The organism is Mesorhizobium robiniae, assembly GCF_040545535.1.
GTDB classification, from domain to species: Bacteria; Pseudomonadota; Alphaproteobacteria; order Rhizobiales; family Rhizobiaceae; genus Mesorhizobium; species Mesorhizobium robiniae.
Map to the genome: position 1 here is coordinate 226189 of NZ_JBEPMC010000007.1, position 107957 is coordinate 334145.

At 62.0% G+C, this 107957-nt stretch carries 122 protein-coding genes, 1 tRNA gene and 1 pseudogene (2 of these 124 only partly in view); 67 read left to right on the forward strand and 57 right to left on the reverse strand.

Annotated elements, in window-relative coordinates; genetic code table 11:
* Nucleotides 1-815, reverse strand: the 5' portion of a protein-coding gene (locus tag ABID19_RS20630; protein WP_354492812.1) for an NAD-dependent epimerase/dehydratase family protein. 145 nt of this gene lie to the left of the window's left edge; 815 of the gene's 960 nt are visible here — the first part of the coding sequence; its start codon is at nt 813-815; its stop codon lies off the left edge, out of view.
* Between the two features lie 93 nt (nt 816-908).
* Between ABID19_RS20630 and ABID19_RS20635 the strand changes: the two genes are divergently transcribed.
* Entirely contained in the window at nt 909-1820 is a 912-nt protein-coding gene (locus ABID19_RS20635; RefSeq protein ID WP_354492814.1) for a LysR family transcriptional regulator, read from the forward strand.
* On the opposite strand, the gene ABID19_RS20640 is transcribed toward ABID19_RS20635, so the two are convergent.
* The 3 genes from ABID19_RS20640 to ABID19_RS20650 all read right to left on the reverse strand — a co-directional run bounded on the left by ABID19_RS20640 (nt 1778) and on the right by ABID19_RS20650 (nt 4292).
* Nucleotides 1778-2974 carry an MFS transporter gene (locus tag ABID19_RS20640; protein ID WP_354492815.1) on the reverse strand — a complete coding sequence of 399 codons (1197 nt, stop codon included), beginning with the start codon at nt 2972-2974 and terminating at the stop codon, nt 1778-1780. The genes ABID19_RS20635 and ABID19_RS20640 overlap by 43 nt on opposite strands.
* 186 nt (nt 2975-3160) lie before the next feature.
* The gene (locus ABID19_RS20645) at nt 3161-3469 is read right to left on the reverse strand and encodes a DUF1244 domain-containing protein (RefSeq protein ID WP_354492817.1); all 309 of its coding nucleotides are present in this window, start codon (nt 3467-3469) and stop codon (nt 3161-3163) included.
* A 25-nt stretch (nt 3470-3494) separates the two neighbouring features.
* Nucleotides 3495-4292: an N-formylglutamate amidohydrolase gene (locus tag ABID19_RS20650; protein WP_354492819.1), complete on the reverse strand. Its 798-nt coding sequence runs from the start codon at nt 4290-4292 to the stop codon at nt 3495-3497.
* 288 nt (nt 4293-4580) lie between these two features.
* Here ABID19_RS20650 and ABID19_RS20655 point away from each other — a divergent pair, with 288 nt between their 5' ends.
* Entirely contained in the window at nt 4581-5027 is a 447-nt protein-coding gene (locus ABID19_RS20655; protein ID WP_354492820.1) for a DUF1036 domain-containing protein, read from the forward strand.
* On the forward strand, nt 5024-6460 hold the full coding sequence (gene pyk, locus ABID19_RS20660; RefSeq protein WP_352928033.1) for a pyruvate kinase: 1437 nt from the start codon (nt 5024-5026) through the stop codon (nt 6458-6460). Before ABID19_RS20655 ends, pyk begins: the two co-directional genes overlap by 4 nt.
* Before the next feature lie 217 nt (nt 6461-6677).
* On the opposite strand, the gene ABID19_RS20665 is transcribed toward pyk, so the two are convergent.
* The 11 genes from ABID19_RS20665 to ABID19_RS20715 form a co-directional block, all read right to left on the reverse strand.
* Nucleotides 6678-6881, reverse strand: a complete 204-nt coding sequence (locus tag ABID19_RS20665; RefSeq protein WP_354492822.1) for a hypothetical protein — start codon at nt 6879-6881, stop codon at nt 6678-6680.
* Nucleotides 6882-7033: 152 nt separating this feature from the next.
* Nucleotides 7034-7618 carry a tetratricopeptide repeat protein gene (locus ABID19_RS20670; RefSeq protein WP_354492823.1) on the reverse strand — a complete coding sequence of 195 codons (585 nt, stop codon included), beginning with the start codon at nt 7616-7618 and terminating at the stop codon, nt 7034-7036.
* A 114-nt stretch (nt 7619-7732) separates the two neighbouring features.
* Nucleotides 7733-7858: a type B 50S ribosomal protein L36 gene (gene ykgO, locus ABID19_RS20675; protein ID WP_006327841.1), complete on the reverse strand. Its 126-nt coding sequence runs from the start codon at nt 7856-7858 to the stop codon at nt 7733-7735.
* Between the two features lie 174 nt (nt 7859-8032).
* Nucleotides 8033-9109, reverse strand: a complete 1077-nt coding sequence (locus ABID19_RS20680) for a 5-(carboxyamino)imidazole ribonucleotide synthase (RefSeq protein WP_354492825.1) — start codon at nt 9107-9109, stop codon at nt 8033-8035.
* Nucleotides 9106-9603 (reverse strand): 5-(carboxyamino)imidazole ribonucleotide mutase, encoded by a 498-nt coding sequence (purE, locus tag ABID19_RS20685; RefSeq protein WP_354492827.1) that lies wholly within the window; start codon nt 9601-9603, stop codon nt 9106-9108. Before purE ends, ABID19_RS20680 begins: the two co-directional genes overlap by 4 nt.
* A 102-nt stretch (nt 9604-9705) precedes the next feature.
* Nucleotides 9706-10911, reverse strand: a complete 1206-nt coding sequence (locus tag ABID19_RS20690) for an aminotransferase class V-fold PLP-dependent enzyme (protein ID WP_354492829.1) — start codon at nt 10909-10911, stop codon at nt 9706-9708.
* A 24-nt stretch (nt 10912-10935) separates the two neighbouring features.
* Nucleotides 10936-11397, reverse strand: coding sequence for a RidA family protein (locus tag ABID19_RS20695; RefSeq protein WP_354492830.1), 462 nt, complete (start codon nt 11395-11397; stop codon nt 10936-10938).
* A gap of 35 nt (nt 11398-11432) precedes the next feature.
* On the reverse strand, nt 11433-12221 hold the full coding sequence (locus ABID19_RS20700; RefSeq protein ID WP_354492832.1) for an amino acid ABC transporter ATP-binding protein: 789 nt from the start codon (nt 12219-12221) through the stop codon (nt 11433-11435).
* A 4-nt stretch (nt 12222-12225) separates the two neighbouring features.
* On the reverse strand, nt 12226-12876 hold the full coding sequence (locus ABID19_RS20705; RefSeq protein WP_354492834.1) for an amino acid ABC transporter permease: 651 nt from the start codon (nt 12874-12876) through the stop codon (nt 12226-12228).
* 1 nt (nt 12877) lies between these two features.
* Nucleotides 12878-13543, reverse strand: a complete 666-nt coding sequence (locus ABID19_RS20710) for an amino acid ABC transporter permease (protein WP_354492836.1) — start codon at nt 13541-13543, stop codon at nt 12878-12880.
* 69 nt (nt 13544-13612) lie between these two features.
* Entirely contained in the window at nt 13613-14488 is an 876-nt protein-coding gene (locus ABID19_RS20715; protein ID WP_354492838.1) for a transporter substrate-binding domain-containing protein, read from the reverse strand.
* 126 nt (nt 14489-14614) lie between these two features.
* On the opposite strand from ABID19_RS20715, the gene ABID19_RS20720 reads away from it, so the two are divergent.
* Nucleotides 14615-15418, forward strand: coding sequence for an IclR family transcriptional regulator (locus ABID19_RS20720; protein WP_354492840.1), 804 nt, complete (start codon nt 14615-14617; stop codon nt 15416-15418).
* Nucleotides 15419-15447: 29 nt separating this feature from the next.
* Here ABID19_RS20720 and ABID19_RS20725 read toward each other — a convergent pair whose 3' ends face one another.
* A complete protein-coding gene (locus ABID19_RS20725) occupies nt 15448-15651 on the reverse strand; it encodes a YdcH family protein (protein WP_077380473.1) in 204 nt (67 codons plus the stop codon).
* 239 nt (nt 15652-15890) lie between these two features.
* Here ABID19_RS20725 and ABID19_RS20730 point away from each other — a divergent pair, with 239 nt between their 5' ends.
* The 6 genes from ABID19_RS20730 (at nt 15891) to ABID19_RS20755 (ending at nt 21000) form a co-directional block, all read left to right on the forward strand.
* Complete coding sequence (locus ABID19_RS20730; RefSeq protein WP_095487303.1) at nt 15891-16070, forward strand: YdcH family protein; 180 nt, start codon at nt 15891-15893, stop codon at nt 16068-16070.
* A 241-nt stretch (nt 16071-16311) separates the two neighbouring features.
* Entirely contained in the window at nt 16312-17565 is a 1254-nt protein-coding gene (gene ispG / locus ABID19_RS20735; protein WP_354492842.1) for a flavodoxin-dependent (E)-4-hydroxy-3-methylbut-2-enyl-diphosphate synthase, read from the forward strand.
* Between the two features lie 4 nt (nt 17566-17569).
* Nucleotides 17570-18439 (forward strand): lytic transglycosylase domain-containing protein, encoded by an 870-nt coding sequence (locus ABID19_RS20740; RefSeq protein WP_354492844.1) that lies wholly within the window; start codon nt 17570-17572, stop codon nt 18437-18439.
* 36 nt (nt 18440-18475) lie between these two features.
* Nucleotides 18476-19027, forward strand: coding sequence for a chloramphenicol phosphotransferase CPT family protein (locus ABID19_RS20745; protein WP_354492846.1), 552 nt, complete (start codon nt 18476-18478; stop codon nt 19025-19027).
* Between the two features lie 28 nt (nt 19028-19055).
* Nucleotides 19056-19793: a class I SAM-dependent methyltransferase gene (locus tag ABID19_RS20750; protein ID WP_354493013.1), complete on the forward strand. Its 738-nt coding sequence runs from the start codon at nt 19056-19058 to the stop codon at nt 19791-19793.
* A gap of 277 nt (nt 19794-20070) precedes the next feature.
* Nucleotides 20071-21000 carry a LysR family transcriptional regulator gene (locus tag ABID19_RS20755; RefSeq protein ID WP_354492848.1) on the forward strand — a complete coding sequence of 310 codons (930 nt, stop codon included), beginning with the start codon at nt 20071-20073 and terminating at the stop codon, nt 20998-21000.
* Nucleotides 21001-21007: 7 nt separating this feature from the next.
* Here ABID19_RS20755 and ABID19_RS20760 read toward each other — a convergent pair whose 3' ends face one another.
* Nucleotides 21008-21925 (reverse strand): polyprenyl synthetase family protein, encoded by a 918-nt coding sequence (locus ABID19_RS20760; protein ID WP_354492849.1) that lies wholly within the window; start codon nt 21923-21925, stop codon nt 21008-21010.
* 78 nt (nt 21926-22003) lie between these two features.
* Between ABID19_RS20760 and ABID19_RS20765 the strand changes: the two genes are divergently transcribed.
* The 8 genes from ABID19_RS20765 to ABID19_RS20800 all read left to right on the forward strand — a co-directional run bounded on the left by ABID19_RS20765 (nt 22004) and on the right by ABID19_RS20800 (nt 27678).
* Nucleotides 22004-22774: a biosynthetic peptidoglycan transglycosylase gene (locus ABID19_RS20765; RefSeq protein WP_354492851.1), complete on the forward strand. Its 771-nt coding sequence runs from the start codon at nt 22004-22006 to the stop codon at nt 22772-22774.
* 138 nt (nt 22775-22912) lie between these two features.
* Complete coding sequence (gene rpmF, locus ABID19_RS20770) at nt 22913-23095, forward strand: 50S ribosomal protein L32 (protein WP_008834724.1); 183 nt, start codon at nt 22913-22915, stop codon at nt 23093-23095.
* 257 nt (nt 23096-23352) lie between these two features.
* A complete protein-coding gene (locus ABID19_RS20775) occupies nt 23353-23847 on the forward strand; it encodes an Lrp/AsnC family transcriptional regulator (protein WP_352927991.1) in 495 nt (164 codons plus the stop codon).
* Nucleotides 23848-23849: 2 nt separating this feature from the next.
* Nucleotides 23850-24707 (forward strand): transporter substrate-binding domain-containing protein, encoded by an 858-nt coding sequence (locus ABID19_RS20780; protein ID WP_354492852.1) that lies wholly within the window; start codon nt 23850-23852, stop codon nt 24705-24707.
* A gap of 102 nt (nt 24708-24809) precedes the next feature.
* A complete protein-coding gene (locus ABID19_RS20785; protein WP_354492853.1) occupies nt 24810-25469 on the forward strand; it encodes an amino acid ABC transporter permease in 660 nt (219 codons plus the stop codon).
* Nucleotides 25466-26140 (forward strand): amino acid ABC transporter permease, encoded by a 675-nt coding sequence (locus tag ABID19_RS20790; RefSeq protein ID WP_354492854.1) that lies wholly within the window; start codon nt 25466-25468, stop codon nt 26138-26140. Before ABID19_RS20785 ends, ABID19_RS20790 begins: the two co-directional genes overlap by 4 nt.
* A 31-nt stretch (nt 26141-26171) precedes the next feature.
* Nucleotides 26172-27125, forward strand: coding sequence for an agmatinase (locus tag ABID19_RS20795; RefSeq protein ID WP_354492855.1), 954 nt, complete (start codon nt 26172-26174; stop codon nt 27123-27125).
* A 151-nt stretch (nt 27126-27276) separates the two neighbouring features.
* Nucleotides 27277-27678, forward strand: coding sequence for a hypothetical protein (locus ABID19_RS20800; protein ID WP_352927979.1), 402 nt, complete (start codon nt 27277-27279; stop codon nt 27676-27678).
* A 104-nt stretch (nt 27679-27782) separates the two neighbouring features.
* Here the strand turns inward: ABID19_RS20800 and ABID19_RS20805 are convergent, their stop codons facing one another.
* A complete protein-coding gene (locus ABID19_RS20805; RefSeq protein ID WP_354492856.1) occupies nt 27783-28016 on the reverse strand; it encodes a hypothetical protein in 234 nt (77 codons plus the stop codon).
* Between the two features lie 78 nt (nt 28017-28094).
* Nucleotides 28095-28622, reverse strand: coding sequence for a winged helix-turn-helix transcriptional regulator (locus tag ABID19_RS20810; RefSeq protein ID WP_354492857.1), 528 nt, complete (start codon nt 28620-28622; stop codon nt 28095-28097).
* A gap of 99 nt (nt 28623-28721) precedes the next feature.
* Between ABID19_RS20810 and ABID19_RS20815 the strand changes: the two genes are divergently transcribed.
* A complete protein-coding gene (locus ABID19_RS20815; RefSeq protein ID WP_354492858.1) occupies nt 28722-29573 on the forward strand; it encodes an alpha/beta fold hydrolase in 852 nt (283 codons plus the stop codon).
* A 198-nt stretch (nt 29574-29771) separates the two neighbouring features.
* On the opposite strand, the gene ABID19_RS20820 is transcribed toward ABID19_RS20815, so the two are convergent.
* From ABID19_RS20820 to ABID19_RS20830, 3 genes are all read right to left on the reverse strand, one after another.
* Nucleotides 29772-30047, reverse strand: coding sequence for an ArsR/SmtB family transcription factor (locus tag ABID19_RS20820; protein WP_095487281.1), 276 nt, complete (start codon nt 30045-30047; stop codon nt 29772-29774).
* A gap of 31 nt (nt 30048-30078) precedes the next feature.
* Nucleotides 30079-31326: an MFS transporter gene (locus ABID19_RS20825; protein ID WP_352927967.1), complete on the reverse strand. Its 1248-nt coding sequence runs from the start codon at nt 31324-31326 to the stop codon at nt 30079-30081.
* A gap of 82 nt (nt 31327-31408) precedes the next feature.
* A complete protein-coding gene (locus ABID19_RS20830) occupies nt 31409-31603 on the reverse strand; it encodes a DUF1192 domain-containing protein (protein WP_352927964.1) in 195 nt (64 codons plus the stop codon).
* Between the two features lie 226 nt (nt 31604-31829).
* Here ABID19_RS20830 and ABID19_RS20835 point away from each other — a divergent pair, with 226 nt between their 5' ends.
* The 3 genes from ABID19_RS20835 (at nt 31830) to ABID19_RS20845 (ending at nt 34126) form a co-directional block, all read left to right on the forward strand.
* On the forward strand, nt 31830-32810 hold the full coding sequence (locus ABID19_RS20835; protein WP_435528761.1) for an NAD(P)H-quinone oxidoreductase: 981 nt from the start codon (nt 31830-31832) through the stop codon (nt 32808-32810).
* Nucleotides 32811-32941: 131 nt separating this feature from the next.
* The gene (locus ABID19_RS20840) at nt 32942-33082 is read left to right on the forward strand and encodes a DUF1127 domain-containing protein (protein WP_023720976.1); all 141 of its coding nucleotides are present in this window, start codon (nt 32942-32944) and stop codon (nt 33080-33082) included.
* 228 nt (nt 33083-33310) lie between these two features.
* On the forward strand, nt 33311-34126 hold the full coding sequence (locus ABID19_RS20845; protein ID WP_354492859.1) for a helix-turn-helix transcriptional regulator: 816 nt from the start codon (nt 33311-33313) through the stop codon (nt 34124-34126).
* A 328-nt stretch (nt 34127-34454) separates the two neighbouring features.
* Here the strand turns inward: ABID19_RS20845 and ABID19_RS20850 are convergent, their stop codons facing one another.
* Nucleotides 34455-35072, reverse strand: a complete 618-nt coding sequence (locus ABID19_RS20850; protein WP_354493014.1) for a LysE family transporter — start codon at nt 35070-35072, stop codon at nt 34455-34457.
* Between the two features lie 464 nt (nt 35073-35536).
* On the opposite strand from ABID19_RS20850, the gene ABID19_RS20855 reads away from it, so the two are divergent.
* The 3 genes from ABID19_RS20855 to ABID19_RS20865 all read left to right on the forward strand — a co-directional run bounded on the left by ABID19_RS20855 (nt 35537) and on the right by ABID19_RS20865 (nt 38314).
* A complete protein-coding gene (locus tag ABID19_RS20855) occupies nt 35537-36751 on the forward strand; it encodes a YadA-like family protein (RefSeq protein WP_354492860.1) in 1215 nt (404 codons plus the stop codon).
* 10 nt (nt 36752-36761) lie between these two features.
* Nucleotides 36762-37415, forward strand: coding sequence for a hypothetical protein (locus ABID19_RS20860; RefSeq protein ID WP_354492861.1), 654 nt, complete (start codon nt 36762-36764; stop codon nt 37413-37415).
* A 203-nt stretch (nt 37416-37618) separates the two neighbouring features.
* Entirely contained in the window at nt 37619-38314 is a 696-nt protein-coding gene (locus ABID19_RS20865) for a DUF1013 domain-containing protein (RefSeq protein WP_354492862.1), read from the forward strand.
* A 71-nt stretch (nt 38315-38385) separates the two neighbouring features.
* On the opposite strand, the gene ABID19_RS20870 is transcribed toward ABID19_RS20865, so the two are convergent.
* The 5 genes from ABID19_RS20870 to ABID19_RS20890 all read right to left on the reverse strand — a co-directional run bounded on the left by ABID19_RS20870 (nt 38386) and on the right by ABID19_RS20890 (nt 40861).
* Nucleotides 38386-39105, reverse strand: coding sequence for a helix-turn-helix transcriptional regulator (locus tag ABID19_RS20870; protein ID WP_095487267.1), 720 nt, complete (start codon nt 39103-39105; stop codon nt 38386-38388).
* Nucleotides 39106-39178: 73 nt separating this feature from the next.
* A complete protein-coding gene (locus ABID19_RS20875) occupies nt 39179-39589 on the reverse strand; it encodes a hypothetical protein (RefSeq protein ID WP_354492863.1) in 411 nt (136 codons plus the stop codon).
* A 7-nt stretch (nt 39590-39596) separates the two neighbouring features.
* Nucleotides 39597-39962: a VOC family protein gene (locus ABID19_RS20880; RefSeq protein WP_354492864.1), complete on the reverse strand. Its 366-nt coding sequence runs from the start codon at nt 39960-39962 to the stop codon at nt 39597-39599.
* A 53-nt stretch (nt 39963-40015) separates the two neighbouring features.
* Nucleotides 40016-40618: a DJ-1/PfpI family protein gene (locus tag ABID19_RS20885; RefSeq protein ID WP_354492865.1), complete on the reverse strand. Its 603-nt coding sequence runs from the start codon at nt 40616-40618 to the stop codon at nt 40016-40018.
* A 78-nt stretch (nt 40619-40696) separates the two neighbouring features.
* Nucleotides 40697-40861: a hypothetical protein gene (locus tag ABID19_RS20890; protein WP_354492866.1), complete on the reverse strand. Its 165-nt coding sequence runs from the start codon at nt 40859-40861 to the stop codon at nt 40697-40699.
* Nucleotides 40862-41077: 216 nt separating this feature from the next.
* On the opposite strand from ABID19_RS20890, the gene ABID19_RS20895 reads away from it, so the two are divergent.
* Nucleotides 41078-41239 (forward strand): hypothetical protein, encoded by a 162-nt coding sequence (locus tag ABID19_RS20895; protein ID WP_352927925.1) that lies wholly within the window; start codon nt 41078-41080, stop codon nt 41237-41239.
* 13 nt (nt 41240-41252) lie between these two features.
* Here ABID19_RS20895 and ABID19_RS20900 read toward each other — a convergent pair whose 3' ends face one another.
* From ABID19_RS20900 to tkt, 7 genes are all read right to left on the reverse strand, one after another.
* Entirely contained in the window at nt 41253-41984 is a 732-nt protein-coding gene (locus ABID19_RS20900) for an SGNH/GDSL hydrolase family protein (RefSeq protein WP_354492867.1), read from the reverse strand.
* Between the two features lie 98 nt (nt 41985-42082).
* Entirely contained in the window at nt 42083-42823 is a 741-nt protein-coding gene (locus ABID19_RS20905) for a DUF899 domain-containing protein (RefSeq protein ID WP_354492868.1), read from the reverse strand.
* 124 nt (nt 42824-42947) lie between these two features.
* The gene (locus ABID19_RS20910) at nt 42948-43973 is read right to left on the reverse strand and encodes a class I fructose-bisphosphate aldolase (RefSeq protein ID WP_354492869.1); all 1026 of its coding nucleotides are present in this window, start codon (nt 43971-43973) and stop codon (nt 42948-42950) included.
* A gap of 144 nt (nt 43974-44117) precedes the next feature.
* Nucleotides 44118-45314 (reverse strand): phosphoglycerate kinase, encoded by a 1197-nt coding sequence (locus ABID19_RS20915; RefSeq protein WP_354492870.1) that lies wholly within the window; start codon nt 45312-45314, stop codon nt 44118-44120.
* A 109-nt stretch (nt 45315-45423) separates the two neighbouring features.
* Nucleotides 45424-47313 carry a potassium/proton antiporter gene (locus tag ABID19_RS20920; RefSeq protein WP_354492871.1) on the reverse strand — a complete coding sequence of 630 codons (1890 nt, stop codon included), beginning with the start codon at nt 47311-47313 and terminating at the stop codon, nt 45424-45426.
* Nucleotides 47314-47613: 300 nt separating this feature from the next.
* Nucleotides 47614-48624, reverse strand: a complete 1011-nt coding sequence (gene gap / locus ABID19_RS20925) for a type I glyceraldehyde-3-phosphate dehydrogenase (protein ID WP_354492872.1) — start codon at nt 48622-48624, stop codon at nt 47614-47616.
* 154 nt (nt 48625-48778) lie between these two features.
* Nucleotides 48779-50767 carry a transketolase gene (gene tkt, locus ABID19_RS20930; protein WP_354492873.1) on the reverse strand — a complete coding sequence of 663 codons (1989 nt, stop codon included), beginning with the start codon at nt 50765-50767 and terminating at the stop codon, nt 48779-48781.
* A 272-nt stretch (nt 50768-51039) separates the two neighbouring features.
* Between tkt and ABID19_RS20935 the strand changes: the two genes are divergently transcribed.
* The 4 genes from ABID19_RS20935 (at nt 51040) to ABID19_RS20950 (ending at nt 53549) form a co-directional block, all read left to right on the forward strand.
* A complete protein-coding gene (locus ABID19_RS20935) occupies nt 51040-51312 on the forward strand; it encodes a DUF4164 domain-containing protein (RefSeq protein ID WP_023797069.1) in 273 nt (90 codons plus the stop codon).
* Nucleotides 51313-51324: 12 nt separating this feature from the next.
* Complete coding sequence (locus tag ABID19_RS20940; RefSeq protein WP_354492874.1) at nt 51325-51690, forward strand: cell division protein ZapA; 366 nt, start codon at nt 51325-51327, stop codon at nt 51688-51690.
* A gap of 175 nt (nt 51691-51865) precedes the next feature.
* A complete protein-coding gene (locus ABID19_RS20945; protein WP_354492875.1) occupies nt 51866-52525 on the forward strand; it encodes a peroxiredoxin in 660 nt (219 codons plus the stop codon).
* Between the two features lie 151 nt (nt 52526-52676).
* Entirely contained in the window at nt 52677-53549 is an 873-nt protein-coding gene (locus ABID19_RS20950) for an MBL fold metallo-hydrolase (RefSeq protein ID WP_354492876.1), read from the forward strand.
* A gap of 123 nt (nt 53550-53672) precedes the next feature.
* Here the strand turns inward: ABID19_RS20950 and rpoH are convergent, their stop codons facing one another.
* Together rpoH and ABID19_RS20960 are read right to left on the reverse strand one after the other, a co-directional pair.
* Nucleotides 53673-54584, reverse strand: a complete 912-nt coding sequence (rpoH, locus tag ABID19_RS20955; protein ID WP_352927893.1) for an RNA polymerase sigma factor RpoH — start codon at nt 54582-54584, stop codon at nt 53673-53675.
* Between the two features lie 208 nt (nt 54585-54792).
* Nucleotides 54793-55863 (reverse strand): RluA family pseudouridine synthase, encoded by a 1071-nt coding sequence (locus tag ABID19_RS20960; protein WP_354492877.1) that lies wholly within the window; start codon nt 55861-55863, stop codon nt 54793-54795.
* 26 nt (nt 55864-55889) lie between these two features.
* Between ABID19_RS20960 and ABID19_RS20965 the strand changes: the two genes are divergently transcribed.
* The 7 genes from ABID19_RS20965 (at nt 55890) to ABID19_RS20995 (ending at nt 59476) form a co-directional block, all read left to right on the forward strand.
* Nucleotides 55890-56270, forward strand: a complete 381-nt coding sequence (locus ABID19_RS20965; RefSeq protein WP_354492878.1) for a fimbrial protein — start codon at nt 55890-55892, stop codon at nt 56268-56270.
* The gene (locus ABID19_RS20970) at nt 56267-56674 is read left to right on the forward strand and encodes a VOC family protein (protein WP_354492879.1); all 408 of its coding nucleotides are present in this window, start codon (nt 56267-56269) and stop codon (nt 56672-56674) included. Before ABID19_RS20965 ends, ABID19_RS20970 begins: the two co-directional genes overlap by 4 nt.
* Nucleotides 56675-56764: 90 nt before the next feature.
* Nucleotides 56765-56839: transfer RNA gene (locus tag ABID19_RS20975), tRNA-Glu, on the forward strand.
* A gap of 240 nt (nt 56840-57079) precedes the next feature.
* The gene (locus ABID19_RS20980; RefSeq protein ID WP_354492880.1) at nt 57080-57268 is read left to right on the forward strand and encodes a type II toxin-antitoxin system HicA family toxin; all 189 of its coding nucleotides are present in this window, start codon (nt 57080-57082) and stop codon (nt 57266-57268) included.
* Between the two features lie 5 nt (nt 57269-57273).
* Entirely contained in the window at nt 57274-57675 is a 402-nt protein-coding gene (locus ABID19_RS20985) for a type II toxin-antitoxin system HicB family antitoxin (RefSeq protein ID WP_354492881.1), read from the forward strand.
* Nucleotides 57676-57966: 291 nt separating this feature from the next.
* Nucleotides 57967-58548: a VOC family protein gene (locus ABID19_RS20990; protein WP_354492882.1), complete on the forward strand. Its 582-nt coding sequence runs from the start codon at nt 57967-57969 to the stop codon at nt 58546-58548.
* Between the two features lie 28 nt (nt 58549-58576).
* Nucleotides 58577-59476, forward strand: a complete 900-nt coding sequence (locus ABID19_RS20995) for a glutathione S-transferase family protein (protein ID WP_354492883.1) — start codon at nt 58577-58579, stop codon at nt 59474-59476.
* A gap of 169 nt (nt 59477-59645) precedes the next feature.
* Here the strand turns inward: ABID19_RS20995 and ABID19_RS21000 are convergent, their stop codons facing one another.
* Entirely contained in the window at nt 59646-61187 is a 1542-nt protein-coding gene (locus ABID19_RS21000; protein WP_354492884.1) for a bifunctional AfsR/SARP family transcriptional regulator/alpha/beta hydrolase, read from the reverse strand.
* A gap of 106 nt (nt 61188-61293) precedes the next feature.
* Between ABID19_RS21000 and ABID19_RS21005 the strand changes: the two genes are divergently transcribed.
* On the forward strand, nt 61294-62094 hold the full coding sequence (locus tag ABID19_RS21005; RefSeq protein WP_354492885.1) for an alpha/beta fold hydrolase: 801 nt from the start codon (nt 61294-61296) through the stop codon (nt 62092-62094).
* A gap of 3 nt (nt 62095-62097) precedes the next feature.
* Nucleotides 62098-62739 carry a class I SAM-dependent methyltransferase gene (locus ABID19_RS21010; protein WP_354492886.1) on the forward strand — a complete coding sequence of 214 codons (642 nt, stop codon included), beginning with the start codon at nt 62098-62100 and terminating at the stop codon, nt 62737-62739.
* A gap of 520 nt (nt 62740-63259) precedes the next feature.
* Here the strand turns inward: ABID19_RS21010 and ABID19_RS21015 are convergent.
* The gene (locus ABID19_RS21015) at nt 63260-64144 is read right to left on the reverse strand and encodes a hypothetical protein (RefSeq protein ID WP_354492887.1); all 885 of its coding nucleotides are present in this window, start codon (nt 64142-64144) and stop codon (nt 63260-63262) included.
* Nucleotides 64145-64585: 441 nt separating this feature from the next.
* Between ABID19_RS21015 and ABID19_RS21020 the strand changes: the two genes are divergently transcribed.
* Nucleotides 64586-64972 (forward strand): hypothetical protein, encoded by a 387-nt coding sequence (locus ABID19_RS21020; protein ID WP_354492888.1) that lies wholly within the window; start codon nt 64586-64588, stop codon nt 64970-64972.
* Between the two features lie 84 nt (nt 64973-65056).
* Here the strand turns inward: ABID19_RS21020 and ABID19_RS21025 are convergent, their stop codons facing one another.
* Both ABID19_RS21025 and ABID19_RS21030 read right to left on the reverse strand, forming a co-directional pair.
* A complete protein-coding gene (locus ABID19_RS21025; protein ID WP_354492889.1) occupies nt 65057-65272 on the reverse strand; it encodes a hypothetical protein in 216 nt (71 codons plus the stop codon).
* 264 nt (nt 65273-65536) lie between these two features.
* A complete protein-coding gene (locus tag ABID19_RS21030; RefSeq protein ID WP_354492890.1) occupies nt 65537-65959 on the reverse strand; it encodes a hypothetical protein in 423 nt (140 codons plus the stop codon).
* Between the two features lie 226 nt (nt 65960-66185).
* Here ABID19_RS21030 and ABID19_RS21035 point away from each other — a divergent pair, with 226 nt between their 5' ends.
* From ABID19_RS21035 to phoB, 7 genes are all read left to right on the forward strand, one after another.
* A complete protein-coding gene (locus tag ABID19_RS21035) occupies nt 66186-66704 on the forward strand; it encodes a DUF2865 domain-containing protein (RefSeq protein WP_354492891.1) in 519 nt (172 codons plus the stop codon).
* Between the two features lie 1090 nt (nt 66705-67794).
* The gene (locus ABID19_RS21040; RefSeq protein WP_354492892.1) at nt 67795-68799 is read left to right on the forward strand and encodes a PstS family phosphate ABC transporter substrate-binding protein; all 1005 of its coding nucleotides are present in this window, start codon (nt 67795-67797) and stop codon (nt 68797-68799) included.
* Between the two features lie 124 nt (nt 68800-68923).
* The gene (pstC, locus tag ABID19_RS21045; RefSeq protein ID WP_354492893.1) at nt 68924-70312 is read left to right on the forward strand and encodes a phosphate ABC transporter permease subunit PstC; all 1389 of its coding nucleotides are present in this window, start codon (nt 68924-68926) and stop codon (nt 70310-70312) included.
* Entirely contained in the window at nt 70305-71918 is a 1614-nt protein-coding gene (gene pstA / locus ABID19_RS21050; RefSeq protein ID WP_354492894.1) for a phosphate ABC transporter permease PstA, read from the forward strand. Before pstC ends, pstA begins: the two co-directional genes overlap by 8 nt.
* A 13-nt stretch (nt 71919-71931) precedes the next feature.
* Nucleotides 71932-72747: a phosphate ABC transporter ATP-binding protein PstB gene (gene pstB / locus ABID19_RS21055; RefSeq protein WP_095487180.1), complete on the forward strand. Its 816-nt coding sequence runs from the start codon at nt 71932-71934 to the stop codon at nt 72745-72747.
* Between the two features lie 37 nt (nt 72748-72784).
* Nucleotides 72785-73489 (forward strand): phosphate signaling complex protein PhoU, encoded by a 705-nt coding sequence (gene phoU, locus ABID19_RS21060; RefSeq protein WP_354492895.1) that lies wholly within the window; start codon nt 72785-72787, stop codon nt 73487-73489.
* 16 nt (nt 73490-73505) lie between these two features.
* Complete coding sequence (gene phoB, locus ABID19_RS21065) at nt 73506-74195, forward strand: phosphate regulon transcriptional regulator PhoB (protein ID WP_031254097.1); 690 nt, start codon at nt 73506-73508, stop codon at nt 74193-74195.
* A 198-nt stretch (nt 74196-74393) separates the two neighbouring features.
* Here phoB and ABID19_RS21070 read toward each other — a convergent pair whose 3' ends face one another.
* Nucleotides 74394-75641 (reverse strand): ROK family protein, encoded by a 1248-nt coding sequence (locus ABID19_RS21070; RefSeq protein WP_354492896.1) that lies wholly within the window; start codon nt 75639-75641, stop codon nt 74394-74396.
* 268 nt (nt 75642-75909) lie between these two features.
* Here ABID19_RS21070 and xylF point away from each other — a divergent pair, with 268 nt between their 5' ends.
* The 4 genes and pseudogenes from xylF (at nt 75910) to ABID19_RS21090 (ending at nt 81025) form a co-directional block, all read left to right on the forward strand.
* Nucleotides 75910-76950, forward strand: coding sequence for a D-xylose ABC transporter substrate-binding protein (gene xylF / locus ABID19_RS21075; RefSeq protein ID WP_354492897.1), 1041 nt, complete (start codon nt 75910-75912; stop codon nt 76948-76950).
* A 161-nt stretch (nt 76951-77111) separates the two neighbouring features.
* The gene (locus tag ABID19_RS21080; RefSeq protein WP_354492898.1) at nt 77112-78443 is read left to right on the forward strand and encodes a sugar ABC transporter permease; all 1332 of its coding nucleotides are present in this window, start codon (nt 77112-77114) and stop codon (nt 78441-78443) included.
* A 12-nt stretch (nt 78444-78455) separates the two neighbouring features.
* Nucleotides 78456-79251, forward strand: a pseudogene (locus tag ABID19_RS21085) (ATP-binding cassette domain-containing protein).
* A 130-nt stretch (nt 79252-79381) separates the two neighbouring features.
* The gene (locus ABID19_RS21090) at nt 79382-81025 is read left to right on the forward strand and encodes a CHASE domain-containing protein (protein ID WP_354492900.1); all 1644 of its coding nucleotides are present in this window, start codon (nt 79382-79384) and stop codon (nt 81023-81025) included.
* A 92-nt stretch (nt 81026-81117) separates the two neighbouring features.
* Here the strand turns inward: ABID19_RS21090 and ABID19_RS21095 are convergent, their stop codons facing one another.
* The 6 genes from ABID19_RS21095 to ABID19_RS21120 all read right to left on the reverse strand — a co-directional run bounded on the left by ABID19_RS21095 (nt 81118) and on the right by ABID19_RS21120 (nt 84604).
* Nucleotides 81118-81360, reverse strand: a complete 243-nt coding sequence (locus tag ABID19_RS21095; protein WP_352927831.1) for a YMGG-like glycine zipper-containing protein — start codon at nt 81358-81360, stop codon at nt 81118-81120.
* An 83-nt stretch (nt 81361-81443) separates the two neighbouring features.
* Nucleotides 81444-81767, reverse strand: a complete 324-nt coding sequence (locus tag ABID19_RS21100; protein ID WP_354492901.1) for a hypothetical protein — start codon at nt 81765-81767, stop codon at nt 81444-81446.
* A 133-nt stretch (nt 81768-81900) separates the two neighbouring features.
* On the reverse strand, nt 81901-82083 hold the full coding sequence (locus tag ABID19_RS21105; RefSeq protein WP_354492902.1) for a hypothetical protein: 183 nt from the start codon (nt 82081-82083) through the stop codon (nt 81901-81903).
* A gap of 142 nt (nt 82084-82225) precedes the next feature.
* Nucleotides 82226-83260, reverse strand: coding sequence for a sensor histidine kinase (locus ABID19_RS21110; protein WP_354492903.1), 1035 nt, complete (start codon nt 83258-83260; stop codon nt 82226-82228).
* A 156-nt stretch (nt 83261-83416) separates the two neighbouring features.
* Nucleotides 83417-83584 carry a DUF1328 domain-containing protein gene (locus tag ABID19_RS21115; protein WP_023797107.1) on the reverse strand — a complete coding sequence of 56 codons (168 nt, stop codon included), beginning with the start codon at nt 83582-83584 and terminating at the stop codon, nt 83417-83419.
* Between the two features lie 225 nt (nt 83585-83809).
* Entirely contained in the window at nt 83810-84604 is a 795-nt protein-coding gene (locus tag ABID19_RS21120) for a response regulator (protein WP_354492904.1), read from the reverse strand.
* Nucleotides 84605-84839: 235 nt separating this feature from the next.
* Between ABID19_RS21120 and ABID19_RS21125 the strand changes: the two genes are divergently transcribed.
* A complete protein-coding gene (locus tag ABID19_RS21125; RefSeq protein WP_352927815.1) occupies nt 84840-85034 on the forward strand; it encodes a NepR family anti-sigma factor in 195 nt (64 codons plus the stop codon).
* A 3-nt stretch (nt 85035-85037) separates the two neighbouring features.
* Nucleotides 85038-85589 (forward strand): sigma-70 family RNA polymerase sigma factor, encoded by a 552-nt coding sequence (locus ABID19_RS21130; RefSeq protein ID WP_352927812.1) that lies wholly within the window; start codon nt 85038-85040, stop codon nt 85587-85589.
* Between the two features lie 55 nt (nt 85590-85644).
* On the opposite strand, the gene ABID19_RS21135 is transcribed toward ABID19_RS21130, so the two are convergent.
* Nucleotides 85645-86025 (reverse strand): response regulator, encoded by a 381-nt coding sequence (locus ABID19_RS21135; RefSeq protein ID WP_354492905.1) that lies wholly within the window; start codon nt 86023-86025, stop codon nt 85645-85647.
* A 207-nt stretch (nt 86026-86232) separates the two neighbouring features.
* On the opposite strand from ABID19_RS21135, the gene ABID19_RS21140 reads away from it, so the two are divergent.
* From ABID19_RS21140 to ABID19_RS21150, 3 genes are all read left to right on the forward strand, one after another.
* Nucleotides 86233-86994 (forward strand): Crp/Fnr family transcriptional regulator, encoded by a 762-nt coding sequence (locus tag ABID19_RS21140; RefSeq protein WP_354492906.1) that lies wholly within the window; start codon nt 86233-86235, stop codon nt 86992-86994.
* Between the two features lie 127 nt (nt 86995-87121).
* Entirely contained in the window at nt 87122-87448 is a 327-nt protein-coding gene (locus tag ABID19_RS21145) for an ElaB/YgaM/YqjD family protein (protein ID WP_354492907.1), read from the forward strand.
* 10 nt (nt 87449-87458) lie between these two features.
* Nucleotides 87459-87923 (forward strand): hypothetical protein, encoded by a 465-nt coding sequence (locus ABID19_RS21150; protein ID WP_354492908.1) that lies wholly within the window; start codon nt 87459-87461, stop codon nt 87921-87923.
* Between the two features lie 24 nt (nt 87924-87947).
* Here the strand turns inward: ABID19_RS21150 and ABID19_RS21155 are convergent, their stop codons facing one another.
* Nucleotides 87948-89480 (reverse strand): sensor histidine kinase, encoded by a 1533-nt coding sequence (locus ABID19_RS21155; protein ID WP_354492909.1) that lies wholly within the window; start codon nt 89478-89480, stop codon nt 87948-87950.
* A gap of 181 nt (nt 89481-89661) precedes the next feature.
* Between ABID19_RS21155 and ABID19_RS21160 the strand changes: the two genes are divergently transcribed.
* Nucleotides 89662-89856 (forward strand): hypothetical protein, encoded by a 195-nt coding sequence (locus ABID19_RS21160; protein ID WP_354492910.1) that lies wholly within the window; start codon nt 89662-89664, stop codon nt 89854-89856.
* A 29-nt stretch (nt 89857-89885) separates the two neighbouring features.
* Here the strand turns inward: ABID19_RS21160 and ABID19_RS21165 are convergent, their stop codons facing one another.
* Nucleotides 89886-90806: a diacylglycerol/lipid kinase family protein gene (locus ABID19_RS21165; protein ID WP_354492911.1), complete on the reverse strand. Its 921-nt coding sequence runs from the start codon at nt 90804-90806 to the stop codon at nt 89886-89888.
* Between the two features lie 293 nt (nt 90807-91099).
* On the opposite strand from ABID19_RS21165, the gene ABID19_RS21170 reads away from it, so the two are divergent.
* Nucleotides 91100-92485 (forward strand): PRC-barrel domain-containing protein, encoded by a 1386-nt coding sequence (locus tag ABID19_RS21170; protein WP_354492912.1) that lies wholly within the window; start codon nt 91100-91102, stop codon nt 92483-92485.
* A gap of 50 nt (nt 92486-92535) precedes the next feature.
* Here the strand turns inward: ABID19_RS21170 and ABID19_RS21175 are convergent, their stop codons facing one another.
* Complete coding sequence (locus tag ABID19_RS21175; protein WP_354492913.1) at nt 92536-94113, reverse strand: alkaline phosphatase family protein; 1578 nt, start codon at nt 94111-94113, stop codon at nt 92536-92538.
* Nucleotides 94114-94330: 217 nt separating this feature from the next.
* Between ABID19_RS21175 and ABID19_RS21180 the strand changes: the two genes are divergently transcribed.
* The 4 genes from ABID19_RS21180 (at nt 94331) to ABID19_RS21195 (ending at nt 97442) form a co-directional block, all read left to right on the forward strand.
* Entirely contained in the window at nt 94331-95263 is a 933-nt protein-coding gene (locus ABID19_RS21180; RefSeq protein WP_354492914.1) for a VOC family protein, read from the forward strand.
* A 10-nt stretch (nt 95264-95273) separates the two neighbouring features.
* Nucleotides 95274-95897: an alpha/beta hydrolase gene (locus ABID19_RS21185; protein WP_354492915.1), complete on the forward strand. Its 624-nt coding sequence runs from the start codon at nt 95274-95276 to the stop codon at nt 95895-95897.
* 3 nt (nt 95898-95900) lie between these two features.
* Nucleotides 95901-96200: a GNAT family N-acetyltransferase gene (locus ABID19_RS21190; RefSeq protein ID WP_352927781.1), complete on the forward strand. Its 300-nt coding sequence runs from the start codon at nt 95901-95903 to the stop codon at nt 96198-96200.
* A 183-nt stretch (nt 96201-96383) separates the two neighbouring features.
* On the forward strand, nt 96384-97442 hold the full coding sequence (locus ABID19_RS21195; RefSeq protein WP_354492916.1) for a dipeptidase: 1059 nt from the start codon (nt 96384-96386) through the stop codon (nt 97440-97442).
* An 11-nt stretch (nt 97443-97453) separates the two neighbouring features.
* Here the strand turns inward: ABID19_RS21195 and ABID19_RS21200 are convergent, their stop codons facing one another.
* From ABID19_RS21200 to ABID19_RS21215, 4 genes are read right to left on the reverse strand one after another with little or no spacing between them, the layout of a single operon-like run.
* Nucleotides 97454-97708, reverse strand: coding sequence for a hypothetical protein (locus tag ABID19_RS21200; protein ID WP_354492917.1), 255 nt, complete (start codon nt 97706-97708; stop codon nt 97454-97456).
* 2 nt (nt 97709-97710) lie between these two features.
* Nucleotides 97711-98970 (reverse strand): aminomethyltransferase family protein, encoded by a 1260-nt coding sequence (locus ABID19_RS21205; RefSeq protein ID WP_354492918.1) that lies wholly within the window; start codon nt 98968-98970, stop codon nt 97711-97713.
* Nucleotides 98971-98973: 3 nt separating this feature from the next.
* Nucleotides 98974-100548 (reverse strand): phytoene desaturase family protein, encoded by a 1575-nt coding sequence (locus ABID19_RS21210; protein WP_354492919.1) that lies wholly within the window; start codon nt 100546-100548, stop codon nt 98974-98976.
* A complete protein-coding gene (locus ABID19_RS21215) occupies nt 100535-102154 on the reverse strand; it encodes a phytoene desaturase family protein (RefSeq protein ID WP_354492920.1) in 1620 nt (539 codons plus the stop codon). Before ABID19_RS21215 ends, ABID19_RS21210 begins: the two co-directional genes overlap by 14 nt.
* A 188-nt stretch (nt 102155-102342) precedes the next feature.
* On the opposite strand from ABID19_RS21215, the gene ABID19_RS21220 reads away from it, so the two are divergent.
* The 5 genes from ABID19_RS21220 to ABID19_RS21240 all read left to right on the forward strand — a co-directional run bounded on the left by ABID19_RS21220 (nt 102343) and on the right by ABID19_RS21240 (nt 107462).
* Nucleotides 102343-103137, forward strand: a complete 795-nt coding sequence (locus ABID19_RS21220) for a class I SAM-dependent methyltransferase (RefSeq protein WP_354492921.1) — start codon at nt 102343-102345, stop codon at nt 103135-103137.
* Between the two features lie 6 nt (nt 103138-103143).
* Complete coding sequence (gene betI / locus ABID19_RS21225) at nt 103144-103860, forward strand: transcriptional regulator BetI (RefSeq protein WP_354492922.1); 717 nt, start codon at nt 103144-103146, stop codon at nt 103858-103860.
* Nucleotides 103861-103887: 27 nt separating this feature from the next.
* A complete protein-coding gene (locus ABID19_RS21230) occupies nt 103888-104964 on the forward strand; it encodes an ABC transporter substrate-binding protein (protein ID WP_354492923.1) in 1077 nt (358 codons plus the stop codon).
* 114 nt (nt 104965-105078) lie between these two features.
* Entirely contained in the window at nt 105079-106155 is a 1077-nt protein-coding gene (locus tag ABID19_RS21235; protein WP_354492924.1) for an extracellular solute-binding protein, read from the forward strand.
* Complete coding sequence (locus tag ABID19_RS21240) at nt 106152-107462, forward strand: flavin monoamine oxidase family protein (protein ID WP_354492925.1); 1311 nt, start codon at nt 106152-106154, stop codon at nt 107460-107462. Before ABID19_RS21235 ends, ABID19_RS21240 begins: the two co-directional genes overlap by 4 nt.
* On the opposite strand, the gene ABID19_RS21245 is transcribed toward ABID19_RS21240, so the two are convergent.
* Nucleotides 107426-107957 carry the 3' portion of an ABC transporter ATP-binding protein gene (locus ABID19_RS21245; RefSeq protein ID WP_352927749.1) on the reverse strand. 542 nt of this gene lie beyond the right edge of the window, so 532 of the gene's 1074 nt are visible here — the last part of the coding sequence; the start codon falls outside the window, past its right edge; its stop codon occupies nt 107426-107428. The genes ABID19_RS21240 and ABID19_RS21245 overlap by 37 nt on opposite strands.

The window sequence follows — 107957 nt, forward strand, 5'->3', positions numbered from 1 at the left end:
AGGTAGGACATCGAGACGAGCTCGCGCCACATCGCCACGAATGGGCTGCCGGCGCGCAACACCCACCACGGCATCGACGTCAGTTTCAGCGTGCGCCCCAGTGCCTGTTCCGCGGCCGCCTTGATCTCCAGATCGGTGACGGCGTGGCCCGGAAAGTTCAGGGCCTCGTAACAGCCGAGCTTATCGAGGTTTTCGGTCAATCCGACGAAAGCCTTGGCCAGGTCTGGCAGATAGGCCCATTCATGCACGAGATTGGCCGGTCCAGGGGCCGTATACACACCCTTGCCCATCTTGGCGGCCACAATCAGGTCGAACCACGAGCCGGTGCCGGTGCCGCCAAAAAAGTCGCCGGCGCGCAGCAGAATGGTCCGCACGCGGCCCGCTTCAGCCTCGCGGCGAAAGAGCTCTTCCATGGCGACGCGGATGCGGCCCTTTTCGGTCGTCGGGTGGAATGGCGTGTCTTCGGTGATGACCGCCGGCATCGGCGAGCCGTAATTGTAGACGCTGCCTGGAGCGAGGTGCAATGCGTCGTTCGCCCGGCAGGAGGCCATGACGTTCTCGGCCATCGGCAGGCACTTGCTCCAGTCGGTGTAGATCGGGTTGAGGCCATTGAAGATGATGTCGACGCCTTGCGTGGCGCGGATAAGCGCTTCGCGATCGAGGCCATCGCCGGCGACGGCCGTGGCGCCGGTGAGTTCTGCCGGTATCTTGCCGCTGCGGGTGATGGCGAGGACATCGTAGCCGGCGTCGATGAAGGCCTTGGCCACTACGCGGCCGAGCCGGCCATTGGCACCCAGAATTGCGATCTTGTTCATTTTTCGTCTCCGTGTTTGCGTTGCCGCGCAATATGATCCGCCCGCAAACGAATGGAAATTGACCGCATTTGGCGATCTGATATTCATTTTTGAATGGATATCGACTGGAACCTGATCAAGAGTTTTGTCACCGTGGCGGAAACCGGCAGCCTGTCCGCGGCCGCGCGCAAGCTGGCCGCAAGCCAGCCGACGCTTGGCCGCCATATCGCCGAGCTGGAGCAGGCGCTCGGCGTCACCCTGTTCCGGCGCGGGCGGCGCGGCTATGCGCTGACCGAAGCCGGCAGCACGCTCTATGAACGCGGCCGGGCGGTAAGCGAGCAGGCGAGCGCCTTTTCGCTATTGGCGCTGGGATCGGTCGAGGCGATTGAAGGCACGGTGCGCATTGCCGCCAGCGAGGTGGTGGCGGCCTATGTCCTGCCCGACATCACGGCTCGGCTGGGTGCCGAGGAACCCGGCATCGAGGTCGAAATCGTGGCGTCGAACCAGGTCGAGAACCTTTTGCGCCGCGATGCCGACATCGCCATCCGCATGGTCGAGCCGGCACAGAACGAATTGGTGGCGCGCAAGGTGACCGACATTCCGCTCCGCGCCTGCGCGGCAAAATCCTATCTCGACCGGCGCGGCCGTCCGCTCAAGCCCGGCGATCTCGCTGGCCACGATCTGATCGGCTTCGACCGCAGCGACGAGATCATTCGCGTCTTTTCGCAGTTCGGTGTCCCGCTCACCCGCAATGCCTTCCGCTTCAGGACCGACAACCAGATCGTGCTGTGGGAGGCGGTGCGGGCCGGAAACGGTATCGGCTTTGGGCAGGAGCCGCTGGCCGATCGCGATCCGCTGGTGGAGACGGTGCTGCCGGGCCTCGCGCTGCCGATGCTGCCGGTATGGCTGGCCATGCATCGCGACGTACGTACAAGCGTGCGAATCCGTCGTGTCGCGGATTTCCTCTACGAGGAGCTGAAACGCTATTCGGCTGGCGCAGCGTCGGGAGCGAATTCGGCGCGGTGAGCGAGCCCGGCCATCAAGAATACGATGACCAGCAACCCCGACAAGGCGACGAAGATCGGACCGAAACTTGAGTGCTCGGCGACGAAGCCGATTGCCGACGGCGCCACCAGAATGCCGGAATAGCCCATTGTGGTGACGACGCTCATGCCGGTGCCGGACGACATGCCTTCCTGATTGCCGCCGGCCGAAAACAGGATCGGCACCATATTGGCGATGCCGAAGCCGCAAAAGGCAAAGGCTGCTATGGCGAGCCAGGGCGAGGGAGCCAGCCCGGCCACAAGCATGCCGGCCGCGGCGACGATGGCTGAAACGCGCAGCGTCGTCACAGCACCGAAACGGTTGCGGACCCCGTCGCCAACGAAGCGCATCACGGCCATGACGCCGGAAAAAGCGGCGTAGGCCAAGCCCGCTATGGCAAGATCGGTGCCGAGTTCCTGCTGCAGGTAGAGCGCCGCCCAGTCGAGCACTGCGCCCTCGGAGATCATCGTCAGCAGGGCCATCAGCCCGACCAGATAGACCATCGGGTTTCCGGGAAGCGCAAATTTGCGGTGCCCGGCGACCGCTGACGATCCATGGCGCGGCCTGTCCTCGGCGATCAGGTAGCGGACTGCCACCGCAATCATGGCAAAGGCGAGAGCCGTCACCACCGCCGCATGGGCGAGATGGCCGTAATTCTGGATGGCGATGCCGCCGAGAGCGCCGCCGGCGAAACCGCCAAGGCTCCAGAAGCCATGCGAGGACGACATGATGGCGCGAGACAATCGCCGTTCCACCGTGACCGCATTGGCGTTCATGGCGACATCCATGCCGCCGATCGAACCGCCGAAGATGAACATGGCGATAGCCGCCAGCGGCACGTTGGGGGCCAGCGCCACAACCAGCAGGCCGAGGCTGCCGACGAGACCGAACCAGCGCAGCACGGTGCGCGAACCATGCCTGGAAATCAGGTGGCCGCACCAGGACATCGCGGTGACCGCGCCGGCGCCGAATAAAAGGATCAGCAGGCCAAGCGTAAATTTGCTGATGTCGAGCCGGGTCAGAAACACCGGAATCTGCGGCGCCCAGGCGCCGGTCAGAAAGCCATTGGCAAGGAAGATTGCCGCCACGGCCCATCTTCCACGAATGGCGGTTTGCATGACGTTTTGCGCGTCCATCGCGTAGAATCCGGTCTGAAAATGGCCTCGAGCGGCAAATTAGATCGATTCAATCGTCAGTCAAGCGCCGCTCTCCAGGAAGTGCTTGGACCAAAAGGCGAATAGGACCAGCCCTGTTCGTGACGGATTTTCCCATGTTGGAGAGATTTGCGGAAACGCCTCTCCTGTTCGTCAGAGCGGGGAAACTCAGTGATCCCTGGGGCGCCTTGCCTCGAACTCCGCCTTCTTGGCGTCGGAGGCGTCGGTCTGGTTAAGCGCCTGCCATTCGGCATAGGGCATGCCGTAGATGATCTCGCGCGACTGGTCCTTGCTGAGGTCGACACCCTCGGCCTCGGCGGCGTCGCGATACCAGTTGGACAGGCAGTTGCGGCAGAAGCCGGCGAGGTTCATCAGGTCGATGTTCTGCACATCAGTGCGTTCGCGCAGATGCGCGACCAGCCGGCGGAACGCGGCGGCTTCGAAATCGCGTTTTTGCACTTCGCTGAGTTCGATCATGTGTTCTTGGCCTCCTCGGGCCTCCTTACAGCGGCCCGGTGCGCGAGCCGAATCGTTTGATCTGATGTATATCGGGACGGCGGTTGATCGCGTCAACGATCGGCACCAGCCGTTCGGCCCAGGCGGCCGCGTTCTTCCGATCGGCGATCAGATCCTGGCGGATCTCTATCAGCGCATGGGCAAAGCCGTTGACGATGGCATGCCTGAACATGGTGTCGCCGCGCAATGCGCCGTCGTAGGGCTCGTTGTCGCCAACGACGAGGCTTTTGTCGGCGGCGAGCATGTCGATCAGCGGTCGCGCCACCCGGTCGTCGCGATCCCACAAGATGCCGACATGCCATGGGCGCACGAATCCCTGCATGAACGGGGTGAAGGAATGTACTGACAAGATGAAGGGCGCATTTGCGGAAGCCTGCGCCACCGAGGCGACCATGGAGCCGACCGCGTCGTGATAGGGCCGGTAGAAGCGGTCGAGCCGCCTTTCGCGTTCTTCTGGGGTAAGCGGATAATTTCCCGAAATGACGGTTCCGTCATAGAGTTGGCGGATCAGCGTCGGATCGTCCTCGCCACGATTGGGATCGATCAGAAGCCGCGAAAAGTTGGCGAGCACCGCCGGCACGCCGAGCAAAGCCGCCAGTTCGCGCGTCACCGTCTCGACACCGATGTCGTAGGCGATATGGCGGTCGAATTCCGCCGCCGGCAGGCCGAGGCTGCCGTAGTCCTCCGGCAGATCGCGACGGGCGTGATCGGCCAGGAGCGCGATGCCTCGCTTGCGGTCGCCTTCGACGATGTCGAAAGGCGCGAAAACTGTGGATCGGGTCATGGGCGGGAAATGGTCTGTTCGCTGGCTTCCGGGGAGGGTGGTATCGTCATTCCCACGAAGAGGACGCGTGCGCAATGCCGTCGTTTGGCCACGGTTTCTGCAGAAATCTGGCAGAAGGCGGAAGACCGCGCGCGGGAGCCTTCCTAAATCGATTGGAATTGGGCAAAAGGGCGCGTTGACATGCGTCCGGACTTTTCCGAAAAGGGGCGTTGAGAGATGCAAATGTCGTTCTTCAGGGGTTTCAGGATGGGTTCCGCCGGCAGGCCGCGCGCGCGCTATGCCTTCGCCATGCCGCTCCTGACCACTGTTGTGGGGCTCGCCGCGATGGTTGCTGCCTCGCCCGCGCGCGCCGATTTCCGTGTCTGCAATGCCACGCAGAACCTGGTCGGCGTCGGCATCGGCTATCGCGCCAAGGCCGGCTGGATCACCGAAGGCTGGTGGCATATCGAGGGATCGAGCTGCAAGACGTTGATCGAGGGGCCGCTGTCATCAAGGTTTTACTATCTTTATGCAGAAGACGCCGAGCGTGGCGGACGCTGGGATGGCCCGATCAACATGTGCGTGGCCGAAAAAGAGTTCAAGATCGCCGGCGTTGCCGATTGCGTCGCCCGGGGCTTCCAGCGCGCCGGATTCCAGGAATATGACACGGGCGAGCAGGCGAGCTGGATGGTCCAGCTGACCGATGACCCCGCAACGGGGGGCGCTCCAGCCGCCCCGGGAACAAACAGTCAATGAGACGCAGCCGCAAGGTCAAGATACTCGCCACCATCGGTCCGGCCTCTTCCTCCGAGGACATGCTGAAGAAGCTCTTCGAAGCCGGCGCCGACGTGTTTCGCATCAATATGAGCCACACCGATCATGAATTGATGCGCACACTTGTCGGCCGCATCCGCACCGTCGAGAAAGCGGTCGGCCGGCCGATAGGCATCCTTGCCGACCTGCAGGGGCCCAAGCTTAGGGTCGGCAAATTCGCCAACGGCAAGGAGGCGCTGACACTCGGCCAGACGTTCACGCTTGACGACAATCCCGAGCCCGGCAATTCGACCAGGGTCTATCTCCCGCACCCCGAAATCCTGAGATCGGTCGAGGCTGGCCACCGCCTTTTGATTGATGACGGCAAGCTCGAACTGAAGGCGGTGAAGAGCGACGGCAAGGCGATTGTCTGCACCGTCGTCGCAGGCACCGGCATCTCCGACAAGAAGGGCGTCAGCCTGCCCGACACCGACCTGCCAGTCGGCGCGCTGACCGAAAAGGACCGCAGGGACCTCGATGCGGTGCTGGCCACTGGAGTCGACTGGGTGGCGCTGTCGTTTGTGCAGCGGCCGGAGGATTTGGCGGAAGCGCGCAAGATCGCGCGGGGCCGGGCGCTCATCATGGCCAAGATCGAAAAGCCGCAAGCTGTCGCCCGGCTGGCCGAGATTATCGAACTTTCGGATGCGCTGATGGTCGCTCGCGGCGATCTCGGCGTCGAAATGCCGCTCGAAGCCGTGCCCGGCATCCAGAAGCAGATCACCCGCGCCGCGCGCCGCGCCGGCAAGCCGGTGGTGATCGCCACGCAGATGCTGGAATCGATGATCGCCGCGCCGGTGCCGACCCGCGCCGAGGTGTCGGACGTCTCGATCGCCGTGTTCGAAGGCGCCGACGCCATCATGCTCTCCGCTGAATCCGCTGCCGGCGCTTACCCGGTCGAGGCGGTTGCGATGATGAACCGCATCGCCAGCAAGGTCGAAACCGACCCAACCTATGCCGGCATCATCAATGCGCAGCGCTCGGAGCCGGAGGCGACCGGCGCAGACGCCATCTCGCTTGCCGCCCGCGAAATCGCCGAGACGCTGAAATTATCGGCGATCATCAGCTATACGGCGTCGGGCACGACCGGGTTGCGCGCTGCGCGCGAGCGGCCGCAGGTGCCGATCGTCGCGCTGTCGCCGATCGTCAACACGGCGCGGCGGCTGTCGCTTTTGTGGGGCACGCATTGCGTCGTCTCGCCCGATGCCATCGATCTCGACGACATGGTCGACCGCGCCTGCCGCATCGCCTTGGACGAAGGGTTCGGCAAGCCGGGCGACCGTGTCATCATCACCGCCGGCGTGCCGCTGAGGACGCCCGGTTCCACCAACATGCTGCGCATCGCCTATGTCGGTTCGGACGCCCAGGCCAGACGCTAAATCGTCTAGAGCGGTTCAGCTTTTGATAGAATCGCTGACCCGCTCTAAGTATTGTTTTTACGCAATTCCGAACGGAAAACCGCTACGCACTTTCCTGGAATTGCTCTGAAGCTGCGCAGGTCTCTTGAACGCGACAGGCTTTAGGCCGCTCGCGGGCAACTAGCCAATCTGAAGCCTCGCCTCGATGAGCGCAGCGGCTTGCCGGCCCGCAACCGAATCAAGACGGTGAGGCGACGGCGAGCACGATCGCGATTATCAGCAGGAGCGGTCCCATCCATTTGAAATGGCTGGGAAGGCGTGTCAGCCAGGTCTGTTGTCCGGTTTGGGGTTGGTTTGGCATCTGGAGGAACCCGTAACCGACGCCCGTCATCCATAGACCGGCGCAAAACATTATGAATTCGTCGATGTAAGCTGCAATCATGATAGCCTGCCCTCTCCAATCTGGACAGGAAACCACAAGGCGCGCTCACCGACAAGCAGTGCCGACGCGGTGGTTATGGCCATGACTACGCAAGAACGACAGCGATGTCGAAATTGGGGCCGTCGCGATCCAAGGACACTGGCCCGCCGTTATCAAATCCCTTCGCCGGCAAGTTCTTCCGAAAGCGTGCCGACCTGATCCTGGGCGCTGCGCAGCATCGGATAGATGCCAAGCACGCGTTGCCAGGCTTCCAGCGCTGATTCCTTGTGGCCGGTTACGGCCATGATCTGTGCCAGGCCCGACAGCGCGCCGAAATGGCGCGGCTCGAGCTGCAGCGTGCGGTCGATGTCCGCCATCGATTTCCCAAAATTATTCATCATGAAATGTACGGTGGCGCGCCGGTTCCAGCCTTCCGCATAGTCCGGTTGCAAGGTCACCACCTGGTCTAGGAAGTCGAGCGCCACGTCGAACTTCTTGTCCTCGATCGCCTTTTGCGACCATTGCATCATCAGGTCGATCGAGGCGCTGCCGGATTGCACCCATTCGTTCGAGATGCGCGCGGCGATGCGCTCTGCGGCTTTTTCGTTGCGCTCGCGCTTCAGGTCGACAAACAGCTGGTCGAGCCTTGCCTCCCTGGTCGTGGCAATCGGAGGCGCGACCGTGTCCTCCGCTTGAGCCGGAGGTGCGGCGGAGCCGAAAAGAAAAAGTGCCGCGAAGAATGCAAAACGAATCCGCATGACCGGGAATCTAACCCCGGACAGCGGATCGTCAAACTGAATTTAGCGTGAGAGGGCCGGCAGGCCAGCAATTACATCATGCAAGCGTGGAGGCAGGCCTCCACGCGAAAAGACTCAGCCCTGACGCGCCTTATAGCGCGGAGCGGTCTTGTTGATGATGTACACGCGGCCCTTGCGGCGAACCAGCTGGTTGTCGCGGTGACGCGCCTTGAGCGCCTTGAGCGAATTCTTGATCTTCATGGTCTTGCCCGTCGGTCAGGGCCCGCTTGGGCCGAATTATTAAGGCGCGCTCGGAAAGCGCGCCTCTCAACTTGTGCGTGGCTCATAAACGAGGAGCCTTACCCGTGTCAACCGCAGCATGCTTCCAGGATGAAGCGAGTACGGCGGATTTTGAGTTTCCGCTGCCCAATAGCCTCAACGGTGACGGGTCATTCGCGTAAAATGACCCATTTTGCGGCCGGGCCGGGCCTCGGCCTTGCCGTAGAGATGCAGCATCAGATCGGGCTCGGCGAGCAGGGCCGGGACGTGCCGGATGTCGTCGCCGATCAGGTTTTCCATGACGCAGTCGAAATGGCGGCCGGGATTTCCCAAGGGCAGGCCGGCGACAGCGCGAATATGCTGCTCGAATTGCGAGACGATGCAGGCGGCTTCCGTCCAGTGGCCGGAATTGTGAACGCGCGGCGCGATCTCATTGGCCAGCAGCGCGCCATCGGGAAGGACAAAGAACTCGATGCCGATGACGCCGACATAGTCGAGCGCGGCAAGTATTTCTGCTGCAGCCGCCTGGGCTGCGGCGGCGGTTTTGGACCCTATCCTGGCTGGCAAGGTCGAGCTGTGCAGGATGCCGTCGCGGTGGACGTTTTCTGCCGGGTCGTAGGCTGCGAGCGAACCGTCTATGCCGCGCGCCGCGATCACCGAAATCTCGCGTTCGAAGGCGACGAAGGATTCGAGGATCAACGGCACGTTGCCCATCGCCTCGCAGGTGCCGGCAAAGCCGCCCGTTTCCATGTTGCGGAAGACACGCTGGCCCTTGCCATCGTAGCCCATGCGTCGCGTCTTCAATATGCCGCTGCCGTCGAACTTTTTCAGCGCCGCCGTCAATTCGTCGTCATTGTCGACGGGACAGAAATCCGCAGTGGGAATGCCGATGCCGTTGAGGAATTTCTTTTCCGCCACCCGGTCCTGCGCCACTTCCAATGCGCGTGCCGGTGGATAGACCGGGACCGTGGCGGCAAGCGCGCTGGCGGCCATGACCGGCACGTTCTCGAACTCGTAAGTGACGACGGCGCTGACTGCCGCCAGTTCGACGAGCGCGGCCGTATCGTCGTAGGCGGCGGTGATCTGCCGGTTGGCGACCTGTGCCGCCGGGCAATCCGGCTGCGGTTCCAGCACGACCGTGCGGTAGCCGAGGCGGGCCGCTGATATGGCCAGCATGCGGCCGAGCTGGCCGCCGCCAATGATGCCGATGGTCGATCCGGCGGGCAGGCTCATGGCGCGTCCGTGGGCTCGGCGGCGACCTTGGCGGTCTGGGCGGCGCGCCAGGCATCGAGCCGGGCGGCAAGCTTTTCGTCGGTCAGCGCCAGCACGGCCGCAGCCAGAAGCGCGGCATTGATGGCGCCGGCCTTGCCAATGGCCAGCGTGCCGACCGGAATGCCGGCCGGCATCTGGACGATGGAGAGCAGCGAGTCCTGTCCGGAAAGCGCCTTCGTTTCCACCGGCACGCCGAAAACGGGGAGCGGCGTCATCGCCGCCGTCATGCCGGGCAGGTGCGCCGCACCGCCGGCGCCGGCGATGATCACCCGAAAACCGGCCGCCTTGGCGCCCTTGGCAAAGTCATAGAGCCGGTCGGGGGTGCGATGGGCCGAGACGATCAGCCGCTTGTGCGGGATGTTCAGTGCCTCCAGCGTTTCGGCGGCGTGGCGCATCGTCGCCCAGTCGGACTGGCTGCCCATGATGATGGCGACGTCGGCGCGTTGATCGTCCAAGCTTCTGCTCCCGGCGGCAAAGGCGCGCATTAGCGGAATTCGGGATCGACGGCAAGGATGCGATGCCCTGCGCAGCATTTGAATGCGTGGCGTCAACGTTGCCTAATCAGGCCAGCGCAAGGCGCCGGCGGAGTCCTTGCGAGCCGGCTTCATCGCATCCTCCGGGCGTTCAGCTGCGCTCAACACCGCCCGCAGGCGTTCCGCGACAATCTCCGCCTCGCCGGGATGGAGGTTGCACGGGTCCAGGAAGAAGTGACCGCGCTCGACCTCGTGGTTGCGGACGATAATAGGAGGCGAGCCGGCCGCCAGCGCTGAAGCAAGGCCGGCGGCGGTGAATCTGCTTTCGGGCGTAACAAACACCTGCAGGCGGTCGAGCGGATTGGCGGTCGGATCGGGAATAATATGCGCGGCGATGCCGGGCAGGTCCTGCAATGCATCCTCCCACAGATGCAAAGCCGCTTCTTCCCGCTTGCGGATGCCGGCATGATCGCGTCGCTCCCAGGCCTCCAGCGCGGCCATGGTGCCGGCGATGCTTTCCTTGCCGACCTTCATCGCCCGCGCAACACCACGATTCTGAAGATAGGCGGCTCGCACCAGATCCTTGCGCCCGGTTACGATGCCGCTTGTCGGTCCGCTGAGAAACTTGTGCCCGCTATAGACGACGATATCGGCGCCCCGGGCTAGAAAGCCGCGCAAGTCGTATTCGGAAGCCGCATCGACGATCACCGGAATACCCTTGGCGTGGCAGATCTCGCAGAACTCTTCGAGCGAAAGCATGCCGTATTGCACCGTGTGATGCGCAACGACATAGAGGCCTGCAGCGGTGCGGTCGCGGATCGCCTCGCGTACATGGTAGTCCTGGGTCACGCTGACCGTGCCGGCTGGTACTGTCTTTGCCCCGGCCAACCGGATCGACTGGTCGATCGGCGCGCCGTAATTGACGATATGGCCAAGCTGGACGATGACCTCGGACTTGAGGCCCTCGGTGTCGTCCGGCAGCCGCTCGATTGCGAGAAGGTTGGTGCCGGTCATCGTGCCGGCGATCGCCATAGTGATGCCGCTGGCGCAGCAAGCCGTGATGAAGCTGGCCTCGCCCCCTGTGAGGCGCGCGACAACAGTGCTTGCGGCGCGTTGCAGATCGTCCATCTCGACCCACTGCGAGGCGATCTCCGACATCGCGGCGATCGCCTCCGGGACGACGATCGAGGCGCCGAGCGCCGTCATCGTGCCGGAAACGTTGATGATTGGGCGAAGGCCAAGTCGTTGGCGAATTGTCGTGTTGGAGCCGTTTCCGGAATAGGTTTTCATCTTTGCAAATCCCATTTATGGATGTCAGGCGGCGATCTCGATGATCGCCTCGATTTCAACTGTGATGTTTCCCGGCAAAGAGCCGACACCGATCGCTGAACGTGCGTGTCCGCCGATATTTTCAAAGACCGCGGCGAAGAGATCGGAACAGCCGTTCACTACCTTCGGGTGATCGCTGAAGGTCGGGATCGCGTTGACGAAGCCAAGCAGCTTGACGACACGCACGATGCGGCCGAGGTCGCCCGCTGCGGCATGCATGACGGCGAGCAGGTTCAAGCCGGTGAGACGGGCATGCTTATAGGCCTCCTCCACCGTGACGTCCTCGCCTACCTTGCCGGTGCAAAGCGTGCCATCGGCGCGCAATGGACCCTGGCCGGAAAGGAAGATCAGCCGTCCGCTTTCGGCGTGGGTGACGAAGTTGGCAATCGGCGTCGGCGGCTCGGGCAGCGTCAGGCCCAATTCGGCGAGCCGGATGTAAGGCGTCATAAAAGGCTCCTTGCGACAGCTTTCGCCGTCCGATGTCAGAAATGCGAGGCGCGGAACCGCGCCAGAAAGCTGCGAAGGCGTTCATTATCGATCTCGGCGCCCAGGATCTCGGCAGGCGGGCCTGCGGCGCTGACGCCGCCATCCGCCATGAAGACGATGCGGCTCGAAGCGTCGCGCGCAAACGCCATCTCGTGCGTGACCATCACCATGGTCATGCCGTCCTCAGCCAGGCTGCGCACCACCTCGAGCACTTCGCCGACGAGCTCCGGATCGAGCGCGGAGGTTATTTCGTCGAGAAGCAGGATTTTTGGCTCCATCGCCACCGCGCGGGCGATGCCGACGCGCTGCTGCTGGCCGCCGGAAAGCTCGGCCGGCAGGCTGTCGGCCTTGTGGGCAAGGCCGACCCGGCCTAGCCAGTGCTCGGCAATGGCACGGGCCTCGGCGCTGCTCTTGGCGCGCACCTTGCGCAGGCCGAGCATGATGTTGCCGGCCGCCGTCAGATGCGGGAACAGATTGAAACTCTGGAATACCATTCCGGTTTCTGCGCGCATCTTCGCCAGGTCGCGTTCGCTGCGGCGCTGGCGTGTTCCCGTCTCGCGGAAGCCAACCTCCTTGCCGTCGATGCGGATCGAGCCGCTATCGTAGCTCTCCAGGAAGTTGACGCAGCGCAGCAGCGTGGTCTTGCCGCTGCCGGAAGGCCCGATGACAGTCACCACCTCGCCGCGGGTCACTTGCAGACTGACGGAGCGCAGGACCTCGACGGATCCAAAGGATTTGGAAACGTCGGAGACGTCGAGAAGTGCCGGATTGGCGTGCGTGGGCATCTTGCTATTCCCGGAGGAAGGAGAAACGCCGCTCCAACCGTCGGCTGGCCAGGGAGAGCGCGTAATTGACGGCGAAGTAGATGACCGCGCCGAGGATGTAGAGCGGCATCGCCTCATAGGTGCGGCCGATGACCTGGTTGATGGCGTGCATCAGGTCGGTGATGCCGAGCAGCGAGACCAGCGCGCTGCCCTTTACCGCATCGGTGACGCCATTGATCCATGGCGGCAGGAAGCGCCTGAACGCTTGCGGGAAGATGACGTAGGCCAGCCGCTGGCGAAAGGTCAGCCCGATCGCCATCGCTGCCTCGGACTGCCCCCGCGGTATGGAGCCGACCGCGCCCCTGAAATATTCGACGACTTGCGCCGTCTTGAACAGGGTGAGCGCCAGCACCGCTGCCCAGAAGGATTCCAGATGGATGCCGACGGCAGGCAGGCCGTAATAGACGAAGAAGATGAGCACCAGGATCGGAATGCCGCGTATGGTGTCGCTGAAAATGCGCACCACCCAGCGCAGCGGCGCGGGGCCGTAGACAAGGCCGACGCCCATCATCACACCAGCGACGAGCGACAGCGCCACGACCAGCAGCGACACCCACAAGGTCACGGCAAAGCCTTGAGCCAGGAAGGGCAAGGCATAGGCGATCTGGCCAAGCATTCTAGTGCGCCGCCCTGAACCGGCGCTCGACAAGCCGAAGCGCATAGAGGAGCGCATAGCCGGTCAAGAGGTACATCGCCGTCACCACCAGGTAAACCTCGACGATCCGGAACGTGTTGAAATTGATCCATTGGGCGCCGTAGGTGAGTTCGGGCACGGAAATGACCGAGGCGACGGACGTGTCCTTGAACAGCGAGATGAACGTGTTGGAAAGCGCAGGCAGCGTTATCCGCAGCATTGTCGGCAGTCGCACGTGGAGCAGCCGCTGCCACGGCGTCAGGCCGATCGCCTTGCCGGCGTCGAGCTGTCCGCGCGGTACCGCTTCCAGCCCCGAGCGAAACACCTCGACCAGATACGCGCCGCTATAGAGCGACAGCGTCGCCACAAACGAGGTCTGTGCGCTGTAGGCGACATCGACGACCGTCGGCAGGCCGTAGAAGACCAGATAGACAAGCAGGATCAGCGGCACGTTGCGGATGAATTCGACATAGGCCGCGATGGCGGTCCGGACCAGCCGTCCGGCCGAAACGTACCAGACCGCCAGAACGAGCCCGATGACGATGCCGATAGCGATGGAAATCACGGCGAGCTCGAGGCTGAGCAGCAATCCGCCCCAGAGCTTGTCGAAATTTCGCCAGATCAGGTTGAAGTTGAGCGTATAGCCCATGTGTCTCTCTCAATACCGACGGCCGTCGAGGAGAAAGCGGCGGAAGGACGCGTCCTTCCGCCGGCTCGATCAGATGACCGGAAAGCCGGGGTGCCGCGCCGGCGGCTCCATCCCGAAATAGTCCTTGAACGCCGCATCGTAGAGCGCGGTTTCGTGACCAAACATGGCGATAGTGAAGGTCGAGTTGACGAAGGTCAGCCAGTCGAGATCGCCTTGCCTGAGTGCTGCGCCGTAAAGCATGCTCAACCAGCTCTTGCCGGCATCGAAGTAACGGTCCGGATTGCGCGAGGCAAGCCAGCGCACCGTGGACAGATCGACTGCAGCGGCGTCGACGCGTTTCGATTCCAGTGCCTGCAGGACGTTGGCCTGCGTATCTATCTGCATCACCTGCGCTTCGGGTAGGACGAGACGCACATTTGCTTCGGCATCGACATTCTGCAGGATGGAAATCCGCGTCGCCGAACCGCCGGCAAGCAGCTTGTCGAATGTCTTGTTTTCGGCGGTCGGAAGGGTCAGCAGGGCGACGCCTTCGACGTAATAGGGCCGGGAGAAGTTGACCAGCTGCGAGCGCTGGGCGCTCATGGTCATGAACTGGATCGAAATGTCGACCTTGTTGGTGGTCACATTGGGAATACGTTGCGCCGGGTCCTGCATGACGAACTCGACCATGGTCGGATCGTCGAAAAGTCCCTTGGCGAGAATGCGGCCCATGGTGATGTCCATGCCGACGAGCTCGCCGGCATCGTTCTCGAAGTGCCAGGGCGCGTTGGTGCTGCCGGTGCCGACGATAATCTTGCCGCGATCGAGAACGGTGCGAAGCAGGCTGTCGGGCGCTGCTTGCGCCGCCGCCTTCTGAACATCGACCGTTGCTGCTGCGCCTATCGCTCCGGCCGTTGCAAGTCCGGCCAATTTCAGAAATTCACGTCGTTTGGATGTGTCGTTCACGGCGACCTCCTTCGTGTTGTGTTCCCCTTTGGACGAGCAACATGCGTCATTGCAATGAACGCGATTGTCCCTTACAAGAGACGTATGTACTCTATACAAGACAGATACTAACATCAGGAGCAGGTAATGCAAGATGGCAATGCCTTGGCAGTTCGGCCGGCTGCCGGGCTGGACGAAGACAGGGCTTCGGGCTCTCGCGAGAAGGGTCTCAACCGGGTGCTCCAGATCCTGGAGTTTCTTCACGCGACCCAGCGTGCGATCGGGATTGGCGACCTCGCCAAGGGCGTGAATGCGCCACGCTCGACGACCTATACGCTTGTGCGCTCGCTGGTCGATGCGGGCCTGCTGGAAATGACAGGCGACGGTAACCGCGTCTATTTCGGGAAGAAGCTTTATCTCTACGGAATGGACTATGTGCGCGGCAACGACCTGCTCAGGAGAGGGCGTCAGGAAGTAGACAATATGTCGCGCGAGACAGGCGAGACCTCTGAATTGTGCATGCTGCAAAGCGGCCGCTACACGATTGTCCATTCAAGTCCGGGCACCAGGCCGTTCCGGATCAGCTCGGCCACAGGTCTGCAGATCCCGCTTCCTTGGACCGCTTCCGGGCGGTTGCTTCTCGCCGGTTTCGAACGGGCCGTGATCGAGGACATGGTGTCCGAGGACGATCTCGTCCTACCGGACGGCCGCAGACTGCTGCTCGACGACTTCATCGCCGATATTGCCCTGGCCGGGGCTGCCGGCTACTGCGTGACCTCAGGCCTTGTCGACGCCTATACTAAATGCCTTGCCGCGCCGGTCTTTTCGGTGCCCGGCAAAGTCGAGGCGACGATATGCCTGGTGGTCCCGATAGACACTTCCGAGGGAAAAACCGCCGATCTGATTGCCCTGCTGCGCGAACGCGCCGCGAGGCTTTCGATCACGGGATGAGCAGGTTTGCAGACGGTAAGTGGATTTGCTCAGGCAATGATATCGGGAATGATCCGGTCTTCCAGAGCCATCAGCCGGTCTTTCAGGAAGAGCTTCTTCTTCTTCATGCGCTGGATCTGCAGAGGGTCGCAGTTCATGGCGATCATCGCGTTGATGGCCGCGTCGAAATCGGCGTGCTCCTGCTTCAGCCGAGAATATTCGAGGCGGATATCAGCCTGTTCCTGTTCGGACATTACCTACCGTCTGCACGTCTGCGGCGCCCAAAAATGGGCCTGATTGGGCGAGGCCGGAGGCGTCTTGCTCCGGCGCGCAGCCAATATCACATTTCGTATTGTCGTGGAATGCTACCACGCAGCATTCGACATCGGTGCCCGATGGTGGCACACTGTTATTATGCCGTCACAGAAGCGAACCTGCGGTGGACGCCCCTTGACGGCTGCAATCGAGGAAACCATGAAAGGGAGAACCAATCATGTCTCTTGCATCCCATCTTGATGAGTTGCAGCGGAAACACGGCGACATCGAACGCGAAATCGATGACGCGATGAATCATCCATCAGTGGATGACCTCGAAATCGTGAATCTCAAGCGGCGCAAGCTGGCACTCAAGGACGAGATTGAAAAACTGAAAGCGAAACCGACCACCCACTGACCCTCTTCCTGGAATAGCCGCGCCGCTTCGGCGCGCAACCATCTTTCCGGTGGCAGCCATGCCGCCGGATAGAGGTTTTATTTTACATTTCGCGTATTATGGCTCCGGTCGCCGGCGATATCGGAGATGGTGCTGCTGTCTTTCGTTATGGATTTGCTAGGTCTGCCTGGCTGTCGCCATTGACAAGCCATCTTTGCTCCTCCACCTCATGCCCGGACCTTCTAGATAAAAGGCACCGGCCATGACCGGATATTTTTCCTCACCCTTCCCGCGCCGCACGTCTGTCGGTGTCAATGTCGGCGGCGTGATGGTCGGCGCAGGTTCGCCTGTCGTCGTTCAGTCGATGACCAACACCGACACCGCCGATGTCGATCAGACAGTCGCTCAAGTTGCGGCGCTGCATCGCGCCGGCTCCGAGATCGTGCGCATCACCGTCGACCGCGACGAGAGTGCTGCCGCCGTGCCCGCCATCCGCGAGCGACTCGAACGGCTCGGCATCAATGTGCCGCTGGTCGGCGATTTCCACTATATCGGCCACAAGCTGCTCGCCGACCATCCGGCTTGCGCCGAGGCGCTGGCGAAATACCGCATCAATCCCGGCAATGTCGGCTTCAAGGACAAGAAAGACCGGCAGTTCACTGATATCGTCGAGATGGCGATCCGCTACGACAAACCGGTGCGCATCGGCGTGAACTGGGGGTCGCTCGACCAGGAGCTTCTGACCCGGCTGATGGACGCCAACCAGAGTCGGGGCTTTCCGCTGACCGCGCAGGAAGTGACGCGCGAGGCGATCGTGCAGTCGGCGATCCTTTCGGCCGAAATGGCCGAGGAGCTCGGCCTTGGCCGTGAAAAAATCATCCTGTCGGCCAAGGTCAGCGGCGTGCAGGACCTGATCGCGGTCTACACCGAGCTTGCCACCCGCTCCAACCACGCGCTGCATCTTGGCCTCACCGAGGCCGGCATGGGGTCGAAAGGCATCGTCGCCTCGTCCGCGGCGATGGGCATCCTTCTCCAGCAAGGCATTGGCGATACGATCCGCATCTCGCTGACACCGGAGCCGAATGGCGATCGCACGCGTGAGGTGCAGGTGTCGCAAGAACTGCTGCAGACCATGGGGTTCCGGCAGTTCGTGCCGATCGTCGCTGCCTGCCCCGGCTGTGGCCGCACGACCTCTACGGTATTCCAGGAACTCGCCCAGAACATCCAGGCGGATCTGCGCAAGAACATGCCGGTGTGGCGTGAAAAATATCCCGGCGTCGAAAACCTCAAGGTGGCGGTGATGGGCTGCATCGTCAACGGTCCGGGTGAATCCAAGCATGCCGATATCGGCATTTCGCTGCCTGGCACCGGCGAGACACCGACGGCGCCGGTGTTCGTCGACGGCAGGAAGGCGGCGACGCTGCGCGGTCCTTCGATCGCCGCCGACTTTGAGAAAATGGTCGCCGACTATATCGAGCAGCGGTTTGGGCAAGTTGGCAAGGCCGCGGCGGAGTAGGTCGATGCACCTCCCCTGGGCGACGCTGGTCTTGCTTATTGGGGTGGGCTTGTTTGGCGCGCCGGGCTGGGCGACAGCCGCCCGGGCCGATCCGCCGCGCCCCGCCAAACAGCGGCTGCTCGACCGGGTTTGCAACCTGATAGAGGTCCATGCAGACCAGAACGGCCTGCCCAAGGATTTCTTTGCCCGGCTGATCTGGAAGGAAAGCCGCTTCGATCCCAATGCGGTCAGCCCAGTCGGCGCCGAAGGCATCGCCCAGTTCATGCCGGGCACAGCCAAGATACGCGGTCTCGCCAATTCTTTCGATATCGAGCAGGCCATCCCGGCCTCGGCAAAATATCTCGCCGAAATGAAAACCGGCTTCGGCAATCTGGGCCTGGCCGCCGCTGCCTACAATGCAGGCGAAACCCGGGTGTCGCGCTGGCTGAGTTCCGGTGGCTTCCTGCCGATGGAGACCGAAAACTACGTTCTGGACATTATGGGCGAGCCGGCCGACAGGTTTACCGACGCCGCCTATGCCGGCATCATCCGGCCGCTCGACAAGAAATCGAGCTTCGCGGTCGCCTGCCGCAGGCTGCCGGTCATCAAGTCCAGAACCGTGGCCATGGCGTCGATCAACGTCAAGCCATGGGGCGTGCAGGTGGCTGGCAACTTCCGCCGCGCCGCGGCGCTCAGTCAATGGAACGGTGTAAAGCGCCGGTTTCCGGCCTTGCTCAAGGGCCATGATCCGGTGGTCAGCCGGGTGCGCTCGCCGATCGGCAGGCGTGGCATCTATGCGGTCCGGATCGGCGCCGACTCCAAAGCCAAGGCCGACAACATCTGCCAGAAACTGCAAAGCGTCGGCGGTGCATGCATTGTGGTGCGGAATCGGTAAAGTCTGCGCTTCGCCGTCACCTGAAAGTGCTGGAACATGACCGCCAAGATCGTGCTTCTCAACGGCGTCGGCAGCGCCGGCAAAAGTTCGATCGCCAAGGCGTTGCAGACGATGACCACCGAACCCTTTCTGCATGTTCAGATGGACGCGTTCGTCGAGATGCTGCCCGAGGCCCTCCAGAATCATGCCGACGGCTTCTCCTACGAAACGGTCGAGGAAGACGGCAAGCCGCAGGTCGTCATCAAAACCGGGCCGGTCGGCGAGCAAACCTTGCGAGGCATGCGGCACGCAATCGCCGCGATGGCGGCACAAGGCAACAACCTCATCGTCGATGATGTGCTCTGCAACGGCAAAATGCCGGAATATCTAGAACTGCTGTCGAAGTTCGCTCTTCACCTGGTCGGCGTGTTCGCTCCGCTCGACGTTCTCGAGGCTCGCGAAATCCAGCGGGCCGACCGCTTGCCGGGGCTGGCGCGCTGGCAATATGACCGCGTGCACAAGAATATCGGCTACGATCTCGAAATCGACACCAGCATGCTGACGCCGCTGGAATGCGCCAGGCGCTTAAAAGCGACGTTCCAGCTATAGGTCAGGACCACCCAGCTATATGACCACCATGACCGACCGTCTCTACAGCGATCCCGACCTTGTCCAGTTCTACGACATCGAGAACGAAGGCGGCGTCGACTTCGACTATTGCGTCGGGTTTGCCAAGGGTGCCGGGTCGGTTCTCGACCTCGGCTGCGGCACCGGGCAGTTGGCCGCCGCGCTCGCCGACCGGCGTAGCGTGACCGGCGTAGATCCCGCGCCGGCGATGCTCGACATCGCGCGCCGCAGAGCTGGCGGCCAGAGGGTCGACTGGGTCGAGGCCGATGCGCGCGACGTCCGGCTCGGACGACGCTTCGATCTGGTGCTTTTGACCGGGCACGCCTTCCAGGTGTTTTTGACGCCGGAAGATCGAGAGGCGGTGCTTGCCACGATCGCGGCACATCTGGCTCCTGACGGGCGCTTTATCTTCGACACGCGAAATCCAGCGACGGAGGAATGGCTCGAGTGGACGCCGGAAAAATCCGAACGGGAATTGAGGCATCCCGGATTAGGCACGGTAAGAGCGTGGAACGATTCCCGGCGCGATCCCGCTACCGGTGTCGTCACCTACTCGACCCATTATGAAATCCCCACCAGTGGGCGGGTGCTCAGCGCCGAGTCGAAAATAGCCTTTCCGGCAAAGGAAAGCCTTGCGCAGATGCTGGATAAGACCGAGCTGGTCGTAGAAGAATGGCTCGGCAGCTGGCAGGGCGAGCCATATGGCCCGGCCACGCCGGAAATCATCCCGATTGGCCGGTTGCGCTAGCCCGGCCGTCGCTTCGCCTTAAGCGGTTCCCCAGCTTTGTTCCGCACCCGACTGAGCACGCGGATAATCCGGAGGCACCACCGCCCAATTGCGGCGCTGCGCTGGCGACGTGCCCACCGATGCAACTCGTGGCCATCGCGCAGATTTGGCTGTTCTGAACGCATCGCACCTCCTCGCCGGCATTTCCGTATGCTGAGGAGGAAATCATATTATGTATCGCCGTTGCCGATAATCGGTGATAATTTCCGTTCATCTGTGACGAATTGGAATAAACACCATGGACCGGCCGGAAGCGATGGGCGTGTTCCTGTCAGTTGTCGAGGAAGGGGACTTCTCGGCAGCGGCACGGCGGCTGCGGATGACCCCGTCGGCAGTCAGTAAAATCATCGGTCGGCTCGAGTCCCGCCTTGGCGTGCGTTTGTTGCAACGCTCGACGCGGCGCATCAGCTTGACGGCGGAAGGCAGCACCTACGCCGACAGCGCTCGCCGTATCCTGAACGACATCAAAGAGGCTGAAATCGCGGTTCAACCCGGCGCAGAACCGCGCGGCCGCCTGCGTATCAGTCTTCCGAGCGCCTTCGGCCATCGTCTGATCGTGCCGATGCTACCGGCTTTCATCGATCGCTACCCGGCCATTGAGCTCGAGCTGATGTTTACAGATGCGATTGTCGACCTGTTGGCTGAGGAAACGGATGTCGCCGTGCGCGTTGCCGCCCAGAGCGATTCCAGGCTGGTGGTGCGCCGGCTGGCGCCCAATCACCGTGTCATTTGCGCGTCAGCTGAGTATCTCGAAAAACACGGCATACCGATGACGCCAGGCGACCTTCAACATCATACATGCCTTGGCATCACATCACGCGGCGGCCTCAACATCTGGGAATTCGACGGTCCGGATGGCCCGCAAAGCATGCGTATCCGCAGCCCGATAGAGGCAAACAGCACGGAAGCCCTGCGCCGGTTGGCGCTCGCCGGTGTCGGCATCATCCGCATGTCGGAGATATTGGTCGGGCCGGATATCAGGATAGGCAGGCTGGCCGCACTGCTCACTGGATACAATCACCATGACGGACCGCCAATCTGCGCCGTTTATCCGCCTGGCCGGATCCTGTCGCCACGTGTCCGCGTGTTCGTGGATTTTCTGGCCGAGCAGTTCGCCAACCCTCCTTGGCTACAGGGCGCGCCACAGGACGTCGGGAATACAGTCTAGAGCAACGTCAGCTGTTGCGGGTCGCGACGAATTTCGCCGCTTGCTTCAGAAGCACGGCGGCTTCGCCATAGGGATAGAGTAATGCATGCGCCTGGTCGACGAGGCCTTGAAGCTGGTCCCGCGCCCAGTTCGCGCCGTGCAGCGCCACCAGCGTCGCCTTGCCGGCGGCGGCATCCTTGCCGGTCGCCTTGCCCATCTGGTGAGCGTCCGCCGTCAGATCGAGCAGATCATCGGCAAGTTGAAAGGCAAGCCCGATGGCCGAGCCGAACTCGGCCAGCCTTTCGCGGTCGGCCGCTGGCGCGCCGGCAATGATCGCGCCTGCCTCGCAGGCGAAGCGGATCAGCGCGCCGGTCTTCATCGCCTGAAGCCGGATGATGCCGGCTTCGTCCGGCCCGATACGCTCGGCTTCGAGGTCGAGCATCTGGCCGCCGACCATGCCGCCGGCTCCGGCGGCGCGGGCCAGCGCCAGCACCAGTGCCGCCCTTCGCTCGGCCGGCAGCGTGGTCGCTTCGTCGGCAATGATGTCGAAGGCCAGCGCCAGCAAGGCGTCGCCGGCGAGGATGGCGGTCGCCTCATCGAAGGCCTTGTGCACGGTCGGCTGGCCACGACGCAGATCGTCGTCGTCCATGGCCGGCAGATCGTCATGGATCAGCGAATAGCAATGCACGCATTCGAGCGCCGCCGCCACGCGCAGCGCCGCCTCGCCGTCAGCGGAAAACAGCGCGGCACTTTCCATGACCAGGAAAGGGCGCAGGCGCTTGCCACCGTTCAGCACGCCATGGCGCATCGCCGCCATCAGACGTTGCGGCCGCGCGATCTCGCCTGAAAGCGGGCGGTCTTCGAGGAGCCGCCTAAGCAACGCCTCGATCGGACCTGCGCGCACGACAAGGGCTGCCTCGAACGGAATTTGATGGTCTTTCGTCATGGCCGGGACCGGTAGCCGACACTCAGACGTTGCGCAAGAAGCCAAGCGCCATTATGCCGGGGCAGGGAGTAGCATGGATTGGGCGGCTTGGCGGAACCGATCGTCGATCACGAAACCGAAGGGTTGGACATGGTGAGGCCGAAACGCGGCAACCGCATCGGTCTCAAACGCTGGCCCCGGCGCTGGGTCCGGCGCGGCATCACCGTCGCCGTCGTGCTGGCGCTGTTACCAGTGGTGTTGACGTTTCTGTATCTGCCGCCGTTCGTGCATCCGGTGTCGACCCTGATGCTGAAGGATCTGGCGACGTTTTCCGGCTATGACCGGCGCTGGGTCCCGATCGACGACGTGGCGCCGGCGCTGGCGAATTCGGTCATCATGTCGGAGGACGGGCAGTTTTGCTTCCACCGCGGCATCGACCTTGGCGAGTTGAGGGGCGTGGTCGACGACGCGCTAGCCGGCGAGATGACGCGCGGCGCCTCGACCATCACCATGCAGACCGTGAAGAACCTCTATCTGTGGTCGCGGCCGCTGGGCTCGGTCCGGAAAGTGGTCGAGCTGCCGCTGGCCGTCTATGTCGATATGGTGATGTCGAAACGGCGCATCATGGAGATCTACCTCAACATCGCCGAATGGGGGCCGGGCATCTATGGCATCGAGGCCGCCGCCCAGCACCATTTCGGGGTTTCGGCAAAACGATTGTCGCGTCGCCAGGCGGCGCTGCTTGCCGTCACCTTGCCGAATCCGATCGCGCGCAATCCGGCGAAACCCGGACCGGGGCTGAGACGGCTGGCCGCGCTGATCGAGCGGCGCGCAGGCCGGTCCGGCGCATATGTCGGCTGTCTGCGATAGCTCAAAAAAATTCACCGCGGCGCTGGCCAAAACGGCGCGGGGCGTGTATAGGCAGCCGACTTTCTCAGATTCCGGCCCTGACGCGGCCCTTTCACGAGGGCCAGCTGGGGCGTTTTGACCATGTAGTGGAGCATATCCATGGCCGTACCGAAACGAAAAACCTCTCCGTCGAAGCGCGGCATGCGCCGTTCGGCCGATGCGTTGAAGGCCCCGACCTATGTCGAGGACAAGAATTCCGGCGAGATGCGCCGCCCGCATCATATCGACCTGAAGACCGGCATGTATCGCGGTCGCCAGGTGTTGACGCCCAAGGAGAGCTGAGAGCAGCTTCTCCGAAGTTTTGAGTTATCAAAAGACCGGCCTCTGGCCGGTCTTTTGCGTTCGGCCTCCAGTTTGACGCCGAGCTGACCTGTCGGCGGGTCGCGCCTCCCCAAACCCCAGCAACATTCGAATATCCGGTGCCCCTCGCGCCAGCCTTCGGCCGGGGCCTGGTTTTGGCTTGCGGCGGGCTTGCAAATGACGAATTCTTGTGCAAATTTATATTTTATCGTCGGAAATCGACATGAATGTGAGGTTCTATGTGGGATTTCGTCAGCACCAGCGATCTCGATGACACCGAACAGGCCGTCCTTTCGCAATTGAAAGGCGACGGGCGCATGTCGAGCGTCGACATCGCCAAGCGCATCGGCGTGACCGAGGCGACAGTGCGGCGGAAAATGGCTCGCATCCTCGAAGATCCGGATATCTGTATACAGGCGGTCGTGCGCCCGTTGCGCAGCGATGTCGGCATCGCCGCCATCGTTGGCCTTGACGTCGACCGCGAACACATCATCAGCGTCGCCAGGAAACTGTCGGAATATTCGTTCGTAGACAGCGTCTACGCGATGACCGGTCCGTTCGACATCATCATCCAACTGACCTTGCCGTCGACGACAAGCCTGCATGATTTCCTGGTCAGCGAATTGTCCAATGTTCCCGGAATCAAGGATTCCGAGAGCTATATGATCGGCCGCGTGTTCAAGCACAGCGGCCGGGCCTACCAGCACAGCAAAACCGAAGAAAAAAGAGGGTGACAATGGGTGAGTTCTTTTCTGCTTCGCGCCGCCGCGTCCTGTCTCTGCTCGCCGCCGCGCCGTTTTTCCTGTCGTTCGCGACCTCCTCGCATGCCGACGGCCTGATCGACCAAATCAAGCAGCGCGGCACCATCGTGGTCGGTACCGAGGCAGCTTTCGAGCCGTTCGAGTTCGTGCGCGACGGTCAGATCGTCGGCTATAACAAGGACATACTGGACTATGTGGTGAGTCAGCTGGGCGTGAAGCTCGAACAGCTCAACCTGCCATTCCAGGGATTGCTGCCGGGCCTGCTTGCCAAGAAGTTCGACCTCATGGCGACGTCCACCGGCATCAATGCCGAGCGGGCGGCGAAATACGCCTACACCCGGCCGACCGGTTCCTTCGAGAATGTCATTGTCGTGCGCGCCAATGAAGACCGCATCAAGAAGCCGGAGGACGTCAACGGCATGGTCGTCGCCACGCAGCTTGCCTCGTCGGTGCAGCCGATCATCGAAGCCTACGACAAGGGACTCAAGGCAAAGGGTGGCGCCGGCCTTGGCGAGTTGAAGCTGTTCACGTCTTTCCCGGAAACCCACGTTGCGCTCGCTTCAGGACAGGTCGACGCGATCGTCATCGCCTCGCCGTCGGCAGCCGTGCTGATGAAGAACGTGCCCGACACCTACAAGGTCGTCGGCCCGATCGGCGAATTCTCCTACCTTTCCTGGGTCGTGCGGCCCGAGGACAAGGATTTGCGCGAGTTCATCAACGCCAAGATCGGCGAGATCAAGGACAGCGGCAAGCTGAAAGAGCTGCAGATGAAGTGGTTCGGCTTCGAGATGAAGACACCCGCCGAGGGTTATTTGCCGGAAGGAGCTCTCTAGCAGAATCCACGCATTGTCCGGCGCATTGCGGAAGAAGCCGACCTCCTGTCGGAATCGATTCCAGCAACATGCACCGGACGGCGCCAAACCGCCGGTTGAAAGATGTTCGACTTTTCCAGAACCCTCGGGTTCCTGCCGCAATTCCTTGTGGGTGCCGGCGTGACCCTCGGCGTCTCGGTGCTGGGCTTCGCCGTCGGCACGGTGATCGGCTTCGGCTTGCTCGCCTGCGGCAGGTCGCGTTGGCGTGCCGTTCGCTGGATCGGTGCGCTCTACACCAGCTTCATTCGCGGCACGCCGCTGATCGTCCAGATATTCGTCGTCTATTATGTGCTGCCAGGCTTGGTCGGCATCGACCTGCCGCCGCTGCTGGCGGGCATCCTGGCGCTCAGCTTCAACAGCGCCGCCTTCGTCGCCGAAATCCTGCGCGCCGGGCTGACGCGCATTCCCGCGGGCCAATATGAAGCGGCCAAGGCGCTAGGCCTGAAGCCGGTGGTGACCTGGTTCAAGATTATCCTGCCGCAACTTTTCCGCGCCATCATCCCGCCGATGGTCAACGAGTTCACCATGCTGGTGAAGGCGTCATCGATCCTGTCGGTGATTGCTGTGGTCGAACTGACCCGCACGGCGCAGAATATCATGAACGCCACCTACCGGCCGGTCGAGGCCTTCTGCATCGCGGCGGTGCTGTATTTCATCGTGCTGTTCTCCTGCAGCCTGCTGACCAGGCATCTGGAACGCAGCGCGGGGGGAGCTCGCACATGAGCTTCGACTTCTCCCTCATAGCGGACAATTGGCAGATACTGGCCAAGGGGTTTGGCAATACGGTGCTGATGTGCGTCGTGTCGTTGCCGCTCGGATTAGCCCTTGGAACCGTGCTGGCGCTGATCAGGCTACGGGGCGGAAGACTGCCGGCAGTCATCGTCTCGGCCTATGTCGAGATATTCCGCAACATTCCGTTCCTGATCCAGATTTTCCTGCTGTTCTATGCATTGCCGATGTTCGGCGTCAGGCTTTCGCCGATAATCGTCTCGGTCGGCGCGCTATCGGCCTATGCCAGCGCCTATTCCGCCGAAATCATAAGAGGTGCGATCCAGTCGATACCGCATGGGCAGGTAGAGGCAGGCTATGCACTGGGGATGCGCTACCTCACCATCTTTTACAAGATCCTTGTGCCCCAAGTGATCGGCTACATCCTGCCCGCGGCCACCAACCTCACCATCACGCTGATCAAGGAATCGGCGATCCTGTCGGCGATCACCGTACCGGAACTCACTTACGTGGCGCAGAACATCATCGGCCGCACCTTCTCGCCAGTGGAGATCTTCACCGCCATCGCATTGCTGTACTGGGGCCTGACCGCCCTTGTGGCAGCGATCTCGCGCAGCCTGGAGCATACGCTGCAACCTCATCTCGCAGCCCGCCGTGGCGCCTGATCACAAAGACTTTCAACACAAAGGAGACCCTATGCCCAAGCTCACCACCGCGCCGCGCGATGTGTTTCAGACATTCCTGAACTTCCCGCTAGCGGAGGACCTCGATACGCTGAAAGCCGACGTTGCCATCATCGGCATGCCTTATGGCGAACCCTACACGATCGACGAACTGATCAACGACCAGACGAACGCGCCGACCGCCGTGCGCCGCGCTTCGCAGCGCATCAGCCAGGCGCTTGACCGCTATGATTTCGACATTGGCGGCCCTGTCTTTGCCGGCCAGGATATCAGGGTTGTCGACGTTGGCGATGTTCCCGGCAACGCCGCCGACCATGTTGGGCACTACAAGCGCGCCGAAGCGGCGATCCGCAAGATACGCGCGGCCGGCGCGCTGCCGATCACCATCGGTGGCGATCACGGCGTCCCGATCCCGATCTTCCGGGCGCTCGACGGCGAGGGTCCGATCACGCTGGTGCAGCTCGATGCCCATCTCGATTGGCGCGACAACGTCAACGGCGTCAAGGAAGGCTACTCCAGCACCATCCGCCGCGCCTCCGAAATGGCGCACATCAAGGAGATTTTCCAGGTCGGCATTCGCGGCCAGGGCAGCGCCCGCACGGAGGAAGTCGAAGCAGCCCGGGCCTATGGGGCCAACATCATCACCATCGACGAATGGCAGGATATCGGTACCGCCGCGCTGCTCAAGCGCATTCCGGATGGCGGCCGGTACTATCTCACCATCGATGCCGACGGGCTCGATCCGGCCGTGATGCCGGCGGTCGAAGGGCCGCAGCCGGGCGGCGTCACCTATCGCCAGACGATCGAACTGATCAAGGGACTGTTCGCCAAGGGAAAAGTCGTCGGCATGGACATCGTCGAGATCGCACCTGCCCGCGACATCAACGAGATCACCTCGATGACTGCCGGCCATATCATTCTCAACGTCATCGGCGCCGCCGTGCGCGCCGGACAGTTCAAGCGCTGAGCTTCGACATATCGAATGTCAGCCGGAAGGTGTTTCCGGCTGACATTGTTATTTCGCACCGTCTTTGTCCGTGTTCGCGGTCGCACACGAAAATTCTTGACGGCGAACGCCGGGCGCATTCTACAGAAGGCAGTCCAACCGGAGCCGCCTGATGTTCGGTGCCATCCCGCTGCTGATCGTGCCCTTCGTCCTCTATAATCTCGGGCTTCTGGGAATATTCGGCGGCGGCGACGATCCCTGGGCAAGCGAAATGTTCTCGATCCGCATGATGTCGGGCGGGGTGTTCTCGATGACGCTCGGCGATCTGATCGTGCTGATCGGGCTGATCCTCTTCTTCGTCGAAATCGTGAAATCGACGCGTACGACTAGCGCCTCGATCATGGACCACCTGTTGTCGACCTTCGTCTTCGTGGCTTTTCTGGTCGAGTTCCTGCTGGTGAAGGGCGCGGCGCACTCCGTTTTCTTCACGCTGATGGTGATCGCACTGGTCGACGTGCTGGCCGGCTTCTCAGTGTCGATGCGGGCGGCCACCCGTGACATAAACATGAATTAGAGGCCAAGCTCTGGATCGGTGTCGGCCGCTTCGATGCCGACCTGTTCATTGTTGTCCGATCTATCGGCGGAAATGCCGCCGACGCCGGTCGCGACGAGCCAGCTCTATTTTTTCTTGGCGCGCGCCGGCTTCTTCACCGGAGCAGCCGGCGCATTGGCGAGGTCTTCGGCTTCCTTGGCGAGACGCAGCGCCCGCAGCTTGTTGGTCTTAATCTGGCGGGCGTCGCTCTCGGCCACATAGTCGGCCATCGCCTTCTGACGGACCGTGGCTGCCTCTTCCTGCTTCTTGAAACGCAAATCTGCCCGCGCGCGGGCAGTATCCTTAGAGTTCTCGACCAAGGGCTTTTCCAATCCCGTAAATTATAGTTTTCAATCCCTTAATAGCAGAGCCGACCTGCCATGGGGAAAATAAGTTGGTCAGACACGCGGATCGCACCCGGCGCCCGGCGCCTTTCCGGCGACAACCGCCTCGTATCCGGCCTGCAAGGTCGCACGCACGGTGGCATCCGGCGGCGTGTCGGAAGGCGTACCCAGATGATCGTGGCGCAGCTCGTCCATGAATTTTTCCCACATCGGCGGGCCGCCCTTTTCCAGAAGTTCGGCGCGGATCGAGAGTTCTTCGCTGACCGGCAGCCAGACGCGACCCCAGGCGCCGAGATGCGCCAGGATCGGCACCAGTGTTATCGCCATTTCGGTGAGGGAGTAGATCGCTTTCTGCTTGTGGGTGGGATCGTCGGCCCTGGTCAGCATGCCGAGCTCCATCAGCCGCTTCAGCCGATCGGCGAGGATGTTGGAAGCGATGCCTTCCAGCGACCCGTTGAGCAGCTCGCGAAAATGGCGCTTTCCACCGAAAATCATGTCACGAAGGATGATCAGGCTCCACCGGTCGCCAAACACTTCAAGGGACAGGTTGATCGGACACCCAGACCGGCGATCGATGCTCATGCGATTCTCCGAAAGAAACCGGTTGCAGTATTATATCGGTTTTATTATGGTGCAACCGATTGCAAAATGCAATTGGTTTGCGGAGAGGAGACAGCGACCATGATGAAGGCTGCGGAAGTCGAAATCGCGTCACAGACGTTTGGCGATCCCGCGCATCCACCGATGCTCCTGATCATGGGCGCCATGGCTTCGATGCTCTGGTGGCCCGAGGCGTTCTGCCGGAAACTGGCCGCCGAGGGTCTATTCGTGATCCGCTATGACAATCGCGATACCGGCCGTTCGACCAAATATGCGCCGGGCGAACCGCCTTATACATTCGACGATATGGCGGACGACGCTATCCGCGTCCTCGACAGACATGGCGTCGCGAAAGCGCATGTCGTCGGCATGTCGATGGGCGGCATGATCGCGCAGCTTGTCGCGCTGAAACACCCGTCGCGAGTCATCTCGCTTACGGCGATCAGCACTTCTCCTGTGGAAACCGACACGTCGCATCTGCCAGGGATGACCGAGGCCTATATGAAGCATTCGGCCGAAGGCGCTGACGTCGACTGGTCGGATCGGGATCAGGCCATCGGTTTCGTCGTCAAGGACGCGCATGCGATCGCCGGCACCGCGCATCCTTTCGACGAGAAGCGGACGAGGGCGTTCGTCGAACAGGATTACGACCGATCTGGCGGCTTCTTGAGCGCGACCAATCATTTCATGCTCAAGAGCGGCGAAGATCGGGGCGGCGAGGACCGGAAGGGCGGGCTGCAGGCATTAAAGGTCCCGCTCCTCGTCATCCACGGCACCGAGGATCCGATCTTTCCGGTCGAGCATGGCGCCGCCCTTGCCGAAGCAGTTGCCGGTGCCAAGCTTGTCCGCATCGTAGGCGGCGGCCATGAGCTGCATCCCAACGATTGGCCCACGATCGTCGATGCCATCGTCGCCCATAGCCAGGTCAGGTAAGTAGCGGGGCGAGCCTCGACACCGGATGTCCGGGCAATATGCCGGAGCCGACGATCGTCATCGAATATCCAACTCGTCAAATTCGCTCTGCAGCGCTGCCAGCAGGCAGTGACGACGTGAAGATCGTTCCCGTCCGACACCTGCCTGCCACCTTCTATGGCACGATCAGCTTGCCCGAGGTGCGTTGGCGCCCTGCGGTCAACCCAGCTGCTCTGCATCCCAGAACTGGTCGAGCCAGATGTTGAGCTTCAGGAAGCCGGCGCTGCTGACCGTGTAGACGCGTCTAGTGCCTTCCGGCTTGGCGTTGACCAGTCCGGCATCGAGCAGCACTTTCAGATGCTGCGACACTGCCGGGCGCGAGACCGGCAAGCCGGCGGCCAGTTCGTTGACGGTCTTCGGGCCGCGCCGGAGCTCTTCCAAGAGATAGCGCCGGTTGGGGTCGGCAATCGCCATGAAGGCGTCGGAAAACATCATGCCTTATTTGTGAGGCAAAGTTTTCCAAATCTCAACCGTTGGTTTCAGGCTTTCTGCGCGGATCGAGCCGCAGCGCTTCCGGCGTGATCGAGCGCTCGGCCGGTTGCGTCTTGAAGGCGTCGCGGTCCTCGATCGGCACCGGCGCGCGCCGGCTAATGCGCAGCAGCGTGTAGCCTGCCAGGCAAAGATGCGCGAAGGCCGTTGCAAGGAACAAGGCTTCCGGCCGCATCCAACCCATCAGGCCGGCGGCCAGCAGCGGCCCGATCATCGTACCGAAACCATAGAGCAGCAGCAGGCCGCCCGACACTTTGACGAAATCCTCGGCCCGGGCGTGGTCGTTGGCATGGGCCACGGCTATCGAATACAGCGTGTAGGCAAAGGCGCCGTAGGCGGCAGTGCAGACGATGACGAAGACGCCGGAGCGCGGCTCGAACAGGAAGACCGCGAGGGCGAACAACGCCGCGCCGAAGGCCAGGCCCGCAAGCACAAAGCGGCGGTCGGTCTTGTCGGAAAGACGCCCGGCGGGAAGTTGCATGGCGGCGCCGGCGACGACCACCAGGCTCATCATCAGCGCGATCTCGGCCGTGGAAATACCGATGCGGGCGCCATAGACGGCGCCAAGCGTGCCCCAGGCGCCGTTAGCGATGCCGATCAAAAGGCAGGCGATCGCCGACACCGGCGAATTGATGTAGAGCCCCTGGACGTCGAGCGAGACGTCCTGCAGCGGCTTGGGGTGCGAAGCCGTCGAGACCGCCGTCGGAATGAGCGACAGGCAGAACAGGATGCCTGTGATCATGAACAGCGAGGCCGACTTCACGTCACCGCCGGCCACGATCATCTGACCACCCATGATCGAGGCATAGGTGACCATCATGTAGAGACCAAAGACGGCGCCGCGGTTCTCGTTGGTGGACTTCTCGTTCAGCCAGCTTTCGATGACCATAAAGGCGCCGGCCATGGTGAACCCGGTAAAGGCGCGCAGCAGGATCCAAAAATATTCATCGATGATCAGGCCGGTGAGCAGTGCGACGATGGCTCCCGATGCCGCAAAGGCGCCGAAAGCGCGTACGTGACCGGCGCGGCGCACGATGCGCGGCGCAAAGAAGCAGCCGGTGACAAAGCCGCCGGCCCACGCCGTGCCCATCAGGCCGAGCGATGCGGTCGAGAAACCTTCCAACTGGCCGCGCAGCGGCAATAGCAGTCCGTGCAGTCCGGTCGCCGCCAGCAGGAAAGCGGTGCCGCGAAGCAGCGAGAGGATCGGTCGGTAGCTTGCAAACATTTAGCTGATCCGGCTGGAATGGGGAGGATCTGAAGACAGTCGCATTCGGGCTTTTCGGCGGCGGGCGCTTCGGCTCCGGAAACTACCCGCGGCGAAACAGCGCCTCGGCCGCTGATTTGGTGGTGCCCTTGGACTTGAGCTCGGCTTCGAGCCGGCCGATTTCGGCGCGCAGGATGCCGATCCGCTCGGACAGTTCGTCGACCGAGAGCAGCGACAGGTCCTGGCCGATCTCGTGCGGGCGCGCTTTCTTTTTGGGTTCGTCGTCGAAGATCGCCATCGTCGCTCCTCGCTGATGCGCAAAAATTAGCCTGCTACAGCATCCTTTTGCGCGTCCAATCGGACGCCCGGTGCTGCAGTGGCCATTTGCCTGATTTGGCAATCAGCATACATAGGGCAGGGGCACGGATGCAAATAGTCGACAAGAAAACTGGCAGCTGGCAAGAAACTGGCGAAGCGAGACGGGAAAATTCATGGTGAGTGGACAGAACAAGATTCCGGCGACGATGACCGCCATTGCGATCTCGGAACCCGGCGGGCCGCGGGTGTTGAAACCGGAGACGCGCGACGTACCCGTGCCGGGTCCCGGCGAAATTCTGATCCGGGTGCGCGCCGCTGGTATCAACCGGCCGGATGTGCAGCAGCGCAAGGGCGCCTACCCGCCGCCACCCGGTGCGTCGGACCTGCCGGGCCTCGAAGCATCGGGCGAAGTTGCAGCTCTTGGCGACGAGATATCGCGCTGGCGCGTCGGCGACCGGGTTTGTGCGCTGACGCCCGGCGGCGGCTACGCTGAATATGTCAAGGTTCACGCCGGCAGCGTGCTGCCGCTGCCCGCCGGCTTTACCCACACCGAAGCGGCGGCAGTGCCGGAAAACTACTTCACCGTCTGGCACAATGTCTTTGAGCGCGGGGCCTTGAAGAGCGGTGAGACGCTGCTCGTACATGGCGGCTCGTCCGGTATCGGCACCACGGCGATCCAGCTTGCCTCGGCCTTCGGCGCCTATGTCATCACCACTGCTGGCAGCCAGGACAAGTGCGCCGCCTGTCTGAAGCTCGGCGCCGATCGGGCGATCAACTATCGCGAGGAGGATTTTGTCGCGGCCGTCAAGGATGCGACCGGCGGCCGTGGCGCCAACGTCATCCTCGACATGGTCGGCGGTGACTATGTGGCGCGTAATTACGAGGCCGCGGCGGTGGAAGGCCGCATCGTCCAGATCGCCACGCAGGGCGGGGCAGTCGCAAGCGCCGATTTCTCGAAGCTCATGGTCAAGCGGCTCACCCATACCGGCTCGACGCTGCGGCCGCGCACGGCCGAATTCAAGGCGGAAATCGCCGCAGCACTCGAGGCGCAGGTGTGGCCATTGCTCGGCACCCGCAAGGTCGCACCCGTTATGGACATGATCTTCCCGCTCAAGGAAGCGTGGCGGGCGCATGAGCGGATGGAGGAGGGCGACCACATCGGCAAGATCGTCCTCGATGTCGGCTGACGGTCGGTAACAAGCTGAACAAGAGCTTAATTGTGCAATGCAACAAACGCATTGCGGCCATGCAAAAGCGTCTGTTCAACTTTTCATCAACGATGCCTATTTGAGCGGCATCGAAACGATGGAGGACTACCATGAACCCGATCCGCGCTTTCCGTAACTGGCGCATGTACAATGAGACCGTGCGCGAACTGAACCGCTTGAACGCTCGCCAGCTCAACGACCTCGGCATCAACCGTGGCGACATCGAGAGGATTGCCCGCCAGGGGCTTTGATCCGCTAAGCAAGAGCCGAGGCAGGCGGGTCTCCCGCCGCCGGTTCCGAGCCCGCTGGACCTTGTCCGGCGGGTTTTGTTTTGGGGCTGCAACAACCAGTTCGACTCGACGGTAATCTGCGGTTGACCTTGGGTTCCACCATGGCATTTTGGGCGTGCGGGAATCGGTTAACGCGGCGAGCGTAGGCGATCCGGCCAGCAAGACGCTCTGAACGAGGCCGTGCGCCCCATGTTTGATGATCTTACCGACAAGATCTACGAGGCGGCTTTCGTGCCGGAACTTTGGGGGGATACGCTGCAAGCTGCCGGCCGTCTTTCTGGTTCGGCCACCGGCGCCATCCTCCTGTTCAGTGCCGATTCTCCAGTCCGCGGCAAATTGAGTGACATTTCTCCGGTTCACGGCAACTCCCTCCAATCCTTGTTCGATGAATTTGTCGCCAGCGATGCCTGGAAATTCTCCGACGCGATACAGCGCATGTGCAGCATGCAGCCGGCGAGCTTCGTGCAGGTCGAAGATTTCTTGACAGCCGAAGAGGTCGAACGTGACCCGGTGCGGACACAGCTGAGAGCGGCAGGTATCGGCTCACATCTTTGTTCGGCAGTTGCCATGCCGAGCGGCGAGCTGGTCACATTCGTTTTTCAGCGGTGGATTAAGGATGGCACCTACGATCGGGCGTCGGTCGATAGGCTCGGCCAGCTTCGCCCGCATTTCGCGCGTGCCGGCATGATCTCGGCGCGATTGGGGTTGGAGCAGGCCAAGGCGACCGTCTCGGCACTCGAGACTATCGGGCTGCCCGCGGCGGTAATGGCTGCATCGGGACGCGTGCTGACCGCCAATAGCCTCCTGGAGGAAATGCCCGAAATGTTTCTGCCAACCGCCTATGGCGGTATGGCGATCGCCAGTGCCTCCGCCAATGCGCTTTTCCAGCAGGCCATCGTCGAGAACCGGCACAATTCGGCAGTGCGCTCCATTCCTGTTGCGGCGAGCGAAAGCCGGCCGGCCCTAATCATTCACCTCTTGCCCGCTGCGGCGCGCCGCACATGACGTTTTTTTCGGCGCAGACATCCTGGTTGCGGCGACAGCAGTAAGCGCCAGTTCCGTTGTGCCTTCACCAAGCATCCTGGCCGGCCTGTTCGACCTGACACCTTCCGAGGCACGTCTGGCCGCTGCGCTTTCGCAAGGGCGGCCCCTGAAGGATGCTGCGTCCGACCTGAATATCACCGTAAAGTCCAGCCGGACCTATCTTGAACGGATCTTTGCCAAGACGGGAACCCGCCAGCAAAGTCAGCTCGTCGCCTTGCTCAAAAGCACAGAACCGCTCAACCGCAGATGACGATCGGCTAAAATGTTGGAGCCCGGTACATCTGTCGTTTCAATGGCTAAGCGCGGCAAAACCGATCGCTATCAAGGCTCCTCCCAAGATGATGTCCACGTGCTTTCGAAAACGGTTGTAAAGTTGGCGCATCGCTGGCTGGGAAATCACGAGGCCGACGAGGCCAAACCACGCGACTGCTATGGTGAAAACCAGCGCGACCACGGCTATGCTAATTGCTCCGCGGGCATTTAAGCTTAGCGTGGAGAAAGCAAAGAACAATGCGGTGGCAGGATTTGCCGCTGCCGTGATAAAGCTCAGCCGGAAGTACCGAACGATGGCGACCGGCTTCGGCTCGTCGGCGCCAGTCTTGATCGACAGCGCCCGCCGCATCGAATTCCAGCCGATGAAGACCAACATTGCGCCGTAAAGACTGGCGGCCATCTGATGTGCGATGCCCCCCGGCGGCAGTGCGCCGGCTCCCGTCGCGACGACTGCCGCCAGCGAACTCGCGCCAAGGGCAATACCAGCCGCGGCTGAAAGCGCCGTGGCACGCGAGCCGGTTAGCCCGGCCTGCGCGACGACAGCAAAATTGGCGCCAGGCACCATTGCCAACAACGCGTAGGAAATAGCGAACGGAAACAACCCCGCCGCAACGTGCCCAGTTTCCAACATCATCAACCCACATCGGCGGTGGCCTGCTCTCCCAAGGGTAGGTCGCCGCTACCGGAGGCGAAATGTGGATGAAACGCCCTTTCTCCAACAGTCGGCAAATGCCGACAGAAGGACGTTTTCTTGCCGGATTTTCCGCTACCTCGGCTGAGCGGCTCTGTACTTCTGAGGCGTTGCTGCCGCGCGAACTTCTCACTTCGAAAATTAGCACAACAGAATGTGTGGCCCATCGGTACTGCCCGACGCCTGGGCTCCTTTGATCAAGCTAAAACGGCGAACAGTCGTCATATGACGATTGTTGGAACTCTCATCCCGCCTTCAGTGTCCGCTTCGATGAGATGGGCGCCGCGTGTTCGTGGCATTCGGTCGCGCGGGAAACTGAAAGGGGACAGCTAATGGCCGGTCGGGGGTGGGTCGACGTTCTTGGTAGGGCGGGGTGGGCGGGCGCGACCCGGCAGCTCCGAGCCGATATGAGATTCGAACGGAGCCGCCACGGGCCAGCCCGGACCGCAACGATCGCCGGCCTGTGGTTGGTAGCCGGTGTATCCTGGTTTGCTTCATTGGAGGACGCCGCAGCCCAATCGACATGTCTGATGGGCGGCGGCGCTACCGCTGCAGCCTCGGGCTCGGACAGCTTCGCATGTGGTGATGCCGCCGCAGCGGTTGGCGGCGCCAGCACCAGCATCGGTGAAAGTGCCGGTTCTGCCACTAGCGGGGAAGCCAACACAGCAGTGGGCAACTATGCCGGCTTTACGGTGACCGGAAGTTTCAATGCTGCAACTGGGGCAGGGGCTGGTCTGAGCGTCACCGGCGATGACAACTCTGCCTTTGGCGCAACCGCCGGCCGGTATTTCACAGGATCGGGCAACGTCGCCATCGGTCGAAATGCCGGCAGTGGAGAGGACGGCGCTCCTTTGTCTATGAGCAACTCGGTTTCGATCGGCGCCAATGCGGCCGCCGGCCATGATAACGCCATAGCTATCGGTTCGGGCGTCACCACCGAGCGCGCCAATCAGGTGTCTCTCGGTACCGCCACGAATACTTATACTCTCGCCGGCATCAATTCTCAGGCAAGCAGGGACGCGCAAGGCGCGACTGCCTATTTCATGACGACGGACGGAAACGGCAATCTGGCGGCGTCCACATTCGATGTCGCGACGTTAGAAGGTGTGCCGGGACAGGTCACCCAGAACAGTACCCACATCACCAATCTGAGCACGACGGTGGACAGTCATGCGACGCAGATCAATGCCCACACAACGGAGTTGGCCGACCACGAGACACGCATCACCAGCAACACCAGCACGCTGAATGCCCACACCACTCAGATCGCCAACCTTGATACGAGGGTGACGACCAACACCGACGACATCACGCAACTCGACGGCCGCGTTGGCGCACTCGAGGCCAACTTCCAGGATATTGGCGGCCGAATCAACGAGACCCGCTCGGAAGCCCGGGCAGGGACGGCGCTTGCATTGGCAACGGCCGGGCTGCGTTACGACGACAGGTCTGAAAAACTGTCGATCGCCGGCGGCTTTGGCCATTTCAAGGGGCAATCGGGCCTTGCGCTTGGCCTCGGCTACAACACCAGCGAGGATTTCCGCCTCAACGCCGCTGTTTCGGCATCCACCAACCGAGGCGATGTCGGCGTCAGCGTCGGGGCGTCATGGACGCTGAACTGACACGACCGGCATGATCGGCATATCCAGGCTCCAGCACTGGCCGTGGGCGAGCGGCCGGCGATCTCGATGCGCCGGCGGCTTTCTTGCCGCTTGTACTATCGCGCTGGCGGCCGTTGCCGTGCTTCCGCAGGTAGCGCAGGCGCAAACCAAGGAAAAGCGGGTGGCGCAGAAGGTCGCTCGTCCCGCCGGCATCGACCGCAATGGCGTGCTGATCTTAACGCGGAGCGCGTTGCTGGCGCTCGACCAGGCCAACAAGACCGGTAACTACACAGTGCTTCGCGATCTGGGTTCGCCTAACTTCCAGGCCAACAGCGCCGCCCAGCTCGGCGACATCTTTGCCAGCCAGCGCAAGCAGGCGCTCGATTTCGGCGCGGTTGCCGTGCTCGAGCCGCAACTGACGCTGCTGCCGCAGATCGAGCCGAACGGCATGCTGCATTTGGCGGGTTTTTTTCCATCGATGCCGCTGCAGGTCAATTTCGAGCTGCTGTTCGAGCCGGTGAACCGGCAGTGGAAGATCTACGGGCTCTCGGTCAACCTGACACCCGGAGGGCCGCAGGCGCCGGATACACAAGCAGTCGACCAACCGAAGCCGGCCGGTCCGCCTCCGGACGCACCTTCGATTGCAGTGCAGCCAAGGAAAGAAAACAAGCCGGCCAAGCCATAAACAGCGGACCGAAACGCCGATGACACGGCGCTGAAGCTGGACGACTGCCTGGACAGGTTCGATATCCTGCTGTCCTCGCCGTCACGCGCCAAAAACGTTGCGGAATGGCAAGAGAGCGGTTATACAGACCGCGAATTTCCCATTTTGGTGGCTTAAACCACCGCCCGCGCGGGAACGCGGGCGAACGAGAAGGATATTTTGCAATGGCCAATACGCTGCTGATGCCCAAGGCGACCGCCGTCTGGCTGGTCGACAACACCGCGCTCTCCTTCGAGCAGATCGCGCAGTTCTGCGGGTTGCATCCGCTCGAGGTCAAGGCGATCGCCGACGGCGAATCGGCGCAAGGCATCAAGGGCATGGACCCGATCATGACCGGCCAGCTGACCCGTGATGAGATCGCACGCGCCGAGAAGGATGCGAACCATCGGCTGAAGCTGTCGGACCCCAAGGTGCGGGTGCCGGAATCCAAGCGCAAGGGCCCGCGCTACACGCCGCTGTCGAAGCGCCAGGACCGGCCCAACGCCATCCTCTGGCTGGTGCGCAACCATCCCGAGCTGAAGGACGCGCAGATCGCGCGGCTCGTCGGCACCACCAAATCGACGATCGACCAGATCCGCGACAGGAAGCACTGGAACTCGGCCAATCTGCAGCCGATGGATCCGGTGACGCTGGGTCTCGCCTCACAGATCGACCTCGACATGGAAGTCAACCGCGCCTCGCGTGGCCGCGAGCAGGCACAGCCGGCCGGCGACACGCTGCTGCCGGCGGCTTTGACCGAGCGGCTGGTGCCGACACCGGAGAAGCCGAAGGACGAGGATGCGGAACTCGACGCCAACGCCGTCTTCGCCAAGCTTTCGGCGCTGAAGTCGAAGGACCAGGATACCGACGACGAGGAGTGAGAAGCGGCCGCTATAGCCAATCAATTACAAAAAGCCCGCCTGACGCGGGCTTTTTTTTGCGATCGTGCGTGTCAGGTTCGCGCGGCCCGGTCCGGCGCCATGCCGTAATCCTCGCTGCGCTCGACCGCACGATAGAAATCGGCGAGCTGCTTGCCGCGCTCGGGCTTGAAGACGCGGCCGGCTATGACCACCGAGGCGATGCGGTCGATGCGGAAGGCGCGGAAATCGTCGCGCATCTCGCACCAGGCGACCAGCGTCCACACCTTGCCCCAAAACCATAGGCCTAGCGGCCTGATATCGCGCGCGGTGCTGCGCCCGGCCTCGTCGGAGTAGTCGATGGTCAGCACCTGGCGTTTTTCCACCGCGCGCTCGATCAGGTCGATTGCCTCGCGCGCGGCGTCGCTCACCACCCACATCGGCGTGTGGATTTCGGTGCGGGCGATGCGGTCCTTTTCGGCATCGGGCAGCACGGCGCCGATCTTGACCAGCGCCTCGTCGGCGGCCCGCGCCATGGCAGCGCCGCCAAACGCGCGCACCATGCGGGCGCCGGCGACCAGCGCCACGATCTCGTCACGCGTGAACATCAGCGGCGGAAGGTCGAAACCCTCCCTCATCATGTAGCCAACGCCGGCCTCGCCGTCGATCGGCACACCAGTCGACTGCAGGTCGGCGATGTCGCGGTAGATGGTTCGCTCGGAAACCTCGAGCCACGTGCCCAGCTTCTGGGCGGTGACCAGACGGCCACCGCGCAGATGCTGCACGATCTGGAAGAGCCTGTCGGCGCGGCGCATCGTATGGTCCCTCGGTGTTGTTTCTATGCATGTCGTGATCCCAAAACCGGTTCCCACTTTTGGGCGACATGCATTATGGTTCCAGCCCTTCGCGCTTTCGCTGCGCGGCGACGAATGCCGCGCCGAAGGACAATTTCCCTGTTGTCGGCGTCTTTGCATCCAGCACCCGCCAGAACGGCGCGATGTCGCTCAGCGTCATGCCGCGCTCCAGATCCTCGTTGGCGGCCTCGGCGACAGTGCGCAGATGATAGCCGATAGTAACCGGGCATGTCACTTCGGCACCGTGCTCGATGGCCAGCGCGGTGCGCAATGCGCGGACATCCATGTCCACGCCCTTTGGGATGGAGCGGATGAAATCATCGACCTGCCGCGCTGTCGGCACCAGCATCGGCTGGCCCTCGACGACGTCACCGACAGTGCGCGGCGACGGCTTGATGCCATTGATGCCCGGCGTATTCAGCCTGTCGTTCCAGCTTTTTGCCATGCGCCACCTAGACAAAGAGCCCGAAACTGTTTCCGTCCGGGTCTAGGCAATAGGCGAATATGCCGGCCGGAATGGAGATCGCCGGCGAGACGACCTGACCGCCGTTCTGCCTCACCCGTTCCATGGCGTCTTCGATCGGTGCGGCAACCGACAGATGGATGGTTGGGCCGGTTCCCGGTGCCGCGGGTTTTCCGGGGTAGACGTGCCCGGAGGCCATTCGGTCCTGCGCGGCGAACATGGCCAGCGGGTTCGGGCCGCTCTCCTCCAGAGCGAGATCGTTCTGAAGCACCGACCCATAAAAGGCGCGGGCCCGATCCATGTCGGTGACGGGGATCTCGAACCATGCCGAGGCTTTTGCGGGGATGAAGGCCATGCCAGTCTCCTGATACTGTCGCACTATTGCACGCCGCTCCTGACACCATACTGTCAGGAGGCTTCAGCATGTTCCCCTCCGACATACTCCTTGGCGAACAGCCTGCGCATCTCAGCGAGGTCGCTGCTTCTCTGGGGATAGAGCGTCGTCAAATAGGCAAGAGCGAAGGTGCCGGGAGCCGAACCCGGCGCAGACACGATGCGACCGTCGGCGACGGCATAGGGCACATCCAGATAGTTCTGGGCGCCTGGATAGCCCGGTTCCTTTTCATTGATCCAGTCACGACCATTGCTGGTGTGTTTGGCCTTGTCGAACAAGCCGGCGCGCGCCAATGCCAGCGTGCCGGCACAGATGCCGCCGACCACGCCGCCGCGCGCCGCAATTGCCGTCAGCAGTCCGGAGATAACAGGCGGTGCATCGACCCACTGGTCGGAGCCGATCACCGCGACGGCGTCGAGGTCGGTGTTTTCATCAATCTCGGTGGAGCGGTCGGGCGTCAGCTGAAACCCGCTGGCCGACGTCACCGGCCTACCGCCCGGCGTTAGCGACACCGCGCGGGCGCCGAACCATTCGACCGCCGAAGCCGCCAGCAGGCCGTATTCCCAGTCGGCGAAGCGATCGATGAAAACGACACCAATGGTCTTCTGGTCGGACATTTCCTGCTCCGCCTTTCGGCCCGCCGGACCTATTATCTGGGCGCTGTAGCGCCCGCATCCAAGCACTACGGCGAAAAATCACCCGCGGCCGTGGCGGCCTTCGTAATTATCGGGCCAACCGATGTCCTTGCGGATGCTCTGCGGCAAGTCATTCATGAAACGTTGGGTGCGGATCTCGTTGCGCATCGTCCGGATCTTGCCGACATAGTGCTGCACGCTGCGCAGAATGGTAAAACCGTTCATAGCTGGTCTCCTCTCTTTCGATGGAGACACTATCGCACACCCCTCCTGACAGCAGTCTGTCAGGAGGATGGATGGCATCTGACGACGCTGCCGGTTGCCGGTTCCGCGGTCCACCACGTTGCATTCAGAGCGCCGGCGATCGTGTCGTAATGGTGACCAGGGATGAGCGCACAAGGAGCGCTTTGACAGCCGGCCGCGATGCTGGTCAAAGGCGGCATGTCGAAACTCCTTGCGCTCGTCATCATCGCCATGATGGTCATCCAGCTGATCAAACCGCTCGGCTGGCCGGGGCTGAGGCGGCGCAGCGATTTCTGGAAGCTGGCGGTACTGGCAATGGCGGCGATTTCGATAACAGCGGCGCTGGGGCATTGGGGTTAGGGCCGACGGGCCGCTATGCGACGTGGGGTTCGTCGGCCAGCACCAAACCGACGAGATGTTCCGCCCAGGCCCGGTAGCCGGCTTCCGAGGCATGAAATCCGTCGGATGCAAAGCCGGCTTCGGCATCGGTGATCGGCAGGCGCGGCGCCGGCACCGCGCCGCGTTCGAGACAAAGGCGCTCGCCCATCCGATTCATCTCGGCGGCGCGGATCTCCAGGATCTTTCCGAGCAGCGGCGGCATTGCCGGTGCCCGGGTGAATTCCAGCACTGGCGACCACACCACGCGCGCCTCAGGCCATTTGGCGCGCAGCGCGTAGAGCAAGCCGCCAAAATCGCTCTTGAAGCGGCGCACCGAGTGGAAGTTCTTGGTGTCGTTGGTGCCGATGGCGAGCACAATATGCGTCCAAGGATCGGCCGACAGGTTGGGCAGCACATGGTCGCGGATCTGGCCCGAGGTCGCCGAGTTGAAGCCGGCTGCCCGCCAGCGCACCGCACGGCCAGTGCGTTGCGAGATTAGCTTGGCCAGTTGCGCGGCCAGCCCGTACTCGGAATTGCCGATGCCGACGGACGCGGCGGAAGAATCGCCGAGCATCAGAAGTGAGATCGCCGGCGCCTGCCCTGGTATCTCGTGCATGACCGGACCTTGCGCCGGCAGCATTCGGGTGGTGCGGCGGCGCACTCCGAGCCCCTGCCAGACATAGACCGGAAAGGCGAGCCAGGTGAGGGGGACAAGAAAGCGCTGCATCGCGAACCGTTAAATGGGCAAGTCCGTTTTAGGGCATAGCGAGCAGCACTTAGCGCATATCGGGCCGAAGGCGAAAGACCTTGCGTCGACAGCCACCGTCAATGGCAACAGGCGTCCTGCATCTCGGGCCTGTCTGCATATTCATCGTGCAGCCGCACCCAGTCCATCAGGCTGTGATAGGGACCGGTTTCGTTGCGGCCTTTCGGCGTCAGGTCGAGATAGTGATAGGCGCCGATCAGCGGATCACCGCCCCTGGAGCGCGACATGAAGGTCAAAAAGATGTCGCCGTTCTCATCCCGGTAGAACACGCTGGTGCCGGGAAGGTCTTTTGATTTGCGCGCGCGCTGCTCGAAATTGTAGGTCGTGTCGCCGGCCGCGATCTGCTTGTCGGTGAAGGATACCTGCATGTCGAAATTGAAATCCGAGGCGTAGGACGACACCCAGTCGAATTTCCAGCCCATGCGCTGTTTGTAAGGCAGAAATTCAGCCAGCGGCGCCCGCGCCACCACGACCAGCGACACATCGTGATGCCTAAGGTGCTGATTGGCGCCGTCGATGTGGTCAGCGAGGAAGGAGCAACCTTCGCACCGGTAGTCGGCGCCAGGCCCGAACATGAAATGGTAGACGATCAGCTGGCTTGCGCCTCCGAATAGGTCGGCCAGTGTCTTCGGCCCCCGTTCGGTCTCGAAGACATAGTCCTTGCGGATCTTCAACCAAGGCAATTCCCGCCGTTCGGCAGCGATGCGGTCGCGAAATCGCGTCAATTCCTTCTCGCGGGCCAGATGCGCCTTGTGCGCCTGGAACCAGTCTTCCCGTGAAACGATCTTGTTGTTTGGCATGAGCCTGCTCCTCTTTGAGCCCCAAGGACGTTTGGGCTCAACGCAAGCCGACACAGTCCTCGCGTTTTTTCAGAGCATATGAACCCGGGCACACGACCCGGGTTCGGATGAAGGCAAAACCCGGTTAGGCGGCCTGTTCCAGTTCCGGCTGCCATTTTCCAAGCGCGGCCAGATGGTTCATGTGGGCGCGGTGGGCGAATGCGGCCTGGGCAGCGGCGACGTTGGCCGCCTTGCCGCTCCACGCCTTCTGTGGCGCGGCCTGCAAGGCGCGGCCGTAGGAGAAGGTCAATTTCCACGGATGCGGGCCGATGGCATTGATGGCATTGAGGTTGGCGGTCGCCTCCTCGTCCGATTGTCCGCCGGAGAGAAAGGCGATGCCCCCAATCGCGGCCGGCACCGTTTCGCGGAACAGTTTTATGGTCTTTTCGGCGACTTCCTCGGGGCTGCTCACCTTGCCCGACTTCTTGCCGGCGAGAACCATGTTCGGCTTCAGGATGGTGCCTTCCAGCACGACGCGGGCTGCGTAGAGCTCGGTGTAAAGCCTCGTCAGCGTTGCCTTGCTGATCTCGTAGCAGGTGCCGATGTCATGAGCGCCGTCCATCAGCACTTCCGGCTCGACGATCGGGACGATGCCGGCCACCTGGCAAAGCGCCGCATAACGGGCGAGCGCATGGGCGTTCGAGCCGATCGACGTGGCGGAAGGAACCCCCTTGGCGACGTCGATGTCGATCACCGCACGCCATTTGGCGAAACGGGCGCCGAGTTTGTAGTAATCGGCGAGCCGCTCGCGCAGGCCGTCGAGGCCTTCGGTGATCGTGTCGCCAGGGTATCCGGCCAGCGGCTTGGCACCGGCATCGACCTTGATACCTGGGATGGCGCCGGTCGCCTTGATGATGTCGACCAGCGGTGTGCCGTCGGCGGCCTTCTGGCGGATGGTCTCGTCATAGAGGATGACGCCGGAAATGTATCTGGTCATCGCCTCTTTGGCGCGGAACATCATCTCGCGATAGTCGCGGCGGCTGTCGGCGGTCGATTCGACGCCGATCACGTCGAAGCGCTTCTTGATGGTGCCGGAGCTTTCGTCGGCGGCCAAAAGCCCCTTGCCGTCGGCCACCATCGCGGCGGCAATGTCCTCGAGACGTTCGCTCATCGTGCTTCTCCCTGAAACGGTTATTCCAGCCTAGCAGACCACTAGAGCAAGGCAGGTTCAAGTCGAACCATTCCAAGCGGAAAGCTCGAATCGATTGAAACGCGCAAACGCCCGCGTTCGCCGGTCGCCTCAGGACCCCAGGCCTCAGCGCTTCAGCACATCGACACCGGGCAGCGGCTTGCCTTCCATCCATTCCAGGAAGGCGCCGCCGGCGGTCGAGACATAGGTGAAGTCGTCGGCGACACCGGCATGGTTGAGGGCGGCCACCGTGTCGCCGCCGCCGGCGACCGAGACCAGTTTGCCGGACTTGGTGCGGGCCGCGGCGTGCCTGGCTGCCGCCACCGTCGCATGGTCGAACGGCTCGATCTCGAAGGCGCCGAGCGGACCGTTCCAAACCAGCGTCGCGGCGCGGTCGATCCAGTCGGCGATGGTCTTGACGGTCTTTGCGCCGACATCGAGGATCATGCCATCGGCCGGGACCTCCGATATGGCGACGGTCTCGCTGGCAGCACCGGCCTTGAACTCCCTGGCGACGACGCCGTCGACCGGCAGGATAATGGCGCAGCCGGCCTCGGCCGCTTCGATCATGATCTGCTTGGCGGTCGAGGCGAGATCATGCTCGCACAGCGACTTTCCGACATCGGTACCGCGCGCGGCGAGAAAGGTGTTGGCCATGCCGCCGCCGATGACCAGCGCGTCGACCTTCTTCACCAAATTCATCAGCAGGTCGATCTTGCTCGAGACTTTGGCGCCGCCGACGATGGCAACGACAGGGCGGACGGGATTGCCGAGGCCCTTTTCCAGTGCGTCGAGCTCGGCTTGCATGGTGCGGCCGGCGAAGGCCGGCAGCAAGTGCGCAAGCCCTTCCGTCGACGAATGGGCGCGGTGGGCGGCCGAAAAGGCGTCGTTGACGAAGATGTCGCCATTGGCGGCGAGCTTTTCGGTGAAGGCCGGATCGTTCTTCTCCTCGGCCTTGTAGAAGCGGGTATTTTCGAGCAGCAGCACGTCGCCCTTGCCCATGGCGGCGACGGCGCTCGCGGCCTTGTCGCCGATGCAGTCGGATGCGAAGCCGACAGGACGGCCGAGCACCTCCGCGGTTGCCTTGGCGATCGGCTCAAGCGAGAATTCGGGCGAGGGTCCATCCTTGGGCCGGCCGAAATGGGCAAGCAGGATGACCTTGGCGCCCTTGCCGGAAAGCTCGGCGATGGTCGGCGCGATGCGCTCGATACGGGTGGCGTCGGTGACCTTGCCGTCGGCGACTGGAACGTTGAGGTCGACGCGCACCAGCACGCGCTTGCCATCGATATTGCCGATGTCGTCCAGTGTCTTGAAGCTGGCCATGCTGTTCCCTTTCGCGAAAAACGCCGGGACCTTAACCCGCACCAACGACGATGCAAGACCTGCAATGGTGCTACACGGAAAATATGATCACGGCTCGTACGGGGAGCCGTCAGCCCTCGCCGGTCGACTTTTCCACCACTGGATGTGGAGCCGGTTCAGCGTCCGCTGGCGCCTCGGCGCCCTGCATCTTGGTCCGCTTGCGCCAATTGCGCACAAAGGCAACGATGCGGTCGGCGATCTCGCCAGCGCTCAGGAACACCGGCACCCGCGCCACCGGCGCGGTCGGCTCGAAAGACAGGCCCAGACCGGTGATTTTGCCCTTGTCGTCGACGTCGCGAACGATCAACTCGATCGGGCCAAGCAGCACCCGGTCGGCATATTCGGCATGGCCGCCGAGCCGCTCGGTCACCAGATCGCCGACGGTCAGCTTGCGTTCCTCCTCGGTCAGGCCCGGCGCGTAAGCGGCTTCCAGTTCCGCGGCGGAGCGCGCCGGATCGACGGCGAAGGCGCCGAAGAAGTCCGCATCCTCCGGATCGACCACGGCGCGGCTGGCGAACAGCTTGTCGAGCAGGGCTGGATAGCGATCCGGCACGAAGATGTAGACATGGTCGCCGGCGGCAAGTCTGCCCATGTCCTGGAAGCGCATCGAGCGGCCGTCGCGCAGCACCAGCGACGGCCGCGCCCAGCGCGGAATGCGCTCGCCGCGCGCCACCGGGCTGCCAGGCGCTACGCGGTAGGCGAGAAGCTCGTGATGGGCGGAGCCCGGCAATTCGAGTTCGACCTTGTCCAACGGACCTAGGCGGGCGGGCACGATCAGGCCGAGGCGGCGCGCCAGCGGTCCGACGGTCCATCCTTGGATGACCAGCGACACCAGCACGACGATGAAGGCGGTGTTGAAGATGAGGCGGCCGTTCTCAAGGCCACCAAGCAGCGGCGTGATGGCGAGCAGGATAGACACGGCGCCACGCAGTCCCACCCAGGAGACGAAGGCGACTTCCGGGCGCGGCAGACGGAACGGCATCAGGCAAAGCCAGACGGCGATCGGCCGCGCCACGAATATCAGGAACAGGCCCAGCAGGATCGCCGGCAGCAGGATCGCCGGGAATTGCGAGGGTGTCGCGAACAGGCCGAGGATCAGGAACATGATGATCTGTGCCAGCCACGACATGCCGTCCTGAAAGCGCTTGAGGATGGTGACGGCGCGGATGTCGGAATTCCCGGCAATGAGGCCAGCGAGATAGACCGCCAGAAAGCCGGAGCCGCCAATGGCGCCGGCGGCGGCGAACACCATCAACGACAGCGTCAGCACGAAGATCGGCAGCAGCCCGTGGTCGAGATTGAGCCGGTCGACGAGGCGCACGATGGCGAGGCCGCCGAAAATGCCAACGACGGCGCCAAGCCCCATGTTGAGAAGGAAGCCGAGGACGAGATCGGTAACCAGCACGCTGGTCTCGGGACTGGCGTTGGCGGCTATGATCTCGACTAGGCTGATGGTCAGGAAGATGGCGATTGGGTCATTGGTGCCGGATTCGACCTCGAGCGTGGAACGCACGCGTTCGCGCAAATTGATCTCGCCGGCGCGCAACAGGAAGAACACTGCTGCCGCGTCGGTAGACGCGACGGCAGCCCCGAGCAGGAAGGATTCCAGCCAGCTGAGATCGAGCAAGTAGTAGGCGACGACGCCGAACAGGCCAGTGGTTAAAAGGACGCCGACGGTCGCCAGCGACAGCGCCGGTCCGGCCGCCTGCCGCAAGGCGTTGAGCGGCGTGCCGAAACCTGAATCGAACAGGATGACCGCCAGCGCCAGTGAGCCGGCAAAATAAGCCAGTCGCGCATTGTCGAACTGGATGCCGAGGCCGTCTGTACCCGTGGCCAGGCCGATGCAGAGAAACAGCAGCAAGAGAGGAGCGCCGAAGCGGAAGGCGATCAGGCTCGAAAACGCAGCGGCAACGACAAGTGCGGTGCCAACCAGCGTCACGAGATAGATCGCATGCTCCATCCGAAAACCGCCCCCTCAATTTCGTGTACCTCTCGCTTTACGGGAGAGTGAGGCGAAGACATGACGGGTGCAAGGCGGGAGGGTGTTTTTTGCCCTATGCCGCTCCAACTTCGTCATCCCAGGGCGGAGCAGCCGCGAAGCGGCGTCGCGCAGACCCCGGGATGACGAAGGGCGATGGTCGTTCAGGCCAATCTCCCAAGACGTGCGATCTGCCGACACAAGAACGCGAGCGAAGGGGCTTAAACAAAAACGCCCGGACAGAGCCGGGCGTTTCCAAGTCGCAAGAAGGTGGCTCTGCGATCAGGCGATGGTCTTGCCGAAGGCGACCGCCGTGTCGGACATGCGGTTGGAGAAACCCCACTCATTGTCGTACCAGGACAACACCGAAACGAAGTTGCCGTCCATGACCTTGGTCTGGTCGAGCGCCATGATCGAGGAATGCGGATCGTGGTTGAAGTCGATCGACACGTTCGGGTGATGGGTGACCGCGAGAATGCCCTTCAGCTTGCCGTTGGAGGCGGCGATCACCGCCTCGTTGATCTCCTGCACGGTGGTCGCGCGCTTGGCGATGAACTTGAAATCGACGACCGAGACGTTCGGGGTCGGCACGCGGATGGAGATGCCGTCGAGCTTGCCCTTGAGGTCTGGCAGCACCAGGCCGATCGCCTTGGCCGCACCGGTCGAGGTCGGGATCTGCGACAGGGCGGCGGCGCGGGCGCGGTAGAGATCCTTATGCATGGTGTCCAGCGTCGGCTGGTCGCCGGTGTAGGAGTGGATCGTCGTCATCATGCCCTTCTCGATGCCGACCGCGTCATGCAGCACGGCTGCCAGCGGCGCCAGGCAGTTGGTGGTGCAGGAGGCGTTGGAGATGACGATGTGGTCCTTGGTCAGCTTGTCATGATTGATGCCATAGACGACGGTGAGATCGGCGCCCTCGGCAGGCGCCGAGACGAGGACCCGCTTGGCGCCGGCGGTCAGATGCGCGGCTGCCTTGTCGCGGGCGGTGAAGATGCCGGTGCATTCGAGCGCGATGTCGATGCCGAGCTCCTTCCACGGCAGCTGCGTCGGATCCTTGATCGCGGTGACCTTGAATTTCTCCGTGCCGACGGTGATCTGGTCCCCGTCAACCGTCACTTCATGCGGGAAGCGGCCATGCACGCTGTCGTAGCGCAGCAGATGCGCATTGGTCTCGACCGGGCCGAGGTCGTTGACGGCGACCACATCGATGTCCTTGCGGCCGGATTCGTGGATGGCGCGCAGGATGTTGCGGCCGATGCGGCCAAATCCGTTGATGGCAACTCTGACGGTCATTTTTTCTCTCCTTGGGAGTTGGAGGCCGAAGATCAAGTCCGCAGCTTCATAACGGCGGGCTGCCAAAGAATCCAGCCGTCGAGGGGTTGGATTTAAGTCCACCAAACTGAGGCTGCCCGCAAAATCACGATGCGTGTTTTCGCGGGCGCGCCTGCTAACCGTGCAGGCGGGCTTCCGCCGCCTTCACCGTCGCTTCGGCGGTGATGCCGAAATGCGGGTAGAGCTGTTCGATCGTACCAGAGGCGCCGAAGCCGGTCATGCCGATGAAGATGCCGTCAGTGCCGATGAAATGATCCCAGCCCTGGCGGATGCCGGCTTCGATGGCGATCTTGATTGGCGCGTTGCCGATTGTCTTGTTGCGATAGTCGGCACTTTGCTTGTCGAACAATTCGAAGCACGGCACAGAGACGACACGGGTCGGATGACCGTGCTTCTCCAGCGCCTCGCGCGCCGCCAGCGCGATCTCGACCTCGGAGCCCGAAGCGAAGATCGTCACCGCCGCATCGCCATTGGCGGCGGCCAGCTCATAGGCGCCCTGGCGGCTGAGGTTTCCCGCAACGAAGTCGTTACGCACGGTCGGCAGGTTCTGCCGGGTCAGCGCCAGCGTCGACGGCGTCTTTTCCGATTCAAGGGCCAACTGCCAGCATTCGGCGGTCTCGACCGCGTCGGCCGGGCGGAAGACATTGTGGTTTGGGATGGCGCGCAGTGCGGCCAGATGCTCGACCGGCTGGTGGGTCGGGCCGTCTTCGCCAAGACCGATGGAATCATGGGTCATGACGAAGATCGAGCGGATGCCCATCAGCGAGGCAAGCCGCATCGACGGACGGGCGTAATCGGAAAAGCACATGAACGTGCCGCCATAGGCGATGAGGCCACCATGCAGCGTCAGCCCGTTGATCGCCGCCGCCATGCCGTGTTCGCGGATGCCGTAGTGAACGTAGCGCTGGCCGTAATCGTCTGCCGTGATGTTCTTGGTCTGGCTGGTCTTGGTGTTGTTGGAGCCGGTGAGGTCGGCCGAGCCGCCGACGGTTTCCGGCACCGCGCCGTTGATGACCTCAAGCGCCATCTCCGACGATTTGCGGGTGGCGACCTTCGGCTTGTCGGCGGCGAGCTTCTTCTTGTAGTCGGCGATGACGGCGTCGAAATTCGCCGGCAGCTTACCGGCGATGCGGCGCTCGAACTCAGCCTTCAGCTTGGGCTCGGCCTTGGCAAGGCGGCCTTCCCAGTCGGTGCGGGGCTTGGCGCCAGCCTTGCCGGCGGTGCGCCACGCATCGAGGATGTCGGCTGGAATCTCGAAGGGAGGATAGTCCCAGCCGAAGAACTTCCGCGCACCGGCGATTTCGTCGGCGCCGAGCGGCGAGCCGTGCGCCTTGTTGGTGCCGGCCTTGGTCGGTGCGCCGAAGCCGATGGTCGTCTTGCAAGCGATCATCGTCGGCTTGTCGGAGTGGCGGGCGGCCTCGATGGCATAGGCGATCGCTTCGGGATCCTGGCCGTCGATGTGGCTGGCGTTCCAGCCGGAGGCCTGGAAGCGGGCGACCTGGTCGGTGTTGTCAGCGAGCGATACCGGACCGTCGATCGAGATGTTGTTGTTGTCCCAAAAGACGATCAGCTTGTTGAGCTTGAGGTGCCCGGCAAGCGCGATCGCCTCCTGGGAAACGCCTTCCATCAGGCAGCCGTCGCCGGCCAGCACATAGGTGTAGTGGTCGACAAGGTCATTGCCGAAGGCGGCATTCATGATGCGCTCGCCAAGTGCGAAGCCGACCGAATTGGCAAGCCCCTGGCCGAGCGGGCCGGTCGTCGTCTCGATACCGGCGGCATGGCCATATTCGGGATGGCCTGCCGTTCTCGATCCCAACTGGCGGAAGTGCTTGATCTGGTCGAGGGTAATATCCTCGTAGCCGGTCAGGTAGAGCAGTGAATAGAGCAGCATCGATCCATGACCGGCCGACAGGATGAAACGATCGCGGTCGGCCCAGTGTGGAGCCTTGGCGTCGAATTTCAGGAAACGCGTGAACAGCACCGTGGCAATATCGGCGCAGCCCATCGGCAGGCCGGGATGGCCGGAGTTCGCCTTCTCGACGGCGTCCATGGAGAGAAAACGGATCGCATTGGCCATCCGGTCATGTTGTTCGCGCGAGGTCATGCTTCCTCCAGTGAGGGGGTTTGGGGCCTTGGGAGAGCCCTTGAAAAGGGTGCGCGACACATAGCAGGCGCGGCTTTTTAGTCAATAAACCGGCGCGCTTTTGCCGGTCTTGTGATGCTGCCAGAAGGGTCTTGGAGGCTCTACATTAGCGTTAGCAGGGGACAGTCGCGAGAGCTTTGTTGACGTTGGCTTCACACGGCGCATAATGTTTCAGACATAACGCGTTCTGAACGTGGATGATTCGGTGATGGGCAGGGCGCAGGACGAAAGCCATGACCGGGGAAACGACACTCAAGGAAGTCATCGCGAGGCTGGGTAAGGCCATCGAGGGGCTGGAAAATGCCGTCGCGGCCAAGCTCGAGCACGAGCGCGACTATACTGAAGCCGAGGCGGAGGTGCAGCGCATGAACGCTGACCGCTCGCGGCTGGCGCAGGAACTCGACAATTCCGAAGCGCGCGCCGAACGGCTGGAAGACGCCAACAAGGAAGTGTCGCGTCGGCTGGTGACCGCCATGGAAACCATCCGCGCCGTGTTGGACAGGTAGGAGGCTGGCCCAATGGCACAAGTCACGGTTTCCATCGACGGCAAGCAGTATCGCATGGCTTGCGACGAGGGCCAGGAAGAGCATCTGATAGACCTTGCCGAGCGCTTCGACCGCTATGTCTCACATCTGAAGGATTCCTTCGGCGAGATCGGCGACCAGCGGCTGACCGTGATGGCCGGCATCATGGTCATGGACGAGCTTTCGGAACTGCAAAAACGCGTCAAGGGCATGGAAAGCGAAGTGCTGACGCTGCGCAAGACACGTGACGACGCGCTGACCAAGGCCGACAAGAACGATTCGGTGCTGACCGGTGCGCTTGGCGCGCTCGCCCAGCGCATGGAAGACCTGGCGACGACGCTGGCGGTGAACAAAACCTGAGCCAAGGCAGCGAAAATTCCTGCTGCATTTGCCGAGAAGCGATGAAAATTTTTCGCACGCCGCCCTCAATGCCGGCGGCAACAGGCGTTTGAAGGATGACGCCGGAGTGATAGAAAGACAAAAGCAGCGCTGGCGGTGCCGGCTGCAATCTGCACTCACAGGGTAGGGACACGTCATGAGCCTTCGTATCAATGATATCGCGCCGGATTTCACTGCTGAAACCACGCAAGGGACGATCAGCTTTCACGAATGGATCGGTGACGGTTGGGCGGTGCTCTTCAGCCATCCGAAAAATTTCACGCCGGTCTGCACGACCGAGCTTGGCACGATGGCAGGGCTGGAAGGCGAGTTTAGAAAGCGCAACGTCAAGATCATCGGCATTTCCGTCGATCCGGTCGCGAACCACGCCAAATGGCAGGACGACATCAAGACGGCGACCGGCCATTCGGTGAACTACCCGCTGATCGGCGACAAGGATCTCAAGGTCGCCAAGCTTTACGAGATGCTGCCGGCGGGCGCCGGCGAAACCTCGGAAGGACGCACGCCCGCCGATAATGCGACGGTGCGTTCGGTCTACGTCATCGGCCCCGACAAGAAGATCAAGCTGGTGCTCACCTATCCGATGACCACAGGCCGCAACTTCGATGAGATCCTGCGCGCGATCGATTCGATGCAGCTAACCGCCAAGCACCAGGTCGCGACGCCGGCGAACTGGAAGCAGGGTGAGGACGTCATCATCACCGCCGCCGTTTCCAATGAGGATGCGATCAAGCGTTTCGGCGCCTATGACACGATCCTGCCCTATCTCAGGAAGACCAAACAACCCTCTGCCTGAACCAAACGGCACGGAAGAATTTTCGGCCTTTTTGCCTTAACAAAGCATGCGGTCGGTGCTTGACGGCATGGTGCCGGCAGATGACCATGCTCTTCTTTTAGCCCGGCAGAGAAAATCATTCCTGCCGGGTGGGAACTGAGAGGAGCCGGGATTGGACGCAACATCGGCCAAGCTGCAGGTGGCAGGCTTTTACGACAAGCCGACCGGGTCCATCCAATACGTCGTCGCCGACGCGCAGACGCGACGATGCGCAATCATCGATCCTGTGCTTGATTTCGATGAGAAATCCGGCGCAACAGCGACAAAGAATGCCGACGCCCTGCTCGATTTTATCAGGGAAAACGGGCTGGAGGTCGAGTGGATCCTCGACACCCACCCGCACGCCGACCATTTCTCGGCGGCGCACTATCTCCGAGAGAAGACCGGAGCGCTTACAGCGATTGGCGAGAAGGTCGTCGACGTCCAGAAATTGTGGAAGGCGATCTACAACTGGCCGGATTTTCCTCCCGACGGATCCCAATGGAACAGGCTGTTTGCCGATGGCGAAAGCTTTTCGGTCGGCGGCATTCCGGCAAAGGTGCTCTTTTCGCCGGGCCACACGCTGGCCTCTATCACCTATGTGATCGGCGACGCCGCCTTCATCCATGACACGCTGTTCATGCCGGACAGCGGCACGGCGAGAGCGGATTTTCCCGGCGGCAGTGCCGCGCGGCTCTGGCGCTCGATCCAGGATATCCTCGCGCTACCGGACGAGACACGTCTGTTCGTCGGTCATGACTACGAGACGGGAGGACGCGAGCCCTTGTGGGAGAGCACGGTCGCGGAACAGAAATCCAAGAACACCCATATTACGGCATGCAGGACAGAGGCCGATTTCGTGGCAATGCGGGAGGCACGCGACAGGACGCTGCCGATGCCCAGGCTTATCCTGCATGCGCTGCAGGTCAACATGAATGGCGGCCGCCTGCCGGAGCCGGAATCCAACGGCCGCCGGTATTTGAAGTTCCCGTTGGATTGTCTTTGAGGGGTTGTCGGCAGACGGCACCACGCATTTCGGGAAGTCAGCGCCGCTACGATTGGCCGAACCCACAAAAGGAAAGGCGGCGCCAGTTACCTGACGCCGCCATTATTTCTTTCCGTCGGAAGTTTACGCCGCCGGCTGCGCCTCGATGGTGCGCAGCGCCTGCATCTGGCGCTTGGCTGCGGCCTTGACCGCGTCCTGCACCTTCTCGAAGGCGCGCACCTCGATCTGGCGCACGCGCTCGCGGCTGATGTCGAACTCGGCCGACAGCTCTTCCAGCGTCAGCGGCTCCTCGGCCAGGCGGCGCGCCTCGAAGATGCGCCGCTCGCGCTCGTTGAGCACGGCGAGAGCGCCGGACAGCATGCCGCGCCGGTTTTCCAGCTCGTCCTGCTCGATCAGCGCATCTTCCTGGCTTTCGTGGTCGTCGACCAGCCAGTCCTGCCATTCGCCGGATTCACCTTCGCTCGCGCGGATCGGTGCGTTGAGCGAGGCATCGCCCGACAGGCGGCGGTTCATCGACACCACCTCCGCTTCGGACACGTTGAGGCGGGTGGCGATCTCGGTGATCTGGTCGGGCTTCAAATCGCCGTCGTCGAGCGCCTGGATCTTGCCCTTCACCTTGCGCAGGTTGAAGAACAGGCGCTTCTGGTTGGCGGTCGTGCCCATCTTGACCAGACTCCACGAGCGCAGGATGTATTCCTGGATCGAGGCCTTGATCCACCACATGGCGTAGGTGGCGAGCCGGAAGCCGCGCTCCGGTTCGAATTTCTTGACGGCCTGCATCAGGCCGACATTGCCTTCCGAGATCACCTCGCCGATCGGCAAGCCATAGCCGCGATAGCCCATGGCGATCTTGGCGACGAGCCGAAGGTGGGAGGTGACGAGCTTGTGTGCAGCCGTGGTGTCCTCATGCTCGGCGTAACGCTTGGCGAGCATGTACTCTTCCTGCGGCTGAAGCATCGGAAAGCGACGGATTTCTTCCAGGTAGCGGCTGAGGCCGCCTTCGCCGGAAACGATACTGGGTAGTGACTGGGCCATGATAGCGCCCCTCTCTCTCTGGAGTGGTGCCCCCGAAACGCGGCGGGCATATGTTGCGAACGCCAAAGGCTCGTTCGCGACGTCAGGTGTATACAGGAACAAAACCAGAAAGGACAGCATTGGTTCAACACGAAACAGTGTGTCACACCAAAGTGAACAACGCCGGTCAGGTTTTTGCCAATCAGGTTTTGAACGGGCGGAAGGTGGTTCAGAGTTTGCGAAAACCGCCGACGAGTTCCTCCATGTCCCTCGGTACCGGCGCCTCGAACCTCATCGTTAGATGGGTAGCCGGATGCCGAAATTCAAGAAGGCGGGCATGCAATGCCTGTCGCGGAAATGCCTTCACGCGGCCCTTCAGCGGCTCGGGAAGCCGGTTCGCCTTGGTGCGAAAGGCCTGGCCGTAATCGGGATCGCCGACGACCGGATGGCCGATATGAGCCATGTGAACGCGGATCTGATGGGTGCGGCCGGTCTCGAGCCGGCATTCGATCAGACTTGCGGTGGCAAATTCCTTTTGCTGCTCGCCAAAGCGCTCGATCACGGTGAAATGAGTGACGGCGTGGCGGGCATCGTCGCGGCCCTCCGGCACCACCGCACGGCGTACGCGGTCGGCGGCGCGGCCAAGCGGCTCGTCGACCGTACCTGTCGGTCTCGTCGGTATGCCCCAGACCAAAGCCAGATAGGCGCGTTTGAGATCGCCGGTCAGGCCATGATCGGCAAAGGCCTCCGACAGTGACTTGTGGGCGCGATCGGTCTTGGCGACGACAATGACGCCGCTGGTCTCCTTGTCCAGGCGGTGGACGATGCCCGGTCGCCGCACACCGCCGATGCCGGAAAGGCTGTCGCCGCAATGGTGGATCAACGCGTTGACCAGCGTGCCGGTCCAGTTGCCGGCACCGGGATGGACGACCAGCCCCGCCGGCTTGTTGATGACGATCAATTCATTGTCTTCATAGAGAACTTCGAGCGGGATGTTCTCGCCTTGCGGCTCCGCCGGCTCCGGCTCCGGCATGTCGACCGACACGCGGTCACCGGCCGCCATCTTGCGCTTGGTCTCGTCGACCGGCTGGCCGCCGATCTTGACGGCGCCCTGCCGGATCAGCATCTGCACCCGGCTACGCGACATGTCCGGTCCGAGCTTGCCCGCCAGCCATTGGTCGAGGCGCTGGCCGGCCGCATCGGGACCCGCTTCCAGCACGGTCGATCCCCCGTTTGGCGATCCGCCCTCCATCGATCCATCCTCTATCAATATGGGGGCCTCTTCGTTATGAGCGCTCATCGAAAAAAGTTCCGGAATGTTTTGCCATGGCTGCTGCCGACGAAGACGAGGAAAAGCCGCTCGACCCCGAAGTCGAAAAGGTGCGCAAGAAGCTGGTCCGCTTCGTCGCCATCAATCTCGGCCTGCTGTTCCTTGCCCTTATGGTGGTGATCGCGGCCCTTGTCTACAAAACGCGCACCGCGCCGCCGCCAGCCACACCGCCGCTGGCCGGCGATATCCAGGTGCCGGCAGGCGAGCCGCTGACCGGCGACATCGTGCTGCCGGTCGGCGCCAGGGTAATCAGCCAGTCGCTCTCCGGCAATCGCGTCTCCATCGACGCGGAGCTTGCCGACGGCAGCCGCGCCATTTTTGTCTACGATATCACCGAGCGCCGCATTATCGGTCGCTTTTCGATCCGCAACAAATGACTGGGTTTGCGGAACATCGCCGCGTTGCCACCGTGGCGCTTGTCGTCGCCAACTACGACGAGGCGATCGCCTGGTATGTCGGCAAGCTAGGCTTCTCGCTCACCGAGGACGTCGATCTCGGCGGCGGCAAGCGCTGGGTCACGGTAGCGCCGGCAGACGGACAAGGCGCGCGGCTGCTTCTGGCAGAAGCGGCCGATGATGCGCAAAGGGGTAGCATCGGCAACCAGACCGGCGGCCGGGTCTTTTTGTTTCTCGAAACCGACGATTTCGTCCGCGACCACGCGGCAATGCTCGATAAGGGCGTCGAATTCCGTGAGGCACCCCGCGTTGAGCCCTATGGCACGGTGGCGGTTTTCGCCGATCTCCACGGAAATCTCTGGGATCTGATCCAGCCAAAACGATAGGCTTGCGACCGACAATTCCCCGGCGCAACTGATTGTCCGAAGCCCCGTTGCTTTTTCTCGGCCGTCAGCCTATATCGCCGGTTCTTGAACGCGCCCATCGTCTAGCGGTCAGGACACCGCCCTCTCACGGCGGGAACAGGGGTTCGATTCCCCTTGGGCGTACCAAGAAAATCAAGCACTCGAATATTAGTCGAATAAACGGCCGTGAGCGGCCGCGAATGATGGCGAACCTGAAGGTCCGGAGGCGCTGGACGCATCCGTGAGCAATTTCCATAGGCCCCGCGTATGCGATAAATGTCGGGACCCTACTCGGAAGAATGCTAGCCGTTGATCAGACACAGCTAGTCGAAAGACGGACGTTCACTTTTTTGTTGCATTTTTCGCAACTAGTGTGTATTTATACACATGAAAAGTGCAGACGTGATCAAAGCCCTAGACGTTGATGGTTGGTATGAAGTTGCTCGAAGAGGCAGCCATGCACAATTCAAACACAAGAAGAAAGCCGGTAGGGTCACAGTTCCGCACCCCAAAAAGGATATTCCTTTGGGGACCTTACGGAGCATTGAACGTCAATCTGGTCTAAAGCTGAGGTAGATACAATGAAGCAGTATATCGGATTGATCCATAAGGATACCGACAGCGACTTCGGTGTATCCTTTCCTGATTTTCCCGGCGTTGTCACCGCCGGCACCGATCTAGACGACGCTCGTGCTATGGCTGAGGAGGCCCTTGCCTTTCACATCGAAGGGCTTGTGGAAGATGGCGAAGCCATTCCAGAGCCTTCCAGCTTGGAAGAGGTCATGGCCAACGCCAATAATCGAGACGGCGTCGCAATCTTGGTTGCGGTGAAAACCGGGGCCAAGAAAGTTGTCCGCGTGAACGTCACGCTCCCTGAGGATGTTCTGAGCCGAATTGACGCCTTTGCTGAGGCGCACGGTTATACCCGGTCCGGCTTTATCGCGAAGGCGGCTCAGAGGGTCATGGAGCTTGAGGCGGCCTAAGGGATCGCAGCGCTTAGCTACCGTCTGCACAGGGGAGCCACGGTCGTGAAAGCGGAAACACCGGGTTTGACCTTTTTTCGACGCCAACCGAAGCTTATTATGGAGTGTTGGCTGCGTGCGAACCTCGACGATGCCGCGTCCCGATGTGTGGCCTGGCTCCTGGCACTTCGTCGCCGGTTGATTTAGCATCTCCTGATAATCCTCGTGCTAGGCACAAGGCAGCACAACCGCGAGCGGTACCGGGGGACGAAGTGAACACGAGGTCGTCCGGCTGCCTGGGAGAGAGGACCAATGCAGAAACTGCAATCGCAGGGTGTCCATCACATCACGCTGGTCGGCGCCGGGCGTCAGATCTCCATCGACTTCTGGGAAGGCGTGCTTGGCATGCCCTTCATCTTCGAGCAGCCCAATCTCGACAAGGCAAGCGAAAGCCACCTCTATTTCGATCCGGGTGACGGTCGGCTGATCACCGTCTTCACCGATGAGAGCCGCACGCCGGAGAAACGGCGCACGCCGACCGATCCGGGCTGCGTCCATCACATCGCCTTTGCGGTGTCGCGCGTCACCTTCCTGCAGGCGGTTTCCCGCCTCGATGAGCGTGGCATCAAGCATAGCGGCGTCAAGGATCGCGGCTTTATGGATTCGATCTATTTCGAGGATCCGCTCGGCCTGCTGATCGAACTCGCCTCCTACCGTTTCGAGCCGCCGGTGGGCTTCACCCATGCCGACGTGCTGATGCAGGCGCACAAGCTTCGCGTCGCGCGCGGCGACTACGCAATCGCCGAAGTGCATCTCGCCGATGCGATCCAGGCGCTGGTCGAGCGCTCGCGCACTACCTTGTCGGAGGACCGGGCGCCGAAAAATCCATACTGACGACAGCCAACCCCGAGGGAGGACTATAATGGCAAAGACGACAACGAAGAGTGCGAAGAAGCCGGCTGCCAAGGCCGCCACGAAACCAGCCGCCAAGGCCGCGACAAAGCCTGCGGCCAAGGCGTCGAAAGCTTCCGCCAACTCGGCACCGAAAGCCGCCGCTAAATCCGCAGCCAAAACTTCCGCCAAACAATCCGCGCCGAAGGCAAAGGCGAAATCGGCGAAGGCCGGGAAAAGCGGGCTGACGCTCAGCATGCTGAAGCCGAGCGTAAACAATATGAGCGTTCGGGTGTTTGCCCGCGCGGCCGGGCTCGACCATTCCGAGATCGACGCCTGGGGCCACACGCGCACGCCGGAATACATGGCGCGAAACCCCGCCCATTTGACGCCGATGATCGAGGACAAGGGCTTGCCGAGAGGCGTCTTGTGGGAGAGCTGCGCCATCATGCAGTATCTCGCCAACAAGCACAGGCTGGAGAAATTTTACCCGAAGGCGCCGGCCAAGCGGGCGATGGTCGACAGCGCCATGTTCTACCTGATCGGCACGCTCTACCCCTATGTGGCGCGCGCCACCTATCCTGCGCTGAACTTCCCGCAATATGCCGGCGAGGTCGGCCACAGCGATGCCCACCCCGACAGGAAATCGGAAGCCCAGAAGGCCGCGGCGGCCGCGATCGCCGAGCCGCTGGAGGTCTTTCATAGCTTCTTCAGGAACGGCAAGCCGTTCATCGGCGGCAAGAACCCATCGATCGCCGACATCCGCCTGGCAGCGACGCTCGAATTCCTGGCCGTCATCGACTACGCGCTGCCCCAATGGGCAAAAGACTACATGGCAGCGATCGAGAAGAAGCTCGGCAAGGCCTATGCCGAGCCTGCCGGCGACGTGCGCGGCTACATCGCCTATGTGAAGTCGCAGGCCGAGGCGTGAGGCATTCGCTCTAACGGTTGCTTCCAGGGGTCAAAGTCCGACGCTTGGTACCGGAGTCGTAAGCCGGCTCAGGGTGGAACTTTGCCGTACGGCGCGGCTTGGTTGCGCCGACATCCAGGCTGGCCGTTGGATGTGCTGCCCGATGCCTGAGTGTGCGCAAGCCGAGCAATCAGCGGTCGTGTCTCGCCAGCTCCGCGATGCTGCGGAGGAGCGCGTTCTGGTCACCGACCCAGAACCAGTGGTCGTCGCCGGCGACCTCCACGAACCGCGCTCCAGGTATCTTCGTAGCAAGGGAACGACCCGCCTCCGAGCGGACCGCGCGATCGCCCGAGCGATGCAGCACCAGTGTCGGGACCGAGACACTTGCAAGCAGATGGCGGACGTCGGTGTCGCGCAGCGCTTCGAGCACGCCCGTCACAGCGCCTGGGCTGGAGGCGGCCCTCAGCAACCCGGCCCACCAGGCTTCCGCCTGGCGGTCTCCGACGAGGCTTGGGGCAAAGGTCTCGATCTCGGCCGGTCCACCCCAGTTGGCGACCAGGCGTCGCTTCCAGAGGTCATATTGCTCGGCGGTCAAGGCGAAGGGGTAGTCCGGCGCATGGCTGCCTTTGGCCAGGGAGCCCCAGAGAACGAGCCCGACCAGGCGATCGGGACGGTCGACCGCAAAGCGGATGCAGCCGGGTCCGCCCTCTGAAGTCCCGACGAGCAGAGCGCGGCGGCTCCCGGCCGCGTCCATCACCGCCAATATGTCCCTTGCGGTCGCATCGACGGTTGGACGCGCTCCGACGCGGTCGGAAAGGCCGACGCCGCGCCGGTCGAACAGGATCACGCGGCCGATACGCGAAACCGCCGCGATCCACGAACGACAGCGGCTGTCTTCCCAGATACGCTCCACATGCGAAACGAAGCCCGGAACGAGCACGATATCCGGCGGACCATTGCCGACGGTCTGGTAGGCGAGGTGGATACCTTCCACTTCAACATAGTGCGTTCGCGGCGTCTCAGTGGCTTTGCTCGGCTCTTGCAACAAGGCGACGGTAGCAGGGTCAAGGGGCACGCCAAGCTCATCTCGCAAGTGCCGGGCGCATGCTTCGAGCTGGCGCTCGGCTGCCGCCCTGTCGCCGGCCGCCAGGTTTGCGCGGATCAGATGGCGGTGCGCGCTTTCGCTTAACGGATCCAGTCCCACCAGACGCGTCGCATGCACAACCGCAGTGCGGGCCTCTCCGGCGGCAACCTGAGTTTCGATCAGGCGCTCCAACGCCTGTGTCAGGCGGCTACGCAAGGCCTCGCGCCTGAAGAACGCCCATTCCTCGAATTCCTGACAATCCGGTAGGGAGAAGCCCGCAAGAAAATCGCTCGTGTAAGTGTTGGTCGCCGTTTCAAGAGGGCCGCGGTCGCAGGCGTACTCGAAAGCCTTGGAGTCAATCTCGACCGAAAGCGCCGGGTGCAGGCTGAGGGAGCTTGCGTTCGCAGCGACGAGCTCGCTGCCAAAGGCGACTCGGATCTTGTAAAGGGTACGCCGAAGCCGCGCCCGAGCAGTCTCTTCGTCGGCTTCGGGCCATAGCAGTGTGGCCGCGGTCTCGCGCGCGACGGGTCTGCCGGCCTCGGCAAGAAAGATGAGGAGCGCGGCTGCCCTGCGTAGGGCAAGCTCCACCCGCCGCCCGTTCATACGGAATTCCGGAAAGCCCAAAAGCCGAAACGTCAATCGCTCCATCGATCCGCACGCGATAAATATACAGGCAGGGGACGTTGAGGGGACGCCGGCCGCCTATTGCTTCGACACCGGGCCGGTCACGCCCGAAGAGTTTCTGGAGCGAGAAATGCCACGGGTCAATACTTCCACCTCTCACGGTCTTTCCGAGGCAGTTGCCGAGGACGGCGTCCCGATAGCTTATGAAGACCGCGGCCACGGCGAGCCGCTCGTGCTGCTACACGGCATGACCGAAAGCCATGAGTCCTGGCATGAGGCCGGTTATGTCGAGCAATTCCTGCAGCGCGAACGGCGGCTGATCCTCGTCGATTGCCGCGGCCATGGCCGGAGCGGGAAGCCACACGATCCGGCTGCCTATTCGGGCCGCAGGCGGGCGGCGGATATCGTTGCCGTCCTCGACCATGCCGGCATTCGCCGTGCCGCGCTCATGGGATATTCGATGGGCGGCGTCATCGCGCTGGCCACTGCCTCGTATCACCCGGACCGCGTCACCGCACTGATCGTCAACGGCGCACATCCATTCGCGGAGGACCTGATCCCCTTGCGAGCCATGCTTGAGGATAACTTCGAGACGTGGCTCGCTCTCCTGAAGCAATTGGCCCCTGACCTTTCGCCGGACAGCTGCCGGCGCATCCGTGGTAATGATCTCGCCGCCGTTCAGGCAAGCCTTGCCAGGGATAGACCTGATTTCGCTGCAGCCTTTGCTAGATTTGGCATACCAGTGCTGGCGATCAGCGGCACGCTCGATCCCCGATGCGATGCCGCCCGAAAGTTCGCAGAACTGACCGGAGGCGAATTCCTGCCGCTTGCGGGCAAGAACCATGTGACGGCCTTTCTCGATGTCGAGACGATCGGGCCGGTTGTCGACGATTTCCTCGGCCGTGTCAGCACCCGCAATACAGGAGGCTGAGCCATGTGCCGGTCCTGTCTCTCCTGGTACGGACGACGCCTAGCTCCTTACGTCGTCAACGCCGGCTGTTCGGCAAACGCCTTTTCGCGCATGCGGCAGCGCATGGTGCCGCTGGCGAAGGGCGTTGTGGTGGAAGTCGGCTTCGGATCAGGCCTGAACCTGCCCTACTACGATACGGCCAAAGTCCGGCGGCTCGTCGGCGTCGACCCCGACGGCGCCATGCTCGCCTTGGCGAAACGGCAGGGCCACGCCTTGCCCCTCGAACTCGAATGCCTGCAGGCTTGCGGTGAAAGCATACCGTTGGCGGATGGTTTCGCCGACACGGTTGTTGTCGCTTATGCCTTCTGCACCATTCCGCACCCCGGAGCCGCGCTGGCGGAGATCCGGCGCATCTTGAAGCCTGGCGGGCGGCTGATCTTTCTCGAACACGGGCAGGCGAATGCCGGCTGGCGGAGAAGGCTGCAGGATCGGTCCAACCGGCTCTGGGGCGTTCTTGCCGGTGGATGCAATCTCAACCGCAACCCGTTTCAGCTCGTCGCGAGTGCCCGTTTCGATGTTCGAGATGCTTTGCAGGAAAAGTTTCCGCCTGTCTTCTGGCTGTTGGGCAGCCATTACGCGGGCGCCGCCATAAGGCAGCCCGACTAGCCAGCCGTTGTCCTCCAGCATGTGCCGACTGTGCAGACAGTATGACGGCTTGCGCGATCGGAACAGGTGTTCCGCACCGGATGCCATTGTCAGATTTTCGCCACTGGCCGACCTAAGCGAGGCCGAAGGCCGGCTGCCTTACTGGACGTAAGAATGTTTGAAGCATCGATGAAGAAGCGAGGTTGACCTGGAGACCTCGATCCCGATGATGAGGCCGCGCGGGTGGCGTCCATGGAAGGGACTGTAAATGACCCGCAAACTACCCTTATTCGCCGCGTTCAGTCTGGCGCTTGCTGCCCTGGCGGCGTGTGACCAAACTCAATCGGGAGGAACGACGACCGCTGGGCAACTGCCGCCACCTCCAGCCGACACGATGACGCCGACCCCCGCAACCCCGCCACCGGCTCAGCCCGCCCCCGTTCAGTAGCGGATCGTCGTTTTTACAAGGTCGGATCCTCGCCCTGAGGCGGGGGTTCGCTTTCGGCATCGCCAGAGACCAACACGTTGTTGCGCTTGTCGTTCAGGGACCGAATACCACCAGCTCGGTGAACGTCAGATCGCCAAGCGAGGGTGGTCTGGGGCCCTTAAAATATTTCAGCCCGCTGTTGTGGCGGTACCGCCCGAACAGACCTGCAATCGGCTCCTTGGCGTCGACGACGCAAAGCAGGATGCCACTTCGCAAGAGAAAGCGCCCCATAGCACCGGCGCAACGGCTCAAATCCTCGAGGGAGCGGCAATAGATGACCTGATAGCACGGGACAAGACCGCGCAATATTCGGCGCGGCATCAACACGAAAGGGAACGCCACTCCGTCGCAGATGCAAATCAATGACAGGCAACCCAATGCGGAGTGTTCCGAAAGTATGTATCTCTCGCTGTCGGGCAGCATCGCCATTTCCGCAAGGTCGGGACGAACCTCTAGCACGCGATATGACCGCGGCACCGAATTCAAAGCCGGCAAGAAGGCGAATTGTCCGGTGGAAAAGGGGCGAAAGCCGAGCGCCCAGTTAGCCTTCAATGTCGCAGGCGCCGGCGAAATGTTCGTGTAGGTCACGTCCCTTTGCTTAAGGATCGTCGTCACCAATTTGGCGCCATAGGGACGGGATTCCGCGTCGACGGACCAGCTTGAGAGATTGCAGCGGATCTCGTCGCCTTCCTGCCCGCGATAACGGGTATAAAGGGTCAGCACAACGCCGACGATCCGACCAGCCTTCTCCAAAGCCAGGCCGTATTGTGGGAAATCGGCGACGGCAGGCCGTTGCGACAAACGGGTCAGCGCCTGTGTCCAGTAACTCCGGTCACGCTCCGGAAAGCCCCGGCAGAGGCAGTCGACCACTCCTTCCCAATCAGCTTCACGAATTGGTCGACAGAGAACGTCGGGAGGGAGGGCGCCAAGTACGGCCATAAATCGACTTCCAGGACACAATAGTTACTTAGATATGTCTCACGCGCCAACATGTTGGTGCACAACGATTAAGAGTCTGTGCTGCTTTTAAAAACGACTTTCTGCATTCGTGACGAAAACGCAGATCGGATTGGTCAGAATGCGTCGGCGACCAGCTAGTTAAGGATTTGTTAACCAAAGCCCTATCTATTGGTCGGCAATTCACCTCCAATTTCGTGACCACGGATGTACTGGCGCGCGTCGAGGTGGGAGGAAAGGTCGGCCATGCGCCGGCCTTTTTGCTTTCAAAGGCTATGGTTCTGGGAAACTGCGGTCTGATTTCGCGATTGTCAGCGGCATCAAGCTCTTGCAAAATTTCAAGCTCTTGCAAAACATATTGTCATTGCCTGCATTGTCCGTACCATGTCGCTGTGCGGGCAAGGCGGAGGACGAGGACTTGCAATGAAACGCGCTGCTGGGAAACGCGCCGCAAGACTGTCGGCGATTGCGGGCGCAATATTGGCAGGCGTCACCTGTCAATCGAATGCCGCATCGCTCAACACCATGGACGATGTCGGAGCTGCGATCCAGGCGTGCTGGACCCCGCCGGCGGATGCCGGAAATGCAACCGTCACATTGAGCTTCAGCTTCAAGCGCAACGGAACGCTGATCGGGCCGCCCAAGCCGACTGCCATCCATGTGACCGGCGACGCGAAGGCACGGCAATCCTTTGTCGATGCCGCGATCGCCGCCGTGCAACGCTGCTTGCCACTAAGCTTTTCGCCGGCGCTCGCCCAAGGGATTGCGGGCAATGTCTTCACTCTGCGATTCGGCTCGCCCAAACAGTAACCGGGGTCACTCCAAGCAAAAGCCTCTCGGGCCTAGAACGGTTTATCGTTTCACGGCAACGCCAACCGCTCTGTTCACCAGACCTCAGTGTTGCCCGCGTCTCGCGTTGACATGGCGTGCCAACTCCGGCGTCTCAAAGACGTAGTCGCTCCAGGCCGATTCTGGAATCTGGCCGGCCAGATAGCATTCCAGCAAAAGACTTTGCTCGGGGCTGAGAGGTCCCGGCGCGCGCTCATGATCCAATCCAAGCGAATGAAACAGATTTCTGGTCAGGCCCGAGACAGTGAAGTGAACCGACATGTGCGTCTCCTATGACCGTCCAGCGCATGGTCCTGAAATCGGAAGAAATCATGCGCCAAATCAAAAAATTACAGCGTCCTTTGCGCGCCCAACGGCATGCTCGGCCAGTTCAACGCCGTAGCGGGGACAAAGGTTTCAGTGCGGAACACCGGTAACGCCGGATTGATCGGCGATTCACCGATCGATCGAGGAGTCCCGAAACCCGCATTCAGGTCAAACTTCCGGCAGTGGCGCGGGTGAGCTGGCGTTGTTTTTGAGTTCGTCTCAATCTTGAAACAAAAGTGCAATATTGAATTTACGAGAGTACATATAATACACTAGTATTAAAGCTTCTGGAAACCGCGGTCTTGCTGGGATTAGGTAAACCTCATTTAGGAAAGCCTTATTCACGATCAACAAAGAATGCGGCTTCAGGTTCTCGGCGGAGACAAGGGCAATGGTCGTTCCGGTGATACGCTTCTGGTCTGGCATGTTTCTTATGCTGGTATTGGTTACGGCATTTACTCTCGGCACTTCCTCTTCATACGCAGATAGTTGCAGTGCGATCAGAAGCCAGATGCGTTCGGCCGATCGCGGCGGGTCGAGCCCGCAGCTTGCGCAGTTTCGCCGGCAGCTTGTTGCGATCCAGAGGTTGGAGAAACAGCGCCAATGCTCGGCCAAAAGTTCGCTGGTCGGTTTCTTTTTCAACCCCTGTGCCGATCTCGTCAGGAGCAAGGCGGAGGTGCAACGCCGGATCGCAGCCGCATCGAATTCGAGCCGGAATACATCTGGTCTACGGGCCAGGTTCGCCGCTCTGGGCTGCGCGAAGGCCAAGAGGGAGGAGAGACAGGAACGGAAAGAGCAGCCGCAGCAAGCGCAACAGCGCTCGGCGCCCAAAAACCGGTCCGCTGGCGCGAACTATGCTGGCGGTCCGATGCTGTTTTGTGTGCGCCTGTCGGACGGATATTTCTTCCCTGCGCCAAAATCGCAGTTCGCCAAAAGAGACGATCTGAAGGAAACTGTCGATCAGTGCCGCTACATTTGCGAGGATGCCGCCGTCGACCTCTACACGCTGGAAGATCCCAGCCGCGAGACCGAAGAAATGGTCGCTATCGAAACGCGAAGACCCTATACGGAGCTCGCGACCGCTTTCAGGTACCGGGACGACGCCAAATTCGCGGCGTGTGACGTCAAGCGTTACAACAAGCGTGTCGCCGAACTAAGGGCACGGACGGTAACGCCGGCCAACATGGCCAACGCCATCATTCCGTTGCCGTCGACAAAGCCGGATGTGGCCGCCGTTGCGGAAATTCCGGGGCTCGAGGCCAAAGCTCCGGATGACACGGCTCTCAATGCGGAAGCCAAAGGCGTCGCCCAACATCAGTCGATCGAAAGATTGACCGAAACGCGGCCGGTAAGGATAGTCGGGCCGGCTTTTTTCCCAGAAAACTGACCCGCTATTCGCAGACCATGCGGACGCGCTTTCCAGGTTGGCTGACGTTTTTGCAGGTGAGCGGTTTTGCTGGTTCGGATGACGGCGCCGGCCGATCGTTGGAGACCCTGGTAATGCGCCTTCTCGGCGCGGCGGGGATGCTGGTTCTGCGGGTCACCGCGCTTTCCATTTCGGGCGCCGCAGGAAACACATCGGTTTGCAGCTGCGGCTGTTCGGCTTGCAGCTGCCTGTCCCAGAATCGCCGGACATCGAGCGGCCTTGGAATGATGACGCTGCCGTCATAGCTGCGCGAACAGCCGCTCCCGAATGCCAGCATCGGGCACAGGAAAAAAGGCAGGATCCGTCCCAACATCGGCAATACCCTTACAGGATTTATATCGCGGCTTCGGTTCCGCCGACAACGTCGGAATACCGCGATAGCGTCCCGATCGTCGACGTCACCGCGCACGCACCGAAAGGAGCTTGCGAAACGACGCCAGGATGCGGGCATGGACGGCCAGCTGCCCAAGTCATGAGCCCCAGAGCCTTGCTCGAAACGTCGGGCGCGGGCCCGGTGCGGACAGAGAAATCCAGCGCAACGCGTATAGGAATCCCGTCAGGCTGTATAGCTCAGTCGAGATTCGGCGACGCGCTGGGGAGCAAGACTATGGTGCGATCGCACCATACCAAAGCGCGCGCCGGTTGGGACAATAGGCATATTCGAGTTCCGCTCCTCCAGTTACGGGCGGGAGCAGCGACCGCCGGCAAGAAACAGGGTCAGATTTACCCCAACGGACCTGTTTCGGCGATGGCGCGGCCATGACCTCCTTTGGCCGCATGCAACGCGCTCCCGCCCGGATTTTCTTTTTCGACGCCATTTGCAGTGCCTGTCGAGCAGGGATGGCGGCTGGAAATCGTGCAAGCTGCTGATTCCAGCGGCAAACCACGGCTGCGTCAGCGAGACGCGCAACACTACCTTTTCGGTATGGCTGTGCGGCGTTACCGGGCTGACATCAAACTGTCATGAGACTGTAATAATCGGGGGCTATTGGCCTCAGCGGGCGCCGAAGGAAGGCGCCGAGAGACCATCTTCCGAACAGGAGCAGGCCACATGAAGAAATTCCTCCTTACGGCGTCGGCCGCGGCGCTTGCGCTCGCCGCGTCGGCTGGTTATGCCGCCGCGCGCGACCAGATCCAGATCGTGGGTTCGTCCACAGTGTTCCCTTTCACCACGGCTGTCGCCGAAAAGCTCGGCCAGAGCGGCCAGATCAAGACCCCGGTCGTTGAATCGACCGGCACCGGCGGCGGCATGAAGCTGTTTTGCCAGGGGGTCGGCGAAAATACCGCCGACTTCACCAACGCCTCGCGCGCCATCAAGGACAGCGAACTTAAAACCTGCAAGGCCAACGGCGTGACGCCGGTCGAGATCAAGGTCGGCTTCGACGGCATCGTGCTCGCCAACTCGAAGGCAGGGACTGTCGTCGATCTGACCAAGGAACAGGTTTTCAAGGCGCTCGCCAAGAACGTCGCAGTTGACGGTAAGGTCGTCCCCAATCCCTACAAGAACTGGTCGGATGTCGATGCGTCGCTTCCCGCGACAAAGATCGAGGTGCTCGGCCCGCCGCCCACGTCCGGCACGCGCGACGCGTTCGTTGAACTCGTCATGGACGCGGCCTGCCAGGAAGAAGTGAAGGCGGCTAATGAAAAGGGCTGCGGCGAAATCCGCGAAGACGGCGCTTTTGTCGAGGCCGGCGAAAACGACAATCTGATCGTCCAGAAGCTGGAAGCCAACCCCAATGCCTTCGGCATCTTTGGTTTCTCGTTCCTTGACCAGAACGCCGACAAGCTGCAGGGCCACAAGGTCGACGGCGTCGAGCCGACCTTCGAGAACATCGCATCCGGCAAGTACGGCGTTTCCCGCTCGCTCTACATCTATGCCAAGAAAGAGCATGTCGGCGTCATCCCCGGCATGCAAGAGTTCATCGCCGAGTATACCTCGGAGGGTGCATGGGGTCCTGAGGGTTATCTGGCCGACAAGGGCCTGATCCCGCTGCCGGACGCCGAGCGCGCCACGTGGGCCGAAAACGCCAAGGCCCTGAAGGGCATGGGCTCCTGATTTTTTTCGGGGGTCCGGGCAAATATCCGCTCTGACCCTCAAGCTCTAAAGCACAAAGCGCGGGACCAACGTCCCGTGCTTTGAGCCGGTGGATGGCCGGCGGTCGAGGGGACGTCCTAAAATCATGGTCGGTTATCTCGTTGTTCTTCTGTTAGTTTTGGCTGCTGCGGCCTATTGGATAGGCCGCACACGCGCTATTGCCAGTGTCAATGGCGACGTCGCGCGGCTGCATTCGCTGCCAGGCCAGCATGGCATGTTCCTGGCGCTTTTTGCTGCCGGTCCCGCGCTGCTTGCGATCGTTTTGTGGTCGATGGTGACGCCGGGAATTGAATCGTCGATCATCGCCGACCGCTTCTCCGCCGAGTTGTCGGGAATGGGCATTCCGCAAGTCGAAGCTTTCATCCGCGACGCTCGCGCGATGGCCTTTGGCGGGCTTGTCGGCTTCGCCGATCCCACGAAAGAGGCGGCCGCGGCCGTCTACAAATCGATTCATGCGACCAGCACCTGGATCATCTGGGGTATCGCGCTCATCCTGTTGGCGTCCGGATTTTACTGGGCCTATTCGCGCATCGCACAGGCCTACCGGGCGCGCCACGTGGTCGAGCGCGTTCTTCGCGCATTCTTGATCGCCTGTTCGGCGGTCGCGATCCTGACGACGATCGGTATCGTCCTGTCGCTTATCTTCGAATCCCTGCGGTTCTTCCAACAGGTGCCGCTCTATAAGTTCCTGTTCGGCACGCATTGGTCGCCGCAGAGCGCCTTCACCGGTGCCGGAGCGGAAGCCGGAGCGGTTAACCAGGACATTTTTGGCATGGTGCCGCTGTTTGCCGGCACGTTGCTCATCACCTTCATTGCCATGCTGGTAGCTGCGCCCATCGGGCTGATGGCTGCGATCTATCTTTCGGATTACGCTTCCAAAAGCGTCCGCGCGGTCGCAAAGCCGGTACTGGAAATCCTCGCCGGCATTCCGACTGTCGTCTATGGCTTCTTCGCCGCGCTGACGGTTGCACCCTACTTCCGTGGTCTGGGCGAAAGCCTCGGCCTCAACGTCGCGTCAGAATCCGCGCTCGCCGCAGGCGTGGTCATGGGCATCATGATCATTCCCTTCGTTTCCTCGCTTTCCGATGATGTGATCAACGCCGTTCCGCAATCGCTGAGGGACGGTTCCGCCGGCCTCGGCGCGACCAAGTCTGAAACCATCCGAAAGGTGATCCTTCCGGCGGCCCTTCCGGGTATCGTTTCGGCGATGCTGCTCGCCGTCAGCCGCGCAATCGGTGAAACCATGATCGTGGTCATGGCGGCGGGGCTGGCAGCTAATCTCACGGCGAACCCGCTCGAAGCCGTCACCACCGTGACGGTGCAGATCGTGACGCTGCTTGTGGGCGATCAGGAGTTCGACAGCGCCAAGACGCTTGCAGCCTTTGCGCTCGGCCTGGTGCTGTTCTGCATCACGCTTTCCCTCAACATCGTCGCTTTGCGCGTCGTCCAGAAGTACCGAGAGCAATATGACTGATGCGATCTCGTCATTCGGCGTCGTCGGACGCCCCGTCAGCATTCATACCGACGATGCCGCGAAGGCGCGGCTGAAGGGCCGTTACCGCACGGAAACGTGGTTCAAATGGCTTGGCGCCGCAGCCGTCGCGTTGGCCGGCCTCTTCCTTGTGCTGCTCCTGTCGACGATCGTCACGCAGGCGATTCCGGCGCTGCGGCAGAATTATCTGACGCTGCCGATCGATCTTTCGGCGGCCAAGGTCGACCCGGCGAAACTCGATGCCGTCAATTACGACGCCATCGCCCAGGAAGCGCTTACGGCAAAATTTCCGGATGTGACGAGCCGTCAGGACAAGCGCCTGCTGCGCGGGTTGATTTCCACGGGCACAGGCGTGTTCCTGCGCAAAGATATCGCTGCTGATCCGGGGATGCTCGGAAAAACGGTGGACTATGCGGTCCCACTTGACGATTTTGCCGATCTTTATCTCAAGGGTTTGCTTGCCGACGTCGGTTCTGACGAAGCAATTCCAACAAGCGTCACACCTTCGCAAACCAGCGGCGACATCGATCTGACCTTCGGCGACGATGCCATGCTGGCGCTGGCGCGCGGCCATGGTGCGACCGAGGGCGAAAACGGCATGCTCACGCTGACGAGCGGCGCGTCGTCGCTGCTGGTCGCGTTCAATGGCGGCACGGTCAAGCTGACCGCGCTGTCGCCTGGGGCGAACGGGACGGCGATCGCAAAGGGCACCGTGATCAAGGCGCTCGACAGCATGGCGCCCGCCGCGAGCGGCCAGGCATTCCTGCGCGTCATCAATACGCCGGAAGCATCGCGAAAGATTTCGGACAAGACGATCGTCTGGCTCGATACGCTGAAGAGCGCCGGCCTGATCGAAAGCCGGTTCAACTCGATCTTCTTCTTCACCGGCGCAAGCCGCGAGCCGGAACTGGCCGGTGTCTGGGGCGCGGTCGTCGGATCGTTCCTGACCATGATCGTGACGCTCGCCATCGCCTTCCCGATCGGCGTTTCGGCGGCGATCTATCTTGAGGAATTTGCACCCAAGAACCGGCTGACGACGATCATCGAAGTGAATATCAACAATCTGGCGGCGGTGCCCTCGATCGTCTTCGGCCTGCTTGGACTGGCCGTATTCCTGAATTTCTTCGGCCTGCCGCGCTCGGCCCCGGTGGTCGGCGGCATGGTGCTGGCGCTGATGACGCTGCCGATCATCATTATCGCCTCACGCGCTTCACTGCGCGCCGTGCCACCGTCGATCCGCGAGGCCGCGCTTGGCATCGGAGCGTCCAAGGTACAGACCGTATTCCATCACGTCCTGCCGCTGGCGATGCCGGGTATCATGACCGGCACCATCCTTGGAATGGCGCATGCGCTGGGCGAAACCGCGCCGTTGCTGATGATCGGCATGGTCGCCTTCATCGTCGACATTCCCGGCGGGTTCACCGATCCCGCGACGATCCTGCCGGTGCAGATATTCATGTGGGCCGATTTCCCGGAAGCTGGATTCCAGCAGAAGACTTCGGCGGCGATTTTGATTTTGCTGGTGTTTTTGGTCATCATGAATGCCATCGCGGTGATACTGCGCAGGCGCTTCGAGCGGCGCTGGTAAGGAGTTAGAGGATATGAACATCATGACGGAAGCCAGCGTCGAACAGAAACTGAGTAGCGGAACCAACGAACCTTCGATCAAGATGAAGGGCGAAAAGGTCTCTGTTCACTACGGCGAGAAGCGCGCTCTGTTCGACGTGGATCTCGATGTCCGCGAGAACCAGGTGACGGCGTTGATCGGCCCATCGGGTTGCGGCAAGTCGACCTTTCTGCGTTGCCTGAACCGAATGAACGACACGATCGACATCGCGCGGGTGAGCGGCAAGATCACGCTCGACAACGAGGATGTCTACGACCCGAAAATCGATGTCGTCGAGCTGCGAGCTCGCGTCGGCATGGTGTTCCAGAAGCCGAACCCGTTTCCGAAGTCGATCTACGAAAACGTCGCCTACGGTCCGCGCATTCACGGTCTGGCCAGGAGCAAGGCGGAGTTGGACGGCATCGTCGAATCGAGCCTGAAGAAGGCCGGCCTGTTCAACGAGGTCAAGGATCGCTTGCTCGAGTCGGGCACCGGCCTTTCCGGCGGACAGCAGCAGCGCCTGTGCATCGCGCGCGCCATCGCGGTGTCGCCGGAAGTGATCCTGATGGACGAGCCCTGCTCAGCGCTCGATCCGATCGCCACCGCCCGCGTCGAGGAGCTGATCGACGAGCTGCGTCAGAACTACACGATCGTCATCGTTACCCATTCGATGCAGCAGGCAGCGCGCGTGTCGCAGCGAACGGCGATGTTCCATCTCGGCTATCTGGTCGAGGAGGGCGCGACCGACAAGATGTTCACCAACCCCGACGACAAGCGCACCCAGGACTACATCACCGGCCGGTTCGGCTGAGCGGTCCGGCGGCGAATTCGAACACGAGGACAGCATCATGGGTGAACATACCGTCGCCTCCTTCGACGAGGAATTGGAACACATCGACAGGCTGATCCGTGACATGGACGAGCTTGCCGCCGCGATGGTAGCTGCGTCGATCCGCGCATTGCTCGCGTCAGACAATGCGATGGCGCAGCGCGTCGTTTCGGACGATGCCATCATGGATGCCCGGCAGCGCGAACTCGACGACAGCGCGATCACACTGATCGCCAAGCGGCAGCCGATGGCACAAGACCTGCGCGCCGTGGTTGGCGCAATCCGCATGGCCGGCGATCTGGAGCGCATCGGCGACCTGGCCAAGAACATAGCCAAGCGGGTCAGCGCAGTCGGACAGAGCGCCACGCCGCGTAATCTCTCGCACGGTATCGACGCAATGGCGGATCTCGTTCTCGAACAGCTCCGCGGCGTGGTCGAGCACTACGTGTCGCGAAACGCCAACGCGTTGAAGGAACTGCGCGCAGCCGACGAGAAGGTCGATGTCAAATACACGGCGGTTTTTCGCGAGCTCCTGACCTACATGATGGAGGATCCTCGCAACATCACCGCCTGCACGCATCTTCTGTTCTGCGCCAAGAATCTCGAGCGTATTGGCGATCATGTAACCAACATCGCCGAAAACGCCTACTATGTCGTGACCGGGCAGCAGTTGCCGGCGGATCGCCCGAAGCTCGACGAAACGACGACGGCGCCGGCGACATGACGGGGGTGACCGATCGATGATCGCGCCGCGCATCATGGTGGTGGAGGATGAAGAGCCGCTGGGCGTCCTCCTCCGCTACAATCTGGAATCCGAAGGCTATCAGGTCGAGGTGGTGACACGCGGCGACGAGGCCGAAATCCGGCTGCAGGAAAACGTACCCGATCTTCTGGTGCTCGACTGGATGGTGCCGGCGGTTTCCGGCATCGAGCTTTGCCGGCGTCTTCGGGTGCGTCCCGAAACCGAGCGGTTGCCGATCATCATGCTGACCGCGCGCGGCGAGGAGAGCGACCGGGTGCGCGGGCTCTCGACCGGGGCCGACGACTATCTGGTCAAGCCGTTCTCGACACCGGAATTCATGGCCCGGGTCAAGGCGCTGCTGCGCCGCGCCAAGCCGGAAGTGCTGTCCAGCGTGCTGAAGGTCGGCGACATCATGCTCGATCGCGAATCGCACAGGGTCTACCGCAAGAAGAGCGAGATCCGGCTCGGGCCGACCGAATTCCGGCTGCTCGAATTCATGATGCGGCACCCCGGTCGGGTCTTCTCGCGCAGCCAATTGCTCGACAATGTTTGGGGCGAGACGATCTACATCGACGAGCGCACGGTGGACGTCCATGTCGGGCGGTTGCGCAAGGCGGTCAACAATGGTCGCATGCCCGATGTCATCCGCACCATCCGCGGCGCGGGCTATGCGATCAGGGAAGACTAGGCTGATACTCCAGGTGATGCCGGCCCGCGAATGGCGATTTCCTGCGCTTCCGGCACGTACTTAAACGTTACGCTCCGTTCTGGTTCTCGGAAGCCACCGGTTTGGTTGTTTCGCGCCCGTCTTCGACTCCGGCGCGGCCTGACCTGAAACTCGACACATCCCAAGCCGCAATCCGCCTTTTTTCCTTGCCTTTCGAACTCAGGCTACGTCCTTCCTGATCGTGCCGGACTTTCCTTGCGCGCCCGGCGCGAAAATCTCCTGGTCGACGAAATTCAGCGCCTGCATGGCGCAGCCTTCGCGGATCAGCGGCAATTCGTTCGGCTCGGTGTCGAAGGAAATGGAACCCGAATGCTGGCCGCCGGCGGTCTGGGCGATGGCCTCGCGCAGGGCCGGCTCGATCAGGTCGAAGGCGGCAGCACTGACGCCGACCATGGCGACCGGCGCCGGATCGATCAGCGCAAACAGGCTGCCTAGCCCGAAGCCGAGCGCTTCGCCGGCCTTACGGTAGGCTTCGCGCTCCGGTCCGTCCGTCTCGCGCGCCCGGGCCGCCAGTGCCCGCATGTCGGCATCGCTGACATCGGCGACCGGTTCGGCATTCTCGCTCAGTTGCCTTGCATTGCGCCAGATGGCGTAGTTACCGGCATAGGCTTCGACGCAGCCGCGCCGTCCGCACCGGCAAAGCGCGCCGCCCGGCCGATGGATCATGTGCCCGAATTCGCCGCCTGAAGAATGGGTGCCGGTGAACAGTTCGCCCTTCAGCACCAGCCCCATACCGATGCCGTGTGAGAGCAGGATGGCGATGAAATCGTTGCGGTAGCGATCCGGGTCGCGCCAGCGCAGCGCCACGGCCATCATGTTGCAGTCGTTCTCCATGATGGCCGGGATGCCGAATTCGCGTTCAAGAATGTCGGCGAAAGCGATGTTCGTTTGCGGCGTGATCGGCGACCACAACATGGCGCGCGCATGCGAATCGGTAATGCCCTGGATCGCCAGTGCGATGCGGGCGACGCTTTGGACGTCGAGGTCGGGATCTTCGAGCCGTCGCCGGACGATGGCGACACATTCGCCGATCAGCTCGTCGCGCGACATGGTCAGCGTGTCCAGCCGGCGCTGTTCCTCGGCGACCACTTGTCCGGCATAATCGATGACGGCGACCGACAGGAAATTCAGCGACAACACGACGGCCAACACCGCTGCCGCTTCCGGATTGAGGCCGAGGCCGACCTGCGGCCGGCCGCGTTTCAGCGAAACGGCCTCGCTCGCTCTGCTCTCGGTCAGGATGCTTTCCTGGATCAGGTCTGAACAGATCGCCGATATGGTCGAATGGCTGAGGCCGGTGGTTGCCGCGATCTCGGTCCGCGATGGTTGGCCGGCCCGGCGTACGGCCGAAATCACCATCGCCCGGTTGCGGCGGCGCAAATCGTCATGACGGATTCCAACCGACATTCTGCTGCTTCCTCCCTGTCACCGCGGCGACTCATAAATCGGAAGCCGTCGATAATGTCGGACAAATAGTGGCAGAAGCAGAAGCCGCTGTCACGGTTTATTCCGAGGCTCGAAAAAAAGCCGGAAAGCCATCAAAATCCATCAGAATTGATGTTGACAGCGCTTCGGCGTTGGATCAGTGTTTTTTCGAGGCTCGAAAAAATAGGAGCCTTTATGCCGGCCCTCGGGTCAGTCTGGTCGCGCCGCACGCGGTGCAGGGAGGAATATCATGAAAAGATTCACAGCCGCCATTCTGGCGGGGGTCGCCATGTCGCTGACGCTCGCATCGGTCGCACAGGCCAAGGACAAGGTCATTGGCGTTTCGTGGTCGAATTTCCAGGAAGAGCGTTGGAAGACCGACGAAGCCGCCATGAAGGCGGCGATCGAGGCCGCCGGCGACAAGTATATTTCCGCCGATGCGCAGTCCAATCCCGGCAAGCAGCTGACCGATGTCGAAAGCCTGATCTCGCAGGGCGCCAATGCGCTGATCATCCTGGCGCAGGATGCCTCGGCCATCGGGCCGGCGGTGCAGAAGGCGCTGGACGAAGGCATTCCGGTCGTCGGCTATGACCGGCTGATCGAGAACAAGGACGTGTTCTACCTGACTTTCGACAACCAGGAAGTCGGCCGCATGCAGGCCCGCGAAGTGTTCAAGGTGAAACCGGAGGGCAACTACGTCTTCATCAAGGGCTCCGGCGCTGATCCGAATGCCGATTTCCTGTTCGCCGGCTCCATGGAAGTGCTCAAGGATGCCATCGACAGCGGCAAGATCAAAAATGTCGGCGAGGCCTACACGGACGGCTGGCTTCCCGCCAATGCCCAGAAGAACATGGAACAGTTTCTGACCGCCAACGACAACAAGGTCGACGCGGTGGTTGCCGCCAATGACGGCACCGCCGGCGGCGTCGTCGCGGCACTGACGGCCCAAGGCCTGGCCGGATCCGTCCCGGTATCGGGTCAGGACGGCGATCATGCGGCGCTGAACCGCATCGCGCTCGGCACACAGACCGTATCGGTGTGGAAGGACGCGCGCGAGCTCGGCAAGAACGCTGCCGAGATCGCCTCGCAGTTGGCAGACGGCAAGCAGATGACCGACATTGCGGGCGTCAAGGACTTCACCACGCCGGGCGGCAATGCCGTCAAGTCGCTGTTCCTGACACCAATTGCCATCACCAAGGACAATCTCAACGTCGTCATCGACGCCGGCTGGATCAAGAAGGACGAAGTCTGTGCGGGCGTCGCCGCGGGCAGCGTTGCGGCCTGCAACTGATCTGGACAACTTCGCAAGGAAACGAACGCCGCGGCTGTCAGGCCGCGGCGTTTTTCGAGAGGCTTTCCGCTTCAAATGACTTCCGCTTTAAATGACCGTGGAAAGCAAATAGCATCCTGTTCCGGCATCCGCGCCAGACGGCAACCCGGTCGGAGGACATCATGACCGACACGGCATCCAACTCACCGGTGGCCAACACGGCCGAAGACCGGGCGCGTGAATCCGAGCTCAGCGCAGTCGGGCGGTTCCTCAAGGCAACCGAACTCGATATACGCATGCTCGGCATGGTCGGCGCGCTGCTGGTCATCTGGGTTGGAATTCACATCCTATCGGGCGGACTTTTCCTCACGCCGCGCAACCTCTGGAACTTATCGGTGCAGACCTCGTCGGTCGCGATCATGGCGACCGGCATGGTTCTTGTCATCGTGATGCGCAACATCGATCTCTCGGTCGGCTCCGTCGAAGGCGTGATCGGCATGGTGATGGGCGTCGCCCAGGCCGAATTCCTCATCCGCGTCTTGGGATTTCAGGTTGGAAATCCCTGGATATGGATCATCGCACTGGCTGCCGGCGTGGTGCTCGGCCTTATGATCGGCGCGCTCCAGGGCTTCATCATCGCCTATCTCGAGGTTCCGGCTTTCATTGTGACGCTGGGCGGCTTGCTGATCTGGCGCGGCATGGCGTGGCTGATGACCAGCGGGCGCACCGTCGCGCCGCTCGACGCCACCTTCCAGCTCATGGGGGGCGGGCCGCGTGGCTCGATCGGCGCAACCGCAAGCTGGATCGTCGGCATTCTGGCCTGTATGGCCGTCGCCTTCATGCTGCTCAACGGCCGGTCGCAACGCAAGCGGTTCAAATTTCCGCTGCGCCCCGTCTGGGCGGAGAGCTTGCTTGGTGTTGTCGCCTGCGCCGCCATCCTCGGCGCCGTCTGGATCGCCAATTCCTATCCCTGGCCGGTCGGCATCGTTCGCCAATACGCCCAGCGGAGCGGCATCACCGTCCCCGAAGGCGGACTGTTCATCGCCCATGGCATCGCCATACCGGTGCTGATCGCGGTCGCAGTCGGCATCGTCATGACATTCATTACCAAGCGTACGCGTTTTGGCCGCTATGTCTTTGCCATCGGCGGCAATCCGGAAGCGGCGGAGCTCGCCGGCATCAACACGCGCTGGGTGACGATGAAGGTGTTCATGATCATGGGCGTGCTGGCCGCAATCAGCGCGGCGATTGCATCGGCCCGCCTCAATGCGTCGACCAATGCGCTGGGTACGCTGGACGAGTTGCTGGTCATCGCCGCAGCCGTCATCGGCGGTACATCGCTGGCCGGCGGCTCCGGCACAGTGCTCGGCGCCATGCTGGGCGCGCTTCTGATGCAGTCGCTGCAGTCCGGCATGGTGCTGCTCGGCATCGATTCACCGCTTCAGAGCGTCGTCGTCGGTGCCGTCCTGGTGATCGCGGTCTGGCTCGACACCGTCTACCGCAAGCGCGTTTAAGGAAAGGCGATTATGGCTGACACGACTGCTCCCACGCCACTGATCGATATGCGCAACATTTCGATTGCCTTCGGCGGCATTCGCGCCGTCGACGATGCGTCGATCGACCTCTTCCCGGGCGAGGTGGTGGCACTGCTCGGCCACAACGGCGCCGGCAAGTCGACGCTGATCAAGATCCTGTCCGGCGCCTATAAGCGCGATTCGGGCCAGATCTTCGTCAATGGTGAGGAGGCTTCGATCTCCAACCCGCGCGACGCCAAGAAATACGGCATCGAGACGATTTATCAGACGCTGGCGCTCGCCGACAATGTCGACGCCGCCGCCAACCTTTTCCTCGGCCGCGAACTGATGACCGGCTGGGGCACGCTCGACGATGGTGCCATGGAGGCCGAGGCGCGCAAGGTGATGGGCAGGCTCAATCCCCGCTTCCAGCGCTTCAAGGAACCGGTGGTCAAGCTTTCCGGAGGCCAGCGGCAGTCGGTGGCGATCGCGCGCGCAATCCTGTTCAACGCCCGCATCCTGATCATGGATGAGCCGACTGCGGCATTGGGGCCGCAGGAAACGGCACAGGTCGGCGAACTGGTCATGCAGCTCAAGGCCGACGGCATCGGCATCTTCCTGATCAGCCACGACATCCACGATGTCTTCGAGCTTGCCGACCGTGTCTGCGTGATGAAGAACGGTCAGGTGGTTGGCACGGCGCGGACGAGCGATGTGACCCAGGACGAGGTGCTGGGCATGATCATCCTGGGTAAGTGCCCGCCCGGTGCCATTCCGGGGCCGGGGGGCGCTCAAGATCGCCGCCTAAGCTCCGGAAATAAAGCCGGCTAAGCACCAGTCGTGTAGTATGCCAGCCGCCATGATGGCTTGGCCTCGCCATTGTGTTGGCGTAACGACATGCGCATAAAGATGGGGAACCGCATGGGCCGCATCAGCAATTGAAGAAGTTCTTTCCGACCGTCGCTTTCATTGCCGTCGCGCTGGCCAGCCTGACGATGGCGGGATTCGCTTATTTCGCGACGCAGGAAGCTGCGCGCATCAAGTTCGAAGCGACGGCGGACGACGCGCTCAACCGGATCGATAGCCGCATCGACCTGCATCTGTCGCTGCTGCGATCGACCCAGGCGCTGTTCAACGCTCGCAATGGCGGCATTTCGCGAAGCGAATTCAAGGCGTTCTTCGACGCGCTCGATATTGACGACAATTTCGCCGGCCTGCGCGGCATCGGCTTTCTCCGGTTGGCGAGAGCCGGCGACGAGGCAGCGGTCGAGCGTGCCATCCTGCAAGACTATGGCGCCAGCCATCCCATCTATCCGGCTACGACGACGCTGCCATGGCGCACGCCCATTGTGATGTTCGAGCCGCTGGACCCTTCTAATCAATCCAGCATCGGCTATGACATGTTCACCGAACCGGTGCGGCGCGAGGCGATCGAAAGGGCGATGGCCGACGACCAGCAGCACGCCAGCGGGCGGGTGCAGTTAGGCCAGGAAACAGGTGCTGCGCAGACCTTCACCGGTTTCCTGGTTTTCGTGCGACTCAACGTCGAAACCGCGCCGGACGGCATCGATGCATCCAGATCCTCGACATCAGGCTTTCTTTATGCAGCCTTCCGCGCCCGCGATCTGTTCCAGACAGCGCTCAGCCGGACGCCGTTGCTGCCGGTCAACATCGAAATCTATGACGGCAAGGTGGATGCCGACCGTCTTTTGTTCCAGTCGGAAACGCCGCCGGTGTCGACCTTCGGCGACAGCCTGCTGGTTTCCCGTAAGGTCACCATCGCCGGGCGTCCGTGGACTGTCCTGTTCAGGCCGACAAGCGCCTTCTCGCAGCCGTCCTCCCGCGCCATTCCGGTGATGCTCGGCCTGTTCGGGCTGCTGCTCGCGGGGACGATCGCGCTGGTGGCACGCTATCAGGAGCGGGCCTATGACGCGGTCTCGCTGCTTCATGAAACGACGGAAAAAAGCCTGCTCGAAAAAGATCTGATGCTGCAGGAGATGAAGCACCGCATCAAGAACTCGATCACGCGGGTGCTGGCGATCGCGCGCCAGACGGCGTCGCACGCCACCGACGTTCAGGAGTTTTCGTCGTCTTTTTCGGCCCGGCTGCAAGCGATGGCGGCCTCCCAGGACATGCTGACGCGCTCGCGCTGGCAGAAGGCCGATTTAGGCGATCTGTTGCGCATCGAGCTCGGCCAGGTGTTCGGCAAGGAGCTTCCCGAGGGGATATTATCGGGGCCAGAGGTGCTGCTCGACGAGACGACGACGCAATCGTTGGGCCTGACCTTTCACGAACTGGCGACGAACGCGCTGAAATATGGCGAAACCGGCAATTCGGCCAATGCTAAAAAGGGCGACTGGCCGCTCAAGGTGGACTGGTCGGTCGAAGGCCGCAGGCGAGATAGGACGCTGGTTCTCAACTGGCGCGAATTCGGCCAGAAGAAGCTCGAAGCGCCTGTTAAAACCGGTTTTGGCACCAAGCTGATCGACTTGAACGTGACGCGCGAATTGCGCGGTACGATCAATCGCGATTTTCACGATGGCGGATTGAGCGTGGAAATCAGGATTCCACTGTCGGGCTGAAACGCTGTCCAAGCAACCGTTTTGGTAGGCATAAGCAACGGAGACCGGACGAGCCGGTCTCCGCTTTTATTGCTCGTGCGTTTCGAAACGGATCAGCAGCGAGCCGTATAGAGACGGCCACGGTTGTCGCGGTATTGGCAATAGCCATTGCGCAGGTTGCGCACCAGCAGGCCGGAACCGGCACCGATGGCTGCGCCCACCAGCGCACCCTTGCCGCCGTTGATCAGGCCGCCAGCCAGAGCGCCGACACCGGCGCCGACGCCGACATCCTGCTCGGTGGTGCTGCAGCCGCTGACCGCGACCACGGCAACCATGGCAATAATCATCTTCCGCATAGAGTCACTCCTCGCTTTTGTCCTCACTTGTAGCTCCACCCGTCACTTACCACGCGAAAAGGGGCTTTGCCTGTTCGATTTCGTTATTGGCTAAGAGAATCTTGTTCCTGGCTCGCGTCGTTCGAGGCAACCACAAGGTCGGAAATCTCCACGGAAGCGTCGAGGGTGCCGTCCGGGCGCACATTCCAGACGATCTGGTCATAATCATCCTCCAGCGCCGGATCGACGGAAAGGCATTTGGCAATTATGCGCGGAGCCTGACCTTGCACGTCTTCCAACGCAAACGGACGTTCGGCGGTGCATTCCTGAGCGGATTCGAAAACGCTCACCGATACCGGCAGTTCACGGCACTCGGTCATCGTATTGGAACAGCCAATGACCAGCAGCAGGGCAGCGATATGTTCCATGGCGACAGTCCTCTCGCCATAAGAACGGCCATCATCCGCCAAAGTTCCTGCGATGCAGGCTGGCGCGCGACTGATTGGAGGAACAGGTCGCATAAGGCAAGCAAAAGCCGCCGGCCACTTTGGGTTCGGTGCTCTAGATCAACTGGAACGCGGCCGCCAGAACGACCGCCGCAGCCAGCGCGATTGCGGCGCAACCGGGCGTCGACAGGGAAGTACGGGGCGACGGCATGGCGGATGCTTCGAGATCCTGAAGTCCTCCCATCGAAACGCGTGCGGCCTGTTCCAGCTTGTCGATGTCGGCAACCGTCAAAGCCATTCCTCCCTTGCTGCGCAGCAAAACTGCGATCGAAAATGCGGACGGGTGTTTGGGAAAACAGCATCGGAGTTTATGGTGAACAGATGGTTAAAGCGGGCGCGGCCGGGTTCATCCTGAGCCGTGTTGGCTGGACGTTGTCCGTTCAATCCATCTCGAAATTGCCGCGGGGAACGACAAGGCGGTATTCGAGGCGGTCCCCAGTGATTTCAAATGTCGCCGTACCATTCAACGATGCAGGCACGATGCGCTCGAGAGCGACGCTGCCAAAACGCTTCTCGTTGGGCTGATTGTCATTGGCTCCGATGGCTTCGGCCCATGTCAGCGAAAGGGCGGTCTCGCCAGCGGAAGCAGCCGTCAGATCGGCCGTCACCTCGACGAATCCGTCGGCTCGCGACAGAGCGCCGTAGCTGACCGAATTGACGGCCAGCTCGTGCATGGCCAAGCCGATATGCAGCGCGGCATTAGGGTTGAGGTATGGATTTGCACCCCGGAAACGCAGGCTGTGCGAGGGCTCGGCTCCATAGCGGCCGACTTGGCCGGATACGAGTTCGCGTAGTGCCGCCCCCCGCCAGTTGGATGAGGTCACCAGATCCTGGGATGAGGCGAGCGACTGCAACCGGCCGCGAAACCGTGTCAGGAAATCACCGAGCGTGTCTGAATAACGGCTGGTCTGGGTGGCGATGCTCTGGATGATGGCCAAAAGGTTCTTCGAGCGGTGGCTGACCTCGCGCAGCAGCGTCTTCAAGGTCTGCTCGCGACGTTTCTGCTCCGTCGTTTCGACCATGGTGGTGACGACGCCCTGCACGGCGCCGCCGTCGTCGTGATCGGCGTCTACCCATATTTGGAACCAGCGTACGCCGTCGTCGGCGGGAATGCTGAGCTCAAGATGTTCCGGATTGCCTGATGCGACGACGTTGCGTTTGGCCGCGCCGATACGCTCCGCCTGCGCCAGCGGCAGGATGCCGTTGCCGTCGGCCGTATCGGAAGCCCATGGCGGGCGCATGTTGCGGGCCCAGACGGTTTTCATCTCGCGATCCTGGTAGAGAACCGAGATGCCGGCATTGTGCAAAGCGTGAAGAAGAGCCCGGCCAAGCTGCATTCCACTTTCAGCGGAACGCAAAGCGATGATCTCATCGCTCCGTCCGCTGTCTTTCGTATCTCTGGGTCTGGATTGCATCGGCCCTTTATCCGCCCAATCCAGGCTGAACGGCTGACGAAAAAATGGGTTCCCAAAAAGCGGTCCGCCGAGCGACGTTCCGTTAAGAACACCGCTCGGCGGTAGCTGGAAACCGCTTGAGGGGTGCGGCTCCCAGTGTTCGATCGCACTTAGCGTTCACGACGCTCGTTTAAACAAGCCGGCGATAAGCGAGATGATCAGGAACGCGAGGAAGATGAAAAACAATATCTGCGCTATACCGGCCGAGGTGCCGGCGATGCCGCCGAAACCAAGAGCGCCTGCAATGATCGCGACAACGAGAAATACCAGCGCCCAGTAAAGCATGATCGATCTCCTTCAAATGGTACGGCAAAAACGTTGCTCGCTGCCGTTTGTTCCGCCATTTCCCGAAAAAGGCGTTCTTGGAAATCTTTCGGCCCGAGTGGAACGGTCATGCGCAGAGGAACTTCGACGCGCAAGCGACGTTTGCTCGCAGCAAGGCGCCAGCGTCACCCAACCTGTGGAAAACGGGCGAAATGAAGCCTGCTGCGAGGTTAGACCCAGTCGCTCCTAGGCAGCGGCTTTTGCATGCCGGTCGAAGAACAGCGCCTGGCTGATCAGCGCCTTGACCATGTCCGGATTGAACGGCTTGGTTACGAGGAAGGCCGGCTCCGGCCGCTCGCCGGTCAAGAGGCGCTCGGGAAAGGCGGTTATGAAGATCACCGGCACCGGCGTGGACGACAGGATCTCGTTCACCGCTTCGATGCCCGAGCTGCCGTCGGCAAGCTGAATGTCGGCCAGCACCATCTTTGGCCGTGTCTTTACGAACATCGCCACCGCCTCGGCATGAGTGCGCGCGGTTCCGACGACGCGGTGACCCAGGCTTTCGACCATTTGCTCGATGTCCATAGCGATCAGCGGCTCGTCCTCGATGATCAGAACATCGGTTGCCACCTGGCGGGAAATCTCGTTGCTGGCTTCGGCCAGAAGTTCGGAGAACTCCTGATCGTCAACGTCGAGAATCTCTGCCGCCTCGTCTTCGCTGAAACCTTCGACGGCGACCAGCAGGAAGGCCTGGCGGGGACGGGGTGAGATCGCGTTCAGATTGGCGGCGGCGCGTTGTTCCCAGGCCGACTGCGGGTGTTCTTGCGGAACGCGGATGGCGACCGAGGTGAACAGCTTGGCGAAGACCTTGTAGAGCGCGATGCGGTCGCTCGACGCGTTCGGAAAGATGTCAACGTCGGCGATGATGGCTTCGAGCATCGCGGCGACCAGCGCGTCGCCACTCTCCTGCGATCCCGAAACGGCCCGCGAGAAGCGGCGCAGGAACGGCAGGTGCGGTGCGATGGTTGCGGATAGGCTCATGATGGACGTCTCCCTCTGACGTAATTGCATAAATTGCGGGCCAAGCCGATTACAAGCCCCGAAAATCGGCGCTAGAGATATAAACGCCGGCTTTCCGAAAAAGTTCCGATGCTTTGGAACTAATATAAGGGGAGGGCGTTTGAGATCGGATGGGCAACCAGACGAGGGGGTGCCGCTTGCTTTCGTCGTGTATTGAAAGGCGGCAGGTACTGGAAATAAAGGGCAAAATGAAGACATGACGAAAGACACCACGGCTGGCGCTCCACCCAGGCGCCGGGCTGCTTCCGGCGACCCGCTCGGGCCAAACTCGGAAATCGGCCGAAAACTCAAACAATATTATGACGAGCTGGTCTCCGACAGTGTGCCGGATCGCTTCGCCCAATTGCTCAGCCAGTTGGAACAAGCCCAACCCGCACGAAAAAAGGACTGAGGCATGGCGGCCGTCTCCCAGAGCTTCAAGACGGACCTGCTCGGCTCGATTCCGAGCCTGCGAGCCTTTGCCGTGTCGTTGACGCAAAACGCCGACAAGGCCGACGATCTGGTGCAGGAAACGCTGGTCAAGGCCTGGGACAAGCATGAAAGCTTCGAGCCAGGCACCAATCTCAAGGCATGGCTTTTCACTATTCTGCGCAATGAATTCTATTCGCAGATGCGCAAACGCGGCCGCGAGGTGCAGGACAGCGACGGCGTCATGACGGCCAGGCTTGCCGTCCATCCGGCCCAGCACGGCCAACTCGATCTCAAAGATTTTCGTGGCGCGCTCGAGCAATTGCCCGAGGACCAGCGCGAAGCCATCATCCTCATCGGCGCTTCGGGCTTTTCGTACGAGGAAGCCGCCGAGATCTGCGGCTGTGCGGTCGGAACGATCAAGAGCCGCGTCAGCCGAGCCCGCACCCGATTGCAGGAAATCCTGAAGATTTCCGCCGATGACGAGTTTGGCCCGGATGCGATTTCGGCTCAGGTGACGGGGTCGAACGCCGCCTGAATACGGCGGCCGATTTTCCGCACCTCAGAGTTTCAAGATCAAGCAAGCTCGGGCATCAAGCAAGGGGTCCGCGCCCGCACGCCGCCGCCACCGCCTGCACCAGATCGTCTCCCGAATAGGGCTTGGTGACCAATTTGATATCCGGAAAAGACACCTTGATTTCGTCCATGTCCGAATAGCCCGACGCAAAGACGAAGGGCACGCCCGATTCGCGCAGCCGCGAAGCGAAATCTAGCGTCGAAGTACCGCCCAGCATGAGGTCGACGATGGCCGCATCGAATTGCGAGGTGATGCTCTTGCGATCGATCTCAGCCAGGTCACGGGCGATGATCACCTCGCCGGCGCCATAGTCGCGGCAAAGCTGCTCGACATCCATGGCGATCAGGAATTCATCCTCCAAAACAAGAATGCGCAATCCGTCAAGCAAGGGTGGCACGTGGCAGTGTCTCCGTGGCGCGTAGAAAAAAGGGGAAACGCAGGCAACAGGGGAGTCATGGTCTGTATTTGGGTTCCTGTCATCTAAAGTTATTTGGCATCCTGTCATTTAAAAAAGACATGCCGTCCCAGATGACGGAACCTCCGTGGCCACAGGGCGTTTGCTCTCGCCTCTTTGGAAGAGGGCAACGCTTTCGAAGGGGGATTGATGCCTAGCCAGAACGGCCGTTCTTTTTCCACCCGCCGTTATTCATGTGACAACTGCCCACTGCGGCCGTTGCCGGCGTTCCGGGAGTTCGAGAAGGAGGAACTTGTCTTCGTAAACACGGTCAAGAAGGGCGAACTGGCCGTCGACAAGGGGGCTACGGTTCTGGTTGAGGGAAGCCGCAGCGCTCATCTCTACACAGTGCTTTCGGGCTGGGCATTCCGCTACAAGCTGCTGTCGGATGGCCGCCGTCAGATCATGAATTATTCCATGCCTGGTGACCTCATCGGCTTGCAGGGGAGCCTGATGGGCGAGATGCAACACTCCGTCGAAGCGCTGTCGCCGATGCTGCTCTGCGTCTTCGATCGAGAAGTCCTTCCCGAACTCTACCGCGGCCATCCGGGCCTCGCCTATGATATCACCTGGATCGCTTCGCGGGAGGAGCGCATGCTGGACGAAAACCTGCTCAGTATCGGCAGGCGCACCGCGCTTGAGCGTGCGGCCTATCTTATCGCCTTCATCTCCAGCCGCGCTAAGACGGTCGGGCTCAATGGCAGGACCCCCCTGCAGATTCCGATCACGCAGCAGCACGTTGCCGATACGCTCGGCCTGTCACTGGTCCACACCAACAAGACGATCCGCAAACTAATGGATCGCGGGCTTATCCACTGGCGCGACGGCGGCTGCGAGGTGATCGACAGCGAAGGGCTCAAGGAACTCGCACGCTGGGAAGGGCTGAACGAAGATCGCCGGCCACTGATCTGAGCGCCCGGCGGAAAACGAGCCGGCTGGACTTACCTTCGAAAACAACCTTTCATAGACCTTGTTCCTATTTCGGAACCTTGGGGGGGATTGAACGTTTCGACCCGAGCAAAACGCAAGGAGTCAAATAATGGCGACTGCCGCAGGAAAGTCCCCAAACGAAAGCCGGACGAATTCGGACCTTGAAGCCGACATCAGGCAGTTGAAAGCCGACATCCAGAAACTCACCGAACAGCTGGCCGAGACCGGCCAACATGGTTACGGGGCTGCTCGCCGCGTTGCTGCCGAAGGCGTCGAGCAATTGCGCGCCCAGGGCGAGGCGGCGTTCGACACCTTGCGCGGCAACGCCAAGGACATCGAAGCGCAAGTGGCGGCAAGCGTGCGCGAAAAGCCAGTGACGTCATTGGCGATTGCCGCAGGCGTCGGCTTTTTGTTCGCGCTTCTCGCGCGCCGTTAGCCTCAGCCCGATGGGAATGCTGGCATCGCTGATCTCGGGGTTCGCCGCGGGTGAAACCATGGCAGCCGTGCGACGCGCACGCACGGCTGCCATCGTCTATGCGCTCGCGGCACTTGCAGTGCTGTGCGGGGTTGGGTTCCTCATCGGAGCGGCCTACGTCTGGGTGGCGGGCCGTTACGGCCCGATAACAGCCTGCCTTGCTTTCGGCGCCGGCTTCCTGGTGATTGCAGGGCTCCTTCTGCTCATCCATAAGCTGTCGGCTGGCGCGCGCACCCGACGCGGAGCGCGGAGGCGCAATGCCGACATGAAGGCGATCGGCATGACGGCTGCGCTTGCCGTGCTGCCGACGCTGCTCAAGGGGAAAGGCGGCCTTGGCACCATTCTCGGCCCGGCGATCGCACTGGCCGCCTACGCTATTTATCGCGAGAACACGAAGCCCGACACCGACGATCCGGATGCCGGCGAAGCGAAATAATTCGCAGCGAAAATGGCGGCAACGTCACTTCGACAGATCCTCCAGCGGCATCGATATCTCAGCGAACACGCCTTCCGGTCGAAATTCGTGGGTCACCTCGCTGGAGATGACCTTGGCCAGGCTGCGGCGGATCAGGATCGAGCCGAAGCCGTGGCGTTCGGGCGAGGCAACTTCCGGCCCGCCGCTTTCGCGCCAGGTCAGCACCAGGCGCCGTGCGCCTTTGCGACCTTGTGCCTTCCATTCGAGGTCGACCTTGCCCGCAGCCGACGACAACGACCCGTATTGCAGCGCATTGCTGGCCAATTCATGCAGGATCAGGCCGAGCCCGACTGCCTGATCCGGTGAAAGCAGGAGATCGGCGCCCGAGATGGTCATGCGCGGCTGGTCGGCGGTGTCGAATGGCTTGACCTCGATTTGCACCAGTTCGCGAATACCGATGCCGCGCCACTCGCGGTCGGACAGCAGGCTATGGGCGGCGCCCAGCGCCTGAAGCCTGGCGCTGAACGCTTCGAGGAACTGGCTCGGCTGGTGGGCATGGCGAACGGTCTGGGTCGCCAGCGCCTGAACGGTGGCCAGCGTGTTCTTGACGCGATGGTTCAGCTCGCGCAGCAACAGTCGTTGCCGTTCGTCGCCGAGCTTGCGTTCGGTGACGTCGTAATTGACGCCGAAGATCAGCGTCGGCTTGCCGTGGCTGTCGCGCTCGATGACACGGCCGCGCGTAGCAACCCAGCGTGGCGGACTGAAGCCCTTGATGCGGTATTCGCCAAAATAGTCGTCACCGCCGGCCAGCGCGTCGCGAAAGTGCGTCTCGGTCTGGTAGATATCGCGTGGGTCGATGGCGGCAAGGATATCGCGCGCCCTCAGCCGGGTCGAGCGCGGCAGGTCGAACAACTCGGACAACCGGACATCGCATTCAATCATATCGGTGTGGATATCCCATGCCCAGCTGGCAAGCGAGGCGGCGTCGAGCGCAATGCCGCGCCGTTTCTCCTCGCGCGCCAGCGCGGCTGCGGCGCTGGCGCCGTTGCGGGTGGCGTCCTTCAATGTGAACAGGCTGGCGGCGAGGCTGGCGAGCGTCGTCAATTGTTTGAGCTTGGCGGCAGACGGGGACGCGCGCGGCTTTCGGTCAAGCACGCAGAGCGTGCCGATCCGGGCGCCGGCTACTACAATCGCTGTACCCGCATAAAAGCGGATATGGTGCTCGCCAGTGACCAGCGGACTGGCGTTGAAACGCGAATCCGTGGTCGCATCGGTCACCACCATCGGCTCGTCGGCGGCGGCAATGGCATGGGCGCAGAAAGATGTATCGGTAGCAGCCTCGGTTTCATCCAGTCCGACACAGGATTTGAACCATTGCCGTTCGGCGTCGAGCAGTGTCACCAGCGCGATTGGCGCCTGCATCACCGCGGCGGCGAGTCGAGTGATATGATCGAAGTCAGGATCGGCCGCCGTGTCGAATGCGTCGAGACCGTGGAGTACGGCAAGTCGATCCTGTGCCCTTACGGCGCTAAGGACATCGACCGGCAGATTCGGTTTTTTCTCTACCCTGCTATCCACAAGGCCCCCAGATGCATCAGCTTGCAGCCATTCGCGCTAGGTCCGTTGCCTGGCTCCGAAACCGGAACCTTCGCCTTGAGGAACCGTTACCCAACCACGTTTGCCCAGCCCTGCCCGCCGGTACCAAACGACGTTTCCGCGCCAAACGACATGCCTGCACCAATCGATATGGAGGCCGATCATGCCCAAGACCGTTCCTGAAGACAAAGCCCGCCAGGGACGATGGGGGTGGCACACTTTCCGTATCCTGATCGCTGCGCTGCTTTTGGCATTTATCGCCTGGGGCATCGCGGAGATTTACGGCAACATGATAGACAAAACGCCGACCACCGAACAGGGCGAGCTTCCTGGGAATGAACAGCCTCCCAAAGGCTGATGCCTCCCTGTTGGCCGTGTCGGGCTGCATCACGCGGCTTTCGCTTGAGCGACGCGTGCCGGAACGAGAACCTTCAGCGCGCCAGGATGGATTTCGATCGTCGTTTCGCTGTCAAGTCTGACCAGTTCGCCATCCATGACGGCGCGAAGTTTCTTGGCCTTCGAGTGGACTTTCAAAACGACCCGGTCGGCCTGGTGGATTTCGACGTGCTCGCTGTCGCGCCATTTGCCGCGGGCAATGTCGAAGAGGAACCCGACCAGTTCGCCACGCCGCCGCGCCACCGTGATATAGATGCCGAGCACGCCGCCGGCGGGATTGTCGGCATAGGGCAGATGACCCTCACCAAATAGATTGTTGGTGATGCCGATGGCGGTGGTGCGCGTCACGATCTCGGCTTCGCCGATGGTCAGCGTCACCTTCATTGCCGAAGGGTTGTTGATCGCCGCCCAGGCAGCCTTCAATGAAGCCCGCATCTTTCCCAACCGCGAGCCAAACTCCATGGTCTGGCGAAGCTGAACCATCTTGGCATGCATGCCGATCGAGAACTGATGCACGAATGGGCGGCCGTTGGCGGTTGCCATATCGACTGCGATCACGTCGCCGTCGGCAAAGGATTCCACAGCCGCGTCAACGGTTTGTGGGATGCCCAGCCCGCGCGCAAACAGGTTCATCGTGCCGGCCGGCAAAATGGCGAGTGCCGTCTTCCTGCCCATCAACCGAGCCGCTGCTGCCGAAATGGTACCGTCGCCGCCGCCGGCCAGCACAATGTCGATGCCGTGCTTCGACGTAATGCGGTCCAACGTCGCGACGATGTCCTTGCCGGCAACGACGTCGATATCGATGGAGTGACCTGCTGCTTCCAATTTCTGGCGCATTCGGTCTGTGAAAGCGGAAAGGTCAATTGTGCGCAAGGTGCCGCCCTCCTGGTTCAGCACCGCCGCAAATCGCATCCCCCCGCTCCGTTTTTTCTTGGCAACCATCTGGTATCATCGGCCAGGACAGACCCAGCCGCAGGCTAAAACGGGGCGACTGAAAAAAAGTTCCGCAGCTCTGGCAAAAATACAGCAGCGACCTCCTTGGCGACCGCATCTTCGAGAGCGATTCGGATTGTTTTTTCGCGCGGCTCGCCGCGGTATCGGAACAACAGCGTGGTCACGACGTTGTGAATAAGTGAAGACGCCGCGACCGATCTCCCACCCGGCGGCGCGTGGCGCGTAAGAATAACGCACGAGGAGAGATTACGATGATCCGCACCCTTTTAACCACCACCGCACTTGCAGCGTTGCTTGCGACCGGTGCTTATGCGCAGTCGTCTACGACCCCGGCGCCGACGCAGGACCCGACAGTTCAGGAAACCGCTCCGGCCGCACCCGTTCAACGCGCCGAAGGCAGCTTGGTGACCAATATCATCGGTGAAACGGTCTATAATGGGACAGGTGACGACGCCGAGAACATTGGCGATGTCAGTGATGTCGTCTTCGATGAAAATGGTCAGGCGAAGTCCGTCGTCATCGGCGTGGGCGGTTTCCTTGGCGTTGGCGCCAAGAATGTCGCTTTCGATTACAACAAGCTGCAATGGGCCGAACGGAATGGCGACCGCTGGCTGATCGCCCAAACGACAAAGGACGATTTGACCGCTCTGCCGGACTTCGACCGCAAGCCCTATGATCCGGCACCTGCGGCCAACGACACCACGGCTGCGGCTCCTGCCGCTCCTTCCGGCTCGACCGACACCACCGCGCAGAACGCTCCGGCGGCTCCGGCCGAACCCGTGAAACGCGCCGATGGGAACCTCGCCACCAATATCATTGGCGAGACTGTCTACAACGGCACTGGCGACGACGCTCAGAACATCGGCGACGTGAACGACATCGTCCTGGCCAAGGACGGCAAGGCCGAGTCGCTGGTCATTGGCGTCGGCGGCTTCCTTGAGGTTGGCGAAAAGAACGTGGCCTATCAGTTCGACAAGGCCAAATGGGCGGAGAGGGATGGCGATCGCTGGCTAGTGGCCGAGACGACCAAGGAGGATCTGGAGGCGTTGCCGGACTTCGACCGCAGGTCCTATGATCCCGCCCCGGCAACCACCGCATCGAATGACGCGGCGGCGCCGGTAGCCACCACTCCTACCGTCACCGCGGCTCCAGCACCGGCGGAGACGACGGCGCAAGCCCCAGCGGCAAAACCCGACACCGCTGCTCCGGCGCCAATGGATAAGAAGGCCGAGGCTCCCGCGGCAGCAGCGCCTGACGCGTCAGCTCCCGACCAGACCCAGACCGCGGCGATCGACAAGTCGGCGCTGACCGAGATGCCGGTCGACAAAATCCGGTCGGAGGATTTGGTTGGAACCACCGTCTATGGCGCCAATGATGTCAACGTCGGTGAGATTGGCGACGTCGTGCTGACGGGCGACAAGAAGGTCGATGCCGTCGTCATCGACGTTGGCGGTTTCCTAGGCGTCGGCGAGAAGGAGGTGGCAATCGGCATGGATAACCTGAAATTCATGACCGACAAGGATGGCAACCGCTATCTCTATACGAATTTCACCAAGGAGCAGCTCGAAGCGCAGGTCGCCTACGACAAGGGCACCTATGCTGAGAAGCGCGACGAGCAGCGCATGATCATGCGGTAGTTTGCTCCCACGATGAAAAAGGCCCGTGCCGGCAACGGCGCGGGCCTTTCTCACGACTGGAAAGGTAGCAGACCTGCGACGTGGCCTGCAACGCCATCCTCGGTCAGTTCGGCAAGCGCCAGCGACTGGTCGAGATGTTCGGCCCGCCAGGCGAGCAATTTTTCGGCAAGCTCCAGCCGGACCGGCAGATAGGCCGGATCGGCAGCGACATTGGTTAATTCGTCTCGATCCTTCTCCAGATCGAACAGCAGCGGCGGCAGGCCGCCGAAATGTACATATTTGAATTTTTCCGTGCGGACGACTGCGAGATTGCACTGGCGTGGACCTATGCCGAAATGCTGTTCGGCATCGCCGTCGGCAACCGAGCGGAAATCGAACTCCCAGTGGGCGGCCTCGCGCCAGGTGTCAGGCTCTCTGGCGTCCAGGAATGGCTTCAGCGAGCGCCCATCGAGATGTGGCGGCGTTTCCTGGTCAAGCAGATCGAGCAATGTCGGGACTATGTCCACCGCCTCAGTAAAGCGGTCGATGCTAGCGCCGGCCGCTGTGCGGCGACGCGGGTCGCGTATGATCAGCGGAATGTGAAAGCTGCCGTCGAAGAAGCCGCCCTTGCCCAGCATGAAATGGTCGCCCATCATCTCGGCGTGGTCCGAGGTCAGCACGATTATGGTGTCATCCCATGAACCCGCCGCCTTGACCGCCTGCCAGATGCGGCCAAGCTGCGCATCTACTTCCGAGATCATGCCGTAGTAGAGCGCGCGGAGGCGGCGAAAATTGTCGTCGCCCCAGTCGCGGACCTTGCCGTCGGCGCCAGGGCGGAAGTTCGCCCGCTGCTGCCGGTCAAGATCATAGGCAAGATAGGGATGGCTTTCTGCCTCGGCTTGCCAGTTCGCGGCGCGGCGGAAGGCTGTAGCGTCGTCCGGGTCGTACATGCTGTTGTAAGGCTCCGGCACGATGAAGGGTGGATGCGGGCTGAGGAAGGAAAGATGCGCGAACCACGGTGTATCGCGCTCCTGTTCCCCGAGCCAGCGGACGAACTCGCCGGTCAGGAATGCTGCTGGGGTCTCGTCCTTCGAGTAGATGGGCGGCGCGTTGGTTACCGTGCCTTCCACGCTGTCACCATGGATGTCGCCCGCTGGGCGATGAATGTCGGGAAAGCCGACAGCGGCATCGACGCCGCGCGTTTTGAGCCAGGACAGCCATGGTTTCTGGTGCTCCGGCAGGAGTTGGCGCGCGGTGAAGCCCGGCAGCACGCCTTCGTAGCTTTTCAATCGCGGGTCGCCTGGCGCCAGCATACGCGGATCGAGTGACACATCGGTATAGCCGAACAGCGTCGGATCATAGCCGAGACCGCGCAAGGAAAGCGCGATGTTGCCGTGGCGGCCATCGAGCGGCGTGCCGTTGCGACAGACGCGGTTGTTCATCTGGTAGAGGCCGGTGTAGAGACAGGCCCGCGCCGGCGAGCAGGGCGCGGCCCCGCCATAGTGTTTTCTGAACAGTACGCCCTCGGCAGCAAGCGCGTCGACGTTCGGGGTCCGCACGACCGGATGGCCGACAGCCGATAGGCAGTCACCGCGCCACTGGTCGCAGGTGATCAGGAGAATGTTCGGGCGTCTGCTTTTTTCGGCCATTCGCTGTATCTTTCAATATGGCGTGCCGCTCATGGAGCCGAAATTTGGTGACGGCGCAAGACTGACAGATTTTCTGAGAAGTGAACATAGTCGTAGGATTGTTCACTTTTACAGCACAGTCCATTCTGCGTTTGCAGCCTTTGTCGCTGACGGCTGTATCCTCATATTGGCGTGGACCGCGGCATGGGCCGCACGGAACAAGGGAAGGAGCAGGAAAATGCTCGACCAGATCAAGGGCCTGCATCACGTCACTTCGATGGCCAAGGATGCGCGCCAGAACAATGAATTCTTCACAAAAAAGCTCGGCCTGCGCCGGGTCAAGAAGACTGTCAATTTCGACGCGCCGGATGTCTACCACCTCTACTATGCCGACGAGGTCGGCACGCCCGGCTCGGTGATGACGTATTTCCCGTTCCCCAACATCGGCAAGGGCCGCCACGGGGTCGGCGAGGTCGGCACGACGGTCTATTCCGTGCCCGAAGGCACGCTCGCCTATTGGGAGAAGCGTTTTGCCGATGAGGGCGTCACGGGACTGTCGCGCAAAGAGATATTCGGCGAAAAACGGCTTGCCTTCGCCGGTCCCGATGGCGACGGGTTTGCGCTGGTCGAAGACAAGGCGGACACCAGAGCGCCCTGGGTAAAAGCTGGCATTCCCGCCGACGAGGCGATCCGCGGTTTTCACTCGGTGTCGCTCAGGCTGAAGGATGGCGGCGCCACTGAAGAGTTGCTGAAATTCATGGGCTATGAGGAGATCGACAAGGCAGGCAATGTCAAACGGCTGGCGGTGAAGAACGGCAATGGCGCCAATGTCGTCGACATCGAATCGCTGCCGGGCGCTGCTTTCGCCGATCTCGGCGCTGGCTCCGTTCACCACGTCGCCTTCGCCGTCGAAAACCGCGCCAAGCAGCTCGAAGTGCGCAAGGCGCTCATGGACACTGGTTACCAGGTGACGCCGGTGATCGACCGCGACTATTTCTGGGCGATCTACTTCCGCACGCCTGGTGGCGTCCTGTTCGAGGTTTCGACCAACGAGCCGGGCTTCGACCGCGACGAGGACACGGCCCATCTCGGCGAGGCGCTGAAGCTTCCGACGCAGCACCAGCATCTGAGGCCCTATCTTGAGCAGCATTTGCAGAAGCTGGAAGACTGAGGACAAGGTCATGAGCAAGGACGCTTACATCCACAAAGTGCTGCCCGGTTCGCCTGATGGACCGCTGCTTTTCGTCTTCCACGGCACCGGGGCCGACGAGAGCCAGCTTCTGTCGTTCGGACGCGATCTCGCGCCGCAGGCGACCATCGTCTCGCCGCGCGGCGATGTCTCGGAACAAGGTGCGGCGCGCTTCTTCCGCCGCGCCGGCGAGGGCGTCTACGACATGGGCGACCTGGCGCGGGCGACCGACAAGATGGCCGGTTTCGTCAAGGCGCATGTCGAGGCGGCAAAGCCCTCCTCGGTGCTTGGCCTCGGCTATTCCAACGGCGCCAACATCCTGGCCTCGGTGGTGTTTGCGGCACCGACGCTTTTCGATGCGGCGGTGCTGATGCATCCGCTGATCCCGTTCGAGCCGCAGATCAAGGGCAGCCTCGCCGGCCGCCGGATCCTGGTCACGGCAGGCAGGCGCGATCCGATCTGCCCGCCCAACCTGACGTCGCGGCTGGAGGCCTATTTGCGTGCCGATGGTGCCGATGTCACAGTGGAGTGGCACGACGGCGGCCATGAGGTGCAGTCAAACGAGATCGAGGCGGCACGGCGGTTCCTATCCGCTATGCCGGCTGAAGGAGCATAAGCAATGCCTGACCAATTGCCGGAGATCGAACTGGAGGATCGCGGCTCCAAAGGCCGCTATCTTTTGCGCGGCCCTGATGGCGCCGAGGCGGAGATGACGTTCACCAAGATCGGCGAGCACCAGATCATCATCGACCACACCGAGGTGCCGGACGCGTTTCGCGGCCAGGGTGCGGGGCTTCGCCTCGTCACCCGCGCCGTCGAGGATGCGCGTGCGGCGGGCAAGAAGATCATCCCGCTTTGCCCGTTCGCCAACGCCCAGTTCCGTCGCCACCAGGAATGGGCCGACGTGCTGAAGCGATAGCGTTGATCCTACCCACAGGCCTTGGCGCGCGATGATGGTCGGGGCAGGCGGCTACAAGAGCATGCCCCGCCGAGGCATTCGCGTAGGTCGCCGGTCTCGTGGGTATCGGTCTTGCCTAGTGGGTATCGTCTTGCCTAAGTAGGTGTATTGCCCGCCCGACCAATCGAAACGAATGATCCCCTGATGACCGAAACCGATCTCGTTCCCGTCTTCGACGGCCACAACGACACGCTGCTCAGGCTCTATCAGTCGAAGGACGCGGACGTCGAGAAGCTGTTCATCGAGGGGACGCAGGGCGGTCACATCGACCTGCCGCGGGCGAAGAGGGGCGGATTTGCCGGCGGCATGTTCGCGATTTTTCCGCCGCCGGTCGAGAGAGCCAAACGCAGCGCGGTGCCGCCAGCACCAAGAGACGACGAACCGTTGCCGCCGGAACTCCCCCGTGCCGATGCGCTCAATTCCACCATCGCCATGGCCTCGATCCTGTTCAGGCTGGAACGAGCATCGGCGCTTACCGTCTGCCGCAGCGCCGGCGACGTGCGAAACGCGATGGCGCAAGGTTCGATCGCGGCGGTGTTTCATATCGAAGGCGTCGAGGCGATCGACCCCGAACTGACGATGCTCGACGTGCTGCATGCGGCCGGCTTGCGCTCGCTCGGCATCGTCTGGAGCCGGCCGAACGCCTTCGGGCACGGCGTGCCGTTCCGCTTTCCGTCGACGCCCGACACCGGGCCTGGCTTGACCGATGCCGGCAAAGCGCTCGTCAAGGCCTGCAACCAACTCAAGATCATGGTCGATCTTTCGCATCTCAACGAAAAGGGGTTTCGCGACGTCGCCGAGATCAGCGACGCACCGCTGGTCGCGACCCATTCCAATGTGCATGCGATCTGCAGCCATTCCCGCAACCTCACCGACTGGCAGCTCGGCGCCATCCGCGAGTCGGGCGGCATGGTCGGGCTGAATTTCGCCACCGGGTTCTTGCGCGAAGACGGCAGGATGAATGCCGACACCAGTCTCGACATCATGGTGCGCCATGTCGATTCGCTGCTGCAGGCGCTGGGCGAAGACGGCGTCGGCCTCGGGTCCGATTTCGACGGCGCCATGATCCCGGCTGCCATCGGCGACGTCACCGGTCTGCCGAAGCTCATCGATGCGTTCGCCGCGCGCGGCTTCGGTCGCGCGCTGATCGAGAAGATTGCCTATCGCAACTGGATCAACATGCTGGAAAAAACGATTGGTTAAGTGCGTGAGGGCTACTCGAAACCCATGCGCCCCAGCCATTCCTGGCCGATGCCGCGATCGCGGATGATCGGCAGCGGATCCGTCGCATCCAGCCGCGCGCAGATGCGGTAGACTTCGAGCGTCTCGGCGCTCATCTCACCGCGCTTGTAAAAGAACATGGCGGCTGCGTAGCGGGTGCGACCCGACCATTTCTCGCCGAGCGGCGTGTTGATTAGCTGCCACTGCTCAGTGGCTTCCCCGTCGAATTCGTACTTCTCGCTGGTCATGGTCAGAAATCAGCCGGCGGAGTGGCGGTGCGGCGGTCGAGCTTGATGAAGGGACGCTGCACCACTTTGGCCCGCTTCATCAGCTTCTGGTACTGCAGTTCGCGCATGGCGTAGATCTCGACCCAGAGGTCGTCGACGACCGTGTCGCCAAACGGCCGCGCCAGCGAGGCGATAGCGATGTTGCGCTTGGCCATCGGCGACCACATGGCGGCGCTGACCAGCCCGACCTCCTGATTTTTCCTGTAATAGACGATGGCGTGTTCGGCCGGGATGTTGCCCTCGATCTCCAGCCCGACCAGCACATGGCGCAGCTTGCGTTTGGCCCTTGCTTCGAGGATGGCACGGCGGCCGTTGAAATGGCCTTTTTCCATGTCGATCATGAAACCGAGACCGATCTCGTCCGGCATGCGCAACCGGTCGGCGCGGATGGCATGCTCGGACGTGACGAAATCGGAATTGGCAACGATCAGCCCGGCTTCGAGCCGGGCGCGATTGAGTGCGGTATAGCCGATGGCGCGGATGCCGCGCAATTCGCCTGCTGTCATCAGCCGGTCCCAGAGGCTCAGCGCCTGCCCAGACTGCACGAACAACTCGTAGCCGAGATCGCCGGTGAAACCGGTGCGCGAGATCGCGATAGTGCCGTGGTCATGCGGGAACTCGGCTAGATCAAAAACTCTCAGTCTTTCAACGCCTTCGAAACCAGCATCGCACAGCACGGCGAACGAGGTCGGCCCCTGCAGCGCCAGGCCGGCGACGGCCTCTGTTTCTTCCTCGACCGTCATGTCGAAGCCTGTGGCGCTATCCAGCAACCAGGGGAGATGCCGTTCCTGCGAGCACAGCCGGAACCGCGTTGGCGACAGCCGGAACAGCGTGCCGTCGTCGAGGACGAAACCGTCGTCGTCGCACCAGGCGGTGTAGTGGACGCGGCCCGACTTCAGCTTGGTCACGTCGCGCAACGTGACGCGATTGAGGAAGGCCTCGGCATCCGGCCCGGCGATGCGGTACTTCGTCATCGGCGAGATGTCGAACAGGGCCGCCTGGCTGCGGATGGCGAAATATTCGAGTTCCTCGTCCCACAGCGAATGTGGAGCGCGGTAGCCTGCCCAATTGTACCAGTCATTGGTCCTGGCCAGCGAGTCGATGCGCGGCTGGAACGGCGTGCCGAGCCGCAAGGTACGGAAATGGGATTGTGCAAGAGTACGGGCCGAGACGATGAGGCTCGTCGTTGCTGCACCGGGCTTCTTTTTGGCTGCCTGTGCCATGGCCTACCCCTTCATCGCAATGATGCGTTTGGCGGCATTCAAGCCGGGCGCGCCGGAAACGCCGCCGCCCGGATGCGAGCCGGCGCCGGCGAGGAACAGCCCGTCGACCGGCGTGTCGTAGCCCGACCAGCCGGAGACGGGGCGCGACATCAGCATCTGGTCGGCCTGCAGTTCACCGTGATGCCAATGACCGCCCGGCATCCGGTAGCGCGCCTCGATGTCGGCCGGCGTCAGCAACTCGGCATGGAGCACGGTCTTGCCGATTCCCGGCGCATAGGCTTCCAATTGAGCCATAATCGCCCTGAGGAATTTCGGCTTGCCGGCACTCCAGCCTTCTTTCAGCGCATAGGGTGCATATTGCACCACTGCCGACAGCACGCAGGCGCCATGGGGCGCCAGTGATGGATCGGCAAGGCTGGGTAGCGTGATCTCCATCACCGGCTCGGGCGAGAACTCACCATATTTCGCTGGGTTGAAGGCGCACTCGACATGATCGGGCGAGGGCGCGATCACCAGACGGCCCTTGTGGCCGGCGGCATCGACGCCGGCGAATTCAGGCCGCCGGTCGAGCGCCAGATTGAGCTTCGCCACATCGCCCTTCATGCGAATATTCCTGACCTTGCGGACAAAGCCGGTATCGATCTCGCGCGGTCCAACAAGATCGAGAAACGTGGTCGCCGGATTGATGGCCGAGACGATCGTCCTGGCACGGATCTCCTGGCCATTGTCGAGCGCAATGCCAACGGCGCGACCCTTCTCAACGATGATCTTCGCCACTGACGTCCCGGTGCGGATCGTTGCGCCGGCCTTTTCCGCCGCTGCGCGGATGGCGGAAACGACAGCGCCCATGCCGCCCTTTGGCAGGATCTGCGCGCCGGCAGTGCCGCCTGCCTCGCCCGCCAGCCGATGATAGAGACCGAGCAGCGAAGTCGGTGAGCGCGGGCCGAGATGGCTGCCGAGGGTAGCATCGAAGGCGAGCAGCCCCTTCAGCCTGGTATCGGTAAGCTGCTCGTCGAGCAGATCGGCAATGTTCATCAACAGCACGCGCAGGAAGTCTCGCATGTCCTCCTTACCGAGCTTCTTCAACGCCATCGCAGCCTGGCCGAGCGACACCGTCTCAAGCAGTGACATCACGCCGAGATCGGGTGGCCGGCGCGCAAGGAACGGCTTCAGGATGTCGGCGTAGCGCAGCAGCTGCGCACGCAGTTCCGTCCAGGCGGTCTGCTCCGTGGAAGTGGCGCCGGTCAGCGTTTCGCCATAGGCGCCGTGCAGGACAAACGGCGGGCCGTCTTTCGACAGCGCCACAGACGGCACGAAGTCGGCGCGCGCGAATTGCAGCCCGTGGCTTTCCAGCTCCAATGTCTTCACCACATCGGGATGAAGGCGGTTCAGCACATGAGCGATGAATGAGACCTGAAAGCCCGGTGCGAATTCCTCGGTGCGCGCCGCGCCGCCGACGTCGCCCGCGGCTTCCAGCACCAGCACCTTGCGGCCGCTCTTGGCCAGAACCGCGGCCGAGACGAGCCCGTTATGGCCGCCGCCAACGACCACAACATCCCATCTCTCAAACGACGTCATGGGCCGGGCTCATATGCTTAGTCGGCTTGGTGAGGTCGCGCAGGATTTCGGCCGCTGCATTGCGACCAGGCGCGCCCATGACGCCGCCGCCGGGATGGGTCGAGGAGCCGCACATATAGAGCCCACCGACCGGCGAGCGGTATTGCGCGTAGCCCGGCACCGGGCGGTTGAACAGCAATTGATCGAAGGTCAGTTCGCCCTGGAAGATGTTGCCTTCGGTGAGGCCGACCTCGGCCTCGATCTCGCGCGGCGTGCGCACCTCCATATGGACGATGCGGTCTCGAAAGCCGGGCGAATAGTCTGAAATCTGGGCGATCACGCTTTCGGCAAAACCATCGCGGTCGGCGTCGGTCCAGTCGCGACCGTTCACCTTCGGTGGCGCGTACTGCACAAAGCAGCTCATGAAGTGCTTGCCCGGCGGCGCCATGGTCGGGTCGAGCGTCGTCGGGATCACCATGTCGAGGAAAGGGTCGGCCGACCAGCGCCCGGCCTTCCAGTCGTCATAGGCGCGCTCCATGCGCTCCATCGAGTCGGTGAAGTGCATATCGCCGCGATAGACCGGCGAATCCTTCGGCAGCGCCGGAAACTCGGGCAGCGAATCCAGCGCGATGTTGACCTTGCCCGACGAGCCGCGAATCCTAAAGTTCCTGACCCGGCGCAGGAAGATGTCAGGCAGCTCCTTCTCCTCGACCAACTTGAGAAAGGTGCGTTTCACGTCGGCATTGGAGACGACGAGCCTGCCGTGGATCTCTTCGCCGCCGGCTAGCACGACACCTCGCGCCTTGCTGCGCCGGACCATCACATGGTCGACCTCGGCGCTGGTGCGGATGGTGCCGCCGGAGGCCTGGAAGCTCGCGGCGAGCGCCTTGGTGACGGCGCCCATGCCGCCGCGCGCATAACCCCAGGCGCCGACCGAGCCGTCGACCTCGCCCATATAGTGATGCAGCAGCACGTAGGCGGTGCCCGGTGACATCGGGCCGAGCGCAGTGCCGATGATGCCGGACAGAGCGAAATTCGCCTTGATAACATCGGTCTCGAAATATTCGTCGAGGAAGTCCGAGATCGACATGGTCCAGAAGCGCAGCGTCAGCGCCATTTCCTCAGGCGTGAGCCCGGCGAACTTTTTTCCCAGATAGAGAAGTTCGCCAAGATCGCGCGGCCGCAAACTGGTCGGATCGGGTGCGGTGCGCATCAACAATGGCTGGATGAAGCGGCATTGCCGCGTGACGTCGCGGGCGTAACGGTCATAGGCTTCGGCGTCGCGCCTGGAGAACCGGGCGAATTCGCGCCGGTGGGCATCGTGGTCGCGGTAGTTGGCGAGGTAGTCGCCGTCGCGGGTGAACACCGCGCCGCCCTCATAGGAGATCACCTGCAGGCCGAAGCGCGGCAGTTCGAGGTCGCGCATGATCTCGGGGCGAAACAGCGAGCAGACGTAGGAGCAGTTGGAATAGAGGAAGCCGGGCGTCAGTTCCCGGCTGGTGGCGGCGCCGCCGACCCAGTCGTTCTTCTCGATGACCAGCACTTCGAGGCCGGCACGCTGCAGGTAGCAAGCATTGACCAGACCGTTGTGCCCGCCGCCGATGACGATCGCATCCCAGGCTTTCATTGTGGCCCAATCCTCATCCCGCTCGCCCCGCCATTTTCGCGTGATCTGCTTCCGAATGCGCGGAATTTCGCATGACGACGGCCATTCTGTCCAGCCATTCTGAATGAATGTTCAACAAATGATATTGCGTTTTCGCAGACATGCGCTAGGCTTTGCCGATATTCGAGAGTGGACTGGGACTAGGTCTGATGATCGAAACGGCGGATGCCGAGCCGGAATATGACGACACCGCCATCCGCTTCCTCGAGGCGCTGTGGGGCGATGGCTATCTGTCGCCCGGCGGGCCGGATGAGGTCGACCGGGTTGTCGAGGACCTTACGCTCAAGGGCAGGACGATCCTCGACATTGGCTGCGGCTCCGGCGGCATCACGCTGCATCTGCTCGAGCGCCATGGCGCTGCCCACGTTACAGGCTTCGATGTCGAGCGGCCGGTGATCGAAACGGCCCGGCAAAGGGCGGCCGCACGCGGGCTTTCCGGCCGCGCCAATTTCGTCCAGACGCCGCCCGGGCCGTTGCCGTTCACGGATGCTTCCTTCGATTTCGTCTTCTCAAAGGATGCGTTGCTGCATGTTTCCGACAAGGATGCCTTGTTTGCCGAAATCTTTCGCGTGCTGAAGCCGGGCGGGGTCTTCGCTGCCTCGAACTGGATGATTTCACATGACGGCGAGCCGTCGCCGGAGATGAAGGCCTATGTCGCCGCAGAAGGCCTGTCCTTCGCCATGGCGTCGCCGGCCCGCTATGCCGCGGCGATGCGTCGGGCAGGCTTTGCCGATGTCACCGTGCGTGACCGCAATGCCTGGTATCGCGAGGTCGCACGAGAGGAACTGAACCGTCTCAAAGGACCGCTCTACCCGGAAGCCGCGGCAGCCGTCGGAGCGGCCTATGTCGACAAGAACATACGAACCTGGGAAGCCATGCAGAAGGTTCTTGACAGCGGCGAGCACCGCCCCACTCATCTTCGCGGTCGAAAGCCGGTTGGATAGCCGGCGATGCTGGAGACCATCACGCCCATGAAGACAGCCGAGGCCAAGGAGGCCCTCATCGAATCAGCGCGCAAACACGAGCCCGAAAAGCGCGGTCGCAAGGCGTCGAAGGAGGTCAGGCAGCTGCAGCTGATCGAGGCGACAATCGATTCGCTGGCCAAGCGCGGTTATTCGGAGACGACGATGGCCGATGTCGCCGATGGCGCCGGCCTGTCGCGCGGCATCGTCAACTTCCACTTCGAGAGCAAGGAGAAGCTGCTCGTCGCCACATTAGCATACATGGCCGACGAATATGCCGCGCACTGGCGCGCTGCCCTCACCAGGGCTGGCAACGATCCTGCCCGCCAGTTGAAGGCCCTGGTTGCCGCCGATTTCGATCGCTCGATCTGCAACAAGCGCAAGCTGGCCGCCTGGTGCGCCTTCTGGGGCGAGGCCAAGTCGCGGCCGACTTATCAGGCGCTGTGCGGCGCGCGCGACGCGGCCTATCAGAAAGTCTTCATCGACCTTTGCGCGACGCTCAAGCAAAGCGGCGGCTACGCCTTCGAGCCGCAAGTCATGGCGCTGGCACTCAGTGCCATGTTGGAAGGTCTGTGGCTGCGCCTGATGATGGGAACAGAGGACGTCACCCGCGAAACCGCGCTGCAGGCGGCCAACGAGTTCCTGTCGGCTGCATTTCCAAAGCATTATCCATGGCCAACAGCCGGCGGCGACAAGACCGCCTGAACAATCAAAAAAGAGGATGGAACAGCAATGAAGACAATGACCCGACGCCTGACACTGACATTGGCGCTGAGCGGTGTGCTGGCGGCTTCGGCCGCCGCACTTGCCGCGGACAAGGACCTGATCGTGTTCGACTGGTCCGGCTACGAGGATCCCGGTTTCCACCAGAAATACGTCGAGAAGAACGGTGACTCACCAACCTTCACCTTTTTCGGCGACGAGGACGAGGCGTTCGAAAAAGCCCGTGCAGGCTTCAAGGCCGATCTCGGTCATCCCTGCTCGCAAAGCGTGGTGAAATGGCGCGAGGCGGGACTGCTGCAGCCGCTCGATACGTCGAAAATATCGGGCTGGAACGACCTCAATCCCGGCATCATGGCGATGAAGGATCTCGCCACCACCGCCGACGGCAAGGCCTGGTTCATGCCCTGGGATTGGGGCAACTCGCAGCTGACCTATAATTCCGACAAGGTCGATGAGAAGGACGTCCAGTCGCTGAAGGCCTTGGCCGATCCCAAGTTCAAGGGCAGGGTTTCCATCGGCGACAATGTCGACGACGCCTATGCGCTGGCCTCGCTGGCGATCGGTCTCAAAGACTGGACCAAGATGACCGACGACCAGTTCAAGCAGGCGTCGGATTTCCTGCGCGAGGTGCATAAGAATGTTCGCTCCTACTGGACCGATTCCACCGATATCGTTCAGCTGTTGGGCGGCGGCGAGGTCGATCTTGCCTGGGCGTGGAACGACGCGACGGTGCAGTCGGTCGCCGCTGGCGTGCCGATCAAGGCCAAGAAGGATACCGACGAGGGCATTTCAACCTGGGTCTGCGGCTATGTGCTGTTCAAGGATGCACCAGGGAATACCGACAAGGCCTATGATTATCTGAATGCCGTTAACGATCCGGAAGTCGCCAACATCCTGGTCAAGGACTGGGGCTATGGCCAGGCCAACGCCAAGGGCATGGCTGGTGTCGACCAGGCCGTGCTGAAGGAAAAGGGTTACGACGACGTGCAGAAGTTCGTCGACAAGACGCTGTTCCAGGCTCCGGTTCCCTCGGAAATCAAGCTGAAGATGATCGCCGAGTTCGAGAAGATCAAAGCCGGCTATTGAGCTTGTTTCACCTATCCCGTCTGCCCACCAAACTGGCGGGCAGACGGGCTCGCCAAGGTCACTGAAATTCCGTAACGTCGCTGCGCCGCTTCCCGCGATGAGGAGTTTCGCGCCATGGGTTCTATGCTTCGCCGCCTTGCCGTTGCTGCCGCATGCACGATCGGCGCAGGCGCTGCCCTCGCCTTTGCGGCGGACGGGGGCGATCTCGTTGTGTTCGACTGGTCCGGCTACGAGGATCCGCTGCTTCATCCGGCCTATGCCGTCAAATACGGGACTGAACCGAGCTTTGCTTTCTTCGGCGACGAGGACGAGGCCTTCCAGAAAATGCGGGCCGGCTTCAAGGCCGATATTGCGCATCCCTGCTCACAAAGCGTGGTGAAGTGGCGCGAGGCCGGCATGCTGCAGCCGCTCGACACCACCCGTATCGCCGGCTGGAACGACCTCAATCCCGGCATCATGGCGATGAAGGATCTTGCCACCACCGCCGACGGCAAGGCCTGGTTCATGCCTTTCGATTGGGGCAACACATCGCTGCTCTATCGCACCGACAATGTGACGGCGGAACAAGCGCAGTCACTGCGGATCTTCGCCGACCCGAAATTTAGGGGACGCGTTACCATCGGCGACAATGTCGACGACGCCTATGCACTGGCAAGCCTGGTCATCGGGTTGAAGGACTGGACCAAGATGACCGATGCGCAGTTCAAGGAGGCGTCCGATTTCCTGCGCCAAGTGCACAAGAACATCCGCTTCTACTGGACCGACGATACCGACATCAATCAGGCCTTCTCCGGCAACGAGGTCGATCTGGCCTGGGGCTGGAACGAGACCTTCGTCACGCTCAAAGGCCAGGGTGTGCCGATCGCCATGAACCGCGGCACCAGGGAAGGCCTGTCGACCTGGGTGTGCGGCTATGTGCTGATGAAGGATGCGCCGGGCAATCTCGATCAGGCCTATGATTTCCTGAACGCGGTCAACGCGCCTGACGTGTCAGGCTACATGGTCACGACATTCGGTTACGGCCACGGCAATGCCGCCGGCATGGCGGCGATCGAGCCTAAGCTGCTGGCCGAACGGGGTTTCGACGATCTCGACAAATTCCTCGACAAGACCTTGTTCCAGCAGCCCGTGGCGCCGGAGCTCAAGCAGCGGATGATCGAAGAGTTCGAGAAGATCAAGGCCGGTTATTGAAGACGGAAATCGAAAGAACCGATGTCGTCATCGTCGGCGCGGGGTTCACTGGCCTGTCGGCCGCGCATGAGCTGAAGAAAGCCGGCATCGATTTCCTGTTGCTCGAAGCGCGCGATCGTGTCGGCGGGCGCGTGGAGTCCAGGCAGAATGGACTCGGCGAGCGGATCGACAGCGGCGCCCAATTCTTGTGCCAGGACATGCCGGAGCTGATGGCGCTGCTGCAGGCGCGCGGCAAGACGCTGGTCGAGACCTATGTCGAAGGAGAGTTCGTCACTCAGCCGCGGATGGGCGCGCGGCAGGCCGAGCGAACCTACGTTGCGTCGATGGCGATCCGCAATCGGATGAATTCGATCGCACCGGACGATCCTGCCATTGCCGGCTTGACCGTCGCAGCGTGGCTCGATCGTCAGCATGATCGCGATGAAGCCAAGGCGGCGTTCCGTTCGATGATCGAGGGCCTGTGGTGCCAAGGGCTCGAAAAACTGCCGCTGTGGCACCTGATCGACAATGACCGTCGCATCACCAACGAGGTTTCGGAGCTGCAATATTTTGTGCGTGAAACCATGCAGTCGCTGGCGGACGATCTGGCCAGCGATCTCGGCGATCGTGTGCGGCTGAACGCGCCGGTTGGGACCATCGAGCACGGGCCGAAAGGGGTTCGCCTGGTTTCGGCGACCGGCTCGGTGGAAGCACGGGTGGCCCTCGTTGCCGTGCCGCCGATGATGGCCTCCAAGCTGGATTTCGTGCCGCCGTTGCCGGCTGCCCTGAAACGGGCGCTTGACGTCTGGCAAAGCGGCGCGGTGATCAAAGTGCTGGTGCGCTATCCCAGTGCCTTCTGGCGTGCAAGAGGCTTGAGCGGCGTGGTGATGTGGCGCGATCCATCGGGTCTCTTTGCCTGCGACGCCAGCAAGGACGAAGACCATGCCGCGCTGGTCGTTTTCGTTGGCGGGCCGCTGGCCCTGCGCTGGCGTGAGCTCGGCGACGCATCATTGCGCGCCGAGGTGATGACGAGGCTCGAAGATGTGCTCGGCACGGAGGCCGCCGACATGCTCGATTTCAGTTATCGCGACTGGACGCATGATCGCTGGAGCGGCGGCGGCTACAGCGATCTTATCGTCGATGCGACGGCGACCGACGCCGAACGCATCATCCTGGCCGGCGCGCCACCACTGCACTTCGCCGCGTCCGAACTGTCGCCGTCATTCCCGGGCTACATCGAGGGCGCTGTTGTGGTCGGGCGCATCGCTGCACGAAAGATCATCTCGGGCCTTCAGTCTGCCATCGCCACCAGCGCCTCGGGATCGTAGGCGAGACGGATCGAGGTGCCGACCGGTATGTCGTCGGCGCCGAAATCGTTGGTTTCGGTCACCGAAAGTGGCTTTTCCAACCCCGGTATCTCCACGATCAGATGGGTGATCTCGCCAAAGTAATGGCGCTCCACGACCTTGCCGGCCACCTCGAATTTCGCCGTGGCATTGTCCCACAGCACGCGCAGACGCTCCGGGCGGATGCCGAGCGTGGCGGCGCCGCCATTGCGGACGAAAGCCCTGGGCTTGTCGGTCTTGACGCGGCCGAAGCCCAGCGTGTCGAGGACCAGCGAAGCGCTGTCCTCCTCAACGATCTCGGCCTTGACGAAGTTCATGCCGCCGAGGAAATCGGCAACCTGGCGGTTGACCGGACGCTGGTAGATCTCCTTGGGCGAAGCGACCTGCGCGATCCTGCCGCCGAACATGACGGCGATGCGGTCCGACATCGCCAGCGCCTCATACTGGTCGTGCGTGACCAGTACGAAGGTGATGCCG

What these genes read in the sequence shown, in the direction of transcription:
- ABID19_RS20635 (WP_354492814.1), top strand. Translation starts at nt 909, where the DNA reads ATGGATATCGACTGGAACCTGATCAAGAGTTTTGTCACCGTGGCGGAA.
- ABID19_RS20640 (WP_354492815.1), bottom strand. Translation starts at nt 2,974, where the DNA reads ATGGACGCGCAAAACGTCATGCAAACCGCCATTCGTGGAAGATGGGCC.
- ABID19_RS20645 (WP_354492817.1), bottom strand. Translation starts at nt 3,469, where the DNA reads ATGATCGAACTCAGCGAAGTGCAAAAACGCGATTTCGAAGCCGCCGCG.
- ABID19_RS20650 (WP_354492819.1), bottom strand. Translation starts at nt 4,292, where the DNA reads ATGACCCGATCCACAGTTTTCGCGCCTTTCGACATCGTCGAAGGCGAC.
- ABID19_RS20655 (WP_354492820.1), top strand. Translation starts at nt 4,581, where the DNA reads ATGCCGCTCCTGACCACTGTTGTGGGGCTCGCCGCGATGGTTGCTGCC.
- pyk (WP_352928033.1), top strand. Translation starts at nt 5,024, where the DNA reads ATGAGACGCAGCCGCAAGGTCAAGATACTCGCCACCATCGGTCCGGCC.
- ABID19_RS20665 (WP_354492822.1), bottom strand. Translation starts at nt 6,881, where the DNA reads ATGATTGCAGCTTACATCGACGAATTCATAATGTTTTGCGCCGGTCTA.
- ABID19_RS20670 (WP_354492823.1), bottom strand. Translation starts at nt 7,618, where the DNA reads ATGCGGATTCGTTTTGCATTCTTCGCGGCACTTTTTCTTTTCGGCTCC.
- ykgO (WP_006327841.1), bottom strand. Translation starts at nt 7,858, where the DNA reads ATGAAGATCAAGAATTCGCTCAAGGCGCTCAAGGCGCGTCACCGCGAC.
- ABID19_RS20680 (WP_354492825.1), bottom strand. Translation starts at nt 9,109, where the DNA reads ATGAGCCTGCCCGCCGGATCGACCATCGGCATCATTGGCGGCGGCCAG.
- ABID19_RS20690 (WP_354492829.1), bottom strand. Translation starts at nt 10,911, where the DNA reads ATGAAAACCTATTCCGGAAACGGCTCCAACACGACAATTCGCCAACGA.
- ABID19_RS20695 (WP_354492830.1), bottom strand. Translation starts at nt 11,397, where the DNA reads ATGACGCCTTACATCCGGCTCGCCGAATTGGGCCTGACGCTGCCCGAG.
- ABID19_RS20700 (WP_354492832.1), bottom strand. Translation starts at nt 12,221, where the DNA reads ATGCCCACGCACGCCAATCCGGCACTTCTCGACGTCTCCGACGTTTCC.
- ABID19_RS20705 (WP_354492834.1), bottom strand. Translation starts at nt 12,876, where the DNA reads ATGCTTGGCCAGATCGCCTATGCCTTGCCCTTCCTGGCTCAAGGCTTT.
- ABID19_RS20710 (WP_354492836.1), bottom strand. Translation starts at nt 13,543, where the DNA reads ATGGGCTATACGCTCAACTTCAACCTGATCTGGCGAAATTTCGACAAG.
- ABID19_RS20720 (WP_354492840.1), top strand. Translation starts at nt 14,615, where the DNA reads ATGCAAGATGGCAATGCCTTGGCAGTTCGGCCGGCTGCCGGGCTGGAC.
- ABID19_RS20725 (WP_077380473.1), bottom strand. Translation starts at nt 15,651, where the DNA reads ATGTCCGAACAGGAACAGGCTGATATCCGCCTCGAATATTCTCGGCTG.
- ABID19_RS20730 (WP_095487303.1), top strand. Translation starts at nt 15,891, where the DNA reads ATGTCTCTTGCATCCCATCTTGATGAGTTGCAGCGGAAACACGGCGAC.
- ispG (WP_354492842.1), top strand. Translation starts at nt 16,312, where the DNA reads ATGACCGGATATTTTTCCTCACCCTTCCCGCGCCGCACGTCTGTCGGT.
- ABID19_RS20740 (WP_354492844.1), top strand. Translation starts at nt 17,570, where the DNA reads ATGCACCTCCCCTGGGCGACGCTGGTCTTGCTTATTGGGGTGGGCTTG.
- ABID19_RS20745 (WP_354492846.1), top strand. Translation starts at nt 18,476, where the DNA reads ATGACCGCCAAGATCGTGCTTCTCAACGGCGTCGGCAGCGCCGGCAAA.
- ABID19_RS20750 (WP_354493013.1), top strand. Translation starts at nt 19,056, where the DNA reads ATGACCGACCGTCTCTACAGCGATCCCGACCTTGTCCAGTTCTACGAC.
- ABID19_RS20755 (WP_354492848.1), top strand. Translation starts at nt 20,071, where the DNA reads ATGGACCGGCCGGAAGCGATGGGCGTGTTCCTGTCAGTTGTCGAGGAA.
- ABID19_RS20760 (WP_354492849.1), bottom strand. Translation starts at nt 21,925, where the DNA reads ATGACGAAAGACCATCAAATTCCGTTCGAGGCAGCCCTTGTCGTGCGC.
- rpmF (WP_008834724.1), top strand. Translation starts at nt 22,913, where the DNA reads ATGGCCGTACCGAAACGAAAAACCTCTCCGTCGAAGCGCGGCATGCGC.
- ABID19_RS20775 (WP_352927991.1), top strand. Translation starts at nt 23,353, where the DNA reads ATGTGGGATTTCGTCAGCACCAGCGATCTCGATGACACCGAACAGGCC.
- ABID19_RS20780 (WP_354492852.1), top strand. Translation starts at nt 23,850, where the DNA reads ATGGGTGAGTTCTTTTCTGCTTCGCGCCGCCGCGTCCTGTCTCTGCTC.
- ABID19_RS20785 (WP_354492853.1), top strand. Translation starts at nt 24,810, where the DNA reads ATGTTCGACTTTTCCAGAACCCTCGGGTTCCTGCCGCAATTCCTTGTG.
- ABID19_RS20790 (WP_354492854.1), top strand. Translation starts at nt 25,466, where the DNA reads ATGAGCTTCGACTTCTCCCTCATAGCGGACAATTGGCAGATACTGGCC.
- ABID19_RS20795 (WP_354492855.1), top strand. Translation starts at nt 26,172, where the DNA reads ATGCCCAAGCTCACCACCGCGCCGCGCGATGTGTTTCAGACATTCCTG.
- ABID19_RS20800 (WP_352927979.1), top strand. Translation starts at nt 27,277, where the DNA reads ATGTTCGGTGCCATCCCGCTGCTGATCGTGCCCTTCGTCCTCTATAAT.
- ABID19_RS20810 (WP_354492857.1), bottom strand. Translation starts at nt 28,622, where the DNA reads ATGAGCATCGATCGCCGGTCTGGGTGTCCGATCAACCTGTCCCTTGAA.
- ABID19_RS20815 (WP_354492858.1), top strand. Translation starts at nt 28,722, where the DNA reads ATGATGAAGGCTGCGGAAGTCGAAATCGCGTCACAGACGTTTGGCGAT.
- ABID19_RS20820 (WP_095487281.1), bottom strand. Translation starts at nt 30,047, where the DNA reads ATGATGTTTTCCGACGCCTTCATGGCGATTGCCGACCCCAACCGGCGC.
- ABID19_RS20825 (WP_352927967.1), bottom strand. Translation starts at nt 31,326, where the DNA reads ATGTTTGCAAGCTACCGACCGATCCTCTCGCTGCTTCGCGGCACCGCT.
- ABID19_RS20830 (WP_352927964.1), bottom strand. Translation starts at nt 31,603, where the DNA reads ATGGCGATCTTCGACGACGAACCCAAAAAGAAAGCGCGCCCGCACGAG.
- ABID19_RS20835 (WP_435528761.1), top strand. Translation starts at nt 31,830, where the DNA reads ATGACCGCCATTGCGATCTCGGAACCCGGCGGGCCGCGGGTGTTGAAA.
- ABID19_RS20840 (WP_023720976.1), top strand. Translation starts at nt 32,942, where the DNA reads ATGAACCCGATCCGCGCTTTCCGTAACTGGCGCATGTACAATGAGACC.
- ABID19_RS20845 (WP_354492859.1), top strand. Translation starts at nt 33,311, where the DNA reads ATGTTTGATGATCTTACCGACAAGATCTACGAGGCGGCTTTCGTGCCG.
- ABID19_RS20850 (WP_354493014.1), bottom strand. Translation starts at nt 35,072, where the DNA reads ATGATGTTGGAAACTGGGCACGTTGCGGCGGGGTTGTTTCCGTTCGCT.
- ABID19_RS20855 (WP_354492860.1), top strand. Translation starts at nt 35,537, where the DNA reads ATGAGATTCGAACGGAGCCGCCACGGGCCAGCCCGGACCGCAACGATC.
- ABID19_RS20860 (WP_354492861.1), top strand. Translation starts at nt 36,762, where the DNA reads ATGATCGGCATATCCAGGCTCCAGCACTGGCCGTGGGCGAGCGGCCGG.
- ABID19_RS20865 (WP_354492862.1), top strand. Translation starts at nt 37,619, where the DNA reads ATGGCCAATACGCTGCTGATGCCCAAGGCGACCGCCGTCTGGCTGGTC.
- ABID19_RS20870 (WP_095487267.1), bottom strand. Translation starts at nt 39,105, where the DNA reads ATGCGCCGCGCCGACAGGCTCTTCCAGATCGTGCAGCATCTGCGCGGT.
- ABID19_RS20875 (WP_354492863.1), bottom strand. Translation starts at nt 39,589, where the DNA reads ATGGCAAAAAGCTGGAACGACAGGCTGAATACGCCGGGCATCAATGGC.
- ABID19_RS20880 (WP_354492864.1), bottom strand. Translation starts at nt 39,962, where the DNA reads ATGGCCTTCATCCCCGCAAAAGCCTCGGCATGGTTCGAGATCCCCGTC.
- ABID19_RS20885 (WP_354492865.1), bottom strand. Translation starts at nt 40,618, where the DNA reads ATGTCCGACCAGAAGACCATTGGTGTCGTTTTCATCGATCGCTTCGCC.
- ABID19_RS20890 (WP_354492866.1), bottom strand. Translation starts at nt 40,861, where the DNA reads ATGAACGGTTTTACCATTCTGCGCAGCGTGCAGCACTATGTCGGCAAG.
- ABID19_RS20895 (WP_352927925.1), top strand. Translation starts at nt 41,078, where the DNA reads ATGTCGAAACTCCTTGCGCTCGTCATCATCGCCATGATGGTCATCCAG.
- ABID19_RS20900 (WP_354492867.1), bottom strand. Translation starts at nt 41,984, where the DNA reads ATGCAGCGCTTTCTTGTCCCCCTCACCTGGCTCGCCTTTCCGGTCTAT.
- ABID19_RS20905 (WP_354492868.1), bottom strand. Translation starts at nt 42,823, where the DNA reads ATGCCAAACAACAAGATCGTTTCACGGGAAGACTGGTTCCAGGCGCAC.
- ABID19_RS20910 (WP_354492869.1), bottom strand. Translation starts at nt 43,973, where the DNA reads ATGAGCGAACGTCTCGAGGACATTGCCGCCGCGATGGTGGCCGACGGC.
- ABID19_RS20915 (WP_354492870.1), bottom strand. Translation starts at nt 45,314, where the DNA reads ATGGCCAGCTTCAAGACACTGGACGACATCGGCAATATCGATGGCAAG.
- ABID19_RS20920 (WP_354492871.1), bottom strand. Translation starts at nt 47,313, where the DNA reads ATGGAGCATGCGATCTATCTCGTGACGCTGGTTGGCACCGCACTTGTC.
- gap (WP_354492872.1), bottom strand. Translation starts at nt 48,624, where the DNA reads ATGACCGTCAGAGTTGCCATCAACGGATTTGGCCGCATCGGCCGCAAC.
- tkt (WP_354492873.1), bottom strand. Translation starts at nt 50,767, where the DNA reads ATGACCTCGCGCGAACAACATGACCGGATGGCCAATGCGATCCGTTTT.
- ABID19_RS20935 (WP_023797069.1), top strand. Translation starts at nt 51,040, where the DNA reads ATGACCGGGGAAACGACACTCAAGGAAGTCATCGCGAGGCTGGGTAAG.
- ABID19_RS20940 (WP_354492874.1), top strand. Translation starts at nt 51,325, where the DNA reads ATGGCACAAGTCACGGTTTCCATCGACGGCAAGCAGTATCGCATGGCT.
- ABID19_RS20945 (WP_354492875.1), top strand. Translation starts at nt 51,866, where the DNA reads ATGAGCCTTCGTATCAATGATATCGCGCCGGATTTCACTGCTGAAACC.
- rpoH (WP_352927893.1), bottom strand. Translation starts at nt 54,584, where the DNA reads ATGGCCCAGTCACTACCCAGTATCGTTTCCGGCGAAGGCGGCCTCAGC.
- ABID19_RS20960 (WP_354492877.1), bottom strand. Translation starts at nt 55,863, where the DNA reads ATGAGCGCTCATAACGAAGAGGCCCCCATATTGATAGAGGATGGATCG.
- ABID19_RS20965 (WP_354492878.1), top strand. Translation starts at nt 55,890, where the DNA reads ATGGCTGCTGCCGACGAAGACGAGGAAAAGCCGCTCGACCCCGAAGTC.
- ABID19_RS20970 (WP_354492879.1), top strand. Translation starts at nt 56,267, where the DNA reads ATGACTGGGTTTGCGGAACATCGCCGCGTTGCCACCGTGGCGCTTGTC.
- ABID19_RS20980 (WP_354492880.1), top strand. Translation starts at nt 57,080, where the DNA reads ATGAAAAGTGCAGACGTGATCAAAGCCCTAGACGTTGATGGTTGGTAT.
- ABID19_RS20985 (WP_354492881.1), top strand. Translation starts at nt 57,274, where the DNA reads ATGAAGCAGTATATCGGATTGATCCATAAGGATACCGACAGCGACTTC.
- ABID19_RS20990 (WP_354492882.1), top strand. Translation starts at nt 57,967, where the DNA reads ATGCAGAAACTGCAATCGCAGGGTGTCCATCACATCACGCTGGTCGGC.
- ABID19_RS20995 (WP_354492883.1), top strand. Translation starts at nt 58,577, where the DNA reads ATGGCAAAGACGACAACGAAGAGTGCGAAGAAGCCGGCTGCCAAGGCC.
- ABID19_RS21000 (WP_354492884.1), bottom strand. Translation starts at nt 61,187, where the DNA reads ATGGAGCGATTGACGTTTCGGCTTTTGGGCTTTCCGGAATTCCGTATG.
- ABID19_RS21005 (WP_354492885.1), top strand. Translation starts at nt 61,294, where the DNA reads ATGCCACGGGTCAATACTTCCACCTCTCACGGTCTTTCCGAGGCAGTT.
- ABID19_RS21010 (WP_354492886.1), top strand. Translation starts at nt 62,098, where the DNA reads ATGTGCCGGTCCTGTCTCTCCTGGTACGGACGACGCCTAGCTCCTTAC.
- ABID19_RS21015 (WP_354492887.1), bottom strand. Translation starts at nt 64,144, where the DNA reads ATGGCCGTACTTGGCGCCCTCCCTCCCGACGTTCTCTGTCGACCAATT.
- ABID19_RS21020 (WP_354492888.1), top strand. Translation starts at nt 64,586, where the DNA reads ATGAAACGCGCTGCTGGGAAACGCGCCGCAAGACTGTCGGCGATTGCG.
- ABID19_RS21025 (WP_354492889.1), bottom strand. Translation starts at nt 65,272, where the DNA reads ATGTCGGTTCACTTCACTGTCTCGGGCCTGACCAGAAATCTGTTTCAT.
- ABID19_RS21035 (WP_354492891.1), top strand. Translation starts at nt 66,186, where the DNA reads ATGCTGTTTTGTGTGCGCCTGTCGGACGGATATTTCTTCCCTGCGCCA.
- ABID19_RS21040 (WP_354492892.1), top strand. Translation starts at nt 67,795, where the DNA reads ATGAAGAAATTCCTCCTTACGGCGTCGGCCGCGGCGCTTGCGCTCGCC.
- pstC (WP_354492893.1), top strand. Translation starts at nt 68,924, where the DNA reads ATGGTCGGTTATCTCGTTGTTCTTCTGTTAGTTTTGGCTGCTGCGGCC.
- pstA (WP_354492894.1), top strand. Translation starts at nt 70,305, where the DNA reads ATGACTGATGCGATCTCGTCATTCGGCGTCGTCGGACGCCCCGTCAGC.
- pstB (WP_095487180.1), top strand. Translation starts at nt 71,932, where the DNA reads ATGAACATCATGACGGAAGCCAGCGTCGAACAGAAACTGAGTAGCGGA.
- phoU (WP_354492895.1), top strand. Translation starts at nt 72,785, where the DNA reads ATGGGTGAACATACCGTCGCCTCCTTCGACGAGGAATTGGAACACATC.
- phoB (WP_031254097.1), top strand. Translation starts at nt 73,506, where the DNA reads ATGATCGCGCCGCGCATCATGGTGGTGGAGGATGAAGAGCCGCTGGGC.
- ABID19_RS21070 (WP_354492896.1), bottom strand. Translation starts at nt 75,641, where the DNA reads ATGTCGGTTGGAATCCGTCATGACGATTTGCGCCGCCGCAACCGGGCG.
- xylF (WP_354492897.1), top strand. Translation starts at nt 75,910, where the DNA reads ATGAAAAGATTCACAGCCGCCATTCTGGCGGGGGTCGCCATGTCGCTG.
- ABID19_RS21080 (WP_354492898.1), top strand. Translation starts at nt 77,112, where the DNA reads ATGACCGACACGGCATCCAACTCACCGGTGGCCAACACGGCCGAAGAC.
- ABID19_RS21095 (WP_352927831.1), bottom strand. Translation starts at nt 81,360, where the DNA reads ATGCGGAAGATGATTATTGCCATGGTTGCCGTGGTCGCGGTCAGCGGC.
- ABID19_RS21100 (WP_354492901.1), bottom strand. Translation starts at nt 81,767, where the DNA reads ATGGAACATATCGCTGCCCTGCTGCTGGTCATTGGCTGTTCCAATACG.
- ABID19_RS21105 (WP_354492902.1), bottom strand. Translation starts at nt 82,083, where the DNA reads ATGGCTTTGACGGTTGCCGACATCGACAAGCTGGAACAGGCCGCACGC.
- ABID19_RS21110 (WP_354492903.1), bottom strand. Translation starts at nt 83,260, where the DNA reads ATGCAATCCAGACCCAGAGATACGAAAGACAGCGGACGGAGCGATGAG.
- ABID19_RS21115 (WP_023797107.1), bottom strand. Translation starts at nt 83,584, where the DNA reads ATGCTTTACTGGGCGCTGGTATTTCTCGTTGTCGCGATCATTGCAGGC.
- ABID19_RS21120 (WP_354492904.1), bottom strand. Translation starts at nt 84,604, where the DNA reads ATGAGCCTATCCGCAACCATCGCACCGCACCTGCCGTTCCTGCGCCGC.
- ABID19_RS21125 (WP_352927815.1), top strand. Translation starts at nt 84,840, where the DNA reads ATGACGAAAGACACCACGGCTGGCGCTCCACCCAGGCGCCGGGCTGCT.
- ABID19_RS21130 (WP_352927812.1), top strand. Translation starts at nt 85,038, where the DNA reads ATGGCGGCCGTCTCCCAGAGCTTCAAGACGGACCTGCTCGGCTCGATT.
- ABID19_RS21140 (WP_354492906.1), top strand. Translation starts at nt 86,233, where the DNA reads ATGCCTAGCCAGAACGGCCGTTCTTTTTCCACCCGCCGTTATTCATGT.
- ABID19_RS21145 (WP_354492907.1), top strand. Translation starts at nt 87,122, where the DNA reads ATGGCGACTGCCGCAGGAAAGTCCCCAAACGAAAGCCGGACGAATTCG.
- ABID19_RS21150 (WP_354492908.1), top strand. Translation starts at nt 87,459, where the DNA reads ATGGGAATGCTGGCATCGCTGATCTCGGGGTTCGCCGCGGGTGAAACC.
- ABID19_RS21160 (WP_354492910.1), top strand. Translation starts at nt 89,662, where the DNA reads ATGCCCAAGACCGTTCCTGAAGACAAAGCCCGCCAGGGACGATGGGGG.
- ABID19_RS21165 (WP_354492911.1), bottom strand. Translation starts at nt 90,806, where the DNA reads ATGCGATTTGCGGCGGTGCTGAACCAGGAGGGCGGCACCTTGCGCACA.
- ABID19_RS21170 (WP_354492912.1), top strand. Translation starts at nt 91,100, where the DNA reads ATGATCCGCACCCTTTTAACCACCACCGCACTTGCAGCGTTGCTTGCG.
- ABID19_RS21175 (WP_354492913.1), bottom strand. Translation starts at nt 94,113, where the DNA reads ATGGCCGAAAAAAGCAGACGCCCGAACATTCTCCTGATCACCTGCGAC.
- ABID19_RS21180 (WP_354492914.1), top strand. Translation starts at nt 94,331, where the DNA reads ATGCTCGACCAGATCAAGGGCCTGCATCACGTCACTTCGATGGCCAAG.
- ABID19_RS21185 (WP_354492915.1), top strand. Translation starts at nt 95,274, where the DNA reads ATGAGCAAGGACGCTTACATCCACAAAGTGCTGCCCGGTTCGCCTGAT.
- ABID19_RS21190 (WP_352927781.1), top strand. Translation starts at nt 95,901, where the DNA reads ATGCCTGACCAATTGCCGGAGATCGAACTGGAGGATCGCGGCTCCAAA.
- ABID19_RS21195 (WP_354492916.1), top strand. Translation starts at nt 96,384, where the DNA reads ATGACCGAAACCGATCTCGTTCCCGTCTTCGACGGCCACAACGACACG.
- ABID19_RS21200 (WP_354492917.1), bottom strand. Translation starts at nt 97,708, where the DNA reads ATGACCAGCGAGAAGTACGAATTCGACGGGGAAGCCACTGAGCAGTGG.
- ABID19_RS21205 (WP_354492918.1), bottom strand. Translation starts at nt 98,970, where the DNA reads ATGGCACAGGCAGCCAAAAAGAAGCCCGGTGCAGCAACGACGAGCCTC.
- ABID19_RS21210 (WP_354492919.1), bottom strand. Translation starts at nt 100,548, where the DNA reads ATGACGTCGTTTGAGAGATGGGATGTTGTGGTCGTTGGCGGCGGCCAT.
- ABID19_RS21215 (WP_354492920.1), bottom strand. Translation starts at nt 102,154, where the DNA reads ATGAAAGCCTGGGATGCGATCGTCATCGGCGGCGGGCACAACGGTCTG.
- ABID19_RS21220 (WP_354492921.1), top strand. Translation starts at nt 102,343, where the DNA reads ATGATCGAAACGGCGGATGCCGAGCCGGAATATGACGACACCGCCATC.
- betI (WP_354492922.1), top strand. Translation starts at nt 103,144, where the DNA reads ATGCTGGAGACCATCACGCCCATGAAGACAGCCGAGGCCAAGGAGGCC.
- ABID19_RS21230 (WP_354492923.1), top strand. Translation starts at nt 103,888, where the DNA reads ATGAAGACAATGACCCGACGCCTGACACTGACATTGGCGCTGAGCGGT.
- ABID19_RS21235 (WP_354492924.1), top strand. Translation starts at nt 105,079, where the DNA reads ATGGGTTCTATGCTTCGCCGCCTTGCCGTTGCTGCCGCATGCACGATC.